Origin of the sequence: Rhizobium sp. P44RR-XXIV, assembly GCF_001999485.2 — a bacterium.
Taxonomy (GTDB): Bacteria; Pseudomonadota; Alphaproteobacteria; order Rhizobiales; family Rhizobiaceae; genus Rhizobium.
This window is the reverse complement of the sequence record NZ_MPVZ02000026.1, coordinates 627,501-737,970: the sequence shown is the minus strand read 5'-3', so window position 1 is coordinate 737,970 and position 110,470 is coordinate 627,501. Positions and strand designations below refer to the sequence as shown.

The following is a 110,470-nucleotide window of genomic DNA, read 5'->3' as shown; positions in this document are numbered from 1 at the left end:
TCCTGTCCCCAAACAATGCAACAGCTATGCTCATCGTCCCTCAGCACCATAACCTGAAGGCTGAGGCGCGTTCGAGCTCTGTTCGGGTATTGCCTCAAGCAGCATCAAACTTCCAATGCAAAACGGAAGCGGACGTGAGAATGGGGCACATCAACCCCAAAACAGCCAATGAGCATTTCTTCCGAAAACCGCAATGCTCACGCAATTCAGCCTGCGGAAATTGCCGCCGTCCTATCAATCGAAGGCGGATGTTATGCAATTACCGTTCCTGTTGGCCTGTGTAGTCCTGACCGGCGGACACTGCTTCTCGGGGCAGCAGCCGGGCACCGAATACAAGGAGCCACCTGTTCTCTCCATCCAGTACCGATATGACCCTTGCACCGATGGTCGCGTCAGCGATGGGCGGCCGCGAACCTGCGCGGAACTCAGGCGTGCATTGCGGCAGGATCGATGGCGCGAATGGCCGAATGACGATCGCCGGCCACGGCGTCCTCGTGTGAACCCATGCACCGATGGGCGCTTCAGCGATGGGCGCGCCCGGTCCTGCCCCGAGCTGTTGGACTGGCTGGATCGGCAATGAAGACGATCCTGTCCTTCTCATCCTGGCCGCTGGTGTTCTTTTCCGGCCTGCTGGGCGCCCATTTCGCTTTTTCGAGCGAGCGCCCCATGCTTGCCTTCGCTCTCGTCTATGCCGGCGAGGTGCTGCTGCTTTTCCTGCTTGAGCGCCATATCCCCTATGAGCGGCGCTGGCTGCTTGCGGACGGGGAAACGGCAAACGATATTGCCCATACGCTTTTGACCAAGGGGTTGGTGCAGATCATCGCGCTGCTGGCCGTTGTCTTTCCGATGCTCGCCGCGACCGTGCTGCAGCCTCTCGCCGGCGCGCGGTTTGACGTCTGGCCGGCTGCGATACCCATGCCTCTGCAGGTGGTTATGGCCGTCGTCATAGCTGAATTCGGGCTCTACTGGTCGCACCGGATTGCCCATGAGAGGCTTTTCTTCTGGCGATTCCATGCCCTGCACCATAGCGTGACGCGCCTCTGGGTCATCAATACCGGACGTTTTCATATTGCCGATTCGCTGTTCAAGGTCGCGCTCAGCCAGATCCCGCTTTATCTGATGGGCGCACCGCTCGAAGTGTTCTGGTGGCTCGGCGCCGTCACGGCCTTCATGGGCATTCTCACCCATTGCAATGTCGACATGAGGACCGGCTTCTTCGACTATATCTTCAGCACGCCGCGCCTGCATCGCTGGCATCATTCCAAGGATATCCGCGAGGGCAACACGAATTACGGCGAAAACGTCGTGTTCTTCGATCTGCTGTTCGGCACCTACTTCAATCCGGACCGGCCCTCTTCCACCGATATCGGCATTCGCGGCCAGATCGCCAGAGGCTTCCTGCGGCAATTGGCACAGCCTTTCCGAAAGGATGGGATTCGCCAGATTATTGGACGCGCGACAAAAGACGGCTGATGCGGTCTCACGCAATGCTGCCGTAATCCAGCCGACGTACCCCTGCCGCGGTCTCTCTTCAGTTGCAAAAGGACGTTCCTGATGTCTGCCATTCGCATCAAGCGGTTCCCGCTCGGCATTGCCGCCCTGATGATCCTACTGGTCCTCTCGGCCTGCGCCTCGCAAATCATGAAGAGCTATATCGCGCGCCGATCAGCAGCGTCATGCTCGACTATGGCCCACCGGACAATGTCTATGATCTGCGCCCCGGCGAGCGGGCCTATCAGTGGCGCAAGCAGAAGACGCAGGTGGTGCCGGGCCAATCCACCGGCGAAGTGAAGGAAACACGGCGCGGCAGCCGCTATGAGGTCATGGAGACTCCCGGCTATCTCGAGAGAACGGAATGTTTTTATACCTTCTACACCCGAGGCTCCGGCTCTGACTGGTACGTGACCAGCTTCAGGCAGCCTTCGCTCGAATGCGAATAGGCCCAGGCGTCAATACCTCCAGTCGCAGGATTATAGGACATGAAGCGTAGTTCCATGATCGCAGTTGCCATCGCCAGTCTTTCCATCGCCCTGGCCGCCTCCGCGCGGGCCGAGGAAACGATAGGCCAGGGCGCGGGCCTCATTCGTGTTGTCGGCGAGGGGCAGATCCTTCGCAGCCCGGATATCGCAGTCGTCCGCCTGACGGTTTTGCGCCAGGCCGGTGAGGCGAGCCAGGCGGTTTCGGCCTCCACGGAGGCGACCCGCAAGCTCATCGCCGCGCTCGTATCGCTGGGCATCGGGAGAGACGACATGCAGAGCGCGGATTTCCAGATCTCACCGCGTTTCGATTATACGGCGAAGCCCGATGGCACAGCGCCTTCCTCGACCATCTCGGGCTATGATGCCCGCAACACGCTGATGGTGCGTGTTCGCAAGGTTGCCGAGGTCGGAAATGTCCTTGATGTGGCCCTGAAGAACGGCGTCAACGAGGGCGGCTCGGTCGATTTCCTCGTGGAGGATGCTGCTGGTGCTGTCGATGAAGCGCGCAAGCACGCCGTGGCCGCCGCAGCGAAAAGCGCCAGTGCCGTGGCGCAGGCCTCGGGCCTCAGGCTCGGGCCGATTGTCGCCATCGAAGATCAGCCCGCGGCAACCATATTTCCCTATGCGTCGACGGAAGCAAGGCTGCGTGCCGCCAGTTCGGACGCCGGCGTGCCGATCGAAACCGGCAAGAATGTCATCACGGCGCGCGTCGCGGTGTCCTACCTGGTCGCACGGTAAGGGGGGAGAGCATCATGAGACATATTTGCATCGCCGCGGTGACCGTGGCCTTTGCTGCACTGCCTGCCATTTCGCAAGCCGAGACGATCTGCTCCGTCGTGGAGGACGTCGAAAGCGGCAAGGTCCTGTTGAAGCAGGGAGATTGCGACCGCCGGCTTTCACCGGCATCGACCTTCAAGCTGGCCCTGAGCCTCATGGGCTACGATGCCCATGTTCTGGCTGACGAGTCAAAGCCGGTCTGGCCCTTCGTGAAGGGCTATTCTGATTGGCCGACGACTTGGGAAGATAGCGCGACGCCGCGCCTTTGGATGGAAAAATCCATCGTCTGGTATTCGCAGCGCCTTACGGAGGCGCTCGGCCCCACCAAGTTTCAAGCCTATACAAGGCAGTTCAATTACGGCAATGCCGACGTGTCGGGCAATCCCGGCAAGCATGACGGCCTGACGCATGCCTGGCTCGGATCGTCGCTGAAAATCTCTCCCGTCGAGCAGCTCGCCTTTTTGCGAAAGCTGGTGCGGCGGGAACTGGGGGTGAGCGAGCTGGCCTATGACATGACGACAAGGATAGCCGACTATGGGGTGCAGCAATCCGGCTGGCATGCATATGGCAAGACCGGCGCCATGCCGTCGTCGCGGATCGGCATTCGTGGTGACCGCTTCAGGATGTATGGCTGGTTCGTCGGCTGGGCGGTCAGGGGAGATCGCAAGATCGTTTTTGCGCGTCTGATCGGCGAGGAACAGAAGATACCGGGCTCGGCCGGCAAACGGGCGCGCGATGCCATTCTTGCCGATCTCTTCACAAAACCTGATGCGATATGAGTGACGCCGGCATTTCCGGAGCATGGACGTTTAAACGGACTTGCTCCTGAAACGCCTGGACACCTATCGCATTCACATTCCATTGCCCTTGTCTCCGCCCCATCGCCAGCGCCATGGGGCGTCGCTTTTCCACCAGCTGACCAGGAACAGCAAGGCTGTCGGGATGCAGATCGCGAGCACGAAGCTCGCCGGATGGCCGTCCCGCCATGTTTCTCCCATGGCGATGATCACTCCGAGGACCTGGGCGTAGGCCGTCAGCGCCGCCCAGCCTTGCCAGCGGCAGGGCAAGCCTGCTCCCTAGCCATAGGCCTTGACGCGGAACCAGGCTCCATGTCTCCTCATGCGGCCACATCCTCCGCTCTATCCGTCTCCGGATTGGCTTTTCTCCTCATTAGTATTGTCCTGCAGCTTTCGATCAGGGACAGAACGACCGGCACGAACACAAGCGTCAGCGCAGTCGAAGACAGGAGGCCGCCGATGACGGCGTGGGCCATCGAGGCACGCTCCTGCCCGCCTTCGCCAAAGCCAAGCGCCAGCGGCATCATGCCGATGATCATGGCCGACGTGGTCATGACGATAGGGCGGAAACGGATCGTGCCGGCATCGATCAGGCTTTGTCGCATGCTGGCGCCTTCCTGACGGCGCTTGTTGGCGTGATCCACCAGCAGGATGGCATTTTTCGTCACCAGGCCCATCAGCATGATGAAGCCGATCACCGAGAAGATGTTGATGGTGGACCCGGTTAGCAGAAGGCCGCCCAGTACGCCGCTGATCGAAAGCGGCAGGCTGGTCATGATGGCGATCGGCTGCACGAAGGAGCCGAATTGCGAGGCAAGGATGAGGTAGATGAAGATGACTGCGAGCACCAGCGCCTGAGCCGCATAGCCGAAGCTTTCCATCATGTCGTCCGCCTCGCCGCCGATGGCGATGCGATAGCCTGCCGGCAGCTCCATCGAGCCGATGACGGTCTGGATGTCGCGGACAACCACACCGAGGGGTTGGCCGCTGAGATTGGCGGAGAGGCGAACCTCACGATCCCCGTCGCGCCTAACGATCGTCTGTGGCGCGAGGGTTTCCGAGACATCGGCGACCTGCGCCAGCGGCACGGTTGTCGCCGGGCCCGTTGCGCCGACCCTTGCGACGGGGATGGGAATTTGTCTGAGATCCTCGATCGTCCGGCGGCCAGCTTCCGGCAAACGAATGGCGACATAGCGGGATTCGTCGCCGCCATGAGCCCAGCTTGTCAGCTTTTCGCCAGCCACCAGCGGCCGAAGATTGCGCTCGATCGTCGCCGTGGAAATTCCGAGATCGGCCGCCTGCTCGGCACGAAGACGGATCATCAGCATCGGCCGTTTCTTGTCGGCGGAGGATTCGAGCGCGATGAGCCCTGCGACCTTTCCGAGCTTCGCCTTCATATCTAGCGAAAGGCGTTCCAGCACGTTCAGGTCGCCGCCCAGGATCGATATCTGGATCGTTTTTGCCTCGGCGCCGGAGATCTCTCCGGGCTGTCCCACCTCGACCGTGGCGCCGGCGAGCGGGCCTAGTGCGTTGCGCAGCTTCGGCGCGATCGCGACCGAAGTCATCGTTCTCTTGTCCGCCGACACCATGGAAGCGGCAATTCTTGCCTCGTTGGTGTTGGCGCCGTCGCCGCTGTTGACGGTCGAGTAGAGATCCAGAATATCCGGAAACTGCCGCAGGATCGTTTCGGCCTGCCTGATCTTGGCGGCGGTATATTCGACCGATGATCCCTCCGGCAAGGTGAGGCCGACCGCGACCATGCCCTGATCCGATTTCGGCACGAATTCCGTGCCGATGCGCGGGATGAGGCAAAGAGTTCCGGCAAAGAACCCGAGAACACAAAGGGAGGTCACGGCCCGGTGCGCAAGGCACCAGCCGACGATGCCGCCATAACGCTGTGCGATCCTTTCGAAGCCATGGTCGAAGCGATCGAGCATCACCTGAAGGCGACCTCTTTTCCCCGACGCGGGCCGATCCGCCCAGACGCTGGAAAGCATCGGGTCGAGCGTGAAAGATACGAAGAGCGATATCAGCACCGCGACGGAGACGGTGATGCCGAATTGCAGAAAGAACCGGCCGATCACCCCGCCCATGAAGGCGACAGGAAGGAAGACGGCGACGATCGACAGCGTGGTGGCAAGCACCGCAAGGCCGATTTCCGATGTGCCGTCCAGCGCCGCCCGCTTGCGATCCTTGCCCATGGCAGCGTGGCGAGTGATATTTTCTCTGACGACGATCGCGTCGTCTATCAGGATGCCGATACAGATCGACAGCGCCAGCATGGTCATGAGATTGAGGCTGAAGCCCAGAACGGCCATGGCCGCGAAGGTGCCGATGACGGAGACCGGCAATGTGAGGGCCGTGATGATGGTCGAGCGCCAGGAGTTCAGGAACAGGAGGACGATCGCGATGGTCAGTGCGCCACCCTCGATGATGGTCCTTTGTACGTCGCCGATCTGTCCGACAATCGTTCGCGAACTATCCTGCGATATGACGATGCCGATATCCTTGAGCGCATCGTCCTTCCTCAGTTGAGCCAGCTCTCGCTCGACGCCATTTGCAACGTCGACGGTGTTGGCGCCTTCGAGCTTGTTGATGTCGAGGCCGAGTGCAGGCTTGCCGTTGAACCAGGCCCGGCTCTTCGGGTCGGCCCCGGCCTCCATCACATCGGCGACTTCCGTGAGCCGGATCGGGCGACCGGCGCTGTCCTGGGTGATAACGATATCGGCGAAATCTCTGACGTTGCCCGGCTGCACGCTGACGGTCACGCTGCGCTCGCGCGTCGACGAGACGATGGATCCGATGGCGCTGTCACGCGTGGCCCGCTGTATGGCTTCGATGACCGTCGGCATCGGAATGCCGAAGGAAAGCAGCTTGGCCGGGTCTGGCTGGATTCGCACCTGGTCTTCACTGCCGCCGACAAGCGTCACCTGGCCCACTCCGGGCACCCGCCGCAGCCGGGGCACGATCGTCGTGTCGGCGATCTTCGTCATCCGGCTAAGGGAAAGATCCGAGGAGAAGGCCGCGAGCGACATGATCGGCGCGTCCTGCGGATTGAAGCGCGTGACGAGCGGCCGATCCGCACCCTCGGGAAGCACATCCTGCAGCCGCGATATGCGGTCGCGCACCTCATCCGCTGCTGCTCTCGATGGCGTTTCAAGCGTAAATTCCGCGATGACGAGGGAGTTGCCCGTCGATGATTTCGAGGTGATCTTCTTGATGCCGGCAATGGCGCCGATGCTTTCCTCGATGGGTCGGCTGACCTGTTGCTCGACGGCAAGCGTCGATGCGCCGTCATAATTGGTGGAGATGACGACGGCCGGCAAGTCGACGGAGGGCAGCAAGTCCACGGGCAGGCGCGACCAGGCGGTGATCCCCAGGACGACGATGGCGACCATCACCATGGTCGCAAAAACGGGCTGCTGAATGGAAATACGGGCAAGAAACATCGGTGATCCCTAGCGCTCTGCGATCTTCACGGAGGTGCCGTTGGCAGCGTCCCGGAGCGGAACGGTTATGACGGCATCGCCTTCGCTTAGTCCGGTTCGAACCTCGACGAGATCCTCGCCGACCTTCGCTGTGCCGAGGGTAACCGGCTGTCGATGCACGGCGCCGTCGATGATCGTCCGGACAAGGGTTTCGCCGCCTTCTGTAATGATTGCGGCGGCGGGCACGGCGAGAATGTTGTCATGGCTGTCGATCTGCAGCGAGCCATGGCCGAACATGCCGCCCCGAAGGCCGGGGACGACATGTTCGAGCCTGAGATAGACCTGTAGCGACCGCGAATTGTCGAGGGTTGCGGGACTGATCCTGTCGAGCCGCGCCAGGAGAGCCTCGTCCGGCATTCCCTCGATCTTGATGGATGCCGCCTGTCCGATCGAAAGCCCGGCGCTCTCCTGCGGAGGAATGAGGGCGACCAGGTCGAGCTGCGCGATATCGACGATCTCGAACAGCTCGGTATTGATCGATACGGCCTGTCCCGGATTGATCCTGCGGGAGTTGACGATGCCGTCGAAAGGTGCGGTGACGACCGCGTCGCTGAGTGCGCGCTGTGCTTCCGCCTGTTCGGCCTGCAGGGCACGCAGCTCCGCTTTCAACACCGCCACGTCGGTCTCGACCTCCGTCAGCTTGGCCTGTGCGACCCCTCCGGTGGCGACAAGGCTGCGCGTGCGCTCAAGATCCTTTTGCGCCCGCAGAAGCGTTGCCGCCTTGGCATCCGTCGTCGCGATCAACCTGTTCAAAGAAAGCGTCAAGGCTTCGGTATCGAAGCGCGCAATGACGTCGCCGGCGCGAACAGCTGTTCCCACATCGGCCTCGACCGACGCCAGCGTGCCGGATAATCTCGCCGTCAGCGTCACGCGCCGGGCCGGCTGAATGAAGCCGTTGATGCGAAGCTCCTGGCTGTAGGTCTGCCGACGGACCCGCATCACCTCCATGGAGGCGACCTCGATCGTCTTGGCCGCTGGCGCCTGCGTGATCTGGGCCGCGCCACTGATGTCACGGCTGGCCGGCACGATCACGGCGCTTACAACGCCCAGCGCAACCAGCGCCAGGATGATCGTTATTTTCGTGATGCGACTGGTCATGGCATCCAACTTGGACTGTCGTCTCAAAAGTGAGAGCGGCGAAAGCGGCTGGCTCGGGGTTTGATTAGCCGTCATTCGCCGCTCCCCGCCAGGCACGGCTTGCTTGAAAGCCGTGCCCACGTCTGCGGAACCTGCCGGGTCAGAAGCGATAGTTCAGACCGGCCTTGATGACGTGGTCGCGAACATCGGTCTTCGATCTGCCGCTGGAGCTCGTCGTCGACACGTCATTGGTCATGACGTAGTTGTATTCGACCTTGGCCGACAATCCGCCGCCGAAGCCCTGTTCGATGCCGCCACCGAAGAGGTAGCCCTGCTTCCAGCCGCTCGGGCCGGAGACGCCTCTTCCGCCGTCGAATTTCGTCATCGTCAGACCCGCCGTCCCATAGACCAGCGTGCGGTCGAAGGTCAGGCCGGCCTTTGCCTTGGCGGCACCGCGGAAGCGTTCTTCCAGTTTGCCGTTAGGCACGTTCACTTCGTTGTTTCCGAGGTAGGAGCCTTCCAGTTCCGCACCGAGGATGCCAGGCCCCACCTGGAAATTGTAGCCGGCTTGTACACCGGCGGTCAGACCCTTGCCGCTGGCGAAAGGGTTCAGCTTCGGTGAGGCAACGCCGCCATGCGCGCCGAAATAGGCGCCGCCCCAGCTGAAGGCCGGTGGCTGTTCGTAGCCGGCGTCCGGAGCCTGATAGGTCGTGAGGTCGGCCGCGGATGCGTTGGTTGCGGCCGCAATGGCCAGAGCCGCGAACAGGAAAGATTTTGCGCTGAGAGACATTGATAACTCCATACGAAACCCATGCGCCATCCCTAGGCGCTCGCAAGGTCTCTATTTGCGTTGGAGAACCGGAAACCGGTTCCTGCTGGTCTCCAGCGCCGCCCGTCTTGGGAACGGATCGGTCTCAGGAGATGCGGATCATTTTGCCTGCGAGAATTGCGGGCACATTGCAGGATTCAAAAATATTGAAAAATTATTCAGTGTTTTTATAGGGTTGAAGTGAAATATTTAACTATCTGTTAAGGAAGGTTGGGTGCGTCCAGCCGCTAACTCGGGAAAGACAGGCGAAAACAGGCGCCACCCTGTGGACCGTCCAAGACGGTGACGTTGCCGCCGTGCCGCTGCATGATTTCACTGACCAGATTGAGCCCGAGGCCGGCCCCATGCTCATGCGGATGAAGGCGATGGAAGGGCTCGAAGATTCTCTCGCGCTCTGCAGCGGGCACACCCGGACCTTCGTCCGTCACCTCGATGATTGCGCGCCTGTCGATCCTGATCGTGATATTCCCCTTGCCGCCACCATGCTCGATCGCATTCTGAACGATGTTGAAGACGACGCGGCGCAGCGCTCCGGCATCGCCCTGGACAATCAGGCGATCGAGCCTTGTCTCGAGCGAAAGGTCATATCCCTGCGCGATGGCCAAGGGCGCCATATCGGCGGCAACATCGCGGCATATGTCCAGCAGATCGACGGGCGAGAAGTTCGCACCGATGACATCCAGACGCTGCAGGTCGAGCAGCTGTTCGGCGAGCGCGGAGATGCGACCCGCATCGGACAGAAGCCGATTGCGGATCGGCCCCTCGACGATCGTCTCGATGCGGGTCTGCAGAATGGCGACAGGCGTGCGCAATTCATGCGCGGCATCGAGAATGAAGCGCTGATGGCGCTCATGCCCCTCATCGAGGCGTTGAAGCGCACCGTTGATCGCATTGACGAGCGGCATGACTTCGCGCGGGATCCCCGTTTCCGGCAGCCTGTAACCGCGCCGGTCGATATCGATGGATTCGGCTTCCTTGGCGACGGTGGACAGGCGGGAAAATGCCCTGCTCACGATCCATGGAATGATGACGATGGTCACAATGACCAGCAGCACAAGGATCGGCACCATCAGCAGGTTGGAGAGAAGCAGGATGGCATATGTCATGCTGAACACATCACCCTTGCCGATCACGGTAAAGTTTCCCGCGGGGCCGGATGTGTTGCGTATGACGGCCAGATAGGAGAAGGGTGGTTTGGTATCCCGGATATCGCCGAAGGTTATGCGATCCAGGTGTTCCGCCATCGCGGCGTAAACCGCAGGCACATTGCCGGTCTGAATGATTTCACCCTTTTCGCTGCGGGCGACGAACCAGAAGTCCGCCGAACTTTGCCGCAGCTTGGCAATTTCGTCCGTCTCGTTGAGAACGAGCTGGCCGTCGGCCTTGCGCTCGATTGCGCGTCCGGCAGCATCAGCAAACTCGGGATCGGAGAGAACGATGCCTTCGCCCGCCTGTATCAGGTAGGCGACGAACGCCACGCTGAACAAAAGGAGGATGCCGACCTGGAAGAGCAGAAGCTGCGCGATCAGCCGGCGCTTCAGCGATTTTGCCCGGGCACGCTTCATGCGATTGGCCTCAACAGATAGCCGACCCCGCGAATGCCATGGATCTCCACGCCTGCCTGCGCATCGGCGAGCTTCTTGCGAAGCCGCGATACATGCGAATCGAGCGCATTCGACTGGATTTCGTCGTCGAAGGCATAAACGGCTTCCTCCAGCGCCGCACGCAGGACCGTTCTGCCCTGCCGGCGGATCAGCGTCTCCAGAACGAGAAGCTCGCGCCTCGGCAAGTCCAGCAGTTTGCCTGATATCCGGGCCTCCCTGTTATCGAGGCTGAATTCAAGCTGGCCGAGCCGGGCGACCATCGGCGCCACATTGGCCGGCCGACGCATCAGGGCGCGGATGCGCGCCAGAAGTTCCTCGAGGGCGAAGGGCTTGGAAAGATAGTCGTCCGCACCGAGATCAAGACCGTTGACGCGATCGGCGAGGGAGCCGCGGGCCGTCAATACGATGACCGGTATCGTCGCGCCGATCGAACGCAGGTGCCGAATGAGTTCGAGCCCGTCCCCATCGGGCAATTGCCGGTCGAGCACGATCATGTCATGGACATGTTCCGAGACGGCGTTTCTCGCAAATTCCAGGGTCGGCGCGTTATCGACGATGATGTCGTATTGATGCAGCGCGGTCGCAAGCGCATCTGCCATCTGCGGCTCATCTTCCACGAGCAAGAGGCGCATTGTTTCCCTTTCTAAGGTGGTGCATTTCGTTCAAGACATAGCGATGAACATTGCGGCATCATTGCGCGCTATGGGGCGCTTCTCGCATTGTCGGCGTTTGCCCGGTCTATTTCCGGCTAATCATTCTCGATGCATTCCAGCCAGGCGGCGCTGACGGCCGCTGCCAGGGACAGGAGGAATATTGCGAGAATGCAGGTCGTCTTGAAGGATGTGAGGCCGATGGCCACGCCGGTCAGCATGTATTCGAGCGGCAGAAACAACAGAACGACGGAATAGGAAAGGCCCATCACATGGGGCCTGATATCGCGCGGCGCCTTCACCTGGAGGATCGCCACGAAAGCGGGCGAGAGCCAGCCGTTCGCCAATCCCGCGACAAGGCCGGCAAATATCATCGTTAGCGGCGAAATCTCGATCCACATCAGTCCCGTTGCGAGCGCCAGTCCCAGGAAGGCTCTGGAAACGGTGGAGGATGGCGTGGGCCTGTCCTGGCGGGATGCCAGGTGCAGGTTCATCATGATCGTGCCCGTGGCCGATGCCGCAATGAAAATGCCGAGCCAGGCTACGGACTCGCCCTGCAGCCGCAAGGCCGCCGGCACGAGGAAAATCTGCAGCGTCATGAAAAAGCCGAGTGCCGCACTCGCACAAAACGCCAGCGGCAGCGAAATGGGCGCGCCGCGAAACCGTCTTCCCGCAACGATGATGTCAAGCAAGTGCGGCGCTGCCCGCAGCCGAAATTTCGGCAGGCTGAACGACAGAAGCATCATGGCGGCAAAGTTGCAGATCGTGATCCACCACGCGGCATCTTTCGAACCTATGGCGGCGATGATGAAGGCGCTGGCTGCCGAGGCCGTGAGCAGCACGAGGCCGTCGATCATATCGTCGATGGAATTCGCATCGGTCTTCGACAGTCCCGAAAGCCGGGCAATTTCAGGAACCTTCACTTCGGTCGCCACCGTCGCCGGCCCATCGAGGATGGAGCTTAGAAGGCTGAGAAACAGGAGAGTGCCGGGGTTGAGAAAATCGGCGGTATAGAGCGCGGCAATCAGCAGCGACGTCAGCGCGCCGATTTTGGCGGAGATAAGGGCAGTATGACGGATGCCGAGCATCTCCGCCACATAGCCGCCGAAAGCCATGCCGATCAGAAGCACGCCGCCGTTGATGAACGCCATCAGCGCCATGCACACCACGCTGCCGGTGAGATCATACATGATCCAGGGATAGAGCACCGTCGCGAAGGCATGGCTGAAATTCAGGGCCACGTTGCTCAATTGAAGCCCGACAAAGGGCCATCGCGCGTTGCGTTGAAGTCGTTGAAGCACGGTTCTGTTCCGATGATCGTTAGGTCATCAGAGTCGGCCCATCGCCTTGCAGCAACATTACGGGAAGCGAAATTTATGCGGCAACCAACAATTGCTTCATCGAGGCTGAGGATAAGCGATGCCGGCCTGTTTCGCCGGCAATATCCGCCGGCGATTTGAGGTCAGATCGATGGTCAGTCGTGCGCCGCCCGTGGGGCTGGTATCGGCCGTGACATTGCCGCCGTGCAATTCCACGATCTGTCTCACCAGATGAAGGCCTAGGCCCGTCCCGCTGGAGCGGGGTTTCAGCCTGTAGAAAGGCTCGAAGATCCGATCGCGCTCGGCGGGCGGCACGCCTGGGCCGTCATCGCAGACGTCAATCAGTCCGGGCGCGATGCGAATGCTGATCGTTCCCCTGCCGCCGCCGTGATCGATGGCGTTCTGGATGAGGCTGGCGAGCGCACGCTCCAGCGCTGCCTCGTCACCATGAATGGGGTCGTCCGGCCCTTCATGGATGAGATCCAGTTGGTAACCGGCTGGAAAGGCAAGCGGCGCCATATCGCTCACCACCCGCTTGCCGAGGGCCAGCAGCGAAACGGGCTTGAACTCGGCCATATCACGCTGAAGGCGCTCGATATCGAGCAACTGCTCGGTCAGCGTCGTCAGCCGCGCCACGTCGGCGACCAGCTGTACGCGTTCCGGGGTCGGCGGCAGCGCTGCAATGCGGGTGCCGAGAATGGCGATCGGAGTCCTGAGCTCATGCGCGGCATCCGCCAGGAAGCGCTGATGCCGCTCATAGCCGTCATCCAGCCGGCGAAGGGCTTCATTGACGGCGCTGATCAGCGAGGCAATCTCGGGCGGCGTGCCCGAGGTTTCCAGCCGCACGCCGCGTTGGCCGATATCGATCAGTGCGGCCTGTTTTTCCGCCTTCGCGATGCCGGCCACTGCGCCGCGCACGACGAGAGGGGTGGCGACCAGGATGCCGAAGACGATGACAATCATGATCGGCAGGCCGACCTTGAGAAAGACAAGCAGAAGCCCGAGCGCGACGATGGCCGGCGGCGCCTTGCTTTCGGTTCCCGTTAGGATCTGCATCTCGCCTGCCGGGGTATAGACAGTCCGCATGCGCGCCTCGGGTCGATCCATGGCAGCAGCGTCGACCGTCGATCCGAATCGGGCCTGGCCGATGCCGGGCAGCGCTTCACTGATGCGGGTAAAGATCGCCGGGATCGGGCCTTCGGAGATGTGCATCCCGCGTGCATCGCGGATGATGAACCAGAGGCCGGGCTCGGCTCCCCTGAGCCCTGTCAGCTCCGCCGTATCACTCAGCTGCAACGCACCGGCAGCGTCGCGCTGAATGGCATGCTGAAGGGCTTCGATGGTTCGATCGGTCGAGCGGAAGGCGAAGAGATCGCCCTTCAGGAACAAGGCTCCGAGAACGAAGAAAAGGATCAGGCTCTGGAGGACTAGCAGTCGCCGGATCAATTGCCATGTCAGCGAGCGGCCAGTCGCCTCCTTCATGCCTGCTCCATCAGCATGTAGCCGACCCCGCGCACGCCGTTGATGGTGACGCCGGCATCCGCCTCGGCAAGCTTGCGGCGCAGCCTCGAAATATGGCTGTCGAGTGTGTTGGACTGGACCTCGTCGCTCATGCCGAAAACCGATTCCATCAGGATTTCGCGCGGCACCATCCGGCCGGCGCGCCGCATCAGCGCTTCCAGGACGAGGAGTTCGCGCCTTGGCAGCTCGAAGCGCATGCCCTCCACCCTGGCTTCGCGGTGATCAAGATCGAGGACGACGCGGCCGAGCCTGAAGGCCATCGGGCTGATATGGTCGGGCCGCCGCATCACGGCGCGCAGCCGCGCCAGAAGCTCCTCGAAGGCGAAAGGCTTCGCCAGATAGTCATCGGCACCACCATCGAGGCCGGCAACACGCTCGGCAAGCCGGCCGCGGGCAGTGAGCACGATCACCGGTATGTTCGACTTGTGCTGCCTGATCTTGGGAATAAGGGAAAGGCCGTCGCCGTCCGGAAGTCCGCGGTCGAGGATGATGGCATCGTAGGAGCCCGCCAGGATCATTTCCATGGCCATGCTCATGTCGTCGGCATGATCGGCAATCATATCGTAGCGCCGCAGCGCCGATTGCAAGGCCAGCGCCATTTCCGGCTCGTCCTCGACCACAAGGAGCCGCATCCTTCGTCCTTTCGCCATTCGTCTTGTAATTTTTGCCGAGGCGACATTGCGACAACATGACGTTTCGAAGCAATGCAGGCGTCAGACGAACCATCGAGATCCCTGGGGAAGGCAATCAACCAACAAGGGACGAACCGATATCATGAGAGACAGTTTCTTCTTCCTGCGCCATTGGGCGGCAGCTCCTCTTCGCACCGCAGCCGTCGCACCGTCGAGCCGGGCACTGGCCAAAATCATGACACGCGACATTTCGGTGGCGACTGGGCCGGTTATCGAGCTTGGACCGGGCACCGGAGTCTTCACCAAGGCCCTGCGCGACCGCGGCGTGGCGGAGCACAACCTGACACTGGTCGAGCTCAATCCGGATTTTGCAGTCCTGTTGAAACGCCGCTTTCCGGCCGCATGCGTGTTGCAGATGAGTGCCGCCGATATCGCGACATCAGCTGCATTGCGCGAGGGCAGTGCTGGAGCCGTGTTGAGCGGTCTCGGGCTGCTCTCGATGCCGACGCGCCAGGTGGTGAAGATCATGCAAGGCGCATTTCGCTGCCTCGGGCCGGCGGGTGCATTCTACCAGTTCACCTATGGCCCACGCTGCCCCGTGTCGGACGACGCTCTGAATTTCCTCGGGCTGCAGACGGAAAGGGTGGGAGGAACCCTCTTCAACCTGCCGCCGGCTTCGGTCTATCGGATCACGCGCTCGCCGATCTGGCCGAACGAGAGACTCGATCGTCGGATGGCAGGCGGCGCGCCCCGGTATCTCGACGCCTTTGGCGATTGACCGGGCGATCCGGAAGCCTGCGAAACCTATTCGCAGCGAAGGCCGGTGGCGCGGTCGAAGAGATGCAGCGCGTTTGCGTCGAAACCGAGTTTCAGCGTCTGTCCTTCGGCAATTGCGGTTCGCGGCGGCAGGCAGGCCATCAGCCGCTGCGAACCGGCTTGCGCCGTCACGATCAGCTCAGGTCCCGTCAATTCCGCCACTTCGCAAATGGCTTCGAGCTTGCCTTGTTCGTCAAGCCGCAACGTTTCCGGCCTGATGCCGACCACCAGCTCCTGCCCCTGTTTGATCTCCGCCTTCGTCGGCGGCATCGGCAGGGTAATCGAGGTTCCGTCGATGCGGAGCGAACCCTGATCGGCGGTGGCATTCAGAAGGTTCATCGGCGGTGCGCCGACGAAGGTCGCCACGTAGAGCGTTGCCGGATGATTGTAGATCTCGTCCGGCGTGCCAAGCTGTTCGATCCTGCCGTCTCGCATCACGGCGATGCGGGTCGCGAGCGTCATCGCCTCGATCTGGTCGTGTGTCACGTAGACGACCGTGGTCTTCAGCATCTGGTGCAGGCGCTTCAGTTCGGTGCGCATCTCCATGCGCAGCTTGGCGTCGAGGTTCGATAGCGGCTCGTCGAACAGGAAGACCTCCGGCTTGCGCACCAGCGCCCGGCCGATCGCAACGCGCTGGCGCTGCCGCCGGAAAGCTGGCGCGGCTTGCGCTCCAGCAGCGCCTCGATCTGCAGGAGCTTTGCCGCCTCGCGCACTGCCTTGTCGCGCTCGGCCGCAGGCACCTTGCGCATCTCCAGGCCGAAGCCGATGTTACGGTGGACCGAGAGGTTCGGATAGAGCGCGTAGGACTGGAACACCATGGCGATGTCGCGGTCTTTCGGATGGACGCCGAGCACGGAGCGATCGCCGATGCGGATATCCCCGCTGGTTGCCTCGGCAAGCCCGGCGATGATGTTCAGAAGCGTGGACTTGCCGCAGCCTGACGAGCCGAGCAGCACCAGGAACTCGCCGCTCTCAAGCGAAATGTCGATGCCTTTCAGCGTCTCCAGCTCGCCATAGCTTTTGCGGATATTCTGGATTTCGAGCGCGCTCATCGAACGGCCTCCTCGGATGCTTTGGCCGGGCCGTAGCTGCGCGGCAGAGTGGAAATGGCGCGGGAGGCAACTTCGGTTCCTGCCGAAAGGCAGGCCGCAAGCGGCTCGCCGCGGGCAAGGGCGGCGAGGAAGCCCGCATTGAAGACATCGCCGGCGCCGATCGTATCGACGACCGTGACGCGTGGCGCCGCGGCCGAAACCGACGTGCCGTCGGCGTCGATGGCAATCGCCCCGTCCGGGCCGCGCTTGACGACGAAGATGGCGCCCTCAGGCATGTGCGATCGAAGAGCGATCGCAGCCTCGACTGGATCGTCCATGCCGGCAAGCGTCGTTGTCTCGACTTCGTTCATCAGCGCGACGCCACAGCGGGAGAGCCAGTTGCGCGTTGCATCGCAGTTTTTCTCCGTCCAGCCGTCGAGCGGCCAGCCCGTGTCGAGCGCAACGGTGATCCGGTGCTTGTCTGCCCAGTCGAAAAGGGCGTCGTAATCCCGGGTGAGATCTTCGGTGAGGAAGGCGCCGCACAGCAGCATATAGCCGCCGCTGAGCCGTTGGCCGTCGAGCACCGCAAACACGTCATCGAGATTGAAGCGTGGCAGGTGGCCGCGCGTGGTGAAGAAGGTACGCTCGCCATCGGGATGGGTAATGCCGACCGAGAGCGTCGTGCCCTCCGGCCGAACGGGCCATTTGCTGCTGCGTGCGCCGAAGGCTTCGCTCAGCCAGCGGCCGAACTGGTCGTTGCCGACATTGGCGGAAATTTCGTAATCGACGCCGAGGCCTTCCCAGGCAAGGGCACTATTGCCCGCCTGGCCGCCGACGCGCAGCTCGTCATGATCGACGATGATCTCGGTGCCGGCCTTCGGCCAAGGTGCGGCCGGCCCGAGGATCAGGTCGATATTGACGTTGCCGATGACTGCAAGCGGCTTCATTCACTCGCTCCGGGTGATCTTGGTGGTGCGCACCGGCGTGCCGGCATCTTCCACCCGCTCGTCGGCAAAGGCGATCATCAGCAGCTGCGCCACAGGCAGCATCTGAAAGACGGCGGCAAGACCGGTTTCCGGCTTGAAGCGCAGCGTCACGCAGCCCGGTACTGCCTCTTCCTGGGAGCCATCGAAGATCACCACCGGCGCGCCTGTTTCGGCGGCGGAAACGGCCATGGCGGTCACCAGGCTGGCTGTCGCATCATTGCCGCGGAAAAGCACCACGCCGATCGACGGGCCGAGCATTTCCATCGGCCCATGCCGCAGCTGGCCGCCTTCGAGTGAGAAGCAGGGGCGGCGCGACAGTTCGGTGAGGCCAAGCGCCAGCGCTTCAGCCACGCCCTGCAGGCGGCGGCCCGAGGTGACAACCGTCGCGACATTGGCGAGGGCTGCAAGGGCCGGCTCGATGGCGGGCGTCTCAGGAGCCTGCAACACCGCCAAAGCGCGCGCCGGATCTTGCCCGAATGCGGCGAAGATCGCCAAGTGCAGCGCGAAGCTGACGGTGAGGCTGCGTGTTGCGGCAAAGGCAAGCTCGGTGCCGCCGGCGCCGACGAGAGAAGGCGCGGTTCTCGCAAGAAAAGAGCTGCCCTCGAGCGTCAGGCCGAAAGTCTCGGCCGTGCCGCCGGTCTCGTTGAACCAGCGCACGACCTCGGCGCTTTCGCCGGATTGCGACGTCACGAAGATCGTACGTCCCTCAAGCGGCAGCGGCTGGCCGAGCTGTTCGGAGAGCGGCAGCGCAACCGCATCGATACCGGCGGCGCGATAAAGCGGCTCGACGGCGCGGTTGACGGCGTGGGAGCCGCCCATGCCGAGCAATAAGAGTTTGCCGGTGCGCTTCAGCGAGGCGGCGGCCGTGGCGGCCATATCGGTCGCCGCTTCGAAGGAAGCGAGCGCGTCGGCATGTTGGCGGGCCATTTCGCGATCGATGGCGGCAAGGCCTTCGGGGCGGGTTTTCTCTTTGGTCATGTTCATCCCTTGACGCCGCCATTGGTCAGCCCTGAAATGAGGGCACGTTGCATGACAAGGCCGATCAGCACCGGGGGCAGGGCGGCCAGCACGCCGGCAGTCGCGATCAGTCCGTAATCCGAGACACGGCCGCCTGCGAGATCCGCAATGGCGACGGTGAGGGTCTTGGCGCGCTGGTCCGAGGTGAAGAGCAGCGCATAGAAGAATTCATCCCAGGCAAGCAGGAAGGCGAAGAGCGCCGAGGTCGCGACCACGGGCATGGCAAGCGGCAGCGTGATGATCCTCAGCGTCTGGAACAGCCCGGCGCCGTCGATCATCGCTGCAGCCTCGATCTCGTTCGGAATGGAATCGAAACCGGATTTCATCAGCCAGGTCGTGAACGGCGCGAGGATGGTCAGATAGACGAGCGCCAGGCCGAAGACGTTGTTGAGCAGGCCGAGATAGGCAAGGCCCATATAGAGCGGCACGGCCAGCGCCACCGGCGGCAGCATGTAGGTGGCGATCACCATGGAGAGCGACCAGCCGACAGACGGCGTGCGCGAGACGGCCCAGCCGGCTGGGATGGCGAGCGCGATCGCGGCGATGGTCGCCATGCCGGCAACCTCGATGCTGTTGCGCAGCGACGAGGTGAAGGCTGCACCCTCACTGTTTTCCAGCGTCGACAGCAGCAACTTGTAGCGCGAGAAATCCGCGGTCTGCGGCCACCAGCGCAAGGGCTTGGCGGCAAGATCGGCAGCCGGCGAAATGCTCATGATGAACAGCCAGGCAATCGGCGCCAGGATGACGACGGCGAGCAGGATGGCGCAGACATAGATGAAGCAGGTAAAGAGCGGGCTCTTGCGTTCCATCAGGTGGCACTCCCTGCGGTTTTGCGGACAAGGGCGGCATAGGCGGCGGCCAGCACCGTGACCAAAAGCGTGACGATGAGGGCAAGCGACGCGCCGGACCCCGCCCGCTGGAAGGAGAAGGCCTCCTGATAGACGAGGATCGATAGCGTGCGCGTGCTGTTTGCCGGGCCGCCGCGCGTCATCACCCAGATGATGTCGAAGACCTTGAAGGCCTCGATGGTGCGCAGCACCAGCGCCACCATCAGCGGTCCGACAAGATAGGGAAGGATGACGAAGCGGAAGCGCTTCAAGGGTCCGGCGCCATCGACCAGCGAGGCGGCAACGATATCGCGCGGCACGGCTTGCAGTGCGGCGAGCGCGATCAGCGCCACCAGCGGAAAATTCTTCCAGCAATCGGCAACGATGAGCGCCGTCAGCGCCGTGCCCGGTTCGCCGAGCCAGGAACGATAGGCGTCGAGCAGGCTGAGCTGGGTCAGCGCGGCATTGAGCGCGCCATATTCCGGATTGTAGATCAGCCGCCAGAGCGTGGCGTTGACGACTGTTGGCAGCGCCCAGGGCAGGATCATCAGCGCGCGCAGCACGCCGCGCCCCTTGAAGTCCTGGTTCAGCAGCAGCGCGGCGAGCACGCCGAGCACCATTTCGGCGGCGACGGAGATGATCGCGAACCAGGCCGTGGTGATGAGGGTGCGCTGGAAATTGGAGTTCGCCAGCATCTTCGCGTAATTGTCGATGCCGACGAAATTACCGCCGGTGCCGACGAGCTTTGCATCGGTGAAAGAAAGGCCGACGGTGTCGACGAGCGGCCAGCCGATGACGGCGACCATCACCACCAGCAGCGGCAACATCAAAAACCAGGCGCGAGTTGTCATGGAGGTGCCGGACATGACGGGCCCCTTCTTTCATTCTTCATGGAGGATGGAGAGGCGGGCGACGCAATGCGCCGCCCGGTAAGACTATCAGAGACCGCTGTTTTGGGCAGCAGACTTCAGCGCGTCTTCCGGAGAAGACTGGCCGAGCAGCGATTCCTGGATCGCCTGCTGAAGTGCCGTCGACAGTTCCTGATACTTGGGCGTGTTCGGACGCGGATACATGGCGGCAAGGCCGACCTTTGCGGCCGCGATCAGTTCTTCCTGGCCCTTGGTGACGGCCGGGTCGCTATAGGACGATGCCCAGATCGGCAGGCTGAGCTTGGCATACTGGTTCTGCGTCGCCTGCGAGGTCATGAAAGTGATGTACTTCCAGGCCTCATCCGGATGCTTGCTGGCCGTGGTGATGCCGAGGCCCATCGAGCCGTTGACGGCCGAAGCCTCGCTCTTGCCAGCAACGCCCGGTGCCGGCACGACGCCGACCTTGCCGGCAACCTTGCTGTCCTTCGGGTCGTTTGCCATGTTGTACATGTAGGTCCAGTTCAGCGCGAAGGCCGCATCGCCGTTTTCGAAGACCTTGCGGACGTCCTCTTCGAGGAATTCCTTGGAGTTCGGATTGGTGAGGCCGGACTTGTAGCTGGCGACCATGTACTTCAGGGCATCGAGGCCACCGCCGTTCTGGAAGTCCGGCTTGCCGTCCTTCAGGAAGTCGCCCTTATAGGCGCTGACGAGCGTGGTGTAGTCGCAGATTGCGGCTTCGGCCTGCGACCAGCTCCAGGCGATCGGGGTGGCCAGCAGGCCCTTGTCCTTGATGATCTTGGCCTGCTCGCTCAGCTCGTCCCAGGTCTTCGGCGGCGTCTTGATGCCGGCCTTTTCCAGGATTTCCTTGTTGTAGAACAGATACTTGGTATCGAGGATCCAGGCATGCCATAATATTTGCCGTCATACTGGACCGTCGTCCAGGCGCCCGGCAGGACGTTCTTCTTCGTGTCGTCGGAGATGCGCGAGGATACGTCGACCAGAACCTTGTTGGTCGCGTATTCGGCAGGCCAGATCACGTCGAAGAGCACGACGTCGTAGCCGCCGCCGGAGCCCTGCGCCAACACGGTCTTGTCGTGCAGGCCTTCGTAAGGCACGAATTCGAGGTTGACCTTGACGTCCGGATTGGCCTTGGAGAAGGCATCCGTCATGGCGCGCACGTCGGCTTCGCTATACGCGGCCTGCGCCATGAAGAGGGCATTGATCGTCGTTTCGGCAAAGGCATGCGAGGCGAAAGATACGCCGATCAGCGCTGCGCCGAGCAATGTCTTGTTCAATGATTTCAACATTCCATCCTCCAGTTTTTGACAGTCACGCGATGTTCCCGAGGGCGGCTGAAGCGTCGCCTTCGGTTGTCGGGCAGGCAATTGGCCGGGCATCTGCCGAACATGGATCGGCATGTCTTCGGAGCCCTGGAGCTCCCTGCGTTCCCTGATGAAACTCTGTGGTTTCTTTTAAGTCAATTGTCTTGACTAATTTGTTCTTCAATATTCTATTGGTGTCAAGAGGCAAAAACAGATGAACGATATTCGCCCGATCCGGGCTACGAGCGGAACGAACCACGAAGGCACCAGTGCCCATAACCGGCGGGTGATCATCGATGCCCTGCGATTGAACGGCGCGCTCTCCCGCGCCGATCTTGCGCGCGCAACCCGTCTGACGAAGCAGACGGTCTCCAACATCATGGAGGAGCTGGAAAACGACGGGCTGGTGACTTCGCGGGAAACCGTGCGGCGCGGCCGGGGCCAGCCCTCCACGCCCTATGGCTTGGTGCCGGAAGGCGCCTTCGCGATCGGCCTGCAGATCGACCGTCACATCACACGGGCCATCGCTGTCGATCTGGTCGGCAATGTGTTGATCCGCAAGGAGGCAAACCTGCCGGCCGGTGGACCGGTCACCGGCACGCCCGTGGTGTTGCAGCTCGTGCAGGAAATCCGCACCGAGCTCAAGCTGCTTGCGGCACAGGCGGAGAAGCGCCTTGTCGGGCTTGGGGTCGCCATGCCGGGGCCGTTCGGCACCGACCAGGATGAGGCCGAAAATCCCTGGATGATGGGTCCCTGGCAGCGTTTCCCGCTTCTCGAAACGCTGTCGGCCGGCACCGGCCTCAACGTCACCCTGCAAAACGACGCCGCTGCCTGCGCCACCGCCGAGCGCATGGTCGGCGCCGCGCACGGGGCTCGATCATGCCGTCTGCCTCTATGTCGGCTACGGTATCGGCGCGGGGCTGATCCTCGGCGGCGAACTCTACAGCGGCGCCCGCGGCAATGCCGGCGAAATCGGCATGGCGCTATTGTCGGTCAGTGGCCGGCGAACCGTGGAGCATAACGCCTCCCTCGCTTCGCTTTACGAGCATCTGGGCGTCGATCCGATGACGCCTGATATCCATTCGCTGATAGACAAGCGTGCCGCCGCGGCCGATCCGGAGATTCTGGCCTGGATCGAAAAGGCGGCCATCGACCTGCGCTGGAGCGTGCATCTCATAGAAACCGTCTTCGATCCGCAGACCGTGATCCTGTGTGGCGGCGCGCCGGCGGCGCTCGCGACGCGATTGATCGACGCCATGCAGCCGCTGCTTCCATCCAATGCCGATCATAGGGGGCGGCTTTTGCCGCGCCTGCAGCTGGGCATGACAGATCCCTGGGCCGTAGCGCGCGGCGCAGCGGTCGAGCCGATCGGCCATGCCTTCGATCCGCGTTTCTCGGCGATCCTGAAATCCTGACGCTTAGGGATGGCGCGGGCTTGCGCCGAGGCGAGCAAGCACCTTGTTCGGAATGCCGTAGCGCTGGATGATTTCGCGGCCATTGCGCAGGCCACAGATCTCGCGATGAATGAACATGGCCCAGACGGCTTGTGCTGCTGTATCGACCAGCCGTTCGTGCTCGACGCCGTGCTTGCCCTTGGCTTCGGCCTCTTGCAGGGCGGCAAGCGCCGCCTCAACCTTGAGGCCGTTTTGGCCGAGCGTGCTGGCGCGCTCCGACATCAGCTCATATTCGAGAATCCCGAGGCCGGTCGCCATCATATTGGCTGGATTCAAACTGCCGGGCAGGCGAACTGTCATCTCAAGCTCCGCATGCTGATGATCTGTCCTCAGCCGATTCTGCACAATTCCAGCGTCATTTCCAGATCGCGACCCCGGCATTTTAATCACCAAGACACGGAATACGGACCATTGAATATCCTGTCGCCAAGGCGCTTTTCGGGTGGCTCGCGCTCGGCATTTAAGATCCTATGCCAAGACCGCAAAGAGATAGCCGTGCCCTTGTGGTATGATTCGGTGAAAGGATATCTGCATGACCAAAGCTTCACGAAACGCCGGCAAGCAGTATGTCTGCCGGATCATCGCCTCGCCCGTCGGAGAGCTGAAGCTTGTCGGCAGCGATGACGGGCTTGCGGCAATCCTGTGGGACAATGATCGGCCCAACCGTGTGCCCCTGCTGATCGTTGCGGAGGATAAAAACCATCCCGTCCTGCTGGAGACCGAGCGGCAGCTCCGGGAATATTTCGCCGGCGAACGAACATCTTTCGATCTCCCGCTAGACTTCTCCGGAACGGAGTTTCAGCGGAAAGTCTGGCAGGCATTGCTGGCCATTCCCTTCGGCGAGACGCGTACCTACAGCCAGATCGCAGCGGAGATCGGGGCAGCCAAAGCGATCCGGGCGGTGGGCGCTGCCAATGGCCGCAACCCGATCTCGATCATCGCCCCTTGCCATCGGGTCATCGGCTCGGCGGGTGATCTCAGAGGATTTGCCGGCGGTCTCGAGCGCAAGGTCTACCTGCTGCAGCTCGAAGGGACCGAGACGAAAGCCTTCGACTTCGCTGCTTGAGCGAATGCCGCGGGATTGCCGGCAGTTCTAATGCAGACAGCCCATCCGGAAAGCCGGATGGGCTGTTTCGATTTTATCCATTTGGGCGCGGCTGGCGATGGCGCCGCCAGCCGCCGTATCGTCTTAGCCTTCGAGCCACTTCACCTGTTCGGGCGTCAGCTTGATATCGAGCGCCGACAGGCTGTCTTCCAGCTCGGCGATCGTGCGCGGTCCGATCAGCGGTATGACAGGGAACGGCTGGGCGATGACATAGGCAAGCGCGATGTGGATCGGGTTGCGGCCGAGCTTCTGTGCAAGCTCGATTGCCCTGTCGCGTCGGCCGAAATTGCGATCGGAATACCAGACGCGAACCAGTTCCTCGTCGTCTCGCTTGTCGCGGCCGGCGCGGTCGGTGAAGAAGCCGCGACCCTGGCTCGACCAGGCGAAGTTCGGGAGCTGCTTGGCATTCAGCCAGGCTTTCCACTCATCGTCGGAAGCCGCGATGCATCCCGCCCAGATCGGATCGAGCATTTCGGCGAGCGAGAAGTTGTTGGAAAGCGCCGCCGGAGCTGCCTTGCCGTTCTTCTCGGCATAGGCAATTGCCTCGTCGAAGCGGGCACGCGTCCAGTTCGAGCCGCCGAAGATACCGCGAATACGGCCAGCCTTGACCTCGGCATCCATGGCATCGACGAACTCGCCGACCGGAATGTCGGTATTGTCACGATGCATGAAGTAGATGTCGACATAGTCGGTCTTCAGCCGGTTGAGCGACTGGTCGAGCTGCTTTTTGATCATGTCCGGGTAGCAAAGCGGCGAATGTGCGCCCTTGCCGATCAGCACGATCTCCTCGCGCGGCACGTTGCGGCTGGTGTGCCAGTCGCCGAACATGCTTTCCGTCTTGCCGCCGCCATAGACGTAGGCCGTGTCGAAGGCATTGCCGCCGGCTTCATAGAAGGCGTCGAGCGTCAGCGACGCGGCTGCGAAATTCGGGAAGAATTCGAAGCCGAGCGTGACAAGCGATGCCGGCTTGGAGATGCCGGGAATGCTGCGCTTCGGAATGCCGTTGCCTTTGATGACGGTCGCGCCGGCAATATTCTTCGTCCGCTTTGCTGCTTTCTCGACGCTATATTCGAGGCCGATCGAGGCGCGCCACTGGTCGAGAACACGGAGGTTGCCGATCGAATCCGCCCAGCCGATGCCGGGATAGGCGAATTCCTTGTGCCCGGCACGGATGGCATCGCCGGCCGCATCGACTTCGAAGGAATAGAGCCAGCGCTCTTCCTTGACTTCGATGGTCTGGCTCTCGCCGCCCTTGATGAGCTCGATCTTGCCGACGCCGCCCTTGTGGCCGGAAGCGAACCAGAAGTCCGTGACCTCGAGGCGCCCTTCCGAGCCGATGATGCGCAGCGTGTTGTCCTGGTTCGCCATGATCGAGCAGGAGACTTCGGCAATGACATTATTCGGGAATTTCAGCACCGCCGAAGCCCATTCGTCGACGCCCGTCTGGCCGAGATGGCCGACGCCCGAGACCTTGTCGGGATCGAGGAACGGCTTGCCGTCGCGAGCGCCGGCGATGAGGCGGGCCATCGACACCGGATAGCCGCCGACATCGAGAATGCCACCGCCGGCCGTTTCGTTGGCAAACAGCCGGTGTTCCGGCTTGACGGTGCCCATGTTGAAGCCGAAGGACGAGCGGATGATGCGCAGTTCACCGATCGCTCCGCTCTTCACCAGTTCGATCAGCTTGGCGGTCTGCGGATGCACGCGGTACATGAAGGCCTCGCCGGCAAAGACGCCGGCCTTCCTGGCCTCATAGTAGATGGCTTCGGCGTCGAAAGCCGAAAGAGCGATCGGCTTTTCGACAAGCACATGCTTGCCGGCGCGGATTGCCTTGATCGCCCATTCGGCATGGCCGGTGTGCGGTGTGGCAATATAGACGGCGTCGATGTCCTTGTCGGCGAGCAGCGCCTCATAGCCATTGACGATGCGCGCGCCGGGGAAGCCGTCGCCGAGACCTGGCTTGTCAGGATTGCGGCTGGCGATGGCGACCAGCTTGCCGCTGCGGGAATGGGCGACGCCCTCGGCAAAAGTCTGGGCGATCCTGCCGGGGCCGATAATGCCCCAGCGGATGGGTGTATCTGTACTCATGGAACGATCCTTTCGTAAATCTGCATGCTGTCTTGGGAGGGGTCAGAGCGCGCCACGTCGATCGCTGAAGCGCTCTAAGCCTTTGTTTTGAGCAATTCCGGACGAAAACTGCGGCGCACTTTTCCTGGAATTGCTGTGAGGGCAGCGCCTACCGCAATCGGTTTCCAGCGCTGTCGAAGAGGAATGTCTTGGCCGCGGAAAGCGCGACGGTGAGCGTGTCCCGATTGCTGGTATTACGGGACTCTTCGCGTTCGATGACGATCTGCTCGCCGCCGGCGATATTGGCGTAGATGTAGCTGGTGTTGCCGAGATGCTCGGCGACATCGACATCGACGGTCAAATCGGCGTCGCCGCGCCCAGCGTCGAGAAAGTGTTCGGGGCGAACGCCGATCGTCACCTGTTGGCCGGCCTCCACTTTCGCGGAGGTGGTAGGCAACGTCAGGCGAACATTGCGCTGGTTTTTCAAAACGATAGCGACACGGCCGGACTGATTGTCGGTGACCTCGGCTTGGATGAAATTCATCTTCGGCGAGCCGACGAATCCGGCTACGAACTGATTGGCCGGATCGTCGTAGAGGTCGAGAGGCGCTCCCACCTGCTCGATATTGCCGCTGCGCAGCACGACGATCTTGTCGGCAAGTGTCATCGCCTCGGTCTGGTCGTGGGTGACGTAGATCATCGTCGTGCCGAGCTTCTTGTGAAGGCGTGAGATTTCGACGCGCATCTGTACGCGCAGCTCGGCATCGAGGTTGGACAGCGGCTCGTCGAACAGGAAGATCTGCGGCTCGCGCACGATGGCGCGGCCGATGGCGACGCGTTGGCGCTGGCCGCCGGAAAGCTGCTTTGGACGGCGCTGCATCAGCTCGGTGATCTGCAGGATCTCGGCCGCCTGCTTGACGCGGCGGTCTGTGTCGGCCTTCGGATTGCCGTTCATCCTCAGGCCGAAATTGAGGTTCTGCTCGACGGTCAGGTGCGGATAAAGTGCATAGGACTGGAAGACCATGGCGATGCCGCGATCGGCTGGCTCGACGTCATTGACAACGCGGCCGCCGATCTTCAGTTCGCCGCCGGAAATATCCTCCAGCCCGGCGATCATGCGCAGCAGCGTGGACTTGCCGCATCCCGAAGGGCCGACGAAGACGACGAACTCGCCATCCTTCACATCCAGATTGGCGCCATGGATGATTTCCAGTGAACCGTAGCGTTTGACGATATTGGTAAGGGACAGTTCAGCCATACGGGTCTCCCGGAATTATTTGATTGCGCCGGCGGCGATGCCGGCGATGAAGTGGCGCTGCAGGAGAACGAAGATGATGAGGATCGGCGCCGTCAACATCACCGCGCCGGCCATGATGCCGCCCCAGGATACTCTGGTGAGGCCGATAAGCGTTCCGAGCGCCACGGGCGCGGTCATCATCCCCGGCCGGGAATTGATGAGCAGCGGCCAGAGGTAGTTGTTCCAGGAGGCCAGGAACAGAATGATGGCGAGTGCCGCCATCGTCGGCCTTGCGAGTGGCAGGGCGATGCGCAGGAAGATCTGCCATTCCTTGACACCCTCGACGCGCGCCGCATCAAACAGCTCGCCCGGCATCATCGAGAAGGCTTGGCGCATGAACAGCACGCCGAGCGAATTGAAGAGCGGCGGCACGATCAGCGCCACCCATGTGTTCGCAAGCCCGAAATCGCGTGCCACCATGATGAATTGCGGGATGATGACGACGGAATAGGGGAGCGTGATCGTCCCGAGGATGATGCCCACAACAACGGATTGGCCGAGGAAACGATAGCGCGCGAGCGCCCATCCCGCCATCGAGGTCAGCATGACCGACAGGACCGTATAGACGATGGCAACGACGATGGAGATCGTCATGGCGCCGATGAAGTTGGTGTCGGCCTGCAGGTTGCGGAAGTTGTCCATGAACCCTGTCGACGGTGTTAGGATGATGCCGGGGCTGAAAATGCCGTAATCAGGCATGGTCGAGAAGACGAACATCATCCACAGCGGAAACAGCCAGATGATGGCGAGGGGCGCCAGCAGGCCGTGCAGGGCGAGCGAGCGGATCAGATTGGATTTGGACTTTGATTTCATTTCGCTTCGCGCCCCACCCAGAGATTGAGAAGAGAGATGACCACGGCGAGCGCCGCCATCGTGTAGGCAACCGCCGAGGCGTAGCCGAAGTTGGTCGACTGGAAGGCCTGGCGATAGAGCAACAGGCCGAGCGTTTCCGTCCCGCCGCCGGGACCACCCCTGTTGGTGATCAGATATGGTTCGGTGAAGAGCTGCATGGTGCCGATAACGGACAGGACGACGCAGAAGAGAATGATCGGCTTCAGGAGCGGCAGGGTGATGTGGATGAACTGCTGGAAGCGGCTGACACGGTCGAGCGTCGCGGCCTCATAGACATCCTCGGGGATCGATTGCAGCCCGGACAGGATGATAATGGCGTTGTATCCGGCCCAGCGCCAGGTGACGGCGATGATGATGAGGACCATGGCCGCATGGGAATCGGCAAACCACGATACCGGCGAAATCCCGACACCGCCGAGCAGCTTGTTGACGATACCGAAATCGACGTTGAACATCAGGCGGAAGACGGCTGCATAGGCAACTTCGCCGACCACGACGGGTGCGAAGAAAGCAAAGCGGAAAACGCCACGCGCCTTGAGCATTGGTGAATTCAGCAGCACCGCCATGACCGTGGCGAGCGTGATCATGACGGGGACCTGGACGATCAGGATGATCAGCGTGTTTTGAAGTGCGTTGTAGAAGGCCGGTCGCCGAACAGGCGCCCCCAATTGAGCGATAGATTGTAGACCCACGGATTAACCCGGGTGTTCTGGAACGAAATCAGGAACGAATCGATGATCGGCCAAACCCAGAAAGCGGCGAACACCAGAAGATAGGGTGCAAGGAACGCATAGGCGCTCCGGTTTCGCAACCGCATGAAAGCCTCCTCCTTTAAGCGCAATGAAATGACGCGTGACATCGCATCCGCGCCGCCCCAGAGCGTGACGCCGAAAAGTGTAGGCGGTTTTCGGACGACATCACGCTCTGTTTCTTTGATTCTAGGGCGGCGGGGATGCCGGGCGCGGCTTGGGATGCGCGCCCGGCAGTGTCACTCATTTCGCGAGCGGCAGGCCTGTCGCCGAGGCGATCTGCTGGGCCGCGTCGTCGAGCGCCGCCTTGCCGTCCGGATAGCCGCCGGCAAGATATTTCGTCTGGACGGCCTTTATGACTTCATCGGCGTCACTGAAATACTGGGTGCCGGGGCTCGGGTGGATTCTCGGCAGGGTGGCGAGAATATCGGCCCAGACCTTTTGGCCACCCCAGTAGGGCTGCGGTTCGTTGACGAAGGGATCCTTGACCGCCGACAGCAGCGACGGCACGAGGCCGAAGGATTTCAGCATGGTCACCTGGCCCTCATTCGTGCCAAGCGTGTATTCGAGGAATTTCCAGGCAGCTTCCTTGTGCTTCGAGCTGCTGGCGATTGCGAGCGACGAGCCACCGAGATTGGCTGCATGCGGGCCGTCGGCCGTCATGCTTGGCATCGGATAGACGCCCCATTTGCCGGCAAGATCCGGCGAGGTCGAGCGCACGGTGCCTTCATACCAGCCGCCATAGAGCTGTGACGCCACCTTGCTTGCAGTGTTCGCCTGAATTTTTTCATTCCAGTTCGCCGCGGTCATCAGGCCCGCATCCTTGATTTCCTTCACCTTATCCAGCGCCTTGACGCAGCCGGGCTGGTTGACGGTGATGCTCTGGCTGTCACTCGAAAAATAGCCGCAGCCCTGTTCGTTGGCGAGCATGCGGAACCATTCGCTATCGCCGTTGAGATCGGCCTGCGTCATGACGACACCGGGATTGGCGGCAGAGATCTTCTTGCCGGCGGCGATGAAATCGTCCCATGTCTTGATCGTTGCCGGATCGACGCCGGCCTTTTCATAGAGGTCACGGCGATAGAACATGGTGACCGGGCCGGAATCCCACGGCATTGCATAGGCGGCGTCGCCCACTTCGAGCTCGGCGCGCTTGAAATCCGGGAATTGCTTCTTGAGTTCGTCATTGTAGCCGAGCTTTGTCAGATCGGTCAGGCAGTCCGGAAAGCGGTTCCAGAAGATCGAAGCCTTGTGGTTTTCGATCGACATGACGTCGGGCAGGCCGTCGCCGCCGGCAGCGCAAGCGGCCAGCATCTTGTCGAAGACCTGCGGGTTGCCGATGTCCTGAACATCGACCTTGATATCGGGATATTTCTTATTGAACCCTTCGACCGTGGATTTCAGCGCCGACGCGGCGATGTTCCAGCTCCAGACTGTGATGGTGGTTTGCTCTGCAAAGGCAGAACCGGAAGCGAGCAAGGCGGCAAGCGCCGTCGCCCCAGCAAGTTTTAAACGCATTGAAAATCCTCCCTTTTCAATTGCTGTCCGCAAGCGAACGCGTTTAAACTATCTGTCGGCACGCTTCTGTCTCCTAAAAAGGGAACATCGACTTGGCGAAAAGTAAGGTGGGTCAACGGGCGGTTTATCAGCCGGGTGCAAGCAGCGTCGAAGGGCTGCCAAATGTCCTGCAGATGTTCCATAACCACCCGTTGCCGATGGCAAAACCGCATTGGCACGCGCAGGTGGAAGTGAATTACATCGTGCGCGGAACCGTGCACTACCGCATAGGCGATCACGAGCTTACTTTGAGAGCGGGCGAGATCTGTCTTTTCTGGGGCGGTCAGCCGCATCTGTTGGACGATCTGTCGGAGGATGCGATCTATGCGGGCGCGCATCTGCCGCTGGTGCATTTTTTCCGCTTGCGCCTGCCGCTCGACATCTCTGGCCGCCTCATTCGCGGGCAGACCCTGATCAGCTCGGCGACCGATGCCGCCGACGACGAGAATTTCGCACGCTGGCATCGTTACGTCATGTCCGAAGACGGCGCCAAGGCGGAACATGCGGTCGCCGAACTTCTCCTGCGTCTGGAGCGCATCGCCTTCGAACCCTACCGCATGGTGCCGGAGAAGCAGCAAAACCCGGCGAACGAGCAAGCCCATCCGCAATCTTCGCGTAGCCTGGCAAGAATGTGCGATTTCATCGCCGAGAATTTCCTGCATGACATCGACACGGTCGATATCGCCAAGGCGGCGCATCTCCATCCGAAATACGCAATGAATCTCTTCAAGAAATCGACCGGCATGACGCTGGCCAAATATGTGAACCTGCTGCGCCTTTCGCGCGCCCAGGCGATGCTGATGCGCGATGGCGCCAATGTGCTGCAGGTCGCCATGGATAGCGGCTTCGGCTCGATCAGCGCCTTCAACAAATCCTTCCGCCACATTGCCGGCATGACGCCTTCGGATTTCCGCCGCGACATGCGCGTTCTCTCCGCGATGAATGTCGAAGCCATCAAGCTTCCGATGCATCGGCCATCGCCGCAGTTCCATCGCTAGTCCCCCTTGCGGTCGCGGTCGATCTCGCGCATTGCTCTTGGCCGGTTGAGGAAGGGGAGAATCTCATGCGGCAGTTTTCGGCTTGTATCGAGTGGTTGTTTGCGCGCGACCGCGATGTCTTCGCCGACCGTATTCGTCTGGCACATCAGGCAGGGTTGGATGCGGTCGAATTCTGGCACTGGACGAACAAGGATCTCGATGCGATTGCCGCCGCGGTCGCCGAGACCGGCATCGCGGTCTCAGGCATGGTGGCCGAGCCGATGATCGCGCTAACGAATCCGGCAAACAAAGAGGCCTGGCTCAAGGGCCTGCGGGAGTCGATTGCTGTCGCGCAGCGCCTTGGCGCCAAGGTTCTCATTGCGCAGGCGGGTGACGATCTACCGGAGTTTTCACGCGCCGAGCAGCGCGCGGCTCTTGTGGCCGCCCTCAGCGCGGGTGCGGATATCCTCAAGGGTTCGGGTGTTCGGCTCGGACTGGAGCCTCTGAACACAAAGATCGACCATGTCGGCTATTATCTGTCCTCGACGGAGGAAGGCCTCGATATTGTCGACGCGGTCGGCCGTGCGGAAATCGGCATCGTCTATGACGTCTATCATTCGGTCGTCATGGGCGAGAAGACCGAAGATGTCATAGGCGGCCGTATCGACCGCGTCGTGCATGTCCATGTCGCCGATCACCCGGGCCGTGGCGATCCCGGCACCGGACACATCGATCTGGCCGACCGGCTGAACTGGCTATTTGCCCAAGGTTATGACGGCAGGGTCGGGCTGGAATACAGGCCGAAGACAAGCGACGCCGAAGCCGTTCGCGCGGTGATGAAGTCGTTGGACGGCTGAAGAAATTCCAGAGAGTGCGGAACGGTCTTGCCCCGGAATTGCTTGAAACAATGGCCTAGACCGGCTCCATCATGCCGAAGACAGCAACCAGCCCGATGACGACAAAGCCGATGACGATTTCGGCGATGCTTCCGATGCGAAGCGCCTGCAGGGCGCGGCTCGAGTTGCGGCTCATCCAGTGAACGAAGACATAACGATTGACGATCGCCAGCAACGACATGCCGGCGACCAGCGCGATCTTGATGGCAAGCAGCGTCTGGTAGGGCGAGGACCAGTCCGTCGGCAGGCGTTTGAGGATCAAAATGGTGTTGACGATGCCGGAGAGGATGACGAGCGCCACCGCCCAGTGCCCGGCAGTCGAGAAGCGGCGCAGCGCGAGTTGTGCCTCGGTCCGGCATTCCGGCCGGCTCAGTAGCCGGAGAATGGGGATCAGCGGCACGAGCGCCCCAAGCCAGCCGCCGCCAGTCAGCACATGGAGGACATCGTTGGCGCGGTGCGCCTGACGCAGCCAGCCATCCAGCATCGAGGCATGACGGTGAGCGAGAGCGCGGCGAGCCCGAGCCCGGAGGCCAAGGCCAACCCAAGGCGGCGCCAGCCTTCCGGCAGCGCAAAGGCGCAGATCATCAAGACGGCTGCGACCGCCTGTGCCTGCCAGGCCTGCCCGACTGTCGTATCGAACAGGACATCATGCAGAGTGCCGAGATCAGCCGCGTCGCTCCAGCCGTTGCCGATGATGGCCGTTGCCGCGGGCAGGGATATCAGCATCGTCAGGCCCGCGACCACCGCGATGAGGAAAAACGGAATTGCGGACATGCGCCAGACGGTGTTTGCGAGCTCCCTCGGCACCAGAAAGGAGAGATAGGCGCACGCACCCCAGAGAAGCATCAGCGATGCATCATGAAGAAAGCGGCAGAGTTCGAGCGCTGTCGTCGGATCCATCAGGGCTTCACGATAAAGTTACAAGCGCCATGGGAGTGACGTTCCGGGTTGATGCTGGGTCGGCTTTTGCTGGGCAATCGTAGGGGCACCGCGTCGAGGCGCTGGAAAGCCAGCCTGCCATAATCCGGATGATGGAAGATTCTTCCGTCAACTTGTCAAGCGCGATAGGATTGCGGATACGCCCTGTCAACTTTCTCCATGCATAAAGGCGCCGTTCGGGACGCTTTGCCGCAAGGCAATCCGATATCGCAGGCTTCATTCGGTCACGATATCGCTCAGCAGCGCCGATTCCTGCCTTTCGGCAAAGAATCGTCGCTTTTGAGTCCTTTTTGCAGAGTTTGTTAAGGCGTTCCGGGGTGTACGCTCGAAAGGGAGTTTCATGTCGGCAGCTAGGATCCGCGAAAAAATGGCTCATGGTTTCGGCCATCGCCGGCGTCGCGAGTGGCTCGATAATCTTGATATGCCCACCTATGTCATCGGCGATGTGCATGGCCGCTACGATCTTCTGAGTGCGCTCGAGCGCAAGATCGTTGCCGATGCCGCGGGCCTGCCCGGCCAAAAGCTCATCATCATGCTGGGGGATTACATCGATCGCGGCCCGGCCTCGGCACAGGTCATCGGCCGGCTGATGGCACCACCGCCGAAAGGCTTCGATCGCATCTGCCTGACCGGCAATCACGAAATGGAAATGCTCGCCTATATCGATGGCGAGATATCGCTGGATGATTGGGTAGGGCTCGGAGGCGATGCCACTCTTGCCTCCTATGGCGCGGATATCCTGGCACTGCGGGAGCAATATCCGAGCCAAAAGAAGCTCGATATCTTCCTGCGAACCTGGCTTCCCGACGATCACATCAATTTCCTGCGGCGCTTGCCGATCATGCTGGATACGCCGCAGGCCCTGTTCGTCCATGCCGGCATCGACCCCGACAGATCGATTGCGGATCAACAGGATCACGACCTCGTCTTCATCCGCTCGCATTTCTACGACAGCGCGCAGCCGCTGCCGAAGCTGATCGTGCATGGTCACACACCGATCAGTAAGGCCGAAGCCAGCGGGCTCCGGCTCAATCTCGACACCGGGGCCTACCGCACCGGACGGTTGACTGCGGCCCGGCTATGGCAGGGCCGCATCAGCATTACGTCGACTTGATTTGCCGGCTTAGAGCATTTCCAGGAAAACTGCGCAGCGGTTTTCCGTCCAGAATGCGTAAAAACAAAGTGCTCTAGAGATTGCCGATGCAGAGGTACTTCATTTCCAGATAGTCATCGGCGCCGTGTCGAGAACCTTCGCGGCCGAGGCCGGATTGCTTGATGCCGCCGAACGGCGCTGTCTCGGATGACATCAGGCCGGTGTTGATGCCGACCATGCCGTATTCCAGCGCTTCCGCCACGCGCCAGACCTTCTTCAGATCGCCGGCGAAGAAATAGGCGGCAAGACCGAATTCGGTGTCGTTCGCCTGCTGAACAACGTCTTCGACCGTCTCGAAACGGAAGAGCGGCGCCACCGGGCCGAAGGTCTCTTCGCGGGCCACCTTCATGGTCTTGTCGACACCGGTCAGAATGGTCGGCGCGAAGAAGGTGCCGGCGCCTTCGATGCGCTTGCCGCCCGCCACGATGCGGGCACCCTTCGAGACTGCGTCCCGAACGTGGTCTTCGGCTTTGGCAACGCCCTGTTCGTCGATCAGCGGCCCGACTGATACCCCCGGCTTGAAGCCGTCGCCGACAGAGAGTTCGGCAACCTTGGCAGCGAGCTTGGCGGCAAAGGCATCATAGACGTTGGACTGCACATAGATGCGGTTGGCGCAGACGCAGGTCTGGCCGGCATTGCGGTACTTCGAAGCCATCGCGCCTTCGACGGCGGCGTCGAGATCGGCATCGTCGAAGACGATGAAGGGTGCGTTGCCGCCGAGCTCGAGGCTGACCTTCTTGATCTGGTCCGAGCACTGGCGCATCAGGATGCGGCCGACTTCCGTCGAGCCGGTGAAGCTGATCTTGCGCACCTTCGGATTGCCGCAGAGCTCGCGGCCGATTGCTGGGCCATCGATGCCGACGATGATGTTGAGAACGCCGGCGGGAACGCCTGCCTCTTCGGCAAGAACCGCAAGTGCGATCGCCGTCAACGGCGTCTGCTCTGCGGGCTTGGAGACGACGGTGCAGCCGACGGCAAGGGCCGGCGCGATCTTGCGGGCGATCATGGCCGCCGGAAAATTCCACGGCGTGATCGTGCCGACGACGCCGACCGGCTGCTTGATGACGACCATGCGCTTGTCATTGGAGGGGGCCGGAATGGTCTCGCCATAGATGCGCTTGGCCTCTTCGGCATACCATTCGACATAGGAGGCGGCGTAGAGGATTTCGCCCTTGGCTTCCGGCAGCGGCTTGCCCATTTCGGCCGTCAGGATTGCTCCCAACTCATTGGCATTGGCGACCATGAGATCGAACCATTTGCGCAGGATAACGGCGCGTTCCTTGGCCGGGCGGGCGGCCCAGGCGACCTGGGCTATATAGGCAGCATCGATTGCCGCGGTCGTCTCGGCGGCACCCATGTCGGGGAGCGAGGCAAGTACTTCGCCGGTAGCGGGATTGATGACATCGAATGTCTTCGTTGCCCCACCCGCCGTCCAGACGCCGTTGATATAACCGGCGGCGCGCAGGAAGCGCGAGGAGAAGGGGACATGCTTGGTCATTGCTGTTGTAAAGGACATTATATGCACTCCGACAGGTTCTCGCCCGGCAGGCCGCACGGGCGATCGTAGAGGAAACGGGGAAGGACAGCCGTTAGTGTGAGGCACTCGCCTCGATCATCGAGGCTTCGAGAATGTCGAGCGCCTCGCTGAACACGCCATCCTGAATGGTGATCGGCGACAGGAAACGGATGACATTGCCGTGGACGCCGCAGGTCAGCAGGATCAGCCCCTTGTCGAGGGCGATCAGCCGCACCTTGTTGGCGAAATCGGCACTCGGCAGCTTCGTTGTCACATCGTTGAACTCCACGGCGTTCATGAAGCCGGGGCCGCGAATGTCGACGATCTCAGGCACCTTGTCGCGCAGCGATTCCAGCCGCTGCTTCAGGCGCGATCCGAGCTGATTGGCACGGTCGCACAGGCCCTCGTCGGCGATGACGTCGAGCACGGCATGTGCGGCTGCAATGCCAAGCGGATTACCGCCATAGGTGCCGCCCAGGCCGCCCGGTCCCGGCGCATCCATCACTTCGGCGCGGCCGGTGACGGCGGCCAGCGGGAAACCGCCGGCAAGGCTCTTTGCCATGGTGACGAGATCGGCCGCCACGTCATGATGATCCATCGCAAACATCTTGCCGGTGCGGGCAAAGCCGGTCTGCACCTCGTCGGCGATGAGGAGAATGCCGTGCTGGTCGCAGATCTCGCGCAGCGCCTTCATGAAGGTGGCGGGCGCCGGATAGAAACCGCCTTCGCCCTGCACCGGTTCGAGGATGATGGCGGCCACGCGCTGCGGATCGACATCGGCGGCGAACAGCTTCTTCAGCGTTGCCAGCGACTGTTCGACGGTGACGCCATGCAGCGGCACCGGGAAGGGCGCATGAAAGACATCGCCCGGCATCGGGCCGAAACCGATCTTGTAGGGCGCGACCTTGCCGGTTAGCGCCATGCCCATGAAGGTGCGACCATGGAAGCCGCCGCCAAAGGCGATGATGGCGGAGCGGCCGGTGGCGGCGCGGGCGATCTTGACGGCATTTTCGACTGCTTCGGCACCCGTCGTCACGAAGATCGTCTTCTTGGCGAAATCACCGGGAACGATGGCGTTCAGCCGTTCGGCCAGATGCACATAGCTCTCATAGGGCACGACCTGATGGCAGGTGTGGGTGAAGCGGTCGAGCTGCTCCTTGACGGCGGCGATGACGCGGGGATGGCGATGGCCCGTATTCACCACGGCGATGCCGGAGGCAAAATCGATGTAGCGGTGGCCTTCCTTGTCCCAGATCTCGGCGTTTTCGGCGCGGTCGGCGTAGATTTGCGTCGTCATGCCGACGCCGCGGGAAATGGCGGCGTTCTTCCGATCAGTCAGGGTCATCGCTATGGCTCCAGGGAGGGTGGTTTAAATTAGCTTGCAGAACTTCTGCAAGTTCTGTAGAAAATTCCTACATTTTTCCTGCAAGATTTCAAGTGGGATTTTGTGGCGGTGACAAGAATAGGCCGAGGGCTCAACTCCAGCGCAGCCGGTCTTTAAAGGTCTGCTAAGGATGCTGTAGCGGGCGCTTCATCCATGCTAAGCAGAGCAAAAGACTTGGTATCAGGGATTATTGGCAAATGAGCAGCATCGAGCCCGTGCGCTACAAAGTGGCGGAAGCGGCGCGTCTTGCCGGCGTGTCAGCCTCCACGCTGCGTCTATGGGAAAGCCAGGGTCTGGTCGTGCCCTTTCGCTCCGAAACCGGGCATCGCCAGTACAGCGCCGAGGATGTGGCGCGGCTGAAGCGCATTTCCTGGTTCCGTGCCGAGCGCGGCCTCAACCCGGCAGCTATCCGCGAGGCACTGGAAACCGAGGATGCTGCGGCACCCGGCGCCGACAATGGCGAGCAGGTGGCGCCCTCCGGCATAGGTCGCAAGCTGCGGGCGCTGCGCCATGCCGCCGGCCGGACGCTGGATCAGGTCGCCGCCGACATGGGCATGCCCCTCATCGACGCTATCGACGCTGGAGCGGACCTCGCAGGGCGTCAGCTTCAAGACACTTCATGATCTCGCGGATTACTACGGCACGACCGTCTCGCGTCTGTCGGGCGAGAGCGCGAGGATGTTCCGTCCCTGATCCGGTCGGGCGAATGGCGGGCCTGGCCGGCAACGACGCCGGGCGTCACCGTGCAGTTGCTCGCCGAGGGAAGGACGATGATGGACTGCCATCGCTTCGTGCTGGCGCCGGGTGCGACCAGCGAGGGCGCCTATCGCCATGACGGCGAGGAGTTCATTCACGTGCTCGCCGGCCGGTTGGAGCTGGTGCTCGACAGCGACCAGTTCTTCGATCTCCTGCCGGGCGATTCGCTTTACTTCGAAAGCCGCCGCTATCACTCCTGGCGCAATCATCATGACGGCGAAACCATATTGCTCTGGATCAATACGCCGCCGACATTTTGAACGGCGGCGGTATCGTCATCCCCCTGTCTTTTCTATAGAACTGACGAAAATCGAATTCAGACGACAGAGCCCGGAGAATCCCATGGCTGCCACCATCCGTTACCACGAAGGCGATATTTCCGTCGCCGATGCCGCCCGCTATACCGGCGCCATAGCCATCGATACGGAAACGCTTGGCCTCGTTCCGCGGCGTGACCGGCTTTGCCTCGTGCAGCTTTCGCCGGGCGATGGCACGGCCGACGTCATCCGCATTGCCGCCGGCCAGAAGCAGGCTCCCAATCTCGTCGCCATGCTTGCCGATCCGGCCCGCCAGAAGATCTTTCACTATGGCCGCTTCGACATCGCTGTCCTGTTTCACACCTTCGGCGTCACCACCACGCCGGTATTCTGCACCAAGATCGCCTCGCGCCTTTGCCGCACCTATACCGACCGCCACGGTCTGAAGGACAATCTCAAGGAAATGCTCGACGTCGATATTTCCAAGGCGCAGCAGTCGTCGGACTGGGCGGCGGAAAAGCTGTCGCCGGCGCAGCTCGAATATGCCGCCTCGGACGTGCTCTATCTCCATGCGTTGCGGGAGAAGCTGACGCAGCGCCTGCTGCGCGACGGCCGCATGGATTATGCGGATGATTGCTTCGCCTTCCTTCCGACCCGCGCCAAGCTCGACCTTCTCGGCTGGGAAGAGGCGGATATTTTCGCCCATAGCTGAGAGCTTCGCCCTGTGGGCGAAATTCATCGGGCCGGTGCCGCGAAAGTGGCATCGCCCTCCTTAATTTAGTGATCTTTTAAGGAATAGGCTGCTATTTTGTAGCTGATTTCCAGCCCGGCGCATCTGCGCTTGCCATCTCGGTCATCGGGCAATCGAAAATCCACCGGCCGCATGAGCGGACCCTGACTGAACCTGCCCCCGCTTCCATCGTCGTCTTGCCAGACAAAGGAGCATGTCATGTTGCTTCCCGTTGGTGCCGTGTCTGTTGTGGGTGTGCCCGTCGAAAAGCCCGTAGTCGCGACGGCGGAGACCGCCGGGCTGCAGACGGCAGCAACGCCGGTTGCCGTTCTGTCGAGTGCGGTCAATACCAGCGTCGAAGGCAAGTTGAACATGCTGCTGGCCGCAGCGCGTGAACGCATGTTCGATAGCCTGCTGTCCGCCATCGATGCCGCCAGCGCGGCGCTCAACGTTTCCCGTGAACCGGGTGAAAGCAACGCCGCCTTCGCCCAGCGCGTCGCTGTCGCAATTCGCAGCCTCTCGCCGCAACAGCTCGTCGTGGCGCAGCAAAAGCTGGATGCGCAGCTGAGCACGAGGGTGCCGCTGCCGCTGCTGGCCGAGGTGTTGCAGGAGCCCGAGAGCCCGCAGGCGGTGCAACTGGCTCTCAGTCTGGAGCAGTCAGCGGCCGCCGAGCCCGATGCCGTGCTGAAGGCGGTCGTCAATTCCTACGGTCAGAATGCCGGCGAGGCAAAGCCGGTGCCGGCCCAGACTCAGGCGCCCGCGGCCGCAGCATTGCAGAAGGCAGCTGCCTTGGCCGCCCAGGCGACAAGCCTGGCGCTCCCGTCTGAGGAGCCGTTGGCGACTGCGGCCACCCAACCCACGGCACTGCCGACGCCCCGCACCACAGGAAGCGTCTCAGCCGGGTACTGTGGCCCAATCAGCGCCCACAAACGCTCAGACGGTTCCCGTGCAAACATCTTCGCAAAATGGGGCCCTTCCGCCACAGCAAGCCGCGCCAGCAGGCGCAAACGCCGCTCCAGCCACGATTTCGCCCATGCAGCTCGCCTCCCTAGTCGAAGATCTGGCCGCGGGACCTTTGCTGGCAGCGATCGTCGCCGAGGCCAAGCTTCCGACCGAAGTCGAACTGATCAGATCGCCACAGGCGCCGCGCGACATCCAGCAGATCCAGGCCGATCTCAAGCAGGGACTGCAGGTCGTCATCAGCCCGTCAGTGATTGCCACCAATCCCGACCTCATGCAGATCATCAGCAATCCCGGAGCTTCGGTGGAAAAAACCATAGCGCAGGCGCTGACGGGCAACGGGGCAGGGCAAGCATCGCAGCCGCAACCTCCCGCCGATGACAACGGCAGGAGCCGGCTTGTTGCGGCGAGCGCGATACCGGTCTCGTTGGCCGAAGAGCCTGAATTGCCGGTTTCCGCTGCTGCACTTGCCGGCAAATCGCAGCCGCCGGCGCCTTCTTCGGCCGGCATGGCCATGTACGATACGGCGGAGCAGACGGGGATGCCGGCTCAGGTGCCGGTGGTTGGCGTTCCCTTCGTCGTCGCCAACTACCTGCCGGCAACGACTCCCGCCAAGACGAGTGAATCGAAACGGGTCGATCGGGTGGATCCCATTGTGGATGAGGAAGGGGACCGCCCCGACGACGGCGAAACGCCGCAGGATCAGGACGACACGGATTCAGAGCAGCAGGATACGCAACCTCAGACGGCTGCAGAGATCTCCGACGATGAGAGAGCAGAGCTTACCGCTGTCACACCGGAATTGCCTGCCTTGCCGCAACCTTCGCTCGCCGATCGCCAGCGCGACCACGCTTTCGATTTCTATCGGCGCATGGTGGCCTGGGAATAGCCGGGATCGTATCGCAGCCAAAGAAAAACCCGCCGGATCGCTCCGGCGGGTCTCTTGTTTCCAGGCTTCTACCGAGGATTACTCGGCGTTGCGGTTCTTCAGAGCCGCACCCAGGATGTCGCCGAGCGAAGCGCCAGAGTCGGACGAACCGAACTGAGCAACAGCTTCCTTCTCTTCTGCGATTTCCAGAGCCTTGATCGACAGCATGATCTTGCGGTCCTTCTTGGAGAAGTTGGTGACGCGAGCGTCGACAACCTGACCAACCGAGAAACGCTCCGGACGCTGTTCGTCACGGTCACGCGACAGATCGGCGCGGCGGATGAACGAGGTGATGTCTTCGTGGCTGACGAGCTTCACTTCGATGCCGCCTTCGTTGACTGCGATGATTTCGCAGGAAACGACTGCATTCTTGCGCAGGTCGCCGGAAGCTGCTGCTTCGCCGACTGCATCCTTGCCGAGCTGCTTGATGCCGAGCGAGATGCGTTCCTTGTCGACGTCGACGTCGAGAACGACAGCCTTGACGACATCACCCTTGTTGAACTCCTCGATGACCTGTTCGCCTGGACGGTTCCAGTCGAGGTCGGAGAGGTGCACCATGCCGTCCACATCGCCGTCGAGGCCGATGAACAGGCCGAATTCGGTCTTGTTCTTGACTTCGCCTTCGACTTCGGTGCCGGCCGGATGGTTGCGGGCGAACGCAGCCCACGGGTTTTCGAGCGTCTGCTTCAGGCCAAGCGAGATACGGCGCTTGGTCGGATCGACTTCGAGAACGACCACTTCGACTTCCTGGCTCGTGGACAGGATCTTGCCGGGGTGAACGTTCTTCTTGGTCCAGGACATTTCCGAGATGTGGATCAGGCCTTCGATGCCCGGCTCCAGCTCGACGAACGCACCGTAGTCGGTGATGTTCGTGACGGTACCGGAAATCTTCTTGCCTTCCGGATACTTGGCCTGGATGCCATCCCACGGATCGCTCTCGAGCTGCTTCATGCCGAGCGAGATACGGTGGGTTTCCTGGTTGATGCGGATGATCTGTACCTTGACCTGCTGGCCGATGGACAGGATTTCCGACGGATGGTTCACACGGCGCCAAGCCATGTCGGTGACGTGCAGCAGGCCGTCGATGCCGCCGAGGTCAACGAACGCACCGTAATCGGTGATGTTCTTGACGACGCCGTCAACAACCTGGCCTTCTTCGAGGTTCTGAACGATTTCAGAACGCTGCTCGGCACGGGACTCTTCGAGAACCGTACGACGCGATACGACGATGTTGCCGCGGCGCTTGTCCATCTTGAGGATTTCGAAGGGCTGCGGGTTGTGCATCAGCGGGGTCACGTCGCGGATCGGACGGATGTCGACCTGCGAACGCGGCAGGAAGGCAATAGCGCCGTCGAGATCGACGGTGAAGCCACCCTTGACCTGGTTGAAGATGACGCCTTCGACGCGTTCACCAGCTTCGAACTTGACTTCGAGCTTGATCCAGCTTTCTTCGCGGCGAGCCTTTTCGCGCGAGAGAACGGCTTCGCCAAGCGCGTTTTCGATACGCTCGACGTAGACTTCGACTTCATCGCCGACCTTGAGCGTGCCGTCCTTGGCGCGCGCACCGAATTCCTTCAGCGCGATGCGGCCTTCGACCTTGAGGCCGACGTCCACAACGGCGACATCCTTCTCGATGGCCGTGATGATACCCTTGGCGACATAGCCTTCAGCCAGGTCGTTCTTGGCAAAGGATTCTTCGAGAAGGGCCGCGAAATCTTCGCGAGAGGGGGTTGTTACAGACATAAAATCTCCTGGCGTGTCCCGATCATGCGATCTGGACACTGACGCGCCGGTGGTTCGCGTTAAACAGGCCTGACCCCAGTCCGCCTCCCCTTCGGGAAGCTATCCGGCGCATGGACGGAATGTCAGGCTATTGATTGGCGGTTTCGGGCGCTAGGAACGCGCGAAAGCCGCTCATATTGTCATGCATTTCGGCTCAGAGCGGCGTCGATGATCGACTTTGCCGTCTGAAACGCCGCTTCTATACTCATTTCTGAGGTATCAAGCAAGTACGCCTCTTGCGCAGGGCGAAGCGGACTGTCAGTGCGGCCCATGTCGCGCTCGTCGCGCCGCTGCACATCTTCGAAAATGGCTGCATAGTCGGCGCTGCCGCCGGCCTCCACGATCTCTTCGTAGCGCCGTCTCGCCCGCACCTCGGCCGAAGCCGTGACATAGAATTTCACCGGCGCATCCGGGCAGACGACGGTGCCGATATCGCGCCCATCGAGCACGGCGCCCGGTTCCTTCAGCGAAAAGCGGCGCTGCGCCTCGACGAGAGCCCGGCGCACCGCCGGCATGACGGCGATCTTCGATGCCGCCTCGCCGATCTCGTGTTTCGACAGTATAGCCCGGTCGAGCCCGGCGAGGTCGACCTTGCGCGCCATGGCCTCGGCGACGGCTTCGTCATCGAGCGGCAGGCCCGCATCCAGCAGGGTCTTTGCGGTTGCGCGGTAGGTGAGGCCGGTGTCGAGATGGTGAAAGCCATAGGTTTCCGCAATCCGGCGCGCCAAGGTTCCCTTGCCCGCCGCCGCAGGCCCATCGATGGCGATGATCATTCTTCTTCTGTCCCCAGCCTTAATCCAGATATTACTTGCTGTAGCGTCGCACCAGATCCGCCATTTCGGCGGCATCGGTGCGATCGATCGTGTCGAGGCCGCCGGCCACGCCCTGCCGGTCGGCAAGCGGCCGGTTCTGGCTGACTTTCCATTTGCCTTCAATCGTTTCTATGTCGATCTCGATGCCGATGATACCCTTCAGCTGGGCCGTAACGAATTCCGGCGGGGCATCGTCGACCGCCCAGGGCTGCGGGCGGCTGCTTTCGTTCTCGCCTGTCAATGCGCCGATCTGGGCGCGCAGCCAGGCGGGATCGTCGATCGTCCGTGCGCTGCCGCGAACCTGCACGATCGCATAGTTCCAGGTCGGCACGACCTTGCCGGTTTCCTGTTTCGTTGCATACCAGGACGGCGTGATATAGGTGTCGGCGCCCTGGAAGACGACGAGGACCGGTGCGCCGGCTGCGATTTCCTTCCACTGGCCGTTTGCCCGCGCGACATGCGCCTGCAGCGTGCCCTTCGGCGAAGAGCCGGTCTTGAGGTGAAACGGGATGGCATTGGCCATCAGGCCGCCATCACCCGCCGTAACGAGCAATCCGAGCGGGTGCGCGCGGATAAGGTCGTGCTGCGTATCGAGATCGTCTTCGCGATGTTGGGGCGGCTGATACATGGTTCCGGTCCGTTTGCTGTCGCCATCCTGGGGCACGTGATGAAGGTAGGCTGCCGTCTGGTTGCCTGATCGCGCTCTAGCAGTCCTCGACCTCGATCGTCGCGCCCAATCTTGTCATCATATCAAAAAAACAGGAAAAGCGGTGGCCTTGCGATAGATGTTTTGGAGGCGCAACTGCTCTTCAATAGACATCGGTTGACCCATTCTGCCGCAATGCGCGAAAACCGTGTGCAGAGCGGTATGAAGTTTAGCTTTGACAGAAACGACCGCAACGATTAAGGGGACCGGCTGATATTTCCCTTAAAACGCCGGCTTCCCCGGCATTGCCGAATTTCCATTCGGCCATTCATGAGGCTTTGACAGTGGCGAAAGCGGACCTTGGAACAAAACGTACCGATCCGGATAACGGCAAGAAGTTCTACGACTTGAACCGGGATCCGGTGATCTCGCCCTATACCGGCAAATCCTGGCCATTGTCCTTCTTCGAGGAAACCTCGGCTGCGAAGGAAGTTCCGGAAGAAGAAGAAGTGGCTGAAGTCGATACCGAGAACACCGAAGTCGAACTGGTGTCGCTCGAGGATGCCGATGAGGCAGCCGCCGGCGGCGACGATATTCCGGATATCGGTGACGACGAAGTCGAAATCGATGACGATGACGACGATACCTTCCTCGAAGCCGACGAAGATGAAGATGATGACGACATGAGCGACATCATCGGCGTCACCGGCGATGACGACGACGTCTGATCTCAAGGACAATCGGCCCGGGCAGCAAGAAAAGTGTTCCGGGCCGAATTTTTCGGCTTGCTATCTGTAAAAACCACAAGTAATAAGCCGCCACCCCGACGGGCAACGCGCTCGGAAGGGACCCAGGGCCGGTCAAACGGCACCACCTTGATGGGGCTATAGCTCAGCTGGGAGAGCGCTTGCATGGCATGCAAGAGGTCAGCGGTTCGATCCCGCTTAGCTCCACCACGCTTCGCCCTTACGGGCTTCGCGTGGCGCAGCCGCGGGAAACCGTTAGGCCGAAGCAGTGCCCGGCATAGCCCGTAGGGCGACGACGGGCTGAAATCTCAATCAAAAACTGCTCTACATATCAGTAAACGCTATTACCTCACCGATTTTGAGTTCAACTTCTGGGACTGCGATAGATCGGGATGCGAATGTGGTACGTGTACGTCCTTCAGAGCGTCGACTTCCCGAGCAGCAATATACCGGGTCAACCTCGGATCTGAAGCGGCGGCTTGCTGACCACAATGCGGGTAAATCGGCTCACACCGCAAAATTCGCGCCATGGACTCTGCTTTGGTACTCGGCATTTCCAGACAAATACCGGGCGTTGGAATTCGAGGCGTATCTGAAATCTCATTCCGGTAGAGCGTTTGCCAAGAAAAGACTGCTTTAATCGCTTCCGTACATATGTAGCTGATGGCATTTTAAATGCCTCGTCAGTCTCCTGGGTCTCCTGCAGACCATCCCACTTCTCGCCTGCATTCTTAATTGGTCCAGAACTCCCAGGATCGATACGGGAACTCTTAAAGCTGAGAAACGCCATCACTTCAACCGCAATTCTCGACCAGCATTTCCACCTGGTTTTGAGGAGAATCATAGCTCCTTGCGCCTATCTCAGCCCCAAGCCTTTACTTTAACCAGCCGTCCCATAGTTAAATCCCCATAGCCTACGGTGTTTTTAGTTTGCGAAGGGAAAGTCCATGCTTGGTGCTTCAGTTCTGGTCGGGATTTTGATTACCTTCCTCGTCATCGTCCTGGTTCTCTACTTGGTCCAGCGTTTGCCGCTCGATGGCCGCACGCGGCAAATCGTGCAGATCATCGTCATCATCATCGGCATCGTTTCCCTGCTGAGATATTTGAGCGTCTGGTAGACGATCGCCTTATTTGTAGGGGCGGTCCTTCCCATAATTCTCGGCATCTCACCCATGCCATGCTAGCCTCTGGCCTTCCGCAACTCATCCGATTCGGACATGACCAGACAGCGCCGCCGTCGTCTCATCAAGACCCGCCGCAGGGTGACGGGGTTGCTCCTCGTTGCCTCGATCGCTTTTCTCGCCGGCATGACCGATGCGGTCGGTCTGATGCTCACCGGCAACTTCGTGTCCTTCATGACCGGGAATACGACGCGGGCGGCGATTGCTTTCGGCACGGGTGATTTCGGCCATGCGCTGGTGCTGCTGGCCGCGATCGTCACCTTCATCGCCGGCAATGCGCTCGGGATCGTTGTTGCCCACCTTGCCGATCGGCGCGCCTTCGTCGTGCTTGTCTGCGTCAGTGTTCTTCTCGCTGCGGCTGCGAGCCTTGGTTTGCCCTCTCTGCTGCTGGTGCAGTTCTACCTGGTCGTGCTGGCCATGGGCATGGTCAACGCCACGGTCGAACATATCGAGGGTCTGCCGATCGGGCTCACCTACGTGACCGGGGCGCTGTCGCGGTTTGGCCGCGGCATTGGCCGTTTTCTGCTTGGCGACCGGGATTTTGCCTGGACGGTGCAGATCGTGCCCTGGAGCGGCATGATATCGGGTGCCGTCATCGGTGCGGTCCTGGCCCATTCACTTGGCGCAGGCGCGCTCTGGCTGGTTTCGATCGTCGCATTCTTGCTGGCCCTGGTGACGCTCCTGATTCCTCGGCCGCTGCAGCATCGCTTCAATCAGCGGCTGATGATTTCGTCGTCGATGGCGCGGCGAACGAAGTAGCCGTGTGTAACTTGCCCGGCAAATCTCGCTCTATGTGCAACTTCGGCAATTGTGGAATGAACAGATACCATTAAAAATCCTGTGGTTGATTTTTCGACTCCTTTCTCTCTCCTCAGCGTTGCTGTCTAGTAAGGCCGTAAACATGCTGGGGATCCTGAAATGAATCGTAAATTTATTGCGGCGCTTGCGCTGTTGCCACTGGCTGCATGCGCGAAGCGCCCTGATGCCATCGTACCTACGGATATTCCGATGGCTGCCTATTCAAACCTTGATTGTGCTGCGCTCTCACAAGAATTAAAAAAGGAGCAGGCCAATCTCGCGGCGCTGTCCAAGCAACAGAATAATGCCGCCAACGGAGATGCCTTTGGCGTTTTCCTGATTGGCGTTCCGATGTCCAGCGTTACCGGTGGCGATAAGGAAGGCACCATATCGGTTTCAAAAGGCAAGGTGTTATCGGTTCAAAACACAATGAAAGCCAAGGGCTGCAAATAGCCAATAAAAACTATTGGTCCATGCATCTCCACACCCTGCCAGAGCTCTTGCGCTCTGGCAGATTCGACAATTGCTTGCCGACACTTGTTCTCCGGCCACTATACAGCGAGAGCATGAAGGTTGCCGCCTCAATGGCGCGGCAATCGAAATAGCCACATTGCAGTGCACAAAATCTGCTAGGGAGAAAACGAATCGTTTTTGCCGACAAGCTTGAGGTGTGCCGTGTTTGTTTTTTCGAAACTTGTCTGGATTTTCGGTCAGCCGCTGTCGCTGGCATTTTTCCTCGGTCTGCTGGCGTTCATCGCCACGCTTCTGCGTTGGCGTGCCTCTGCGATCACTGCATCGTTGTTGTCCCTCCTGATCCTGTTCGTCGCGCTGTACACGACGGCGGGCGCCTATGTCGTGCAGGGGCTGGAAGAGCGCTTTCCGCGCGCCGCCGCCGACCCTGCGGATCTCAAATGCATGATCGTGCTCGGTGGCGCCACGCAGAACGAGGTGACGACGGCGCGGGGCGGCTATGAGCTCGATTCGGCTGGCGACCGGCTCGTCGAGGCCCTGCGGCTGGCGCAGAAATATCCGCAGGCCCGCATCGTCATCTCGGGCGGCGATGGTTCGATCGGCGGCAGCTATGAGGGCGATGCCGTCATCTCGGAGCGCTTCTTCACCGCGCTAGGCATCTCGACGAGCCGCATGGTCGAGGACAGGACCTCGCGCACCACCTTCGAAAATGCAGTCAACACCAAGGAGCTGCTGGCGCAGAACGGCCTTTCGGATTGCCTGCTCATCACGTCGGGTTTCCACATGCCACGCTCGATGGGCATTTTCCGCAAGCAGGGCATTCCCGTCGTGCCTTGGCCGGTTGATTATCGCAGCACCGGCAAGGAGACGCTGCGCTTCGATTTCACCCAGCCCTCGCTCAACGCGCAATTGCTGGCAACCGGCTTGCGCGAGTGGACCGGCCTCGTCGGCTATTATTTCGTCGGCCGCACATCGGCGCTTTATCCGGCGCCCTAATGATGTGCCCTGACCGTGACCACGGTCCGGCAATGGTCATATGTCCGCGGCTGAGATCTATTTCTTTGAGATGGTGACGAATTTGACGCCGCGCACCCTGACGGTGATCTCGCACGGAACGTTATCGGTGCGGTCGCAGAAGCGCGGATGCATCTTCATGACCAGCACCATGTTGCCGAAACGCTGGATGAAATCATAGCCGTAGGTCTGTGCTGTGGCGATGAGCAGGTAGCCGCCCTCGGCCACCTGGACATAGAAATTATAGGGGCAGCCTTCATCCGTGCAGTAGGGGCCCTTTTCGCCCTTGCAGGTGATCTCGCCCTCGTTGATGACGATATCCATCAGCTTGTCGTTGTTGATGTCCTGCTGGGTGGCGAAATGGTCGCCAAAGCTCACCTGGCCATCGCAAGCCTTGGTGAAATGTTCCTTCTCGAAAGCCACCGGGTCCTGCAGGAGCGATTGCTGCGCCAGCGCTGCAGCGGGAATGATCACGAATGTGATGAGATTGAGAATCACGATCAGCAGGGATTTCACCGGGGGAGGTCCTCTTCGAAGCGCCGTCGCGGCCTCTTTGGTCGCCGCGACCGCTGCGACATCTTTACATGCGCCTGCTTGCGCGACCCTTGCCGTCGTGATTCATTTCGTCAAAATTGCCGCCGGCGCCCTTTTGGAGTTCCCGATGTCGCTTCTCTCGCTTTTGGATTATGTCGGCGTCGCTCTCTTTGCCGCAACCGGCGCGCTCGCGGCGTCGCGCAAGCAGCTTGATCCGATCGGCTTTCTGTTCCTGGCCGCCGTCACCGGCATCGGCGGCGGCACGCTTCGGGATATCATCCTTGGCAGGGTGCCGGTCTTCTGGGTGCTGAACCCGACCTATATCATCATCTGTGCCATCGTCGGCGTCCTGGTGTTCTTCACCGCGCATCTGTTCGAATCGCGCTATCGGCTGCTTCTCTGGCTCGATGCGGTGGGGCTTTCGGCCTATTGCGTGATGGGGGCGGCCAAGGGCATGGCGGCCACAGGCTCGCCGACGGTTGCCATCATCACCGGCGCGCTGACGGCCACCTTTGGCGGCATCCTGCGCGATCTCCTGGCAAACGAGCCCTCGGTGCTGCTGCGGCCGGAGATCTACGTGACGGCGGCTCTTGTCGGCGCCGGCGTCTTCACGGCTGCCAATGCGACCATGCTGCCGCTCTATGCATCGGCGGGGCTCGGCGTTGCTGCGGCCTTTGCCGTGCGCGGCGGCGCGCTCTGGTTCGGCTGGACCTTCCCGACCTATCATCACAAGCCAGGGCGGCATCCGGATGATGTCATGTAAATGAAAGCTGTCCGCTGCCGGGCAATCCCGGTGCTGCGGAAGAGGTCAGCGCTGCTTGCGGCGCAGGCGGATCACGACGTCGACATGGGCGATTTCCATGCCCTTCGGCGGCTCCGGCAGGTTGCCGATCGTGAGATTGCTGATCGGAATATCGAGCACCTCGTTATGGCCTTCCACGAAAAAGTGATGGTGGTCGGAGACATTGGTGTCGAAATAGGTCTTTGTGCTCTCGACGGCGAGAACGCGGATCATGCCGGCTTCGGTGAATTGATGCAGCGTATTGTAGACGGTTGCGAGGGAAACAGGCACGCCCGCGGCGACCGCTTCCTCGTGAAGTTCCTCGACCGTCAGGTGTCGGTCGCCCTTGGCGAAGAGAAGATCACCCAGCGCGATCCGCTGCCTGGTGGGTCTCAGACCCACATTGCGCAGCCTGGTCTCGATCGCGATTTCGGCTTCTTCCGCCATTCAGGGACTCCGGATTCCTGATTTCCATAATTCTTCACTAAGCCATATAACTTTTGCCTTGATTGCTTTCAATAGTTTCAATGGGGTGGGAAGGTGCTCAAAAGCCGGAAAAATCGGGCTTTTGGCGCATTTGCCACTGGCAGCAGCTCTGGCGTTCCTGTATGCGACCACCACATAAGAGCTGGTACGTTCGATCGGACAGATAAATGAGAGTGTGATGGTTGCGCTTCATTTTCTGTCGATCTTGCACTAAAGCTTCACATCCATCGGCATTCATGCGGGGGAAACGGAATTTTTATGACGACGAGACAATCCAGCTTCAACTACGAGGAAATCCTGGCCTGCGGTCGCGGCGAACTGTTCGGCCCGGGCAACGCACAGCTTCCCCTGCCACCGATGCTGATGGTCCATCGCATTACAGATATTTCCGAAACCGGCGGGGCTTTCGACAAGGGCTACATTCGCGCCGCGTATGACGTGCGCCCCGACGACTGGTACTTCCCCTGCCATTTTGCCGGCAACCCGATCATGCCGGGCTGCCTCGGCCTCGACGGCATGTGGCAGCTGACCGGCTTCTTCCTCGGCTGGCTCGGCGAGCCCGGCCGCGGCATGGCGCTGTCCACGGGCGAAGTGAAGTTCAAGGGCATGGTTCGCCCGGATACGAAGCTCCTCGAATACGGCATCGACTTCAAGCGCGTCATGCGCGGCCGCCTGGTCCTCGGCACCGCCGACGGCTGGCTGAAGGCCGACGGCGAAACCATCTATCAGGCGACGGACCTGCGTGTAGGCCTGTCCAAGGACAAGGTTGCCTGAACTGCGGCGCTGCCGCCTCCACCAAGACAGACTGTTTAAGAAAAGGTCATCGACATGAGACGGGTAGTTGTTACGGGTCTGGGTATTGTCTCTTCGATTGGAAACGATGCTCAAGAAGTGACCGCCTCGCTGCGCGAAGCCAAGTCCGGCATTTCTTTCTCCCCCGATTTTGCCGAGCATGGCTTCAAGTGCCAGGTATGGGGCGCGCCGACCATCGATACTACCGATCTGGTCGATCGCCGCGCCATGCGCTTCCTGTCGCAGGGCGGTGCGTGGAACCATGTCGCCATGAAGCAGGCGATCGCCGATAGCGGCCTCGAGGAAGGTGACATCACCAACGAGCGCACCGGCATCATCATGGGCTCCGGCGGTCCGTCGACCCGCACGCTGATCGAAGCCGCCGATATCACCCGCAAGAACAACAGCCCGAAGCGCATCGGCCCCTTCGCCGTGCCGAAGTCGATGTCGTCGACCGCATCGGCAACGCTTGCGACCTGGTTCAAGATCCTCGGCGTCAACTATTCGATCTCGTCGGCATGCTCGACCTCGGCGCACTGCATCGGCAATGCAGCTGAGATGATCCAGTGGGGCAAGCAGGACGTGATGTTTGCCGGTGGACACGAAGATCTCGACTGGACCATGTCGAACCTCTTCGACGCCATGGGCGCCATGTCCTCGAAGTTCAACGAGGATCACCCCGAAACCGCATCGCGGGCCTATGATGCAAACCGCGACGGCTTCGTCATCGCTGGCGGCGCTGGCGTGCTGGTTCTCGAAGAGCTTGAGCATGCCAAGGCACGCGGCGCCAAGATCTATGCCGAGATCGTCGGCTATGGCGCTACCTCCGATGGCTACGACATGGTCGCACCGTCGGGCGAGGGTGCGGCACGCTGCATGCGCCAGGCACTGGCTACCGTGAAGGGCGACATTGACTACATCAACACCCACGGCACCTCGACGCCGGTGGGTGACAGCAAGGAAATCGGCGCTATCCGCGAAGTGTTCGGCGACAAGATCCCGCCGATCCAGTCGACCAAGTCGCTGACGGGCCATTCGCTCGGTGCTGCTGGCGTGCAGGAATCGATCTATTCGATCCTGATGATGCAGCAGCGCTTCATCGGCGAAAGCGCCCATATCACCGAACTCGATCCGGAATTTGCCGGCGTGCCGATCGTTCGCAAGCGCATCGATGACGCCAAGATCGACATCGCTCTTTCGAATTCCTTCGGCTTCGGCGGCACTAACGCTACGCTCGTATTCCAGCGCTACAACGGATAAGGCAATGACCGGAATCATGCAGGGTAAGCGCGGCCTCATCATGGGCGTCGCAAACAATCATTCCATTGCCTGGGGCATTTCGAAGGCGCTCGCAGCCCAAGGCGCGGAACTGGCATTCACCTTTCAGGGCGAAGCGCTCGGCAAGCGCGTCAAGCCGCTCGCAGCCGAAGTCGGCTCCGATTTTCTTCTGCCTTGCGATGTCGAGGATCTCGCTTCTGTCGATAGCGTCTTCGACGCAATTAGAGAACGCTGGGGCAAGCTCGATTTCGTCGTCCACGCAATCGGCTTCTCGGACAAGAACGAGCTGAAGGGCCTCTACGCCAACACCACGCGCGACAATTTCACCCGCACCATGGTGATTTCCTGCTTCTCCTTCACCGAGATCGCCAAGCGCGCCGCCGAACTGATGACGGAAGGCGGCAGCATGCTGACGCTGACCTATAACGGCTCGACGCGTGTGATCCCGAACTACAACGTCATGGGCGTCGCCAAGGCGGCGCTCGAGGCGTCCGTTCGCTATCTCGCCGCTGATTACGGCCCGCGCGGCATCCGCGTCAACGCCGTTTCCGCCGGCCCGATCCGCACGCTCGCTGGTGCCGGCATTTCCGACGCCCGCGCCATTCTCTCGTGGAACCAGCGCAACGCACCGCTGCGCAAGTCGGTCACCATCGATCAGGTCGGCTCGTCCTCGCTCTATCTCCTGTCGGATCTGTCGGCAGGCGTTACCGGCGAAATCCACTTTGTCGACGCCGGCTACAACATCACCTCGATGCCGACGCTGGAAGCATTGTCGAGCGCCGACGCCGAGTAACTCATTCGAGCGCTATAGGCTCGATTGCGAATTCTGTAGCATCCTGGGGCCGCGATAAGCGGCCCTAAACGTCTTTGGAGGTTCGAGTGGCGCATGAAAACTGCATCTTTTGCCGGATCTCGGAACTGACCATCGTCGCTGAAAACGCTGCTGCCTTTGCGATCAGGGATAAATTTCCCGTTCGGCCGCTGCACACACTTATTATTCCACGGCGCCATGTGACCGATATTTTCGCAACCGATGCCGAAGAACGCGAAGCCATTCACGAGCTCGCCATGCGGTGCCGGGAAGCGATCGGCCGCGAGGATACATCCGTCAGCGGCTTCAATTTCGGGTCGAACATCGGCCATGCCGCCGGCCAGAAAATCTTTCACGCTCATGTTCATTTGATCCCGCGCCGTTTGAGTGAGGGAGAATTGCTCGGTGCGCGACCGGACTGAGCGGCCCTGTCGCCGCAAACATCGAGGATGATCCAGATGCACGAGGGCATTGATTGCTTTTGCACGACCGAGCGGCTCATTCTCCGCCGCTTTGTGCCTGAGGATTTCGAGGCGTATCGCGCTTATCGTTCGCTGCCCGAGATCTATCGCTATCTCTATAGCGCCCCTCCATCGCCGGAGGAAATGCGGGAGCGTTTCGATGCCGGTTTGAACCCGCGCCTGAGCGAAAACGGCGATTTTCTTCGCTGCGCGGTTGTTCGACACGAGGATAGCGTCCTGGTGGGGCAGGTCAGCCTGCAGCTTGCCAACAAGGCAGCCCTCCAGGCCGAGGTTGGCTATACCTTCAATCCGGCCTATGCCGGGAAGGGGTATGCGACCGAAGCCACCGGAGCCATCATCACCCTCGGCTTTGAAAAATTCGGCTTTCACCGGATCTTCGCGCGGCTGGATGCGAAGAATGCCGGCTCAGTCGGCGTCGTCGAGCGGCTCGGCCTGCGTCGCGAGGCGCACCTCATCCAAAACGATCGTTTCAACGGCATTTGGGGCGACGAGTATGTCTACGCTGTTCTGCGCCAAGAGTGGTCCGAGAGAAATCTGGCCAGATAACGGTAACCTGTTCGCCACCGCTTGCGCTGATATTGAGAGGTGACGCTTGGCGTGTCCGGATCAGACGGGCGCGAACCGATAGTGTCCTGTCCGCTGATAGGCAAACAGGGTGTCGTCCTCACTTGCCCCAGCACCGATGTTCTGGATGACCAGCGGACGTCCCGGCGCCTCTGTCGATGTTTTCGATGAGACGATGACGATATGGGTGAGATTGCCCGGAAGCATCTGCGTGACGAGGTCACCGGGGCGATAGGCCGCAAAATCCTCGCTGAGTGGCAAGGCCGCCTTTCGCCGCGTAAAATAGACGGCGAGATTCGGGACGCGACGGTGGTCGATATTGGGGTCGGTCGCCTTCATGCCCCATGCTTTGGGGTAGACGGCAAAATTGGCCTTCATATCTTCGTGCAGCAACGCTTGCAGATCGAGCCCGAAGGCACGGCGATAGGCACGGATGACGACGTCGGTGCAAACGCCGCGATCTGGGGGCACATCTCCGCCCGGATAGGCTATTCTGACATAGGTGGGGTCATAGCGCGTGGTAACGCCAATCTGCGCTCTTGCTGCCTCTACAAGCGATGACGGCCAGGCTGGGGTGGCCGCGTTGGCTCGGCTCATGGTCGGCAAGGTCGAGGCGAAGGCCAGAAGGCCGCTTTGCAGCACCGTGCGGCGCGTGACACCCATCATTGGTTTCCCCTTCTCACGATATCAGCAGCATGAGGCTTCTCTTCGAGAGACGAAGCTCCCTTCGAATAGAGGCGAATCTATGGGTGATTCACGCATGGGTGGAGCACGGGCGCGGCTCCTCTGTCATAACACGCTGAAGGACGGATGGACTGCGAGAGCGCCGAATCGGCCGCGTTAACCCGCATTGGCTAAAATTTTACGAAAACTTTAGGTTAATTCTATGTTGCCGGGGATGGCTCGTTACGATCGGCCGGAATTGCGATACATCAGGCGCATTCAACAGTATCTCGTGCATGTCCATCGGCGGTCATAGACCATTTACGGGAACCCCAGCCGTGAACACCATAACTGTTGCCAATTCCAAGCCGCTTGCTCCACCGAGCGAGACGACATCGCTCTCCGCCATTGCCCGCTCAAGAGCGCTGGGGCCGGATATACTGCGCGCGATCGCTATCCTGCTGGTCATGCTGCTGCATCTGCCGGCCGAGGCGACGCCGCTGCCGCTTGTGGGTCTCAGGCCCTATGGATGGCTCGGCGTCGACATATTCTTCGTGCTCAGCGGCTTCCTCATTGGCACCCAGTTGATGGCGGAGGCGGCGCGCCGGGGCAGCATCGATCTCAAGAGCTTCTATCTGCGTCGGGCGCTGCGCATCTTGCCGGCATTTCTCGTCGTCCTTGGCCTCTACGCACTCATCCCACCCCTGCGCGATGCGCCGGCCATGCAGCCGGCCTGGCGGTTCCTGACCGCCACGCTCAATTTCGGTCTCGATCCCCGCTCCGGTACTGCGTTCACCGAGGCGTGGTCGCTGAGCGTCGAGGCGCATTTCTATCTGGTCCTGCCGGTGCTGGTTCTTTTGCTGAGACGCCATGCAACGATCGTCTCCGTCACGCTGCTCGCAGCAACGATTGTGATTGTCGGCATGGGCTTGCGGCTTGCCATATGGCAAGGCGAGGTTGGTTTGCCGGCAGCGGCATACGAATATAACGAAGCCTTTGCCGCCTATCTCAGGGATATCTATTACCCGACTTACAATCGGCTCGACGGCCTGGCCTTCGGCGTCGTTCTGGCCGCGGTCCGGCTGTTCAGGCCGTTGTTGTGGGAGCGGTACATGCCACCCTATATCGCCCTTGTCATCGGCAGCATTCTTGCCACCTCAGCCATCATGATCTTTTCCGAACGAGGGCCTTTTGCAGAAACCAATCTGCCGTTCCTGCTGCAGCCGCTTCCCGGCGCAGTCGCAGGCTTCCCGCTATTCTCGGTGGGGGTGGCATTGATCCTCGGCGCCCTGCTGGATTTGCAGCCGAAGATCGGACGCTGGCACCTTCCGGCGCTTACAGGCATCGCGACGCTGTCCTACAGCCTGTATCTGACCCACAAGGCCGTCTACCAGCTCGACAGGATGGTCTTTGGCCGGGAGAATCTTCAGGGCCTGTCCGGCTTCGTGATCTATGTCGCCACCTGCTTCATCGTGGCAGCGACGCTCTGGTTTGTCGTCGAAAGAAGCTTCCTGCATCTGCGGGATCATCTCGTGTCCCGCATGCGCTGAGCCGACTGGCCCGTGCACGCAAAAAAGGCGGCCACTGGCCGCCTTTGCTTTGCTTATTTCTTTGCCCAGAGCACCTTGTAGCGGGCATTGCGGCAAGCCTCGCCATGCTCCTTGAAGTTCTCCGCCAGCACCGGCTCATAAGGCAGGCCGCGATTGGCGACTAGCATCAGGCGGCCGCCGCCGCGCAGCGCCGAGGCGGCCATCTTGATCATCGCCTGGCCGAGCGAAGGTTCGGCGGCGTGGCCTTCATGGAAGGGCGGGTTCATGATGATCAGGTCATACTTGTCCTTGACCGGCTCGCTCGCCAGATCATGCCAGAAGAAGCGCTGGGCGACCTTCGGGCAATTATCAAGCAGATTGGCGCGGGCAGCCTCCAGCGCGTCGTAATGGGCCTCATAGAGGTCGATACGGGCGATTCTTGGCGACTTCGTTGCCAGTTCCACGGAGAGATAGCCCCAGCCGGCGCCGAAATCGGCGGCATCGCCGGTAAAGTCTGTCGGCAGGCGCGAGGCGAGCAGCTCCGAGCCGGCATCGATCCGGTCGTGCGAGAACATGCCGGCCGTGGTGGTGAAGCGGTCGTCGACGCGCGTTGCCGGCTTCACGAGCTGCGCTGTTATCGGCTTGATGTCGGCGGGGCGCGTGAACCAGAAGGCAACGCCATGATATTTCGGCATGTGCTCGACCGTGAGGCCGAAGCCCTCGATGCGCTTGCGCAGTGGCTGGATGCCGTCTTCCTTGCCGCCGGCAACGACGATGAGACCACCTTCCTTCACCCGCGAAAGCGCTTCAGCGATATGGCCTTCGTTCTCGCCCTTGTGCTTGCCACAAAGTACCAGCGCGCCGTCATAGTCACCGCCCTCGATCTCAGGCGTCACGTTGATGCGCTGCGCCTGCAGCTGGCGATAGAAGGGCCGGAAGCCCTGGACGGCGGAAAGCTCGGCGGCAAAACCATCAGGCAGCGCACAGCCGGCCTCGGCGCCGAGAAACAGGATCCGTTCGCCCTCGCCGGGCGCGCCTACGGTGCCGGAGGCAAAGGGGTGGAACAGGGTCTTCAGGGCGTCGCGGCTCATGGGGTGTGATCTCGTGGCAAACTAACGGGCTTCGGTCGTCGGGTGACGCCGACAGCGATAATATAAAAGGGGCGCGGAAACGAATCCCGCGCCCCGGAACCTGAATGAAGGCGCAGCTTATTCGGCTGCGTCATCCTTCTTCTTGTCGGCAGCGAGTTCCTGGCCGGTGGCCTGGTCGACAACCTTCATGGACAGGCGAACCTTGCCGCGCTCGTCGAAGCCGAGCAGCTTGACCCAGACCTTGTCGCCTTCCTTGACGACGTCCTGCGTCTTCGCCACGCGCTCGGAAGCAAGCTGCGAGATGTGGACGAGGCCGTCACGGGCGCCGAAGAAGTTGACGAAGGCGCCGAAGTCGGCGGTCTTGACAACAGTACCTTCGTAGATCTGGCCGACTTCCGGCTCAGCAACGATCGAGTGGATCCACTTGCGGGCCGCTTCGATTTCCTTGCCGGAGGACGAGGCGATCTTGACGGTGCCGTCGTCTTCGATGTTGATCTTGGCGCCGGTCTTTTCGACGATTTCGCGAATGACCTTGCCGCCCGAGCCGATGACTTCACGGATCTTGTCGACCGGGATGTTCATGACTTCGATGCGCGGTGCGAATTCGCCGAGCTGGCCACGGCTTTCGGTGATTGCCTTGGACATTTCGCCGAGGATGTGCGTGCGACCGCCCTGTGCCTGGCCGAGAGCGACCTTCATGATCTCTTCGGTGATGCCGGCGATCTTGATGTCCATCTGCAGCGAGGTGATGCCGTCGGCAGTGCCGGCGACCTTGAAGTCCATGTCGCCGAGGTGGTCTTCGTCACCGAGAATGTCGGAGAGAACGGCGAAGCGTTCGCCTTCCAGGATCAGACCCATGGCAATGCCGGCGACCGGCTTGGCCAGCGGAACGCCGGCGTCCATCAGCGCGAGCGAGGTGCCGCAAACCGTTGCCATCGAGGACGAGCCGTTGGACTCGGTGATCTCGGAGACGACGCGCAGCGTGTAGGGGAACTGTTCAGCCGTCGGCAGCATCGGGCGGATAGCGCGCCATGCGAGCTTGCCGTGACCGATTTCGCGACGACCCGGGGAACCCATGCGGCCGGTTTCGCCAACCGAGTAGGGAGGGAAGTTGTAATGGAGCAGGAAGCGCTCCTTGTACATGCCGGTCAGGCTGTCGACATACTGTTCGTCTTCGCCGGTGCCGAGCGTGGCGACGACGATTGCCTGCGTTTCACCGCGGGTAAACAGCGCCGAACCGTGCGTGCGCGGCAGAAGGCCGACTTCCGAAACGATCGGGCGAACGGTCGACAGGTCGCGGCCGTCGATACGGCTCGAGGTGTCGAGGATGTTCCAGCGAACGATCTTGGCCTGCAGGTGCTTGAAGACGGCGCCGATGACTTCGGCGGAATACTTCGGCTCTACGCCTTCCGGGAAGAAGTGTGCCTTGACCTTGGCCTTGACGGCGTCGACGGCAGCGTAGCGCTCAGCCTTCTGCGTGTTCTTGTAGGCGGTGCGCAGTTCGGCTTCGGCAATGCCGAGCATTTCGGCTTCGAGCTCGGAATGATCTTCCGGCGTGAAATCGCGCGGTTCCTTGGCAGCGACTTCGGCGAGCTTGATGATCGCGTCGATAACGGGCTGGAAGCCGCGATGACCGAACATGACGGCGCCGAGCATGACGTCTTCAGGCAGTTCCTTGGCTTCCGACTCAACCATCAGAACGGCGTCCTGCGTGCCGGCGACGACGAGATCGAGGCTCGATTCGTCCATCTCGTCGAGATGCGGGTTGAGGACGTATTCGCCGTTGATGTAGCCGACGCGAGCGCCGCCGACCGGGCCCATGAAGGGAACGCCGGAAAGCGTGAGCGCTGCGGACGTGGCAACCATCGAAAGGATGTCGGGATTGTTTTCGAGGTCATGCTGGATGACCGTGACGACGACCTGCGTGTCGTTCTTGTAGCCTTCCGGGAAAAGCGGGCGGATCGGGCGGTCGATCAAGCGGGAAACGAGGGTTTCGTTTTCGCTCGGACGTCCTTCGCGCTTGAAGTAGCCGCCGGGGATCTTGCCGGCTGCGTAGGTCTTTTCCTGGTAGTTGACGGTGAGCGGGAAGAAATCCTGGCCCGGCTTCGGCGACTTGGCCGAAACAACGGTGGCAAGAACCACGGTCTCGCCGTAGGTGGCAACGACGGCGCCGTCAGCCTGACGAGCGATCTTGCCGGTTTCGAGCTTCAGCGGGCGGCCTGCCCACTCGATTTCGACAGTATGGATATCGAACATATCTTGTCCTTACATTGTGCGGGAAAAGGCGCCGTCGCCGACACGTTCGGCAAGGCACATCTTCAACCGCACGAAATGTGACGTATCACGGGCAAGACAACGAGAGGCTTTCGAAATCAGGCCGAAGCACGAGGCTTCGGCTGAAAGCATCCGGCAATCCTGCCCCATGACAGGTCAACGGTTGTTGTTGGCAGCGCCGGCCCATCCGGGCTGCCGGCAGTCTCGCATCGCGCAAACAGGAAGCGCGAGGGAAGCTGGTCTCAAGGGTTCATACCCTTCATAAGCATCCGGCGGACGTTCAGGTGAACGCCCGCCGGAAATTCGATTAGCGACGGATACCGAGGCTGGCGATCAGCTTGGTATAACGGCTTTCGTCCTTCTTCTTGAGATAATCAAGAAGCGAGCGCCGGCTGGAAACCATCGTCAGGAGGCCACGACGGGAGTGGTTGTCCTTCTTGTGGTCCTTGAAGTGGTCCGTGAGGTTGTTGATGCGCTCGGTCAGGATTGCTACCTGGACTTCCGGAGAACCGGTGTCGCCTTCAACGGTGGCATATTCCTTGATCAGCGCAGCCTTGCGCTCAGCAGTGATCGACATCGGATAGTCCTTTCTATGAGAGGAAATTAAAGTCGCCAAACGCCGGGATGTCGTCCAGCATTGGCCGCGAATGCAATCGGGCAGGCCCGATGCTGGCGCTGCCTATAGACCATTTGGGGTATAAAGGGAAGAGGCGTTCGGGAACGCCACTTCCGCAGCCTTTTAAGGGCGTTTCAGGCGAAAACGCGTTTCGGGCGGAATTCGCCTTCGCCAATCTCGCCGATGGCGATCAGTTTGCCGCGTGCCGTGGCATAGGCTTCGGTTTCGGCAACCGGCGCATCGCGGCCGCGCACGAGAATGGGATTGCCCATCTTCAGACGGTGGGCCTGATCGTCGTTGATGATGAGATGCGGCAGGGATGACAGTGCTTCGGCCGTATCGATCAGCAATGCATCGAGAGCGGCGAGCCGCTCGTCGGCATCTTCGATTGCCTCAAGCGCCACGAGATCCGCCAGCGGCACCATCGCCTCTTCGGCAAAGGGGGCGACGAAGCTGCGACGCAGCTCGGAGATGTGGCCGAAACAGCCGAGATTGCGGCCGAAATCGCGGGCAAGCGCTCGGACATAGGTGCCCTTGCCGCATTCCACTTCAAAATGCGCAGTGTTGGCATCCGGGCAGGCCAGCAGCGTCAGGCGGAACACTTCCACCTCGCGTGAGGGGATCTCGACGGTTTCGCCCTCGCGGGCCAGGTCATAGGCGCGCTCGCCGGCGATCTTGATCGCCGAGAACTGCGGCGGGATCTGGCTGATGACGCCGGTATATTGCGGTAGCAAGGCCCGAATGTCTTCTTCGCTCGGACGTTTGTCAGAGCTCTCCGTCACTTCGCCTTCGAGGTCGTCGGTGGCGCGTTCTTCGCCCCAGGTGACGGTAAATTCATAGATCTTGCGGCCGTCCATGACATAAGGAACCGTCTTGGTGGCATCGCCAAGCGCGATCGGCAGCATGCCGGAGGCAAGCGGATCGAGCGTACCGGCATGGCCGGCCTTTTGGGCCTTAAACAGCCACTTGATCTTGGAAACGGCCTCGGTCGAGCCGAAATCCACCGGCTTGTCGAGAATGAGCCAGCCCGAAATCGGGCGGCCCTTGGGCTTGCGTGGCTTGGACATTGTCTGTCTCTGTTATCGGTTTTCGTCGGTGTCGGTATCGTCGTCCTTGAGGTCGCGCTGGACCTCAGGCGACCGCAGCAGCGCATCGATCTTCTTGTAATTGTCGAAGCTGGTATCGTCGCGGAAGCGGACTTCCGGCATGTACTTCATCTGCCGAAGCAACGGGCCGAGACGGCCGCGGATGTATTTCGAATGACGATTGAGGGTGTCGATGACGACATCATGGTCGGCGACGCCGAGCGGCGTCACATAGGCGGTGGCGATCTTCAGATCCGGCGACATGCGCACTTCGGAAATGGAAATCACGGTGCGCTCGATCAGGTCGTCGCGCACTTCGCCGCGCTGCAGGACCTGCGTGATCGCGGCGCGCACTTGTTCGCCGACGCGAAGCATACGCTGCGAAGGCGCGGAAGAGGTTGGTCTGGTCATGGTTTTTCCGTTAGCAGCGTCCCCTGGACGCTATAAAGCGGGTCACATGACTCGATCCGGCGCAAAGGTCAAGGCTGGATGGCCCGATCTGCCCTCCAGAGGCCCAGAATCCGGCTGAATATGGCGTCCTGTTCCTCCCGATTGGAGAAAGCGGAGAGAGGGATATAGGTGACGAAGGTTTCGAGATCGAACTCGATCCGGCCGTTTTGGCTGGTGATATCGGTGATCTCGCTCCAGGCGAGCCACATCGATGAATGGGCGGTATCCCAGGATGCGCCCCGCGAGGTCATCGTCACCGTAATGGTGATATCAGGGCGGATGCGCGACTGCATTGTCGCCAGTCGCCGCCGTGTTAACCAGCGAAAATAAAACCCGACGAGCACATAGAGGATCGCAGTCGGAATAATCCAGATGACCATCAGGTCATTCTTGTCGAGCGATGGCGGTATTCCGAAAACCGGAATGAAGACGTGGGCGCGCAGAAAATGGAAAAGGGCGGCCAGGCCGGCGCCGACCCCGATCACCCACAATAGGAGCAAGCCCCATCTTTGGTAGGCATTCCCAGGGCGGCGAATGGCGAAACGGCGTCCCGCTTGCCGCATGACGGCAATATGCTCGTTCGGCTGACGAACATAGGAAACGACGATCTGGTCACTGTTCTCCGATGATGCCGTCACGAGCCGAGCGCCTTTCTGCAGTTCCTTCGGACCCAATAAAAAACCGCCGGCGATGACCGGCGGTTTTGATATCTAGCCAAGAGGAAGGCCGCTTACAACGTGCGGGTGATGTGCTCCACACGGAAGCATTCGATCGTATCGCCGGCGCGGATGTCTTCGTAGTTCTCGAAGGCCATACCGCATTCCTGGCCGACGTTGACTTCCGAGACTTCGTCCTTGAAGCGCTTGAGCGTCTTGAGCTTGCCTTCGTGGATGACGACGTTGTCGCGCACCAGGCGGACGCCGACGCCACGTTCGACCTTGCCTTCGGTAACGCGGCAACCTGCGACCTTGCCGACCTTCGTGATGTTGAACACCTCGAGGATTTCGGCATTGCCGAGGAAGGTTTCGCGACGCTCCGGAGAGAGCAGGCCCGACATTGCCGCCTTCACGTCATCCACCAGGTCGTAGATGATGTTGTAGTAGCGGATTTCGATGCCTTCACGCTCGGCCATCGTGCGGGCCTGGGCATTGGCACGGACGTTGAAGCCGATGATCGCCGCGTCGGAAGCTCCGGCCAGCGAAATATCGGATTCGGTCACGCCACCGACGCCCGAATGGACGATGCGGGCGCGAACCTCGTCGGTGCCGAGCTTGTCCAGTGCGCCGGCAATGGCTTCGATCGAGCCTTGTACGTCGCCCTTGATAACCAGCGGGAACTCCTTGGTGCCAGTGGCCTGCAGCGTCATCATCATCTGTTCGAGCGAACCGCGCTGAACGGACTGACGGGCTGCTGCCTTGTCGCGGGTGAGGCGCTGGCGGTATTCGGAGATTTCGCGGGCACGGCTTTCGTTCTCAACGACGGCGAACTTGTCGCCAGCCTGCGGTGCGCCGGAAAGACCGAGGACCTCGACCGGCATGGCCGGACCGGCTTCCTTCACATGCTCGCCCTTGTCGTTGACCAGTGCGCGCACGCGGCCCCACTGATCGCCTGCAACGACGATCTGGCCGGGACGCAGCGTGCCCTTCTGGATGAGGACGGTAGCGACCGAGCCGCGGCCACGATCAAGCTGGGCTTCGATGACGGTGCCTTCCGCGGTGCGGTTCGGATTTGCCTTGAGGTCAAGGATTTCCGCCTGCAGCAGGATGGCTTCGAGCAGCTTGTCGAGGTTGACGCGGTTCTTGGCCGAAACTTCGACGTCGAGCACTTCGCCACCCAGGGATTCGACGAAGACCTCATGCTGCAGCAGTTCCATGCGGACCTTCTGCGGATTGGCTTCATGCTTGTCGATCTTGTTGATCGCCACGATGATCGGAACACCGGCAGCCTTGGCGTGATTGATCGATTCGATCGTCTGCGGCATCACGCTATCGTCGGCAGCAACGACCAGGATGGCGATGTCGGTCGCCTGGGCGCCGCGAGCACGCATTGCCGTAAAGGCGGCGTGGCCGGGAGTGTCGATGAAGGTGATCTTCTGGCCGTTATGTTCGACCTGATAGGCGCCGATATGCTGAGTGATGCCACCGGCTTCACCGGACACCACATTGGCGTGGCGGATGGCGTCGAGCAGCGATGTCTTGCCGTGGTCGACGTGACCCATGATGGTGACGACGGGCGGACGGGACACCAGTTCGCCGTCTTCGTCGGCAACGTTGAAGATGCCGTGTTCGACGTCGGATTCGGAAACGCGCTTGACGGTGTGGCCGAATTCGTTGGCGATCAGCTCGGCCAGATCGGCGTCGATGACGTCGCCCGGCTTCAGCATCTGGCCTTCCTTCATGAGGAACTTGATGACGTCGACGGCGCGTTCAGACATGCGCTGCGACAGTTCCTGGATGGTGATGGTTTCCGGCAGCACGACTTCGCGCGAGATCTTTTCGCGCGTTTCCTGCATCTGGCTGCGGCGGAACTTTTCCTGGCGGCGACGCATGGCCGAAAGCGAACGGCCGCGAGCGCTGCCGTCTTCGTCGACATTGGCCGTCGTCACCGTCAGCTTGCCGCGGCGACGCTCGTCATCCGTCTTCGGGCGGGTGGTAACCGGCTTTGCCGGCTCAGGACGCGTGACCTTGCCACGTACCGGAGCGCCGCGCGGAGGACCGCGATCGGTTTCTTCTTCGTTGACCCGGCGGCGATTGGCCGGAGCCTCTGCCGCAGGAGCACCAGGGCGTGCCGGAGCCGCCATCGGGACGACGGCACGACAGGAGCCGGAGCAGCCTGAGTTGCCGGCTTCGGTGCTTCGACCGGTGCAGGTGTCTCTGTCTTGGCTTCGAGGGCGCGAGCCGCTTCTTCTTCGGCGCGGCGTGCGGCTTCAGCCTGCTCTTCGATGCGGCGGGCTGCCTCTTCCTCGGCGCGGCGTGCGTCCTCCTCGGCGCGACGAACCGCATCGGCGGCGTCACGGACCTGGGCTTCGGCAAGCGCGCGGCGGCGAGCATCCATTTCGCCGGCTGACAGATGGTTCAGAACCACCGGGCGCGACGAACGTTCCTGCTGCGGGCGCTGCTGGTTGTTCTGGTTGGATTGCTGCGGACTCTGCTGCTGGCCACCCGGCTGATGAATGCGCGGAGCCGGCTGCGGCGGGCGCGGCGGCTGCGGCGTCGGTTCCGCAACGCGCGTCACGGATGGTGCCGCGGCAGCAGTCGTCGAAGCAACGATCGGCTTTTCGTCTTCGGGGCGTAGCGGACGGCGCTTGCGGGTTTCAACCACGACCGCCTTGGTGCGACCGCGGCCCATGTCCTGGCGCACGGTGCCCTGGTTCACGCCTGAAGGCTTCAGGGTGAGAGTCTTCTTACCTGAAACATTCAGCGTCTTGTCGTCTTGATTGTCGGTCATTCCGTTCCCGTTCCTTCGGACAGGGCTCGGAAACGTCCGTCAGACCCTGTCGTTCAATGCATGTACCTTAATGAGGCGTCCGGTATCCACCGGTGACCGCGTCATTGTTTTCGCCGGCCAGCGCCGCCCGTTGCCCGGGACTGACCGCCGTTGCGGTACCGTTCGAGCAGGTTTGCGCGCTTCACTACACCTTCACCCGCCCGCCCTGCAAGCGCTGCGGCATGGATAAAAGCGTTCTGGCCCATCAGTTCTTCCATTTCCGCCTCCGTAAAGACACGGAAAGACGGTATTTCCTCTTCGGTTTCCATACCGAGATGCCAGGCCTTTCGTGCCTGGTCGATCTTGCGAACGCCGTCGGCTGCGGCATCGATCGCATGGAACACGGCGAGTGCCGAACCATTGCGAACCGCGCCGTCGACCTTCGACGAGCCATTGACGAACTGGCCCGCCTTGCGCGCCATGTGCATCATCCCGGCAAGCTGTGCCACAAGAAGGCGGTCGACGGTGGCGCCGAGATCGCCCGGTGCCGTCACCTCCGCCTTCAAGGCGCGTGAAAACAATTTCTTTGCCACTGCCTTGTCCACGAGTGCCCGGTCGAACTTGACCCAGCAGCCGCGTCCCGGCAGCTGCCGCTTCAGATCGGGAACAACGGTCCCGTCCGGAGCGGCGACGAAGCGGATCAACTCGTCGGCTGATCCGCTTTCGCGTGTTACGATGCACATGCGGCCGTTTGCGCCGTCACCCCCGAGATTGTCGTCTTCGGGCGGTGCGCTCGGCCCCTCGGTGATCGTCATGCCTGTTGCTCGGCTTCATCCTCCGCGGCGACCTCTTCGGTCTCGGTGGCGAGATCGGCTTCGGTGATCCAGCCGGCCAGCAGGCGAGCCTGTACGACCATCTGTTCGGCTTCGACGCGCGAGACCTCGAGCTTGGAGAACAGGCCCTCGAACTTCTTCGTCTCGCCGTTCTTGCGTTCGGACCAGCCGACGAGGTCGTCTGCGGCGCAGCCGGCAAAGTCTTCGATCGTCTTGATGCCGTCCTCACCGAGGGCAACCATCATCTGTGCGGTCATGCCGTTGATCTCACGCAGCTCATCGGAAACACCGAGCGCCTTGCGCTTCTCGTCCATTTCGGCTTCGAGCTTCTCCAGATATTCGCGGGCGCGGGTCTGGATTTCCTGGGCAGTGTCTTCGTCGAAGCCGTCGATGGAGGAGATTTCCTCGAGATCGACGTAAGCCAGTTCCTCGACGGCGGCAAAGCCTTCCGAAGCCAGAACCTGGCCGACCATTTCGTCGACGTCGAGCGCGTCCATGAACAGGTTGGTGCGCTCGTTGAATTCCTTCTGGCGGCGCTCCGATTCCTCGGCTTCCGTCATGATGTCGATATCCCAGCCGGTCAGCTGCGAGGCGAGGCGGACGTTCTGACCGCGGCGGCCGATGGCCAGCGACAGCTGCTCGTCCGGAACCACGACTTCGATACGCTCGGCATCCTCGTCGAGAACGACCTTAGCGACTTCGGCCGGCTGCAGCGCGTTGACGACGAAGTTCGCCGGCTCGCTGGACCAGGGAATGATGTCGATCTTTTCGCCCTGAAGCTCGCCAACGACGGCCTGAACGCGCGAACCGCGCATACCGACGCAGGCGCCGACCGGATCGATCGACGAGTCGTTCGAAATGACGGCGATCTTGGCGCGCGAGCCCGGGTCGCGGGCAACCGACTTCACCTGGATGATACCGTCGTAGATTTCAGGCACTTCCATGGTGAAGAGCTTGACCATGAACTGCGGATGCGTGCGCGACAGGAAGATCTGCGGACCGCGCTGTTCGCGGCGCACGTCGTAGACATAGGCGCGGACGCGGTCGCCATAGCGGAAGTTCTCGCGCGGGATCATCTCGTCGCGGCGGATGATGCCTTCGCCACGACCGAGGTCGACGATGACGTTGCCGTATTCGACGCGCTTGACCGTACCGTTGACGATTTCGCCGACGCGATCCTTGAATTCGTCGAACTGGCGGTCACGCTCGGCTTCGCGCACCTTCTGCACGATGACCTGCTTGGCCGACTGGGCAGCAATACGGCCGAAATCCATCGGCGGCAGCGGATCGGCGATGAAGTCGCCAAGGGCTGCATCCGGATTGCGGTCGCGGGCCAGTTCCAGCGGGATCTGCGTGGAATAGTCTTCGGCTTTCTCGACGACTTCGAGCAGGCGCTGCAGACGGATTTCGCCGGTCTTCGGGTTGATGTCGGCGCGGATGTTCGATTCCGTGCCGTAACGCGAGCGCGCGGCCTTCTGGATCGCGTCCGCCATCGCGGCAAGCACGATCTCGCGGTCGATGACCTTTTCGCGCGCCACTGCATCTGCGATCTGCAGAAGTTCTAGCCGGTTCGCACTGACTGCCATTTTTAGTCTCCGTCTTCCTGCCCTGGGGTTCCCGTCCCGTTAGGCGGTTCGTTGATCGGTTATTCTTCTTCGTCCGCTTCGTTCTGGTTCGCTGCCTCGGCTTTCGCCAGCTTGTCGGCGCGCAACGCATCGCGGATGAGATCGTCCGTCAGGATCAGCTTGGCGTCGGCCAGCGTGCTGAACGGAATGATTACTTTCGGCTCTTCGCCATAAGCGACCTGGTCGCGTTCGATCGTAAAGCCTTCGTCGGTAACGTCGGCGATCTTGCCGCGGAACCGCTTGCGGTTGTCAACCAGGATCGATGTCTCGCACTTGACGATATGGCCGATCCAGCGGACGAAATCCGACTTGCGCACCATCGGGCGGTCGATGCCCGGCGAAGATACTTCGAGATGATACGCCTTATCGATCGGATCTTCCACATCCAGGACCGGAGAAATGGCCGTCGAGACCTCTTCGCAATCCTGGACGGTCATGGTGCCGTCGTTGCGCTCGGCCATAATCTGCAAGGTCAAGCCGTTCTGGTTGAGAAGGCGCGCTCGCACAAGGCGAAAGCCCAAGCCGACGATTACGGGCTCGATGATGGCGGCGACGCGCTGGTCAAGGCCGGTTTCGACGATCAGGCGCGGTTCATTGGTATTGTCTGCGTTTGTCACTTCCGACAAGCGTTCACTCCTGCAGGGTGCTGCATTTGGGAGATCGAGCTAATAAAAAAGAGCGGGTCCTTGCGGCCCACTCTTCATCACACGATCAAGAATTTGAAAGCGGATATAAGCCCGTTTCCGGCAAATTGCAAGGCTTTTGCCGGACGCTTTAGCCATGCGCGAATGGCACTGGGATATCGATAGTCGCAAAGAACTCTGTTTGACAGAGTGCTGGTCGTTATATACTCTGTACTACAGAGGACGATGTCACGCAGAGTGTGATCCCCGATCGCCTTGAAACATTGGAGGAGCAGCGCCTATGGAGATCTCTGCCGCGGAAGCCCGGCATGCCCTGCATGAAGTCGAGCAGGCAACCCTGCGCAGCAACCGCTCGAAACGGTATCGCGGCTCGGCCCCCTATCTCATTCTTTGGGGCGCCATCTGGTTTGTCGGTTATTCGAGCATGTTCTTTTGGCCGGCATTATCGGCAAATTTGATCTGGCTGGTCCTGGATGGATTGGGTCTGGCAGGCAGCGTGCTGATTGGCGTGAAGACATTTCGCACCCGCGACGACGTGAAGAAGGTCAACGGGCGCGTATTGGCCGTCTTTGCGATTATCACGCTGTTCATGCTTGTCACGATCAAGGTCATGCAGCCGATGGATGCCGCTCAATACGCCATATTTCCGGCGCTGGTTCTCAGCCTCGCCTATGGATTGATCGGGGTATTTTTCCTCCGCGGCTTCGTGTGGCTTGCCGTGGCCGTATCGCTTGGCAGCCTCGTGCCATACGTCTTTCTGCAGCCGTGGTTGTCGCTCTGCATCGCCGTGTTCGGCGGCGGCAGCCTGCTGATCGGCGGTGTGTGGATGAGGAAGCTGTAATGGCTGTTCTCAACGAGGTAATCCACCAGTCCCTGCGCCTGAAGATCATGGCCGCTCTTTACGCTCAGACTGCGAGTGAGGCGCTGGAATTCACGACCCTCAAGAAGATTACCGGCGCGACGGATGGCAATCTGGGCAGCCATCTGTCGACGCTTGAGCAAGCGGGATACATCGCCACAACCAAGGCTTTCGTCGATAGGAAGCCGCAGACCCGCATATCCCTGACGCGGGAGGGGCGCCGCGCCTTCCGGGAACACGTTGCCTATCTCAGGGAAATCGTCGAACTGGCTGAGGGCAAATAGGCCAATTTTCCCGACATCATCCGATGGAGGAAGGCCGGATAAACTTCCTGCGTCTGAAAGGCAGTTACTTCAAGACGCCAAGCATGGAGCTGTCGGGATAGCAGGTTGGCTTCATGCCGCTCTTTTCCTGCCATTGGCCGATCGAGCGTCTGGTTTTGTAGCCCGGCAGGCCATCCGTGCCGCCGACGTCGTAGCCCTTGCGTTCCAGAGTCTTCTGCATGCCGGCGACATCGGAGCGCAGCATCTTGCCGACATCGCCCCATTTTTCCTCGAACGCGCCGCTGCCATAAGCGATGCGGTCGGCGAGATTGCCAATATAGAGGCCGTAGAGGTCGGAGTTGTTGTATTCCTTGATGGTGTAGAAATTCGGTGTGACGATGAATTCCGGTCCGTCGCGGCCGGCCGGCACCAGCATCATGCCGCTTGCCTTCAATTCGTCCGCTGGAAATGCCCTGCCTGACACCCTCGATATGCCGAGCGACGCCCATTGCGAGATCGGCTTGGCAAGGTCCGGCCCTTCCTGCGCGCAGGACACATTCTGCGGAATGGTGACCTCGTATCCCCAGCCGCGGCCGCGTTGCCAGCCCTTCTGAACCATATAGTTGGCTATGGATGCCAACGTGTCCGGCACCGAAGTCCAGATGTTGCGGTGGCCGTCGCCATCGAAATCGACGGCGTATTTCAGGTAGTTGGTCGGCATGAATTGCGGCTGGCCAAGCGCGCCGGCCCAGGATCCCTTGAACTGATCCGGCGTGACGTCACCGTGATCGAGGATGCGAAGCGCGGCGATGAGCTCGGTGCGGAACATGTCCTTGCGGGTCGACATGAAGGCCTTGGTCGCCAATACCTGGATCGCCGAATTCGGCAGTTTGGCGGCGCCGAAGCCGGTCTCGCGGCCCCAGATGGCGAGCAGGATCGGCCCCGGCACGCCATAGGTCTTCTCGATCTGCCGGAGCACCGGCCCATATTGCGAGGCGAGGCTCCGTCCGGTCGCGGCCAGCTTCTGCAGCCGCGCCTCGTTGAAATAGGGTGCGGGGGAGGAAAATTCGGCCTGCGTCTGTTTCTGTTCCTTGGGCTTCGGAAAGCCCGGCGGCACCAGATCCGGCAGATCCCAGTTCAGCGTCACGCCGGCGAAAGCGGCCTGGAATATCCTGTCGGAAATGCCGTCCTTCCGCGCTTCCGGCCGCAGGTCCTTCTGAATCCAGGCCTGAAACTGCGCTTCGACATCGGCCTTCGAGGCGGCGAGTACGGGCAGGGGGAGGAGGGTGAGGAGGAGGATGCAGAGGAACGAAAACAGCCTTTGCGTATACCGAGCGGCCGATACCCCCCTCTGTCCCTTTCGGGACATCTCCCCCACACGGGGGGAGATTGTTGGGAGTACGCCGCGTAGTCCTTGGGGCTGATTTCCCTTGGTTTCCGCAGATTCTATGCCTGTTTGAGCGGAGAAGGCGCCACAAGCGACCGATCTCCCCCCTTGTGGGGGAGATGTCACGGAGTGACAGAGGGGGGGGAACACTCTCCTCATACGCAGTCCTTTATTGCAGAGGTCAAATCGCCGTCCGCGCCCTGAGCGCCGCTGTCAGCGTACCTTCGTCGAGATAATCGAGTTCACCGCCAACGGGCACGCCATGGGCAAGACGGGTGATCTTGACCTCGAGGCCGGCAAGCCTGTCGGTTATATAGTGTGCTGTGGTTTGCCCTTCTACCGTGGCGTTAACAGCGATGATGATCTCGCGGATGCCGCCTTCGCTGACGCGCTCGATCAGGCCGCGAATGTTGAGATCGTCGGGTCCGACGCCGTCGAGCGGCGACAGCACGCCGCCGAGCACGTGATAGGCGGCGTTCATCGCGCCGGCCCGCTCCAATGCCCAGAGATCGGAAACGTCTTCCACCACGATGATGATGGACTGGTCGCGGCGATCGTCGGTGCAGACGGTGCAGGGATCGACGGTATCGACGTTGCCGCAGCGCGAGCAGATCTTCACCTTGTCATAGGCATCGCCCATGGCGTGAGAAAGTGGCCCAAGCAGCTGGTCCTTCTTCTTGATCAGGTGCAGCGCCGCGCGCCGCGCCGAGCGGGGCCCAAGCCCCGGCACCTTCGCCAGAAGCTGGATGAGTTTTTCGATTTCGGGGCCGGTGACTCGCTTTGCCATGGGAGGCTTTTAGCCCATATGCTGCGGAAACGGAATCACGGAAGGAATGATTGGCCGATGAAAATTCTGGCTGTTTGTGCCGGCGCCGCCGAAACGCTGCCCGGCAGGAAAAGTCGGACCGGCATCAACAAGCATGCCGTGAGCGGCGCCGTCATGATCGATGGGGAAGGGGTGATCGGCGATGCGATCTGCGATCGCCGGCATCATGGCGGCCGCGATCAGGCCGTCTATGTCGAGGGATCATTGACTTTGGACTGGTGGGCGAAGGAACTCGGTCGACCTCTGGAATACGGTTCGTTCGGCGAAAATCTCGTCATCGACGGGCTGGATAATTGCGCGGTGGCAGTCGGTGACAGATTCATAGCTGACGATCTAGTTCTGGAGGTCACCTCGGCCCGCATCCCCTGTGCCACCTTCGCCGCGAAGATGGGCGATCCGAAATTCGTGAAGCGCTACATGCAGGCAGGGCGGCCCGGCATCTACTGCCGTGTCCTTCAGAGCAGCACGGTGAGTGCCGGTGCGGAGGTGACATATCTTCCCTATGAGGGCAGCCGTGTTACCATGCCGGATTTGATGGCAATGCTCGGCGGGCGGCTGTCACCGGAAGATCGGGCGCGTTATCTCACGACGCCCATTCACGATAGGCTGCGGGCTTTTCTCGAGACTGATCCTGGCGGTTAGCGCATGGCAATCGCCACGGCAGCGCCTGCCATGGTGGCGGCGCTGGTGCGGTTGGCGATGCGCACGGCGCGGCGGCTTTTGAGGAATGTTCTGGCCTTCGCCGCAAGCATTGCCCAGGAAAGGTCGATGACGACAAGCACCACGAACATCGTCGCCACCAGCTCGGCCCAGCCGGAAAGCGTGACGGCGTGAAGATCGATGATCGAGGGCAGCAGCGCCACATAGAACACCATGATTTTCGGATTGCCCATGGTCACGGTGAAGCCGGCGAGGAAAAGCCGCGCGGCTGACTGTTCGTCCGGCAGCTGTTCTTCCGTCGTATCCGAAACAGCAAACCACATCTTCCAGGCGAGGTAGAGCAGATAGGCGACGCCGAGCCATTTGATGATCACGAAAGCCCAGTGGAAGGTCTCGGCGACGGTCGCAAGGCCGGCAACGGCGCAAGTCAGCCAGATCGCCTCGCCGAGCCACATGCCGGAGAGAAAGGGCAGTACGTTACGCGCACCCTTGGTGAGGACGCGTGCCACAAGCGCTGCGATGTTCGGACCCGGCGATCCCGCCGCGATGAACAATGCACCGGCAAAAATAAGCAGCATCGACAGGCTCATCGCATTCTCTCCGATCCGGGCAAGCCATGAAACATCTGGAAGATGCCAGAAATAGCACTCCGGCCGCCGTTTTCCAAATTGCCGATTTCGCACTCAGCCGAGTTGCGCGCGAAATCGCTCGAAGAGTGCCTTGCCATCAGGCCAGTCGCCCAGCCCCGAGGCCGAATTGATGTGGCCGAGCGGTCCGGCATCGACAAACGCACTGCCCCAGATTTCGGCGCTATCGCGGGCATAATCGTAAGGGCCGTAGGGATCGTCGGTGCTGGCGACGAGCATGGAGGAAAAAGGCAGTCGTTGCCGTGGCGGATTGGCGAAACTGCCGGCCTCGGCCAGATAGACCTCACCTGTCGGTTCCGGTGGGGCGACAAGAAAGACACCAAGGATTGGTCTCTTTTGCAGAGGCGCCCAATGGGAGATCAACTGGCAGGCAAGACTGTGGGCGATCAGGATCGGCGGCGTTTGCGAGCCGGCGATTTCGCGGTCCAGCGCCTCGATCCAGTCGGTAAGGATCGGCTTGTCCCAGCTCGATGGCTGGAATCGACGCATGCGCGGATCCTGCCGCTCCCATAAGGTCTGCCAATGATCTCCGTCGGAGCCGCCAAGCCCCGGCAGCATGATGATGTCGCTCATCTCTGTCCTCTATCGCTATCTGAGGGAAAGAAACTGACACCTTGCTCAGGCAATTGACATTGCAATCCATCGGATAAAATCTTCACCGGCCGATGAATTGAATGTGAAATATGGAAAGCATCGAAAAGGGACTGGATCCGACTGACATGTCGATCATCGAGATCCTGCAGCAGGACGGAAGAATTTCCGTATCGGAACTCGGTCGCCGCGTCGGGCTTTCACAGCCGGCGGCATCGGAGCGGCTAAAGCGGCTGGAGGAACGAGGCGTGATTGCGGGTTATCGTGCCGTCATCGATCCCGCCGCCGTCGGCCTCGGCATGATGGCGGTCATCCGGCTGCGTACCTCGCATGAGCATATTCGCCCCTGTCTGAAGCAGTTCTCGGAAATGCCAGAGATAATCGAAGTTCTCAGATTGACGGGGGAGGATTGTTTTCTGCTCAAGGTCCTCGTGCCGACTGCGGAGAACCTTGAAACCATCGTCGATTCCATCGCCCGCCATGGTGCGGTAACGACGTCGCTGGTGCTGCGAAACGAGCCGGCAAAGGCGATCGGCCGCGAATTGATCCGCAAGGCGACCGCCCGGTAGCTAAAGTCTTTGGGCTTCGATCTCAGAACGGCAGCTTGAAACCGGGCGGGATCGGCAGGCCGGCGGTGAGTTCGCGGGTCTTTTCGGCGGTGATCGCCTCGGCCTTGTCCTGGGCATCCTTGTTGGCGGCGACGATCAGGTCTTCGAGGATCTCGACATCCTCTTCCTTGAAGAGCGACGGATCGATTTTGATGCCGAGCATCACGCCTTTGCCGTTGACGGTGGCGGTGACGAGGCCGCCGCCGGCCTTGCCTTCGACGCGAATGTCGGCGATCTCCGACTGCATCTTCTCCATCTTGGCCTGCATTTCCTTAACTTTGCCCATCATGCCCATGATGTCGCGCATCGTCATTTGTCCTTCTTCTGCATGTTGCTATTCCCGACGGCTACAATCTGCCGCCAGCCGCTGCGGTTGTCGAGCCGAGCGGTCCTGCTGTTGTCTATTTTAACCTTAAAATTCTATGTCGTCGCCTGGCAGGATGTCGCCATCGACGGATTCGGCGATGGCCGGAGCAGCGGTCTGCTCTTCTTCCTCGACTTCCGGAGCCCGCACGCGCACGTCAATGATTTTGGCGCCGGGAAATTGCGACAGGATCGCCGCGACATCGGGGTCCTGGCGTGCATCGGCGACCCGTTGCTTCTGCGCATTCGCTTCGGCTTCCACCAGCGTCGGCTCGCCCTCGTCGCGGCTGAGGCTGACGATCCAGTGTATACCGGTCCATTCCTTCAGCTTGACGGCGAGCTCGTTCAGCAAAGTGCCCGGCGCGCGGGCGCAAGGCTGACATCGAGCCGGCCCGGCTCAAGCCTGACAGGGCGCACGAAGCTGCGCACCAGCGCCTTGACCTTCGGATCACGCTTCTGGCCGGCAAGCTCGGCGATCTCGGTCATGGAATTGATCGGCACCAGCGGCTTCGGCGCTTCGGCAGGCTTCGGCTCGATGCGGCCCACAGGTTGCGAATCCGGCTGCGTATTCGGCACAGAGCGTAACATCGCGACCGGCGCCGAAGGCGTGGGTCGCGGTGCCGGTGTTTCGATGGCTCGCGCAACGGCGCTGCCTTGATAGGAAACGGCGGAGCCGCCGCCATTGCCCGCAGGCGCTCCGGAGGGCGGACGTGCGCCGCCATTGCCATCGGAAAATTCCGCAAGCCTGCGCGCGGCATCTTCCGGTGCAGGCAGATGGGCTGCATGTGCCAGCCGGATCAGCACCATCTCAGCAGCGCCAGCGGTTCTCGAGGCGTTTTCGGTCTCGGCGATGCCCTTCAGAAGCATCTGCCAGATACGCGACAGCGCCGTCACCGCCACACCCTGCGCAAACTCGGAGGCCTTTATGCGCTCGACTTCGCTCAGCGACGGATCGTCGGCGGCATCGGGCACATATTTCAGGCGAGTGACGAGATGGGTGAAATCGGCAAGGTCGGTCAGCACGACGACGGGGCTGGCGCCGGCTTCGTACTGGCTGTTGAATTCCGCAAGTGCAGCCGAAACATCGCCTTTGACGACATGGCCGAAGAGATCGACGATACGGGCGCGGTCTGCAAGGCCCAGCATCGCGCGCACGGCATCGGCGGCAACGAAACCGCTGCCATGGGCGATCGCCTGGTCGAGCAGCGACAGGCCGTCGCGCGCCGAGCCTTCGGCGGCGCGGGCGATCATGGCGAGCGCTTCCGGCTCGGCCTCGATGCCTTCCTTGCCGGCAATGGTGGTGAATAGCCCGACCAGATCCGAAGCGCTGATGCGGCGCAGGTCGAAGCGCTGGCAGCGCGACAGCACCGTGATCGGAACTTTACGGATTTCGGTCGTGGCGAAGATGAACTTCACATGCTCGGGCGGCTCTTCGAGCGTCTTCAGCAACCCGTTGAAGGCCGCCGTCGACAGCATGTGCACTTCGTCGATGATGTAGACTTTATATCGCGCCGAGACCGGCCGGTAACGCACCTGCTCGATGATCTCTCTGATATCGTCGATACCGGTATGGGAGGCGGCGTCCATCTCGATGACGTCGACATGCCGGCCTTCCATGATCGCCTGGCAATGCTCACCGGGTTCGCGCAGGTCGATTGTCGGACGATCGATGTCGGATGTCTTGTAGTTGAGGGCGCGGGCAAGGATACGGGCTGTCGTCGTCTTGCCGACACCGCGGACGCCGGTCAGCATATAGGCTTGGGCAATACGGCCCGTCTCGAACGCATTCGTCAGCGTTCGAACCATCGGCTCCTGGCCGACCATGAGGTCCGTGAAATCCTTGGGCCTGTACTTGCGAGCCAGCACCCGGTAACCGGTGCCGGTCGAGGCGGCATCTTTTGCTTGTCGCTCGCTGTCGCTCATCGCCCTGCTTATTTTGCCCGCAGAAAGCCGGGTCTTGCTTTCAGAAAGGGTGGGAGGCTGGCACGATGACCCGTGCCGGGCTCGTTGGGGCTGCTTCCTTCCGGACCTGACCCGGTTGGCGAGTGGCTCGTCCACCACCAACCTCCCGGATGCACATATCGGCAATATCGTCATCAAAAGCAAGCCAAGGTCAAAAAAAAACTGCTAAACATTTGATAAAACAATGGAGGATGCCCCCTTGAAGGAGTTTACGCTCGACGACCGTCTGGCGAATGACAGCGTTTCCGTGGTGATAACAGGCCTTTGCGACGTGCGGCTGATGAAGGATAGCCGCTGGCCTTGGCTTTTGCTGGTTCCCCGCCGGCCCGACAAATCGGAAATTTTCGAGCTGACGCCGCTCGACCGCATCCTGTTGACCTTCGAGAGCGACAAGGTCGCAAGTGCCCTGAAGACGGTGACGGGGGCGACAAAAATCAACGTCGGGGCTCTTGGAAATATCGTCCGTCAGCTTCATGTTCATGTCATTGCGCGGTTCGAAGGGGATGCGAACTGGCCCGGCCCGATCTGGGGCTACGGCAAGGCGGAGCCCTATTCGGACGAAGACATGAACAGCCTCATAGCCAAGTTGCGGGAAACGCTTTCACAATGAGCCCTTCCATCTTTTCCTCGGATGTGCCGCATCCGGAACCCAGCAGTCTCACCGCCTTTGCGGAAAACCAGCTTAACCGGGATGCCGAGCATCGCGACGAGGAAACGATCAAAGAGGCGCTTGCCAGGGAAGGCACGCATATCCTGGCTTTCGCCAAGGAACAGCTGGTCCTGAAGCATGACGGACAGGTGCTCGATCCATTGTTTGCCCGCTACGAGCTGAAGGACCTCGATCCGGATTGGGAGGCGGCCGTGTTGCTCGGCTACCGCAACACCGGCGAGCCCCGGCTTGCCGTGCCGGTGCGCATCAATGCCGATGAGCTTGCCAGCCAATACAAGCCGGCCGACATGCGCTCGCTCTGGCGCGACCTCTTGCTGGAGGGCGAGATCCTCGGCGAGGCGGCGCAGGGCATGAGCCTGCTGCGCTGGAACAGCGACAACCGCTTCTGCGGGCGTTGCGGCTCGGTCATGGAAAGCCGCATCGGCGGCTACAAGCGCGTCTGCACCGCCTGCGAACATATGATCTTCCCGCGCACCGACCCGGTCGTCATCATGCTGGCGGTTGATGAGGAGAGAAACCGCTGCCTTCTCGGCCGCAGCCATCATTTCGCACCCGGCATGTATTCCTGTCTCGCAGGTTTCGTCGAGCCGGGCGAAACCATCGAGAATGCCGTGCGCCGGGAGACGCTTGAGGAATCGGCCATTCACATCGGCCGGGTGCGCTATCACGCTTCGCAACCCTGGCCGATGCCGCATTCGCTGATGATCGGCTGCTATGCCGAGGCGAAATCGACCGAGATTCGCATCGACGATGCCGAACTCGAGGATTGCCGCTGGTTCACGCCGGAAGAAACGCTCGCCATGCTCGATCGCGTTTCCGCCTCCGGCAACACTTCCCCGCCCAAGGGGGCCATTGCCCATCGCCTGATGCGCGACTGGGTCGAATGGAAGCGATAGGTTTCCCCCTGCCATGGCGCGCTCGGAACGTTTGCTGACACTGTTGCAGACGCTGCGCCGCTACCGCCGTCCGGTCAGCGGCGCTGTGCTGGCCGAGGAAACCGGCGTCAGCCTGCGCACGCTTTATCGTGATATTGCCAGCCTACAGTCACAGGGCGCCATGATCGAGGGCGAGCCCGGCATCGGCTATGTCCTGAAGCCCGGCTTCATGCTGCCGCCGATGATGTTTTCGCAGGACGAGATCGAGGCGCTGGTGCTGGGGTCGCGATGGGTGGCGCGCGCAACCGATGAGCGTCTGGCCGCCGCCGGCGCCGATGCGCTTGCCAAGATCGCCGCGGTGCTGCCGGCCGAAATGCGCGAGGCGATCGACCAGGCAACGTTGCTCGTCGCGATAAAGCGCGTGATCGTGGACAAGGCCGATCTTTCTCTCATGCGCAAGGCGATCCGTTCCGAGCGCGTGGTGCAGCTGACCTATGGCGATGTGAACGGTTCCGTTTCGACCCGGCGCATCTGGCCCTTCGCACTCGGCTATTTCGACGACGTGCGCATGATCGTCGCCTGGTGCGAATTGCGCGAGGGCTACCGTCATTTCCGCGCCGACCGCATTGTCGACTTCGCGGTGCTGGATGCCCGCTATCCCCGCCGCCGCGTCGCTTTGGCAAAGGAATGGCACACGCTGCATGGCAGAGCGAATGATTGATCCAGGAGCCTAAGACTACTGCCAGAAACTGTCAGTAGGCGCGCCTATTATCGATCCCATCCAAGCAGGACGGAGGATCGATCATGGCAAGCAACATTTTCGTCACGACGAAACAGGCACAGCGCGATCACGCCGGGGCCGGCAGGGGCGCTTCCATAGCCGCGCCACTGGCTCGCCTCTCGCAGATTGCGCTTGGCTATTTCACCCACCGTTGGAATCGCCTCGATATCGAGGAAACGCCGAATTCCGTAAAGCGCGACCTGGGCTTCCTGGACGGACGCGCCCCTTACCGTGAGGAAGAGCGGATGCACTAACTGCACCGCCAACGCTTCACCCAACGTTCGACACACGCAACCAGCCTTCCACCGGCAAGCTCCGCTGAGCCTGCCGGACCGGGCACTTCTGCCTTCATATCCATCCAAAACCAGAGGAATATCCCATGACCAACCCGAATCTCATTATCTTCTATGTCAAGGACCCGGCGGAAAGCACGCCGTTCTATCGCGACTTGCTCGGCCGCGAGCCGAGCTTTGCTGCGCCGACTTTCGTGGCCTTCGAGCTCGGCAATGGTTTCAACCTCGGTCTCTGGCGCCGCAGCAGTGTCGAGCCGCAACCCTCCGCCATCGGCAATCGCGGCGAGTTGGGCTTCATGGTCGAAGGCCCCGGTGCCGTCGAGCGGCACTACAAGGATTGGAAAGCGCGTGGCTTGCCGATCGCTCAGGAATTGACGACCATGGATTTCGGCCCGACCTTCGTCGTGCTCGATCCCGACGGCCATCGCCTTCGCGTTTGTGAGCCGGATAAGTAAATACCACTCGAGTGCCTCCCACGGCAGCCTCTCTCCGCCCTGAGCTTGTCAAAAGGTGGGGAGAGGTGGTTGGCAGGCCGGATGAGGTGCAGATCGTCCATCATTCGAGTTGACTTGCAGCATTCACGGACGAGACTGAGCGATAACCCAGAGAGCCACGGGAGGCGCAGTTGCTGCATCATATTTCATTCGGTGTCGCAGATATCGGGAAAGCCGCTGCATTCTACGACGCAGCATTTGCGCCGCTTGGCTACGTGCGGGTTTGGGAAGACCTGAACCCGGGCGACCCCGACCAGGCGATTGGATATGGCCCGGCGGGCGGTGGCGACAAATTCGCCATCAAATTGCGCGGCGGGGATGCCCGAGCTCCGGGCTCGGGCTTTCATCTCGCCTTTGCGGCTCCAAGTCGCGCAGCCGTTTTCTCGTTCCATGAGGCGGCGCTGGCTCATGGCGGCGCGGACAATGGACCGCCGGGTCTTCGACCCCATTACGGGCCGAACTATTTCGCTGCCTTTGTGATCGACCCGGATGGTTACCACGTCGAGGTCGTCACCAAAGCGGCTGAATAGCGATTGGATAGGCCTACGATGATCTCGCCACGCGTCCTCCTGTCCGAGGCTCCAGCCCCTTCGACAAGCTTAGGGTTTCCGCACCTCACCATGAGGGCTGATCTACTCCGTCTGCCGCGGTATGCACTCCACCTCATGGTGAGGTGCACTGCCGTCAGAGCGCAGCGAAAACGGGAGTGCCTCGAACCACGAGGTGGCCCCGAGGCTCGCATCAACGCTTAAAGCTGCCCCCGCGTCGGATGCCCCTTGTAGACACCCAGAATCCGGACCTTCTCCGAAAAGAAACGCAGTTCTTCCAGGGCGCGGCGCACATGCGGATCGGAGGGGTGGCCCTCGATATCGGCATAGAATTGCGTTGCTACAAAACGGCCGCCGAGCTGGTAGCTTTCAAGCTTGGTCATGTTGATGCCGTTGGTCGCAAAGCCGCCGAGTGCCTTGTAGAGCGCTGCCGGAATGTTGCGGACGTTGAAGACGAAGGTCGTGACGATCTTTTCGTCCGGCGAGCTGCGCTCCGCCCAATGCTCGTCGCGCGACAGGACAACGAAGCGTGTCATGTTGTTTTCGGTGTCTTCGACGTTCTCGGCGATGATTTCGAGGCCGTAGAGATCGGCGGCCAATCGTGGCGCCAGCGCCGCCATGCTGCGGTCACCGGTTTCCTGCACCAGCTTGGCGGCACCAGCCGTATCACCGGCGATAACGGGCTTCCAGCCGTTGGCGCGCACGATGTTGCGGCATTGGCCAAGCGCATGGATGTGGCTGTGCACGGTGCGGATCTCTTCCTTCTTGACGCCCGGAAGGACCATCAGCTGGAAGCGGATCGGCATGAAATATTCGCCAACGATATGTAGCCGCGATTCCGGCAGCAGGTGGTGGATATCGGCGACGCGACCGGCAATCGTGTTCTCGATCGGAATCATGCCGAGATCGGCCTCGCCATTGTCGATGGCGGTAAGGGCGTCCTCGAAGGTCTGACAGGGCAGGGGCTCCATGGTCGGGAACATGTCACGGCTCGCCATGTCGGAATTGGCGCCGTAGTCGCCCTGGAAGGAGATCTTGTTGGTCTTGGTAATCATGGGACTGCCCTTGGGGGAATGCCGTCAATTAAGAAGCGGCGGAGAGGATACGTATGGCCTTGTCGAGGTCGGCGGGAGTATCGACACCGAGCGGGATCGTGTCAACGATCTCGACATCGATGCGCATGCCGGCTTCCAGTGCTCTCAGCTGCTCCAGCGATTCGCGCCGTTCGAGCGGCGATGGCCCGAGGCTGACGAATTTTTCGAGCGCTGCGCGACGATAGGCGTAAAGACCGATATGGTGGTAGAGCGGACCATTGCCGTAAGGCGCGGTTGTCCGGGTGAAATAGAGTGCGCGCAGACGATTGTCGGAAATCGCTGACCCCACGACCTTGACGACGCTCGGCGCCGTCTTTTCTTCCTCGTCCTTGATCTCGACGGTCAGCGTGGCAATGTCGACGGTCGGGTCTTCCAGCGGGCGCAGCGAGGCGCGGATGGTCTCGGGGTCGATGGTGGGAAGGTCGCCCTGGACATTGACGACGATTTCGGCGCGGCCTTCGGGGTCGACAGCCTGCAAGGCCTCATAGATGCGGTCCGAGCCGGACTGATGATCCTGGCGCGTCATGACGACTTCGAAGCCTGCATTGGCGACGGCGGCATAGGTATCGTCATGGTCGACCGCAACGATGATGCGACCGATCGCCGCCTCGCGCGCCCGCTTGGCAACCTGTACGATCATGGGCAGGCCGCAAATATCGGCGAGCGGCTTGCCTGGCAGGCGAGTGGAAGCCATGCGGGCGGGAATGAGGACCAGTGTCTTGTCTAAATTTGAATCTGTCATTCTTGGGCCTTCTATTCCTGCGGGAAAAGTGTCAAAACGTCTCACGGTGGAGACCGTTTACAGCGTTGCAAGAAACAGCCAAAAGACATAGGTTTCGCGCGAATTCAAGATGGGCCGGCGGAGGATGCCGGCGGCGAGGGGAGCATAGCAGATGAATTCATCCTACGTGAACATGGGAGTCGGGGCACTTTTGGCCACGCTGTTCGTGTTGAAGTCCGTGTCGCTCGCGTCAGGATTTATTTTCCATTCGGAGGCACCGGAAAAGCCCGGTTTCACCATCGTTGCCGAAGAACCGGCCGCGGGTGGAGACAAGGCTGCTGCCGCCAAGCCGGAAACGCCGATCGCTCAGCTGTTGCAGAAGGCTGATGCCAAGGTCGGCGAAACGATCTTCAAGAAGTGTCAGGCCTGTCATTCCGGAGAGAAGGGAGGGCCAAACAAGGTTGGCCCTGATCTCTGGGGTATTGTCGATCGCCCGGTTGGCGAGCATGAGGGCTTTGCCTATTCGTCCGGCATGAAGGATTTCTCCAAGGGCGGTTCGGAGAAGTGGACGTATGACCACCTCTATCACTTCCTCGCCGCTCCGAAGAAGTTCGTTGCCGGAACGGCCATGGGCTTTGCCGGCCTGCCGAAGGAAGAGGATCGTGCCAACGTGATCGCCTATCTGCGCACGCTCGCCGATACGCCGGAGCCGCTGCCGGATCCGAACGCCGCCCCGGCTGCTGCGACCAACTGATCGTTTGAGAGGCACGCACAATCACAAAGCCCGGTCACAACGACCGGGCTTATTCGTGATGTGTTCTAGAGAGCATGTTTGCGCGAACGCGATCTCTGATCGAGATCGTAGACCTTGAGGCCTTCTTCGGCCTTGGGCGGCACGCGCCATTCTTCCGGCGCCAGTGCCTTGCGGCCGTCGCGCAAGCCCGCCTGCCAATGCTCATGCATGGAAAGCGCCGAAAATTCATAATCCTTCGAATGGGAGCGGAACTGCTTGTTGCGATAGATCAGGTGGATGATCGTGACGCTGTAATCGCTGGAATGCTCCTGCAGCTTCTGGATCTCCGGGTCGGCCTTGGCCTCGTCGGGAAGGCGGGCATACAGTTCTGCTATGGCGCGCCGCAGACGATGCCGTTCCAGAAAGAGGTCGGTATTGAGGCGGGTACGGCTGGAATAGGTAATGTCCTTGCGCCGCTCCTCGACCTCTTCGAGGTCTTGCGGCAATGGGCCGACGGCGCTGAAGAGGTCGACTTGAAACACCACGGTGTCGACGCCGGCGCCGTTGCGCAGCACATAGCCGAGCGGCGTATTTGAAACGAGGCCGCCGTCCCAATAGTGCTCGCCGCCGATCTTGATTGAGGGAAAGCCCGGTGGCAGGGCGCCGCTCGCCATCACATGCTCCGGTGTGATCTTGGTGTCCTTGTTGTCGAAAAAGGCGAAGTTGCCGGTGCGCACATTGACCGCACCGAGGCTCAGCCGCACCGGGCCGTGGTTGATTCGGTCGAAATCGACATGGTCGAGCAGCGTCTGGCGTAATTGCCCGGTATCGTAGATGCTGGTCGCGCCGGCCGAGCCGCGTGACTGGAACCAGGCCGGGATCTGCCAGGGCGAAAAGAATCCGGGCACGCCGAAGGTTGAGACCCACCAGCTGCTGACGGTACGGTAGAAGGGGCTGGTCTCGCGTTGATGTTCCATCAGCACGTCGACGGGGAGCTGGATGCCCACCTTGTTCCAGAAGGAGCGCAGCTTCTCGAGCCGCTCGCCCGGTACGTTGCCGGCCATGATCGCCGCGTTGATGGCGCCGATCGAGATGCCGGCGATCCAGTCCGGTTCGATATTCTGTTCTCTCAGCGCTTCGAAGGCGCCCGCCTGATAGGAGCCGAGCGCACCGCCGCCCTGCAGGACGAAGACCTTGTGTGCATAGGCCGAAGCGGGGTTGCTGAGTGGAGTTGCAATATTCATGTGCCATCCTTTGCTGCGCTCCGGACTTAAAAGCCGCGATGCGCAAATATATGACCATTTTCCTGCCTGCTTCTCCGACTGCGGAGATATATTGTCTTCGCCCGGTGCCAAGCGAGGGTCAGGCTAGCCGAGCATATAGGCCCAAAGTGACACCGAGAATGCGCCGAGCGCGGTCGTCAGCGTAATCGTCGAGGCTGCAAGACTGTGACCGACCCCGAAGCGGTTGGCAATCAGCCAGGCGTTCACACCTGTAGGAACGGCTGCAGTAAGTACGAGTGCCGCCCGCCATTCGGGGCTGAGACCCAGGACGTATGCGGCGACAAACACGCAGGCCGGAAGCAGCAGGAGCTTGAAGGCCGATATGACGCTGGTGATGCCGATATTGCCCGAGAGACCATATTGGCGCAGCGCCATGCCGAGCGAGATCAGCGCGGCCGGACCGGCGATATTGGCGATGTTGTCGACCACGGTGCCGAGCGTCGCCGGGATGGGAATGCCGATCATATGCACGACGAGGCCGCAGAAGAGGCCGATGACCAGCGGATTGCGAACGAGGTTTTTGCCGACCTGCAGCAGAAGCTCGCCGGTGCTGCGGCCGGCCCCGGCATTTTCCTTGCGCTCGGCCTGTTCCATCAGCAGCGTGCCGGCAATCATCATGGTCGGGAGATGCACGGCGATCAGGATCGACATCGCCATGATGCCCTCCGGCCCGACCGTGCGGCCCACCAGCGGCAGGCCGATGAAGATCGTGTTGGCGAAGGCCGACGAAACCCCGGCCAGAACGCCGATGCGCGCATCCCGGCCGAACAGCCGTGTCGTCACCAGATGGCCAGCGGTCCAGGTGACCGCAACACCGGAGAAATAGGCGATCCACAATCGAAACGGCGACTCGCCCTGAAAATTCGCCTCGGCAATGGTCTGAAACAGCAGCAGCGGTACGGCGATCTTGAAGACGAATTCGCTCATGGCCTCGCCGACTTCGGCCTTCAGCAGGCCAGTGCGCACGATCACCCAGCCGACGAGAATCATCAGGAAAACGGGAAGGACGTCGGTCAGGATTTCGGACATGCCGGGCGAGGCCGTTGAAATGATGGCTCGAGGGATTTGATCCGGAAGTTGTAGCAGCTTGCTTCATCGTGAGAAGCCGCAAAACAAAAAAAGCGGGATCAAACCCGCTTTTGCCTGTCCGGCTTCGCCGAAGAGTCCCCCCGGTGCACATGCCGCCAGTTCATCCGTGGTCGGCCCGCGTACCGGTGAGGCGGAAGGTATCATACCTTCCCAGACTGGCTTGGAGGCCTTGTGAGCTTCCGATCCCAGCCGCTTGATAAGCATTTAAAGATAGAAAGTGACAGCCAAATGACTGATCGGAATTAAGTTGGTCGCCAATATACCGATTTTTCTTCCAAACTTCGGAAAAACCGATAATACCGATTACCGGCTATCACCTATACCGGGACCTTCCTATTGATGACTCGTTTCGATGTACTGACCGTTGGCAATGCCATCGTCGACATTATCGCCCGCTGCAACGATCAGTTTCTGATCGACAACGAAATCACCAAGGCCGCGATGAATCTCATCGATGCCGACCGCGCAGAGCTCCTCTATTCGCGCATGGGCCCGGCGCTCGAGGCTTCCGGCGGCAGTGCCGGTAACACGGCTGCCGGCGTTGCCAATTTCGGCGGCAGGGCCGCCTATTTCGGCAAGGTCGCCGAGGATCAGCTCGGAGAGATCTTCGCCCACGATATTCGCGCCCAGGGCGTGCACTATGAGACCAGGGCGAAGGGCACTTTCCCGCCCACCGCCCGCTCGATGATCTTCGTTACCGAGGACGGCGAGCGCTCGATGAACACCTATCTCGGCGCCTGTGTCGAGCTTGGCCCGGAAGACGTCGAGGAAGATGTCGTCGCCGCCGCCAAGGTCACCTATTTCGAAGGCTATCTCTGGGATCCGCCGCGCGCCAAGGAAGCGATCCGCGAATGCGCTCGCATCGCCCATGCCCATGGCCGGGAAGTGTCGATGACCTTGTCCGACAGCTTCTGTGTCGGTCGCTATCGTGGCGAATTCCTCGATCTGATGCGCTCCGGCACGGTCGATATCGTTTTCGCCAATCGTGACGAGGCTCTGTCGCTCTACGAGACCGACGATTTCGACAAGGCGCTGACGTCGATTGCTGCCGATTGCAAGATCGCTGCCGTCACGACAGGCAAGGACGGCGCTGTCATCGTGCGTGGAAACGAGCGTTATGTCGTCGATGCGCATCCGATCGATGAACGTGTCGATACGACCGGCGCCGGCGATCTTTTCGCCGCCGGCTTCCTGTTCGGCTATACGCAGGGACGCACGCTGGAAGATTGCGCCAAGCTCGGCAACCTCGCCGCGGCTATCGTCATCGAACAGATCGGCCCTCGGCCGATGCGGTCGCTGTCGGAAGCGGGCAAGCAATTCGGGCTTCTCTGATCGAACTAGATCGCCAAGTCGTTTGACATGCTGAGAATAAGGGCCGCCTTCGATAAATCGTCGGGGCGGCTTTTTTTATGAATCGGATCAAGCAGCCGCCTAGCTCCAGAAGAGCGTCGCAGTCCTGGCTTCATAGAGAATAAGGATCCCGAGGCAGATCAGAATGAACGGAACGACCCTGTGCCCATGTTTCCTGATCGGTGCGCCAAGCTTCGGATGGTTGACAAGGGAATGGGCTGCCGCGAGCCAGATCGCCGTCATAACAGCGAAGATGCAGCCGATCGCCAGGATTTCATAGGCGGAGCGGGTGGCAAACAGCGGCGTGTAGACGCTGATATTGTCGCCGCCATTGGCGATCGTCACGAGGGTCACTGCAGCGATGTTGCCATGCCCCGCCGAAGCCTTCTCATGGTCTTCCGGATCGCCGTCTGTTTCGATGCCGTTCCAGAGCTCCCACAGCCTCCTCAGCCCGAAATAGATCGGGGCGAAACCAAGCAGGCCGATATAGGCGGCTGGAATGACGAGCACGAGAAATGAGGCGACGACGCTGACGCCGTAAAGAGTGGCAATACCGAGATATTGGCCGATGATGATCTGTTTCGCGCGGAATTTAGGATCGGCAAAAAAGCCGAGCAGAACAAAGATGTCGTCGACATTCGTCGATGTGAACACAACGATCGCAACGCCCAAAACGCCGAGTAGATAGCCCAAGATCGTCCGTCTCCATTTCCGCTGCCAGATATATCATGGCGCAGGAAAAGTCTCGGGGGTGCCGATTTGATGAGGTGTTTCGTTACTTGAAGGCTTCGCCGGGGTAAGCGCCCCAGATCTCGGATTGAGCCACCCAGCCTTCGGTGCCATCAGCCGTGACCATGCACCAGTCGCCCGTGCATTCGCGAACGCTCATCATCACGCCGGGCTGAAGCTTGGCGATGATGGTGGCGGATGGCTGGGCTTCGCGACGCATATTGACGAACACGGCCTTGCCCTTGCCCTTCATCCATGGAGCTGCAAGCGCAGAACGCTGGCCTGACAGCAGCGACTGGTTGACCCAGCCTTCGGTGCCGTCGGCATCGCGCACGCGCCGCCAATTATCATATTCCTGGATGATCTCGACCGGCAGTCCCTGCTTGAGGTAGAGCCATGACACGGCATAGTCGGCGCTCGGGCCGATGCGCAGATTGACTCGCTTCGATTTCAGCGTGACGAAGCGCGGCAGCGGCAATCCGCTTGGCCCCTTGGCCGCCTGAGCAGCGGCAAGATCGGCCGTTGCGGCAGCCATCATCAGGCCAATCGCGAAAATAGCGCAGGACTTCAATACTTTGCCACGCATGGAGTTTCCGTTCGTTCGTCATGACAAAGGCGCCGTTTCGATCGCCTTTGCGCTCCGGCTATCGGCAAATCCTCGGTTCGCGCCAGCGAGTTTTGTTTGTCTTCGCCTGCGGGTCTGGTAGAAATGCCCGGAACGGGGAAATTATCCCGCTTCTTGGTTAAGAACATCTGAACAAGGCATCGCCGCTCTCCATGACGCCGAAGAAAAAACCGAAGGTCTATGTGACGCGTAAACTGCCTGACGCGGTAGAAACGCGGATGCGCGAACTCTTCGATGCCGAGCTCAACATTGATGATCGGCCGCGTACCAAGGCCGAATTGATCGAGGCCGTCCGCTCGGTCGATGTGCTGGTACCGACGGTGACCGACCGCATCGACGCCGAGGTGATCGAGGAAGCCGGCCCGCAGATGAAGTTGATCGCCAGCTTTTCCAACGGCACCGACCATATCGATGTCGAGGCCGCCGCCCGTCGCGGCATCACGGTCACCAACACGCCGAATGTGCTGACCGAAGATACCGCCGACATGACCATGGCGCTCATCCTCGCCGTACCGCGGCGTCTTGCCGAAGGTGCGCGTGTGCTGACGGACAATCCTGGCGAATGGGCGGGATGGTCGCCGACCTGGATGCTTGGCCGCCGCATTCACGGCAAGCGCATCGGCATCGTCGGCATGGGCCGCATCGGCACGGCGGTCGCCCGCCGCGCCAAGGCATTCGGCCTTTCGATCCACTATCACAATCGCAAACGGGTCAATCCGGCGACGGAAGACGAGCTGGAGGCGACCTATTGGGACAGCCTCGACCAGATGCTGGCCCGCGTCGATATCGTCTCGGTCAATTGCCCGTCGACGCCTGCGACCTATCATCTGGTCTCGGCTCGCCGCTTGGCGCTGCTGCAGCCGACGAGCTACATCGTCAACACCGCGCGCGGCGACGTCATCGACGAGACGGCGCTGATCAAGATCCTGCGCGAGGGAAAGATCGCCGGTGCCGGCCTTGACGTGTTCGAGAACGAGCCGGCGGTCAATTCGAAGCTGGTGAAGCTCGCCAACGAAGGCAAGGTGGTCATCCTGCCGCATATGAGCTCGGCCACGCTCGAGGGCCGCATCGACATGGGCGACAAGGTCATCATCAACATCCGCACCTTCATTGACGGCCATCGCCCGCCCAATCGCGTGCTGCCGTTCAGGTGACAGGTTTACGCTTGCGGGCAGGGCGGCTTGGTGCCGGCTCCACCCGCACCGAGGTGCAACCTGCCACCCACATCCAAAAACGATCCACATCCCCTCCACCGGTCACGCCCATGTCATAAAGGCGGCTCAGAGGTGGCCGGAAATACGAAGCAGGAAGGGCGAAGACAATGGCGCAGTCGCTGCCGCATGAGCGGATTCAATATGTCGTAGAAGGTGGTTTCAAGCTGTCCGGCGAGATCGAGCCGAGTGGCAACAAGAACGCGGCGCTGCCGATCATTGCCGCCTCGCTTTTGACCGATCAGCGTGTCGTGCTCAGCAATGTGCCGCGTATTCGCGATGTCGAGGCGCTGGTGGAGCTGATCCAGTCCGTGGGCGCCAAGGTGCGTTGGCTTGGTCGCAACGAACTGGAAATCGAGGCCCGCGAACTCAGGCCGGCCAATCTCGATCCCGATCTCTGCGCCCGCATCCGCGCCTCCATTTTGCTCGCCGGCCCGATGCTGGCGCGCTGCGGCGAAATCACTTTGCCGCCGCCGGGCGGCGACGTCATCGGCCGCCGGCGTGTCGATACGCATTTCCTGGCGCTCGAACAGCTCGGCACCAAGATCACTGTCAACGGCGCCTATAATTTTCGTGCCGAGCGCTTGCGCGGCGCCGACGTATTCCTCGACGAGCCCTCGGTGACGGCAACTGAAAATGCGCTCTGCGCGGCCGTTCTCGCCGAGGGCACGACGATCCTGCGAAACTGCGCCTCCGAGCCGCATGTGCAGGATCTGGCGCGCTTCCTGATCGCCATGGGTGCCCGCATTGAAGGCATCGGCACCAACATGATGACGATCCATGGCGGCCAACCGCTCGGCGGCGCCACCCACCGCATCGGCCCTGACCACAACGAAGTGGGATCGCTGATCGGCCTTGCCGCCGTCACCGGCTCCGAGATCACCATTCGCGGCGCAGGTGTGGAGCATCTGCGCTCGACCTTGATGACCTTCGAACGGCTTGGCATTCGCTGCCGCATCGAAGGCGACGATCTGGTGATCCCGGCCGGGCAGGAAATGAAGGTCCAGCCCGATTTCGGTGGTCATATTCCGAAGATCGAGGACCAGCCCTGGCCGGCTTTCCCGGCCGACACCATGTCGATCGCCATCGTCACCGCAACGCAATGCGACGGTGTCGTGCTGATGTTTGAGAAGATGTTCGAAAGCCGGATGTTCTTCGTCGACAAGCTGATCGCCATGGGTGCGCGCATCGTGCTCTGCGATCCGCACCGCGCCATCGTCGCCGGCCCATCGAAGTTGCGCGCCGCCCAGCTCGAAAGCCCCGATATCCGCGCCGGCATGGCCATGCTGATCGCCGCCATGTGCGCCGAAGGCACGAGCGTCATCAACAATGCCCAGCAGATCGAGCGCGGTTATGAGCGCATCGAGGAGCGGCTGAATGCGCTCGGCGCCCGAATCAAGCGTATTCCGCCGCGGGAGGTGTGAGGGCGTAGGAGCTATTCACTAGGTTAGGAATTTGCGCATCTCGATCGACGTCGTGCGATCGAAACCCGGATGGGAGTTTTCGGCGGTCTTGCTGAAGCCCCAGGCGGCGAAGGTGGTGTGATTGTCGACAAGTTCGATCCGCGTCTCCAGCCGCAGGATGGCGAGACCTCGCTTGCGCGCCGCGGCTTCCGCAAATGTCAGCAGCCGTTTGCCGATGCCCTTGCCTTGTGCTTGCAGCAGCACGGCCAGTTTGCCGATATAGAGGCTCTCCGGCTCGGCGCGGCAAAATACACAGCCGACTATCTGATCACCATCGAGCGCGACATAACCGATTTCGTTCCGGGCTTTTTCCCTGAGAGACTGCACCGTGAGCGCATGTGCCGAAGAGGGCGGATCGATTCGTCCATCCATATAGGCGAACGATGAGAGGATCAGATCGAGCAACTCGTCCCACCGGTCGAAGCTGCCATTAAGCCGTTGAATCGTAATATCGCTCACTCGGCCGCCACCTTGGCACGCTTGCGACGATAGCGAATGGTCTCGAATTTCGCCGAGAGCGCATCATAAAGCAGCAGGCGGCCGATTAGCGGCTCGCCGATGCCGGTGACAAGCTTGATGGCCTCCATCGCCATCAGCGTGCCGATGACGCCGGTCAATGCGCCGATGATGCCGGTCTCGGCGCAGCTCGGGATAAGGCCTTGCGGTGGGGGCGCCGGAAAGAGATCACGATAACGCGGATTGGGTGCGCCGTCGGCGCCACTCTCATAAGGCTTCAGCGTCGTCACGGATCCATCGAATCGCCCGACTGCGCCCGTTACGAGCGGCAGATGTGCGGCCTCTGTCGCATCGGCAGCGGCATAGCGCGTATCGAAATTGTCGGAGCCGTCGATGACGAGATCGAAGCCGGCGAGCTGCCTGGCCGCTGTATCAAGGGCAAAACGCTCCTCGAAACGGATGGTCCGCACATGCGGATTGAGACGCGCAATGGCGTCGGCGGCACTTTGCGTCTTCAATTCGCCGATGGTGCCGCTGTCGTGGATCACCTGCCGCTGCAGGTTGGAGAGCGAAACGTGGTCGTCATCGGCAATGCCGATCGTGCCGACGCCAGCGGCCGCAAGATATTGCAGCACAGGCGCACCGAGCCCGCCCGCGCCGATCACCAATACGCGCGCTGCTTTCAATTTCTGCTGGCCGGCGCCGCCGACTTCAGGCAGCAGGATATGGCGCTGGTAGCGGGCGATTTCGTCTGAAGTCAAAGGATCCATAGCGGCCACTCTATCACGATCGGCGGTTTTGAGATGCTAGGATTTCGTAATGCCGCCATGCGCAACGGTAAAGAACTGCGCGCGCTCGCCAAGTGCGGAAAACATCGCCTTGTCCGTCCCAGTCATGAAGGCCTGCCCGCCGAGCCCATCGATGAGATCGAAAAGTGCGGCGCGCCGGCCTTCGTCGAGATGCGCGGCGATCTCGTCGAGCAATAGGATCGGCGCATGGCCCGTGAGATTGCCGACCAGGCGCGCATGGGCGAGAATCAGCCCGACAAGCAGTGCCTTCTGCTCGCCGGTCGAGCAGCGCTCGGCTTCCATATCCTTTTCGCGGTGGCGAACCAGGAGATCTACCCGGTGCGGTCCGTCCAGCGTCCGTCCGGCTGCGGCATCGCGGTAGCGCCCCTCGCGGAGCAGGGCGGCATAATTGTCCTCGAGATCGACGGCCGGCCGGTCGAACTGACCGTCGAAAAAGCCGGAAAGCTCCAATGTTGCCGAAGGAAACGGTGTCGTCTCGCGCGTTTCGGCGATGAGGCGCGAAAGCAGGCCAAGCATTTCCTGCCGCGCGATCGCCATGGCGATGCCGAGACTTGCCATCTGCTCCTCGATACCGGCAAGCCAGGAGGGATCGAACCGGCCTTCGGACAAAAGCTTGTTGCGGCTGCGCATGGCGCGTTCGAAATCGCTGGCGCGGCGACCGTGGGCCGGGTCGAGCGACAGCACCAGCCGGTCGAGGAAGCGGCGGCGTTCCGAAGAGCCGCCGGTAAATAGCCCATCCATGGCCGGCGTCAGCCAGAGAAGCCGCAGATGATCGGTGAGCTCGTCGACAGTCTTGGCCGGCGTGCCGTTGATTCGCAGTCGGCGGGCAGCCGATTCGTCCGTTGCATCGATGCCGGTGCCGATCTCGACCGTACCGTCCATGCCGTCGAGTTCGGCAAAGATCGAAAATCCGCCTGGCGCGTTGACGCGGGTGACATCGGCATAGGCGGCGCGGCGCAGGCCACGGCCCGGCGACAGCAGCGAGACCGCTTCCATCAGATTGGTCTTGCCGGCTCCGTTGTCGCCGGTCAGCACCACATGCCGTTCATCAAGCGTCAGCGCGGCCGCCGCATAGTTGCGGAAGTCGGTGAGCTTCAGGCGCGAGATGAAAACCTTGTTCGGCATCGGTCTTTCGGATTCTTGGTCGGTGGCCGAGGGGTATGCCGAACATTGGCCAAGTGCAAGGTTTTTGCCGATGGGCCGCCGTGTAAGCGCCGTCATGGGCCACCCGCGTCTTTCGACGGGCTCAGGATGGGGGTGGAGTGAGATCTTACACCCGGCCCCAAAGAGGTCGATTCGGCGAGGACTAGTCCTCATGGTGAGGAGGCCCAAAGGGCCGTCTCGAATCACGAGGGCGAGTGATTCGCCGCCAAACAAAAAATCCGGCCGAATCATCGGCCGGATTCATGTGAAACAATGTGATTCGCCACTCAGTCGCTGAAGGTGTCGAAGAAATCCTTCATCCGGGCGAAGAAGCCCGTCGATTCGGGGTTGTTGTCCTTCGACGATATCTGTTCGAATTCCTGCAGCAACTCGCGCTGGCGCTTGGTCAGCTTCTGCGGCGTTTCGATCTGGATCTGTATATAGAGGTCGCCGACCTGGCTGGAGCGCAGCACCGGCATGCCCTTCGCCTTCAGGCGGAATTGCTTGCCGACCTGCGTGCCCTCGGGAACGGTGACCCGCGACTTGGTGCCATCGAGCGTCGCCACATCGAAGGTGCCGCCGAGCGCTGCCGTCGTCATCGAAATCGGCACTGCGCAATAGAGATCGGCGCCGTCTCGCTGGAAGAACTCATGCGGTTTGACGGAGAGGAAGATGTAGAGGTCGCCCGCAGGCCCGCCACGCAGACCGGCTTCGCCTTCGCCCTGCAGGCGAATGCGTGTGCCGTCTTCGATGCCGGCCGGGATGTTGACGGAGAGCGAACGCTCTTCGGTCACACGGCCTTGGCCATGACACTTGGTGCAAGGGTCGGGAATGATCTGGCCGCGGCCGTGGCAGGTCGGGCAGGTGCGCTCGACAGAGAAGAAGCCCTGTGCGGCGCGTACCCGGCCGGAGCCCTGGCAGGTGCCGCAGGTCTTCGGCTGTGTGCCGGGCTTGGCGCCCGAGCCGGAACAGACGTCGCAGGTGAGCGAGGTCGGTACGCGGATTTGCGCCGTCTTGCCGACAAAGGCTTCCTCAAGGGAAATTTCCATGTTGTAGCGAAGATCAGCGCCGCGCTCGCGACCGCCGGAGGAGCGTCCGCGTGCGCGGCCGCCACCCATCATCTCGCCGAAAATATCCTCGAAAATATCGGAGAAACCGCCGCCGCCACCGAAGCCGGCACCAAAACCGCCGCCACCGCCCATGCCACCATGCTCGAAAGCAGCATGGCCATAGCGGTCATAGGCTGCGCGCTTCTGCGGATCCTTGAGCGTTTCGTAGGCTTCGTTGATTTCCTTGAACTTCCGCTCGGCGCTGCTGTCGTCCGGATTCTTGTCCGGATGAAATTGCATTGCCAGCTTGCGAAAGGCGCTCTTCAGCTCTTTCTCGTCCGCCGTCTTTGAGACGCCCAATGTCTCGTAGTAGTCCGCTTTTGCCATTAAGGATAAGACCCCGGAAATGGATTTCCGGCTGCCCGAAGGCAGCCGGATCTAAGTCTCCTAGAGAACCTTTCGGTTCGTACTTATGCAGACCGCTTGCGGTCGTCTTCGTCCTTGATTTCCTCGTAGTCGGCATCGACGACGTCGTCCTTGCCGGCTGCCGAGGCATCGGCCGAAGGGCCTTCCGCCTGCTGTGCTTCATAGATTGCCTGGCCGAGCTTCATGGAAACTTCCATGAGCGTCTGGGTCTTGGCCTTGATGTCTTCGGCGTCCGGCTCGGAGGCTTCCGTCGCGGTCTTCAGCGCTGCAATCGCGTCGGAGATGGCGTTGCGATCGGCTTCGCTAACCTTGTCGCCGTAATCCTTCAGCGACTTCTCGCTGGAATGGATCAGGCTTTCGGCCTGGTTCTTGGCTTCGACGCCTTCGCGACGCTTCTTGTCGTCGGCAGCATGGGCTTCTGCATCCTTGACCATCTTTTCGATGTCGGCGTCGGAAAGACCGCCGGAAGCCTGGATGCGGATCTGCTGTTCCTTGCCGGTGCCCTTGTCCTTGGCCGAAACCTGGACGATGCCGTTGGCGTCGATGTCGAAGGTGACTTCGATCTGCGGTACGCCACGCGGTGCCGGCGGCAGGCCGACGAGGTCGAACTGGCCGAGCAGCTTGTTGTCGGCAGCCATTTCACGCTCGCCCTGCGAGACGCGGATGGTCACGGCCGACTGGTTGTCATCGGCGGTCGAGAAGGTCTGCGACTTTTTCGTCGGGATCGTCGTGTTGCGTTCGATCAGACGGGTGAAGACGCCACCGAGCGTTTCAATGCCGAGCGACAGCGGGGTCACGTCGAGCAGCAGAACGTCCTTGACGTCGCCCTGCAGAACGCCGGCCTGGATGGCGGCGCCGAGTGCGACGACTTCATCCGGGTTGACGCCCTTGTGCGGCTCCTTGCCGAACAGCTGCTTGACGACTTCCTGTACCTTCGGCATGCGGCTCATACCGCCGACGAGAACGACTTCGTCGATCTCGGCAGCCGTAACGCCGGCATCCTTGAGGGCAGCCTTGCACGGAGCGATCGTACGCTGGACGAGATCGTCGACCAGGCTTTCCAGCTTGGCGCGGGTCAGCTTCAGCGTCAGGTGCTTCGGGCCGGTCGCGTCTGCCGTGATGAAGGGCAGGTTGATTTCGGTCTGCTGAGCGGAAGACAGTTCGATCTTGGCCTTTTCGGCAGCTTCCTTCAGGCGCTGCAGGGCAAGCTTGTCGCCCTTGAGGTCGATGCCATTGTCCTTCTTAAACTCGGCAACGAGATATTCGACGAGACGCATGTCGAAGTCTTCACCGCCGAGGAAGGTGTCGCCGTTGGTCGACTTCACTTCGAAGACGCCGTCGCCGATTTCCAGGATCGAGATATCGAACGTGCCGCCACCAAGGTCGTAAACGGCGATGGTCTTGCCGTCCTTCTTGTCGAGACCGTAGGCAAGTGCAGCAGCGGTTGGCTCGTTGATGATGCGCAGGACTTCAAGACCAGCGATGCGGCCGGCATCCTTGGTTGCCTGGCGCTGGGCGTCGTTGAAGTATGCGGGAACGGTGATGACGGCCTTCTCGACCTTTTCGCCGAGGTAGGATTCGGCGGTTTCCTTCATCTTCTGAAGGATCATTGCGGAAATCTGTGCGGGCGAATAGCCCTTGCCCTGAGCTTCGACCCAGGCGTCGCCATTGTCACCCTTGACGATCGTGAAGGGAACAAGGTGCTTGTCCTTCTCGACAGTCGGATCTTCGTAGCGGCGGCCGATGAGGCGCTTGACAGCGAAGAGGGTATTCGTGGGGTTTGTAACAGCCTGGCGCTTGGCCGGCTGGCCGACGAGACGTTCGCCGTCGTCGGAGAAGGCGACCATTGAGGGGGTCGTGCGGGCGCCTTCGGCATTCTCGATCACCTTGGCGTCTTTACCGTCCATGACGGCGACGCAGGAATTTGTGGTTCCAAGGTCGATACCAATTACTTTTGCCATATCATTCTCTCCTTGAAGCAAGCTGTCGGAACCCCTGTCAGGCATTCCATTGACAGCCCCTTACGGGATGGTCTTGAGGATTGCGCAGCCATGACTGCGGTGATGCCGCGTATATAAGTAGCGGTTTTACTGACTGCAAGGCAGGAAATCACCCGGAATCCAGCAAAACGAATGGTTTGTCGCCCAAATTCCACATGGCCGTGAGTGCGCCGAGACCCTGCGGATTTGAAGCAATCTTATATCAGAGCAGCCTTGCGGCGGCCATGCAAGCGGCAAGGCGCAAAATTGCGATTTTATATAGGTCCGGGCAGATTGGTTCGCAGCGGAAAGTTTGGAAACGATGGCGTTTTGACGAGCGCCGTCGCGCGATTGATATCTCGTCCTTTAGCGATGCATTGAATCGGTGCCGCTTCGATCGAAGGCGTCGCAACGGGTGCCTGCGCCGACAATTCGATTTCCGTCGGCGGGGATGAGGTTTCTAAGGCCTATCGGCTTCGTCATCCCGTCTTAAATTTGACGCCTTGCTGCCTCCTGTTTTCACCGTCGCTATATCCGACAATCAAAACAGGAAATTGCAATTATATGTCCGTTACAATCACGCGTCGCGTTGCGTTAATGACGCCATTCCTTGCCATGACGGGGCTACTGGGATCGCATGCTCTCGCCAAGGATAGCGATAAAGGCATCGCGGCAAGATTTAAAAAGCTGGAGAAGCGCAGCGGTGGGCGTCTGGGTGTCGCCGTGCTGAACACCGCCACGGGGCAGCTTGCCGGCAACCGTCTGGACGAACGCTTTGCGATGTGCAGCACGTTTAAGGCATTGGCCGTCGCGTTTACGCTTTCCCGGGTCGATCGCGGGCAAGAGCAGCTCGACCGCCGCATCTTTTTCAAGGAGGGCGATCTAGTGACGCCCTTCAAGGCAACGAAACCGCATCTGGCGGATGGGATGACGATCGAGCAGCTATGCGAGGCGGCGCTGATCGTAAGCGATAGCACCGCCGCCAATTTGCTCCTGGCGAGCTTCGGCGGCCCTGCTGCCTTGACCGGCTATCTTCGATCCCTCGGCGATCCGGTGACGCGGCTTGATAGGATCGAGCTGGATCTGAATATCGTCAAGCCCGGCGAAACACATGACACGACCTCTCCCCGTGCCATGGTGGCCACGCTGCAGAAGATCATCCTTGGCGACGCGCTGTCAGCCGCGTCCCGCGCGAAGCTGACAAATTGGATGATCGCGTCCAAGGATGCGGCCGCGCAGCGCCTTCGCGTCGGCCTGCCGAACGGCTGGCGAATTGCGAACAAGCCCGGGACATGGAACGGAATTTCCACCAATGATATCGGGGTGATCTTTCCACCCGGCCGCGATCCGATCGTGGTTGCGGCCTATCTCGGCGAAGCACCGGGATCGATAAAGGACCACGAGGCCATCCTGGCCGAAGTTGCCCGCATCGTGGCTGAAGAAATCTGACGTCAAACGAAAGCTGCCGGTCGCGGCGCGCAGATGATCATCTCTTGATGCTGATCGTTCAGCCGCCGCGGCCATTCCGTCGACGCGCCAATGTCAGATGACGTGGCGCCGTTCGGCAATCTTCGGAGAATTCGCTCCCTCTACCGCGTCACCGCCCGAGAATGACGTCGAGCAGCGAGGAACGGTGTGGCCGTGCTGCTGCGGTCGGAGGAGCGGTCTCGCCGACATCGGCAGGCGGGATATCGCCGGTGTCGTAAGAGTTGGAGCTGTAGGGATTGGTATCGTCGGCAATGTTGGCCGGCGGCAGATCCTGAGGGTCGTCATTGGCTGAGGCCTGATTGACGATCTGCGGCTGGATCGGCTGCTGCGACGGCCGTTGCTGCAATGTCGGCTGCTGGATCGGCTGCCCGCCATCGAGCGAGCCGGAGATGATATTGCCGATCGTCGTCGGCTGACCCGCATTCGGCTCGGTCTGCGCCACCGGCAGGCCGTTATCGATGATCTGGCCGCCACCGAAGATCGGCGTCGGCGTGATGCCCTTATGGGCGGCGATCATGAATTCCTTCCACGCCCTGGCCGGCAGCCCGCCGCCGGTCACCTTGCGCATCGACTTGCCATCGTCATTGCCGAACCAGACGCCGGTGGTCAGATGGCTGGTGAAGCCGACGAACAGCGCGTCGCGGAAGGACTGCGTCGTGCCCGATTTGCCTGCCGCCTGCCAGCCTGGAATACGCGCCGACTTGCCCGTGCCCGAGGCGATGACGCCGGCCATCATGGCGTTCATGTTGGTAACGATATCCGGGTTCAGCACCCGCTGCGGATTGTCGGTATTGGCCTGGTAGAGCACCTTGCCCGAGGCTGTGGTTACCTTGGTGATGACGTGCGGCGCCACCTTGAAGCCACCGTTCATGAAGGTGGCATAGGCGGAAGTAAGCTCCAGCAGCGACACTTCGGAGGTTCCAAGCGCGATCGAGGCATTGGATTGCAGGTCGGATTCGATGCCGAGCCTGTGCGCCACCTTGATCACCTGATCGGGGCCGACTTCCGCAACGAGCTGTGCGGCAACCGTGTTCAGCGATTTCGCCACTGCTGTTGCAAGAGTCACGGGCCCGCTATAGCGCTGCTCGTAGTTTTCCGGCGCCCAATTGCCGATCTTGACCGGCATGTCTTGGCGGATCGAGTTGGGCGTCAGGCCCGCTTCCAGCGCCGCGGTATAGACGAAAGGCTTGAAGGCGGAGCCGGGCTGGCGTTTGGCTGTCACGGCGCGGTTGAACTGGCTCTGCGCATAATCGCGGCCGCCGACCAGCGCGCGGATGGCACCGGTCGCATCGACGGATACGAGCGAGGCCTGCGACGCGTTCAGCTTCTTGCCGTCTTTCGAAAGCACGTCTTCCAGTGCCTTTTCGGCTTGTTCCTCGAGCGACATGTCGAGCGTGGTGTCGACGATCAGGTCTTCCTTGACGTTGCCGCCGATCAGCTTTGGAAGCTGATCCATGACCATGTCGGCGACGTAATTCTCAGCCCCGGTCCAGTAGCTTTTCGATCGTGTCGGCGGCTGAGACATCGCCGTCTTGGTATCGGCCTCGGTGATGAAGCCTTGATCCTGCATGGCCTGCAGCACCAGCTGGGCACGCGCCTCTGCGGCAGCGGGATCGCGGGCGGGAGAGAGCCTTGATGGCGCCTTGACGAGGCCGGCAAGCATGGCCGCTTCACCGAGATTGACGTCCTTGGCCGATTTGTTGAAGTAGCGCCGTGACGCCGCCTCGACGCCATAGGCATTCGAACCGAAATAGACGCGGTTCAGGTACATCGTCAGGATCTGGTCCTTGGTGTACTTGTGCTCCAGCCACAGCGCCAGCAGCACTTCCTGCACCTTGCGTTCCAGCGTGCGGTCCGGCGAGAGGAACAGGTTCTTGGCGAGCTGCTGCGTCAGCGTCGAGCCGCCTTGGACGGCGTGGCCCGTCACCACATTGGTCACGACGGCGCGGGCAAGGCCGATCGGATCGAAACCGAAATGCGAATAGAAGCGCCGATCCTCGATGGCGATGATGGCTTCCGGAATGTAGGGCGACATGTCGCTGAGCGCCACGGCCTCGCCGCCGGTCGTGCCGCGATTGGCAATCAGGCTGCCGTCGAGGTCGGTGATCTTGACGTTCGGCGGCCGCTCGGGAATGACCCAGGTACTGGCGCTCGGCATGCGCGAGCCGTAATAGGCGACAAGGCCGGCAAGGCCGATACCGCCCCAGAGGCAGAGCACAAGACCCCAGTAGATTGTCGAACGGATGAAGCCGAAAAAGCCGCGCCGCGGCTGCGCCCGGCGCGCAGGTTTGCGGCGGCTGCGGGCGCGGGTGCGGCGAGGCTTTTCGACCACGGGCTCATCCTCGTCATCTTCATCCTCGTCTTCGTCGGGCTCAGGTTCTTCGTAGTATGTCTTGGAAGGAGACGGATATTTCTTGGCCGAGCGCCTGTTGCCGATGATGCGTTCGCCGGCATTGAATCCGTCTTCGTTGCGTTCCCGACCGCTGGAAAAGGATGGTTCTATCCTCTGGCGTGATTTCTTCTTATCTGCCATTGCGGGCCGGTCGTACCTCGATGCCTAGTGTTCCATGTCTTCTGTCAGGCTGATCGCTGCGGCAGCACATGGCTTTCAGCGTGAGAAGCCGCCCTTGCTGGCACGTCGTTCCGAAAAATGGATACCGATTCCCGGAGCGGGACGCCACCCGCCTTTGCTCACGAACCCCTCGTGAAGACATCAAATCCCGCCTGAACTGTAAATGCGGCGATTTAAGGAGGGATTAAGAACATTCCCGACGCTTGTGTGACAGCGGTTTCGCCTGTGCTGGCAGGCCTTTCAGGGAACTTTCCGCCGCTTCGGGCATTATCCGATCATAAAAACGAAGGGGACGAGCATATGAGTTCGTTGACGAAGATAGAGGAAGGCAGCGGGAGCAAGCTGCGGGAAGTCTGGAGCGTCGAGGATTTTGCCCGGCGTCACCGGATCTGCAAGGAGGAGGAAGCCCGGCTGAAAAAGCTGTTCGGCGACTTCGCGACAAAGCAGGAATTGCTCTCGAACGCGCAAAGGCCGCCGCTGTTTCGCTGAGCGAGATTGGCAGGCCCGGCGCGATGTCGATCGTGGGCCGTTGCGGCTGAGAGGCTGGCGGCGGAGGAGGCTATGCCGATGTGGAAGCGTTTTGAACTATGGCTGGTCGATCGGATCGACCGGATTTTCGGGCTTGAACGGCTCGCGCGCCGCGCCGGGTTTTCGCCTGACGAAGCCAAGCGGATCGCGCGGGATAAATAGACCAGCACCAGCGGGATCGGTGGGGGCTGCTCATCTTGGTCGAATGCGTCGAAACTTCGCGGCGCGCCCTCAATCTTCCGTATTTTCGAAAGCTCTGATCGAGGTTATAGTATTGTCATGTGGCCGTCTTGGAGGGTGGTTCCAAACAAGCGGCAGCGCGTGAGGAGGAGTATTCATGCGACACATCAAATGGAGCAATCCAATCGAGATCGGTTTTGCTCAAGGTACGTTTCAGCTCGTGACAGGTCCGTCCGAGGCATTGAATTGCATGGCCAATCTTTGGCCTGACCGGCGCGGTCCGCTCTATGTCGCGGCGAGAAGCATTTGCCGCGCGGCAATCGACGGCCGCAAGTCAGCTGAAGAAGCGCGGGAAATGTTCATTTCGGCGACGCGGGAAGCGCATCTCAAGATGCACTGACGCCGGTCGAAACTATCGGCCCGTTTAATGACCCGATCCTGTGAGCCGGCGGGAGCGCGCAAGGGGCAGCGGCCTTTGAACGCCTACTTTCTCGCAAGGCATAATATTTCTAACGCCCCGCCTCTCTGCGCAGACGGCCTGCATTCTTCAAATCACCCGTCTCTCATCAAAAAAAGCCAGCAACCTCAGAGGTCGCTGGCTTTGTGTTGTCTAGCGGGACGCAGTGTTGTTACCGGTTTGAGCCTCTGACGGACATGCGGCAATTCGGTTCCGATGCCGGGCAATCCTTTTGATCGGGGCTATAAGGTCCCGGCGTGCCCGCATTCGGACGCGGATTGTTTTGCGGCTGCGGCTGCGGCTGTGGCTGCGGTTGAGCCTGCGGCTGGCGCTGCGGTTCCGGGCGGGGCTGGTTGTCCGGGCGATTGTTGTCGCGGTGACGATCCGGGCGGTTGCCCCAGCCCTGATTGTTGTCAGGCTGCTGGCGGCCCCAATCGCGATTGCCGTCAGGCTGCCTGTCCCAATCGCGATTGCGATCAGGGCGGCGATCCCAATTGCGATCCGACCCGTTGTTCCAGTCAGATCCGCGATCCCAGTCGCGATTGCGGTCAGGACGGCGATCCCAATTGCGATCCTGCCCGTCATTCCAGTTCGATCCGCGATCCCATCCCGGAGGATTGCGATCCCAGTTGTTATCCGGACGACGGTCGACCCAGCCAGGGCCGCGACGCCAGCGATCACGATCGCGATAGAAGTCGCGGCCACGATAGTAGCGACCCCAATAGTCATCGAAGTTGAAGACCACCGTCGGGATGCCGAGCGGGCGGTAGTATTGCCGGTCGACATAGATGCGGCGCGACTGATAGGTCGCCTGAATATAGCGGCCGGCGACCCAGCCGCGGCCGCCGTAGAACGAGACGTCGCACCAGGGCGTGTCGTTGAGGCAGCCATTGATCTGCAGCGGTACGCCGACGGGTATCATGGTGACGGCGGGATAGGCGGTGCTCGGGCCGGACCGCATGTTGACGTTTGCGGTGGCAAAACCCTCCGCTGCCTCCGCGATGGCCGGCAACGCAATGAATGCGGCCAGTATGCTCGCGGCAAAAACCTTGAATCTCATGAAAACTCTCCCCCTTGCACACCGGCGCTCGAAATCATCAACCGGTGCCTGTTCCATCTGTCGTGCGTCTACCCCGACGCCATTCGCAGTGACGTTCCAAATTCGGCAAGATAAAGGCCTGTGCATGCACGGAATCTGATAGGATTCCATGGCGCGCCTTCAATCTTTACATGTGTTTTAGAAGTCTTTGCATGAATACAGCTTGAACGACTAATCATCATGCATTGGGGTACCGGGAGATTTCATGGCAAGCCTCGCCTGCCGTTGGTGGGTTGTCATCGGTTGAGTTTCTTATGCTCGCTCGCAATCATGAGAGAATAATGGTGGTGGCCTTGAAATCGCCATCCTGCCGTCCGATATACAGTCCAGTCATGCAGCCGATGGATGGCTGGAGCGCTTGAGAGCGATCCGTGTTCGTACGTCGGGCTTGTCGAAGCAAGTTGACCTTTCGTTAACTTTTGACGAGCAATCTGACTGCAGTTCCGCTTTCCCTTTGACCACGGATGTACTGGCACTGTTGCGAGGGCGGATGACGAAAGGCCGGATTGTTCCGGCCTTTTTGTTTTCATGGTGGTGGCGTGTTTCCTGCAAAAACGGGGACGCGCCATTTTCATTTTCGGCACCCTTCTCCCGGAAAACAAAAACCGCCGCAGTTGCCTGCGGCGGTTTAAAATTCGAGGGATGAGCCCGGCCTGGCCGGGCGCTGTCCTTAGTTTGCCTTCTTGGCCGAGACCTTGACGATCTTGGCCGGAGCTTCGGCGACGTTGGCCTTGCCGGCCGGCACATAACCAGCACCGATGTTGATGTTCAACCCGATGTAGTCGAGGGCGCTCTGCTGAACGGCCTGTGCCAGGCTCTGCTGGGCGGCTGTCACGTTACGCTGTGCATCGAGAACGTCGAGCAGCGAAGACGCACCGTCCTTGTAGCTCGCGGTCGAGAGCTGCAGGGCTTCCTGATAGGACTTGACCTGAGCATGCTGCGCAGCAACCGTCTGTGCATCGCGGGAGACGGCTGAGAGGTAGTTTTCGACATCTTCGATAGCCGACCGTACCGTCTGCTGCCATGCGATATAGTTTTCGCGGCTTGACGACTGCGCGCTCTTGACGCCAGCGCGCAGGGCGCCGCCGTCGAAGATCGGCAGGTTCAGCGACGGGCCGAACGACCAGGTGGTGAAGCCGCCGCTTGCTGCCGAGGTATGGGTATAGGTCGGCGAAATCGAACCGCTGAGCGTAATCGACGGGAAGAGCTTGGCTTCCGCCACGCCGATCTGAGCCGTCGAGGCTGCAAGGGTCCGCTCTGCAACGCGAATATCAGGACGGTTGCGGATGAGGTCGGCCGGGAGGCCCGTACGGACGCTGCCGCGGAACACCGGCTGTTTGCCGCCGCCCTGCATCTGGGCGATGATCGTTGACGAGGAAACGTTGAGCAGCGTCGCGATGTGATGCACCTGCTGGCGATAGCTGATTTCATAACCAGGTACCAATGCAAGCGTCTGGTTGACGAGGCCTTCCGCCTGAACCACGTCGAGGCGGGATGCTGCACCGGCTTCCAGCTGGAACTTGGTCAGCGAAAGCGTATCGCGCCGGGACTTCAGGTTTTCCTGAGCGATCGAAATGAGCGCCTGGTAGTAGCGGGCATTGACGTAGCTGTTGGCGAGATCCTGCAGATAGGTCAGGCGTGCAACATCAACGTTGGAATAGGCGGCGTCGAGCGAAGCGTTGGCGCTTTCCGTCGCGCGGCGATACTGACCCCAGAGGTCGAGCAGCCAGGAAGCCGAAGCGGTGCCCGTCGTGACATTGCGTCGTCCAGCCGAAGAGGAAACCGACGAGCCACCCTTCTGGCCGCTTGTCGTGTTGTCGCCGCTGACGGTCAGGCTCGGAAGCCCGCCGGCGCCTGCGGTAACGACTGCGGCTTCAGCCTGGTTGATGCGCTCCAGCGTCTGCTGGATGTTTAGGTTCTGGGCAAGTCCCTGCGCGGCGAAGGCATTCAGCTTGGCGTCGCCGAAAGCAGTCCACCATTGCGAACCGGCGACATCGCCGTTCATCTTCGTACCGCCCTCCGAGAATTTGGCCGGCAGAGGCATTTCCGGTGGTTTATGGTCTGGGCCGCTAACGCAACCTGCCAGAATAAGCAGCAGGGCGGGGGCGGCAGTACGAATGGAAACCATCACATTGTCCCACAATTCAATTTACTGATCAGTGTTTTAAGGGTCGACGTGACCCATGTGTGTCGGCGCTCCAGCCCTACTCAAAACAAACAAATGACCCGAAGCGGTCGTCGTCAATCTAGCAATGAGTTTTGCAATAGCACAGTGGCTTTTACGAATTCTCGTTCGCGAACATATGTGGGATCGAGCAAAATATCAGGGTGTCGTTAAAAAAAATATAAAGTGTTGCAAAAAACATACCCTTTCACGCACCACCCATGGGTGCGGGAAAGGAATGATTTGGCCGAAAATGCAACCATGGGAAGGTTTTTCGGTGCGCGGAGCCCATCAAAGGGCCATCTCACTTATCTTTATTTAAAAATATCGAGCCAGACTTGCGCGAACCCTATCGCGCGGTGTTGCACCGCGGTCGTCAGCCATGAAAGGCGTACCTGTAATCGCCTCATAGGCGCGGATATAGACCTTCGAGGTCTCCTCGACGAGCTGCAGCGGGATCTCGGGAATCTCGTCCTTGTAGGGATCGCAGCGTTCCGTCACCCAGGCGCGCACGAAATCCTTGTCGAAGCTTTCCGGGCGTGCGCCTTTTTCGAATCGGTCCTGGTAGCTGTCATCAAGCCAATAACGGCTGCTGTCCGGCGTGTGGATCTCGTCGGCGAGGATGATTGTTCCATTTTCGTCGGTGCCGAATTCATACTTCGTATCGACGAGGATCAGCCCCCGCTTGCGGGCGATCTCCTGCCCCCGCGCGAAAAGCGCCAGGGCATAGCTCGACAATGTCTCCCATTGTGCTTTGCTCAAGAGCCCCTGGCCGATAATCTGGGCCGGTGTCAGCGGCTCGTCGTGGCCGCCATCGAATTCCTTGCTGGTCGGCGTGATGATCGGCTCCGGCAGGATCTGGTTGTCGCGCATGCCATCCGGCAGCGTGATGCCGTACATGTCGCGCTGACCCTTCTTATAGAGCGTCAGGATCGAGGTGCCGGTGGTGCCGGCGAGGTAGCCGCGCACGACGACCTCGACCGGGAGAATGGAGAGCCGCTTGCCGACGACGACATTCGGGTCCGGATAGTCGATGACATGGTTCGGGCAGATATCGCGCGTCTGCTCGAACCAGTAGCGCGCCGTCTGCGTCAGCACCTGTCCCTTATAGGGAATGCAGGTGAGAATGCGGTCGAAGGCGCTCAGTCGATCGGTGCTGATGATGATGCGGCTGCCGTCAGGCAGGTCGTAATTCTCGCGCACCTTGCCGCGATAGTAATTGGGCAGTTCCGGAAAATGGGCTTCGGAGAGAATTCGCAACGCGTCCACCAGCAGGCTCATGCGTCCGCCCGACGGACGCTTCTTGAGCGGACCCTTAGCGCATTGTGACGGAAATCGGAACGATTTTCACATATAAGAGTGCATTCTCATGGCCGCATGTTCGCCTGTCCACCGGAGTGGTCAATCCGGCACGCACCAGCCGCCGTTTGCGGTCTTCCCCAGAATGGGCGTGGAAAAGACCCCGACGATCCGCTCGCTCCACGACTTGCCGTCAGCATCGACCCGCTCCCGCCAGCGCTCCGACTGCAGCATGGCCGCGCCGATCACCACCGGCTCGATACCGCAAGCCGTCACAAGCTGCAGGCCGGAGACGATCGAGGCGCCGCTGGAGATGACGTCGTCGATCAGCGCTACCCGCTTTCCTTCGAGCAGCGGCAGCATGCGCGGATCGATATAAAGGCGCTTCTCCTGGTTCGGCGTGGTGATCGAGGAGAGCGAGACGGATAATTCCTCGCGATACCAGAATTTGCGCGAAGTCCCGAGCGGCACGTAGCGCGCATGGCCAAGGGCACGCGCAACCGCGCTTGCCAATGTCAGGCCAAGCGTCGGTAATCCGGCGACGACCTCGACATCATAGGCGGCAATCCGCGCTGCAAGCGCCTCGGCCAGGGCTTCCTGCACGGAAAAGCTGGCCTGGTTGACGATCAGCGATGCGAGCGCATGTTCGCCATCGGCAAGGACGCGGATCGGCAGCCGCAGCTGGCGACCATCCGGCAGCTCGGCCACATAGAAGTCGCGGCATTCTTGGCCTGTTGAAAAGCTTTGCGGTGGATGGAGTTCCTGCCAGAAGTCATGAGGCTGCATTGCGTCTCGCCTTGGTTCCATCCTGTCCCTTGGTTTTCAAGTCGGCCCGCCGGCGAAGACGAAGGATTTCCGCTTCCGTCAGCGCCCGGACCGCACCTTTCGGCAGATCGCCGAGCGCGATATCGCCGAAGGTGACGCGCACCAGTCGCAGGCATTCGATACCGAGCGATTCCAGCATCCGCCGGATCTGCCGGTTGCGGCCTTCCTTCAGCTCCACTTCGATCCAGCTGTTTCGATCGCCGTTGCGCAGCAGGCGCGCCGAGCTGGCGGTCAGCAGCTCGCCGTCGTCGATGATTCCGCGCTCCATGCGCGCAAGCTCTTCCACATCCATGATGCGGTCGACCTGAACGTGATAGGACTTGCCGACATGGCTGATCGGGTCGAGCAGTGCCTGGGCCAGTATCGTATCATTGGTAAAGAGCAACAGCCCTTCGCTTGCCTTGTCCAGACGACCGACAGGGGCCAGATGTCGCGCATCGATGTCTTTCAGGCAATCATAGACCGTCGGTCGGCCCTCGGGGTCGTCCCGGGTGGTCACCAGCCCGCGCGGCTTGTTCAGCATGAAATAGAGTTTTTCCTCGGCGGATATCGCGACATCATCCACGGCAAATCGTGCGTGCTCCAGATCGACCCAGGTCGAGGGATCCGTGACCTTGCGGCCATCCACCGTCACGCGGCCGGCCAGGATCAAGGCTTCCGCCTGGGTGCGGGAACAGTAGCCGAGCTTGGAAAGCGCCCGCGGCAAGGTCACGCGCTTGCCGTCGGGCTCCTGCCTGCCCTTCGCCGTCTTGCCGGACCGCTGCGCTGAATGCCGTTGGCTCAACCGTGTTGCCTCGTGCTCGTTTCTGGAATGATCGGGCATGGCGCCCTTCAGGAACAATCCTTTCGCACGAGGATGGTCACGAGGCAATTCGGTTTGTCGCAACAGCGCGGAGGCGGCAGGGCTCGCATGTCATGGATGCGAGCCCTGCCTTGGACCGGAGCGGGCGATGGGGTCGGGTAGGCGGCATCGAGGCTGCCGCCATTCGCTCCGGAGGGATTGTCGCTGCCTGGAAACTGCATTGCTTCTATTGCTGGGATTTTTCAAAACGGCCGAGATTTGTTACAGTTTGTAACGTCGGCGGTTTCCCTGTTGCCAAAACCACCTTCCGCCCCGCATGGAGGGTCATGGTTTCCGCATCGCTTCTTCTGGTCGAGGACGACCGCGAGATTAGGGCGCTCCTCGAGGAGTTCCTGAGTCGCGAGGGCTTCAGTGTGCAGGCTGCCGATAGCGCTGCCGCCATGGACCGCATTCTCTCGAGGGGGTTTCCCGATCTCATCATTCTCGATCTGATGCTGCCGGGCGAAGACGGCCTGTCGGCATGCCGCCGTATCCGCGCCCGCAGCCAGGTGCCGATCCTCATGCTGACGGCGAAGACGGAAGACATCGATCGCATTCTCGGCCTCGAAATGGGCGCTGACGATTATCTCGGCAAACCCTTCAACCCGCGAGAGCTTCTGGCGCGCATCCGTGCCATCCTGCGCCGCTCGGGCCCCGAGCGGACGGAGGAGGGCGCGGTGCCCGCACGGCGCAAGAGCTTCGCCGGCATGATCGTTGATCTCGATGGCCGGGTGATCGAGATGGAGGGCGAGCGTCTCGTGCATCTGACTACGGCGGAGTTCGATCTGCTGGTCTGCTTTCTCGAAAGGCCGCGCCGCGTCTTGTCGCGCGATCAGTTGCTCGACTGGACGCGCGGCCGTGGTGCCGATCCTTTCGACCGAACCATCGACGTGACGGTCTCGCGTCTTCGCACCAAGCTTGGGCATTGCCTGCCCGATGGCGCCCATATCATCACCACCGTGCGTAACGCCGGCTATCTCCTCACCACCGATGTGAAGGATGTCTGAGCCATGTTGAAACTCGGCCTCGTCGCCCGCATCATCATGATTGTTGCCGTGGCATTGTTCGTCATCCAGCTTGCGGCTTTCGCTGCGGCGCAGTTGAAGCCGGACACTTCATTCAATCCCGAGATCTCGCCGGCAATGCAGGTGAAGTCGGCGATCCGCCTTCTCGACGCCATTCCGCCGGAGACCCAGCCGCTCGCCGTTCGCGCCCTGAATGCCAATGGCTTGGCCCTGAGGCTCATCGACACCCCGCAGTCGGAACAGACCGACAGCGCGTCCAATCTCACCCTGACCGACAAGCTGGCCCGCGAGTTCGCAACGATCGCGCTCGGCAATCGCTACTTCAACATGCGATCGCTGTCCGAAAAGCCACAGGGCTGGTTCTCCGTCGGTGCGTCGGACCGGATCATGGAAGTGTCGATCGGCGTCGCCGGGGGCAAGGTTGCCGTCTTCAATCTTCCTGATACGCCGACGGTCCGATTGCACGGCGTTCCGGTCGGCCTTATCGCCGGCGTGCTTGGCATGCTGGTCGCCGTCATCGCCATTGCTGCTGTGGCACGGGAAACCAGGCCCCTGACGCGGCTATCGCGTACCGTTAACTCCATCGGCAATGACCTGCAGCCCGTCCGCATTCCGGAGAGGGGCGCCTGCGAACTGCGCATGCTGATCAAGGCCATCAATGCGATGCAGCTGCGCATAGCCGCGCTTGTCAACAACCGGACCCTCATTCTCGGCGCGATTTCGCACGATCTCAGGACCTATTTGACGCGCTTCCGCCTGCGCGTGGAGATGATGCCGGATACGCCGCATCGCGATCGGGCGATCGCCGATGTCGAGGCCATGCAGCGTCTTGTCGAGGATGCGCTTGGCTTTGCGCGCAGCACGGTCGTTCTGGACGGCAAGAATATTGCCGACCTCGACGCTGCCATCTGCTCCCATATTGCCGAACGCCAGGACGGGTCGGACCTCGTTGCCTTCTCTCCGCTCGGACAGTCTCTGCCCGTGAGCGTGCCGCAGACGGCATTGGTGCGGGTGCTGGATAATTTGATTGACAACGCCCTGCGTTATGGCGGCTGTGCGGAGATCGAGGCGGGGCTGCGCGACGGTCAGGCGGCCATCATCGTCGGCGATCGCGGGCCGGGAATTCCGACGGAGCGGCGCAAGGAAGTGCTCGAACCGTTCGTGAGATTGGAAGAGTCCCGTAACCGTGATCTTGGGGGCAGCGGTCTGGGTCTGGCGATCGTTCGGCAAATTCTCGATGCCCATGGCGGCGCGCTTTGCCTGGAGGACCGGGAGGGCGGCGGGCTCAATGCCGTTGTGCTGTTGCCGCTTGCCGTGAGCCAGAGAAAGGCTGCCTGAGGCAGCATGGATCAGCAGCGACTGCACCGGGCGGTCGATGTCATATCACCTGTCTTCTTCTGTTCAGTGGCAGGTCAGAAACGTCCGCAGTTCTTCCCGGCTGAGGACAATCCCCTCTGCAGCCTTTAGCGGGTC

103 protein-coding genes, 1 tRNA gene, 1 other RNA gene and 9 pseudogenes (1 of these 114 running past the window's edge) are annotated in these 110,470 nt (G+C 61.0%); 47 read left to right on the top strand and 67 right to left on the bottom strand.

The window, feature by feature from the left end:
* The first annotated feature begins 576 nt into the window (after positions 1–576).
* The 4 genes and pseudogenes from BSK43_RS12440 (at position 577) to blaOXA (ending at position 3,535) form a co-directional block, all read left to right on the top strand.
* Entirely contained in the window at positions 577–1,473 is an 897-nt protein-coding gene (locus BSK43_RS12440; RefSeq protein WP_077472165.1) for a sterol desaturase family protein, read from the top strand.
* 81 nt (positions 1,474–1,554) lie between these two features.
* A pseudogene (locus BSK43_RS12435) lies at positions 1,555–1,940 on the top strand (hypothetical protein).
* Between the two features lie 39 nt (positions 1,941–1,979).
* Complete coding sequence (locus BSK43_RS12430) at positions 1,980–2,717, top strand: SIMPL domain-containing protein (RefSeq protein WP_077472166.1); 738 nt, start codon at positions 1,980–1,982, stop codon at positions 2,715–2,717.
* Between the two features lie 14 nt (positions 2,718–2,731).
* Positions 2,732–3,535 carry a class D beta-lactamase gene (blaOXA, locus tag BSK43_RS12425; RefSeq protein ID WP_077472167.1) on the top strand — a complete coding sequence of 268 codons (804 nt, stop codon included), beginning with the start codon at positions 2,732–2,734 and terminating at the stop codon, positions 3,533–3,535.
* Between the two features lie 72 nt (positions 3,536–3,607).
* On the opposite strand, the gene BSK43_RS12420 is transcribed toward blaOXA, so the two are convergent.
* The 9 genes from BSK43_RS12420 to BSK43_RS12380 all read right to left on the bottom strand — a co-directional run bounded on the left by BSK43_RS12420 (position 3,608) and on the right by BSK43_RS12380 (position 14,673).
* On the bottom strand, positions 3,608–3,823 hold the full coding sequence (locus tag BSK43_RS12420) for a hypothetical protein (RefSeq protein WP_205910608.1): 216 nt from the start codon (positions 3,821–3,823) through the stop codon (positions 3,608–3,610).
* Positions 3,824–3,873: 50 nt separating this feature from the next.
* Positions 3,874–7,002: an efflux RND transporter permease subunit gene (locus BSK43_RS12415; protein ID WP_077472168.1), complete on the bottom strand. Its 3,129-nt coding sequence runs from the start codon at positions 7,000–7,002 to the stop codon at positions 3,874–3,876.
* A 9-nt stretch (positions 7,003–7,011) separates the two neighbouring features.
* Positions 7,012–8,214, bottom strand: coding sequence for an efflux RND transporter periplasmic adaptor subunit (locus BSK43_RS12410; RefSeq protein WP_077472169.1), 1,203 nt, complete (start codon positions 8,212–8,214; stop codon positions 7,012–7,014).
* Positions 8,215–8,278: 64 nt separating this feature from the next.
* Entirely contained in the window at positions 8,279–8,908 is a 630-nt protein-coding gene (locus tag BSK43_RS12405) for an outer membrane beta-barrel protein (protein WP_077472170.1), read from the bottom strand.
* Positions 8,909–9,174: 266 nt separating this feature from the next.
* Positions 9,175–10,512, bottom strand: coding sequence for a HAMP domain-containing sensor histidine kinase (locus BSK43_RS12400; RefSeq protein WP_077472171.1), 1,338 nt, complete (start codon positions 10,510–10,512; stop codon positions 9,175–9,177).
* Positions 10,509–11,183, bottom strand: coding sequence for a response regulator transcription factor (locus BSK43_RS12395; RefSeq protein WP_077472172.1), 675 nt, complete (start codon positions 11,181–11,183; stop codon positions 10,509–10,511). Before BSK43_RS12395 ends, BSK43_RS12400 begins: the two co-directional genes overlap by 4 nt.
* A gap of 116 nt (positions 11,184–11,299) precedes the next feature.
* The gene (locus tag BSK43_RS12390) at positions 11,300–12,442 is read right to left on the bottom strand and encodes a hypothetical protein (RefSeq protein WP_348641750.1); all 1,143 of its coding nucleotides are present in this window, start codon (positions 12,440–12,442) and stop codon (positions 11,300–11,302) included.
* A 156-nt stretch (positions 12,443–12,598) separates the two neighbouring features.
* Entirely contained in the window at positions 12,599–14,002 is a 1,404-nt protein-coding gene (locus BSK43_RS12385; RefSeq protein WP_077472174.1) for a HAMP domain-containing sensor histidine kinase, read from the bottom strand.
* The gene (locus BSK43_RS12380) at positions 13,999–14,673 is read right to left on the bottom strand and encodes a response regulator transcription factor (protein ID WP_077472175.1); all 675 of its coding nucleotides are present in this window, start codon (positions 14,671–14,673) and stop codon (positions 13,999–14,001) included. Before BSK43_RS12380 ends, BSK43_RS12385 begins: the two co-directional genes overlap by 4 nt.
* Before the next feature lie 142 nt (positions 14,674–14,815).
* Between BSK43_RS12380 and BSK43_RS12375 the strand changes: the two genes are divergently transcribed.
* Entirely contained in the window at positions 14,816–15,451 is a 636-nt protein-coding gene (locus BSK43_RS12375; protein WP_077472176.1) for a methyltransferase domain-containing protein, read from the top strand.
* 26 nt (positions 15,452–15,477) lie between these two features.
* On the opposite strand, the pseudogene BSK43_RS12370 reads toward BSK43_RS12375, so the two are convergent.
* The 6 genes and pseudogenes from BSK43_RS12370 to BSK43_RS12345 form a co-directional block, all read right to left on the bottom strand.
* Positions 15,478–16,541, bottom strand: a pseudogene (locus BSK43_RS12370) (ABC transporter ATP-binding protein).
* On the bottom strand, positions 16,538–17,467 hold the full coding sequence (locus BSK43_RS12365) for a PfkB family carbohydrate kinase (protein WP_077472178.1): 930 nt from the start codon (positions 17,465–17,467) through the stop codon (positions 16,538–16,540). Before BSK43_RS12365 ends, BSK43_RS12370 begins: the two are co-directional and overlap by 4 nt.
* Positions 17,468–18,490, bottom strand: a complete 1,023-nt coding sequence (locus BSK43_RS12360; protein WP_077472179.1) for an SIS domain-containing protein — start codon at positions 18,488–18,490, stop codon at positions 17,468–17,470.
* Positions 18,487–19,332 (bottom strand): carbohydrate ABC transporter permease, encoded by an 846-nt coding sequence (locus tag BSK43_RS12355; protein ID WP_077472180.1) that lies wholly within the window; start codon positions 19,330–19,332, stop codon positions 18,487–18,489. The genes BSK43_RS12360 and BSK43_RS12355 overlap by 4 nt, the downstream gene beginning before the upstream one ends.
* Complete coding sequence (locus BSK43_RS12350; protein WP_077472181.1) at positions 19,332–20,216, bottom strand: sugar ABC transporter permease; 885 nt, start codon at positions 20,214–20,216, stop codon at positions 19,332–19,334. The genes BSK43_RS12355 and BSK43_RS12350 overlap by 1 nt, the downstream gene beginning before the upstream one ends.
* 72 nt (positions 20,217–20,288) lie before the next feature.
* A pseudogene (locus tag BSK43_RS12345) lies at positions 20,289–21,526 on the bottom strand (extracellular solute-binding protein).
* A gap of 229 nt (positions 21,527–21,755) precedes the next feature.
* Here BSK43_RS12345 and BSK43_RS12340 point away from each other — a divergent pair.
* A pseudogene (locus BSK43_RS12340) lies at positions 21,756–22,956 on the top strand (ROK family protein).
* A 3-nt stretch (positions 22,957–22,959) separates the two neighbouring features.
* On the opposite strand, the gene BSK43_RS12335 reads toward BSK43_RS12340, so the two are convergent.
* Positions 22,960–23,295, bottom strand: coding sequence for a DUF6665 family protein (locus BSK43_RS12335; RefSeq protein WP_077472241.1), 336 nt, complete (start codon positions 23,293–23,295; stop codon positions 22,960–22,962).
* Between the two features lie 232 nt (positions 23,296–23,527).
* Between BSK43_RS12335 and BSK43_RS12330 the strand changes: the two genes are divergently transcribed.
* Positions 23,528–24,061 carry a methylated-DNA--[protein]-cysteine S-methyltransferase gene (locus BSK43_RS12330; protein WP_077472183.1) on the top strand — a complete coding sequence of 178 codons (534 nt, stop codon included), beginning with the start codon at positions 23,528–23,530 and terminating at the stop codon, positions 24,059–24,061.
* 123 nt (positions 24,062–24,184) lie between these two features.
* Here BSK43_RS12330 and BSK43_RS12325 read toward each other — a convergent pair whose 3' ends face one another.
* From BSK43_RS12325 to BSK43_RS12305, 5 genes and pseudogenes are all read right to left on the bottom strand, one after another.
* Positions 24,185–26,188: an aldo/keto reductase gene (locus BSK43_RS12325; protein ID WP_077472184.1), complete on the bottom strand. Its 2,004-nt coding sequence runs from the start codon at positions 26,186–26,188 to the stop codon at positions 24,185–24,187.
* Positions 26,189–26,336: 148 nt separating this feature from the next.
* On the bottom strand, positions 26,337–27,425 hold the full coding sequence (gene ugpC, locus BSK43_RS12320; RefSeq protein ID WP_077472185.1) for a sn-glycerol-3-phosphate ABC transporter ATP-binding protein UgpC: 1,089 nt from the start codon (positions 27,423–27,425) through the stop codon (positions 26,337–26,339).
* A 15-nt stretch (positions 27,426–27,440) separates the two neighbouring features.
* On the bottom strand, positions 27,441–28,277 hold the full coding sequence (locus BSK43_RS12315; RefSeq protein WP_068394983.1) for a carbohydrate ABC transporter permease: 837 nt from the start codon (positions 28,275–28,277) through the stop codon (positions 27,441–27,443).
* A pseudogene (locus BSK43_RS12310) lies at positions 28,274–29,133 on the bottom strand (sugar ABC transporter permease). Before BSK43_RS12310 ends, BSK43_RS12315 begins: the two are co-directional and overlap by 4 nt.
* Before the next feature lie 175 nt (positions 29,134–29,308).
* Positions 29,309–30,583 carry a sugar ABC transporter substrate-binding protein gene (locus BSK43_RS12305; protein ID WP_077472186.1) on the bottom strand — a complete coding sequence of 425 codons (1,275 nt, stop codon included), beginning with the start codon at positions 30,581–30,583 and terminating at the stop codon, positions 29,309–29,311.
* A gap of 86 nt (positions 30,584–30,669) precedes the next feature.
* Between BSK43_RS12305 and BSK43_RS12300 the strand changes: the two genes are divergently transcribed.
* Together BSK43_RS12300 and BSK43_RS12295 are read left to right on the top strand one after the other, a co-directional pair.
* Positions 30,670–31,620, top strand: a complete 951-nt coding sequence (locus BSK43_RS12300; RefSeq protein ID WP_077472187.1) for a helix-turn-helix domain-containing protein — start codon at positions 30,670–30,672, stop codon at positions 31,618–31,620.
* A 65-nt stretch (positions 31,621–31,685) separates the two neighbouring features.
* Positions 31,686–32,456, top strand: a complete 771-nt coding sequence (locus BSK43_RS12295) for a TIM barrel protein (protein ID WP_077472188.1) — start codon at positions 31,686–31,688, stop codon at positions 32,454–32,456.
* Positions 32,457–32,511: 55 nt separating this feature from the next.
* On the opposite strand, the gene BSK43_RS35640 is transcribed toward BSK43_RS12295, so the two are convergent.
* Both BSK43_RS35640 and BSK43_RS35635 read right to left on the bottom strand, forming a co-directional pair.
* The gene (locus tag BSK43_RS35640) at positions 32,512–32,928 is read right to left on the bottom strand and encodes a CopD family protein (RefSeq protein WP_246662542.1); all 417 of its coding nucleotides are present in this window, start codon (positions 32,926–32,928) and stop codon (positions 32,512–32,514) included.
* Positions 32,922–33,395: a hypothetical protein gene (locus BSK43_RS35635; protein ID WP_246662541.1), complete on the bottom strand. Its 474-nt coding sequence runs from the start codon at positions 33,393–33,395 to the stop codon at positions 32,922–32,924. Before BSK43_RS35635 ends, BSK43_RS35640 begins: the two co-directional genes overlap by 7 nt.
* A gap of 406 nt (positions 33,396–33,801) precedes the next feature.
* On the opposite strand from BSK43_RS35635, the gene BSK43_RS12285 reads away from it, so the two are divergent.
* On the top strand, positions 33,802–34,548 hold the full coding sequence (locus BSK43_RS12285) for a metallophosphoesterase (RefSeq protein ID WP_246662548.1): 747 nt from the start codon (positions 33,802–33,804) through the stop codon (positions 34,546–34,548).
* A 73-nt stretch (positions 34,549–34,621) separates the two neighbouring features.
* On the opposite strand, the gene BSK43_RS12280 is transcribed toward BSK43_RS12285, so the two are convergent.
* Both BSK43_RS12280 and BSK43_RS12275 read right to left on the bottom strand, forming a co-directional pair.
* On the bottom strand, positions 34,622–36,103 hold the full coding sequence (locus BSK43_RS12280) for an NAD-dependent succinate-semialdehyde dehydrogenase (RefSeq protein WP_077472191.1): 1,482 nt from the start codon (positions 36,101–36,103) through the stop codon (positions 34,622–34,624).
* Positions 36,104–36,176: 73 nt separating this feature from the next.
* Positions 36,177–37,448, bottom strand: a complete 1,272-nt coding sequence (locus BSK43_RS12275) for a 4-aminobutyrate--2-oxoglutarate transaminase (protein ID WP_077472192.1) — start codon at positions 37,446–37,448, stop codon at positions 36,177–36,179.
* 236 nt (positions 37,449–37,684) lie between these two features.
* Between BSK43_RS12275 and BSK43_RS12270 the strand changes: the two are divergent.
* Together BSK43_RS12270 and BSK43_RS12265 are read left to right on the top strand one after the other, a co-directional pair.
* Positions 37,685–38,503 (top strand): annotated as a pseudogene (locus BSK43_RS12270) (MerR family transcriptional regulator).
* Positions 38,504–38,585: 82 nt separating this feature from the next.
* On the top strand, positions 38,586–39,212 hold the full coding sequence (locus BSK43_RS12265; protein WP_077472194.1) for a ribonuclease D: 627 nt from the start codon (positions 38,586–38,588) through the stop codon (positions 39,210–39,212).
* Between the two features lie 141 nt (positions 39,213–39,353).
* On the opposite strand, the gene BSK43_RS35630 is transcribed toward BSK43_RS12265, so the two are convergent.
* Complete coding sequence (locus BSK43_RS35630) at positions 39,354–39,866, bottom strand: hypothetical protein (protein ID WP_246662540.1); 513 nt, start codon at positions 39,864–39,866, stop codon at positions 39,354–39,356.
* A gap of 397 nt (positions 39,867–40,263) precedes the next feature.
* Between BSK43_RS35630 and BSK43_RS35625 the strand changes: the two genes are divergently transcribed.
* On the top strand, positions 40,264–41,079 hold the full coding sequence (locus tag BSK43_RS35625) for a hypothetical protein (protein WP_246662539.1): 816 nt from the start codon (positions 40,264–40,266) through the stop codon (positions 41,077–41,079).
* 78 nt (positions 41,080–41,157) lie between these two features.
* Here BSK43_RS35625 and rpsA read toward each other — a convergent pair whose 3' ends face one another.
* From rpsA to BSK43_RS12245, 3 genes are all read right to left on the bottom strand, one after another.
* Positions 41,158–42,861: a 30S ribosomal protein S1 gene (gene rpsA / locus BSK43_RS12255; protein WP_068395003.1), complete on the bottom strand. Its 1,704-nt coding sequence runs from the start codon at positions 42,859–42,861 to the stop codon at positions 41,158–41,160.
* A 179-nt stretch (positions 42,862–43,040) separates the two neighbouring features.
* Positions 43,041–43,673 (bottom strand): (d)CMP kinase, encoded by a 633-nt coding sequence (cmk, locus tag BSK43_RS12250; protein ID WP_077472196.1) that lies wholly within the window; start codon positions 43,671–43,673, stop codon positions 43,041–43,043.
* Positions 43,674–43,704: 31 nt separating this feature from the next.
* Entirely contained in the window at positions 43,705–44,340 is a 636-nt protein-coding gene (locus BSK43_RS12245; RefSeq protein WP_077472197.1) for an FMN-binding negative transcriptional regulator, read from the bottom strand.
* Between the two features lie 362 nt (positions 44,341–44,702).
* On the opposite strand from BSK43_RS12245, the gene BSK43_RS12240 reads away from it, so the two are divergent.
* The 7 genes and pseudogenes from BSK43_RS12240 (at position 44,703) to BSK43_RS12210 (ending at position 48,550) form a co-directional block, all read left to right on the top strand.
* Entirely contained in the window at positions 44,703–45,086 is a 384-nt protein-coding gene (locus BSK43_RS12240) for a TIGR02300 family protein (RefSeq protein WP_068395033.1), read from the top strand.
* A 152-nt stretch (positions 45,087–45,238) separates the two neighbouring features.
* A tRNA-Ala gene (locus BSK43_RS12235) sits at positions 45,239–45,314 on the top strand.
* 188 nt (positions 45,315–45,502) lie between these two features.
* Positions 45,503–45,744 (top strand): annotated as a pseudogene (locus tag BSK43_RS12230) (GIY-YIG nuclease family protein).
* 307 nt (positions 45,745–46,051) lie between these two features.
* A complete protein-coding gene (locus tag BSK43_RS12225) occupies positions 46,052–46,222 on the top strand; it encodes a Thivi_2564 family membrane protein (protein ID WP_136686861.1) in 171 nt (56 codons plus the stop codon).
* 99 nt (positions 46,223–46,321) lie between these two features.
* Entirely contained in the window at positions 46,322–47,044 is a 723-nt protein-coding gene (locus BSK43_RS12220) for a YoaK family protein (RefSeq protein WP_077472198.1), read from the top strand.
* A gap of 159 nt (positions 47,045–47,203) precedes the next feature.
* Positions 47,204–47,536 (top strand): hypothetical protein, encoded by a 333-nt coding sequence (locus tag BSK43_RS12215; protein ID WP_068394785.1) that lies wholly within the window; start codon positions 47,204–47,206, stop codon positions 47,534–47,536.
* A gap of 222 nt (positions 47,537–47,758) precedes the next feature.
* On the top strand, positions 47,759–48,550 hold the full coding sequence (locus BSK43_RS12210; RefSeq protein ID WP_077472199.1) for a YdcF family protein: 792 nt from the start codon (positions 47,759–47,761) through the stop codon (positions 48,548–48,550).
* Positions 48,551–48,607: 57 nt separating this feature from the next.
* On the opposite strand, the gene BSK43_RS12205 is transcribed toward BSK43_RS12210, so the two are convergent.
* A complete protein-coding gene (locus BSK43_RS12205) occupies positions 48,608–49,084 on the bottom strand; it encodes a hypothetical protein (RefSeq protein ID WP_077472200.1) in 477 nt (158 codons plus the stop codon).
* Between the two features lie 145 nt (positions 49,085–49,229).
* Here BSK43_RS12205 and BSK43_RS12200 point away from each other — a divergent pair, with 145 nt between their 5' ends.
* The gene (locus tag BSK43_RS12200; protein ID WP_077472242.1) at positions 49,230–49,865 is read left to right on the top strand and encodes a trimeric intracellular cation channel family protein; all 636 of its coding nucleotides are present in this window, start codon (positions 49,230–49,232) and stop codon (positions 49,863–49,865) included.
* Between the two features lie 45 nt (positions 49,866–49,910).
* Here the strand turns inward: BSK43_RS12200 and irrA are convergent, their stop codons facing one another.
* Positions 49,911–50,330, bottom strand: a complete 420-nt coding sequence (gene irrA / locus BSK43_RS12195; RefSeq protein ID WP_034485455.1) for an iron response transcriptional regulator IrrA — start codon at positions 50,328–50,330, stop codon at positions 49,911–49,913.
* Between the two features lie 297 nt (positions 50,331–50,627).
* Here irrA and fabA point away from each other — a divergent pair, with 297 nt between their 5' ends.
* From fabA to BSK43_RS12170, 5 genes are all read left to right on the top strand, one after another.
* Complete coding sequence (fabA, locus tag BSK43_RS12190; RefSeq protein ID WP_068394789.1) at positions 50,628–51,143, top strand: 3-hydroxyacyl-[acyl-carrier-protein] dehydratase FabA; 516 nt, start codon at positions 50,628–50,630, stop codon at positions 51,141–51,143.
* A 54-nt stretch (positions 51,144–51,197) separates the two neighbouring features.
* Positions 51,198–52,421, top strand: a complete 1,224-nt coding sequence (fabB, locus tag BSK43_RS12185; protein WP_077472201.1) for a beta-ketoacyl-ACP synthase I — start codon at positions 51,198–51,200, stop codon at positions 52,419–52,421.
* Between the two features lie 4 nt (positions 52,422–52,425).
* Positions 52,426–53,232, top strand: coding sequence for an enoyl-ACP reductase FabI (gene fabI / locus BSK43_RS12180; protein ID WP_077472202.1), 807 nt, complete (start codon positions 52,426–52,428; stop codon positions 53,230–53,232).
* A gap of 86 nt (positions 53,233–53,318) precedes the next feature.
* Positions 53,319–53,672 (top strand): HIT family protein, encoded by a 354-nt coding sequence (locus tag BSK43_RS12175; protein WP_077472203.1) that lies wholly within the window; start codon positions 53,319–53,321, stop codon positions 53,670–53,672.
* A 36-nt stretch (positions 53,673–53,708) separates the two neighbouring features.
* Positions 53,709–54,278, top strand: a complete 570-nt coding sequence (locus tag BSK43_RS12170) for a GNAT family N-acetyltransferase (protein ID WP_136686859.1) — start codon at positions 53,709–53,711, stop codon at positions 54,276–54,278.
* Positions 54,279–54,338: 60 nt separating this feature from the next.
* On the opposite strand, the gene BSK43_RS12165 is transcribed toward BSK43_RS12170, so the two are convergent.
* Positions 54,339–54,962, bottom strand: a complete 624-nt coding sequence (locus BSK43_RS12165; RefSeq protein WP_246662538.1) for a DUF1287 domain-containing protein — start codon at positions 54,960–54,962, stop codon at positions 54,339–54,341.
* A 335-nt stretch (positions 54,963–55,297) separates the two neighbouring features.
* Here BSK43_RS12165 and BSK43_RS12160 point away from each other — a divergent pair, with 335 nt between their 5' ends.
* Positions 55,298–56,509 (top strand): acyltransferase, encoded by a 1,212-nt coding sequence (locus BSK43_RS12160; RefSeq protein ID WP_077472206.1) that lies wholly within the window; start codon positions 55,298–55,300, stop codon positions 56,507–56,509.
* Between the two features lie 53 nt (positions 56,510–56,562).
* Here BSK43_RS12160 and BSK43_RS12155 read toward each other — a convergent pair whose 3' ends face one another.
* From BSK43_RS12155 to rimP, 10 genes and pseudogenes are all read right to left on the bottom strand, one after another.
* Entirely contained in the window at positions 56,563–57,579 is a 1,017-nt protein-coding gene (locus BSK43_RS12155; RefSeq protein WP_077472207.1) for a class I SAM-dependent methyltransferase, read from the bottom strand.
* A gap of 117 nt (positions 57,580–57,696) precedes the next feature.
* Positions 57,697–59,835: a polyribonucleotide nucleotidyltransferase gene (gene pnp, locus BSK43_RS12150; protein WP_077472208.1), complete on the bottom strand. Its 2,139-nt coding sequence runs from the start codon at positions 59,833–59,835 to the stop codon at positions 57,697–57,699.
* Positions 59,836–60,160: 325 nt separating this feature from the next.
* A complete protein-coding gene (gene rpsO, locus BSK43_RS12145) occupies positions 60,161–60,430 on the bottom strand; it encodes a 30S ribosomal protein S15 (protein WP_077472209.1) in 270 nt (89 codons plus the stop codon).
* Between the two features lie 173 nt (positions 60,431–60,603).
* Positions 60,604–61,536 carry a tRNA pseudouridine(55) synthase TruB gene (gene truB, locus BSK43_RS12140; protein ID WP_077472210.1) on the bottom strand — a complete coding sequence of 311 codons (933 nt, stop codon included), beginning with the start codon at positions 61,534–61,536 and terminating at the stop codon, positions 60,604–60,606.
* Positions 61,537–61,548: 12 nt separating this feature from the next.
* Positions 61,549–61,965, bottom strand: coding sequence for a 30S ribosome-binding factor RbfA (gene rbfA, locus BSK43_RS12135; protein ID WP_068394797.1), 417 nt, complete (start codon positions 61,963–61,965; stop codon positions 61,549–61,551).
* 68 nt (positions 61,966–62,033) lie between these two features.
* Positions 62,034–62,642: a hypothetical protein gene (locus BSK43_RS12130; protein ID WP_077472243.1), complete on the bottom strand. Its 609-nt coding sequence runs from the start codon at positions 62,640–62,642 to the stop codon at positions 62,034–62,036.
* Positions 62,643–62,734: 92 nt separating this feature from the next.
* A pseudogene (gene infB, locus BSK43_RS12125) lies at positions 62,735–65,451 on the bottom strand (translation initiation factor IF-2).
* 101 nt (positions 65,452–65,552) lie between these two features.
* Positions 65,553–66,245 carry an RNA-binding protein gene (locus BSK43_RS12120; RefSeq protein ID WP_068394799.1) on the bottom strand — a complete coding sequence of 231 codons (693 nt, stop codon included), beginning with the start codon at positions 66,243–66,245 and terminating at the stop codon, positions 65,553–65,555.
* Complete coding sequence (nusA, locus tag BSK43_RS12115; protein ID WP_068394800.1) at positions 66,242–67,849, bottom strand: transcription termination factor NusA; 1,608 nt, start codon at positions 67,847–67,849, stop codon at positions 66,242–66,244. The genes BSK43_RS12120 and nusA overlap by 4 nt, the downstream gene beginning before the upstream one ends.
* A gap of 59 nt (positions 67,850–67,908) precedes the next feature.
* Positions 67,909–68,514, bottom strand: coding sequence for a ribosome maturation factor RimP (gene rimP / locus BSK43_RS12110; RefSeq protein ID WP_068394801.1), 606 nt, complete (start codon positions 68,512–68,514; stop codon positions 67,909–67,911).
* Between the two features lie 298 nt (positions 68,515–68,812).
* Between rimP and BSK43_RS12105 the strand changes: the two genes are divergently transcribed.
* Positions 68,813–69,373 (top strand): hypothetical protein, encoded by a 561-nt coding sequence (locus tag BSK43_RS12105; protein WP_077472212.1) that lies wholly within the window; start codon positions 68,813–68,815, stop codon positions 69,371–69,373.
* A complete protein-coding gene (locus tag BSK43_RS12100; protein WP_077472213.1) occupies positions 69,373–69,675 on the top strand; it encodes a transcriptional regulator in 303 nt (100 codons plus the stop codon). Before BSK43_RS12105 ends, BSK43_RS12100 begins: the two co-directional genes overlap by 1 nt.
* A gap of 64 nt (positions 69,676–69,739) precedes the next feature.
* Here the strand turns inward: BSK43_RS12100 and BSK43_RS12095 are convergent, their stop codons facing one another.
* Both BSK43_RS12095 and recR read right to left on the bottom strand, forming a co-directional pair.
* Positions 69,740–71,200 (bottom strand): lytic murein transglycosylase, encoded by a 1,461-nt coding sequence (locus tag BSK43_RS12095; RefSeq protein ID WP_246662537.1) that lies wholly within the window; start codon positions 71,198–71,200, stop codon positions 69,740–69,742.
* A 22-nt stretch (positions 71,201–71,222) separates the two neighbouring features.
* Positions 71,223–71,828, bottom strand: a complete 606-nt coding sequence (gene recR, locus BSK43_RS12090) for a recombination mediator RecR (protein WP_068394804.1) — start codon at positions 71,826–71,828, stop codon at positions 71,223–71,225.
* 57 nt (positions 71,829–71,885) lie between these two features.
* Here recR and BSK43_RS12085 point away from each other — a divergent pair, with 57 nt between their 5' ends.
* A complete protein-coding gene (locus tag BSK43_RS12085; RefSeq protein ID WP_205910607.1) occupies positions 71,886–72,509 on the top strand; it encodes an MOSC domain-containing protein in 624 nt (207 codons plus the stop codon).
* Here BSK43_RS12085 and BSK43_RS12080 read toward each other — a convergent pair.
* Positions 72,506–73,117 (bottom strand): LysE family translocator, encoded by a 612-nt coding sequence (locus tag BSK43_RS12080; protein ID WP_077472216.1) that lies wholly within the window; start codon positions 73,115–73,117, stop codon positions 72,506–72,508. The genes BSK43_RS12085 and BSK43_RS12080 overlap by 4 nt on opposite strands.
* 93 nt (positions 73,118–73,210) lie before the next feature.
* Positions 73,211–73,747: an alpha/beta fold hydrolase gene (locus tag BSK43_RS12075; RefSeq protein WP_077472217.1), complete on the bottom strand. Its 537-nt coding sequence runs from the start codon at positions 73,745–73,747 to the stop codon at positions 73,211–73,213.
* Positions 73,748–73,857: 110 nt separating this feature from the next.
* Here BSK43_RS12075 and BSK43_RS12070 point away from each other — a divergent pair, with 110 nt between their 5' ends.
* Positions 73,858–74,334: an Lrp/AsnC family transcriptional regulator gene (locus BSK43_RS12070; protein ID WP_077472218.1), complete on the top strand. Its 477-nt coding sequence runs from the start codon at positions 73,858–73,860 to the stop codon at positions 74,332–74,334.
* A gap of 22 nt (positions 74,335–74,356) precedes the next feature.
* On the opposite strand, the gene BSK43_RS12065 is transcribed toward BSK43_RS12070, so the two are convergent.
* The 3 genes and pseudogenes from BSK43_RS12065 to ffs form a co-directional block, all read right to left on the bottom strand.
* Entirely contained in the window at positions 74,357–74,680 is a 324-nt protein-coding gene (locus BSK43_RS12065; RefSeq protein ID WP_068394845.1) for a YbaB/EbfC family nucleoid-associated protein, read from the bottom strand.
* A 105-nt stretch (positions 74,681–74,785) separates the two neighbouring features.
* Positions 74,786–76,659, bottom strand: a pseudogene (locus tag BSK43_RS12060) (DNA polymerase III subunit gamma/tau).
* A gap of 49 nt (positions 76,660–76,708) precedes the next feature.
* An RNA gene (ffs, locus tag BSK43_RS12055) (signal recognition particle sRNA small type) lies at positions 76,709–76,805 on the bottom strand.
* A gap of 92 nt (positions 76,806–76,897) precedes the next feature.
* On the opposite strand from ffs, the gene BSK43_RS12050 reads away from it, so the two are divergent.
* From BSK43_RS12050 to BSK43_RS12025, 6 genes are all read left to right on the top strand, one after another.
* Positions 76,898–77,308, top strand: coding sequence for an HIT family protein (locus tag BSK43_RS12050; protein ID WP_077472244.1), 411 nt, complete (start codon positions 76,898–76,900; stop codon positions 77,306–77,308).
* Positions 77,305–78,264: an NAD(+) diphosphatase gene (gene nudC / locus BSK43_RS12045; RefSeq protein WP_077472219.1), complete on the top strand. Its 960-nt coding sequence runs from the start codon at positions 77,305–77,307 to the stop codon at positions 78,262–78,264. Before BSK43_RS12050 ends, nudC begins: the two co-directional genes overlap by 4 nt.
* Positions 78,265–78,277: 13 nt before the next feature.
* Positions 78,278–78,964, top strand: a complete 687-nt coding sequence (locus BSK43_RS12040) for a YafY family protein (RefSeq protein WP_077472220.1) — start codon at positions 78,278–78,280, stop codon at positions 78,962–78,964.
* An 83-nt stretch (positions 78,965–79,047) separates the two neighbouring features.
* Positions 79,048–79,278 (top strand): hypothetical protein, encoded by a 231-nt coding sequence (locus tag BSK43_RS12035; protein ID WP_068394813.1) that lies wholly within the window; start codon positions 79,048–79,050, stop codon positions 79,276–79,278.
* A gap of 125 nt (positions 79,279–79,403) precedes the next feature.
* Positions 79,404–79,772 carry a VOC family protein gene (locus BSK43_RS12030; RefSeq protein ID WP_077472221.1) on the top strand — a complete coding sequence of 123 codons (369 nt, stop codon included), beginning with the start codon at positions 79,404–79,406 and terminating at the stop codon, positions 79,770–79,772.
* A 170-nt stretch (positions 79,773–79,942) separates the two neighbouring features.
* On the top strand, positions 79,943–80,341 hold the full coding sequence (locus BSK43_RS12025; RefSeq protein ID WP_077472222.1) for a VOC family protein: 399 nt from the start codon (positions 79,943–79,945) through the stop codon (positions 80,339–80,341).
* A gap of 218 nt (positions 80,342–80,559) precedes the next feature.
* On the opposite strand, the gene BSK43_RS12020 is transcribed toward BSK43_RS12025, so the two are convergent.
* A complete protein-coding gene (locus tag BSK43_RS12020; protein ID WP_068394816.1) occupies positions 80,560–81,414 on the bottom strand; it encodes a prephenate dehydratase in 855 nt (284 codons plus the stop codon).
* 28 nt (positions 81,415–81,442) lie between these two features.
* A complete protein-coding gene (locus BSK43_RS12015) occupies positions 81,443–82,195 on the bottom strand; it encodes a 3-deoxy-manno-octulosonate cytidylyltransferase (RefSeq protein WP_077472223.1) in 753 nt (250 codons plus the stop codon).
* 151 nt (positions 82,196–82,346) lie between these two features.
* Here BSK43_RS12015 and BSK43_RS12010 point away from each other — a divergent pair, with 151 nt between their 5' ends.
* Positions 82,347–82,928, top strand: a complete 582-nt coding sequence (locus BSK43_RS12010; protein ID WP_068394818.1) for a cytochrome c family protein — start codon at positions 82,347–82,349, stop codon at positions 82,926–82,928.
* A gap of 65 nt (positions 82,929–82,993) precedes the next feature.
* Here BSK43_RS12010 and BSK43_RS12005 read toward each other — a convergent pair whose 3' ends face one another.
* Together BSK43_RS12005 and BSK43_RS12000 are read right to left on the bottom strand one after the other, a co-directional pair.
* Complete coding sequence (locus BSK43_RS12005) at positions 82,994–84,151, bottom strand: patatin-like phospholipase family protein (RefSeq protein WP_077472224.1); 1,158 nt, start codon at positions 84,149–84,151, stop codon at positions 82,994–82,996.
* A gap of 123 nt (positions 84,152–84,274) precedes the next feature.
* A complete protein-coding gene (locus BSK43_RS12000) occupies positions 84,275–85,219 on the bottom strand; it encodes an AEC family transporter (RefSeq protein WP_077472225.1) in 945 nt (314 codons plus the stop codon).
* Between the two features lie 399 nt (positions 85,220–85,618).
* Here BSK43_RS12000 and BSK43_RS11995 point away from each other — a divergent pair, with 399 nt between their 5' ends.
* Positions 85,619–86,611 (top strand): adenosine kinase, encoded by a 993-nt coding sequence (locus BSK43_RS11995; RefSeq protein WP_077472226.1) that lies wholly within the window; start codon positions 85,619–85,621, stop codon positions 86,609–86,611.
* A gap of 99 nt (positions 86,612–86,710) precedes the next feature.
* Here BSK43_RS11995 and BSK43_RS11990 read toward each other — a convergent pair whose 3' ends face one another.
* Together BSK43_RS11990 and BSK43_RS11985 are read right to left on the bottom strand one after the other, a co-directional pair.
* A complete protein-coding gene (locus BSK43_RS11990; protein WP_077472227.1) occupies positions 86,711–87,322 on the bottom strand; it encodes a cadmium resistance transporter in 612 nt (203 codons plus the stop codon).
* An 82-nt stretch (positions 87,323–87,404) separates the two neighbouring features.
* Entirely contained in the window at positions 87,405–87,944 is a 540-nt protein-coding gene (locus tag BSK43_RS11985; RefSeq protein WP_077472228.1) for an SH3 domain-containing protein, read from the bottom strand.
* Between the two features lie 191 nt (positions 87,945–88,135).
* Here BSK43_RS11985 and BSK43_RS11980 point away from each other — a divergent pair, with 191 nt between their 5' ends.
* Both BSK43_RS11980 and murA read left to right on the top strand, forming a co-directional pair.
* Complete coding sequence (locus BSK43_RS11980) at positions 88,136–89,137, top strand: D-glycerate dehydrogenase (protein WP_077472229.1); 1,002 nt, start codon at positions 88,136–88,138, stop codon at positions 89,135–89,137.
* Positions 89,138–89,304: 167 nt separating this feature from the next.
* Positions 89,305–90,618, top strand: coding sequence for a UDP-N-acetylglucosamine 1-carboxyvinyltransferase (murA, locus tag BSK43_RS11975; RefSeq protein ID WP_077472230.1), 1,314 nt, complete (start codon positions 89,305–89,307; stop codon positions 90,616–90,618).
* Positions 90,619–90,636: 18 nt separating this feature from the next.
* Here murA and BSK43_RS11970 read toward each other — a convergent pair whose 3' ends face one another.
* From BSK43_RS11970 to dnaK, 5 genes are all read right to left on the bottom strand, one after another.
* Positions 90,637–91,107, bottom strand: a complete 471-nt coding sequence (locus BSK43_RS11970) for a GNAT family N-acetyltransferase (RefSeq protein WP_246662547.1) — start codon at positions 91,105–91,107, stop codon at positions 90,637–90,639.
* Positions 91,108–91,112: 5 nt separating this feature from the next.
* Positions 91,113–91,883, bottom strand: a complete 771-nt coding sequence (locus BSK43_RS11965; protein ID WP_077472232.1) for a molybdopterin-synthase adenylyltransferase MoeB — start codon at positions 91,881–91,883, stop codon at positions 91,113–91,115.
* 36 nt (positions 91,884–91,919) lie between these two features.
* A complete protein-coding gene (recF, locus tag BSK43_RS11960) occupies positions 91,920–93,047 on the bottom strand; it encodes a DNA replication/repair protein RecF (RefSeq protein ID WP_077472245.1) in 1,128 nt (375 codons plus the stop codon).
* Positions 93,048–93,352: 305 nt separating this feature from the next.
* A complete protein-coding gene (gene dnaJ / locus BSK43_RS11955) occupies positions 93,353–94,501 on the bottom strand; it encodes a molecular chaperone DnaJ (RefSeq protein ID WP_068394829.1) in 1,149 nt (382 codons plus the stop codon).
* A gap of 83 nt (positions 94,502–94,584) precedes the next feature.
* Complete coding sequence (dnaK, locus tag BSK43_RS11950) at positions 94,585–96,501, bottom strand: molecular chaperone DnaK (RefSeq protein WP_068394846.1); 1,917 nt, start codon at positions 96,499–96,501, stop codon at positions 94,585–94,587.
* Positions 96,502–97,083: 582 nt separating this feature from the next.
* On the opposite strand from dnaK, the gene bla reads away from it, so the two are divergent.
* Entirely contained in the window at positions 97,084–97,968 is an 885-nt protein-coding gene (bla, locus tag BSK43_RS11945; protein ID WP_077472233.1) for a class A beta-lactamase, read from the top strand.
* 148 nt (positions 97,969–98,116) lie between these two features.
* Here bla and BSK43_RS11940 read toward each other — a convergent pair whose 3' ends face one another.
* A complete protein-coding gene (locus BSK43_RS11940) occupies positions 98,117–100,540 on the bottom strand; it encodes a transglycosylase domain-containing protein (protein ID WP_077472234.1) in 2,424 nt (807 codons plus the stop codon).
* A 339-nt stretch (positions 100,541–100,879) separates the two neighbouring features.
* Here BSK43_RS11940 and BSK43_RS11935 point away from each other — a divergent pair, with 339 nt between their 5' ends.
* The 3 genes from BSK43_RS11935 (at position 100,880) to BSK43_RS11930 (ending at position 101,687) form a co-directional block, all read left to right on the top strand.
* Positions 100,880–101,068, top strand: a complete 189-nt coding sequence (locus BSK43_RS11935; RefSeq protein ID WP_077472235.1) for a hypothetical protein — start codon at positions 100,880–100,882, stop codon at positions 101,066–101,068.
* A gap of 78 nt (positions 101,069–101,146) precedes the next feature.
* A complete protein-coding gene (locus tag BSK43_RS35965; RefSeq protein WP_267554490.1) occupies positions 101,147–101,269 on the top strand; it encodes a hypothetical protein in 123 nt (40 codons plus the stop codon).
* Between the two features lie 175 nt (positions 101,270–101,444).
* Positions 101,445–101,687 carry a DUF982 domain-containing protein gene (locus BSK43_RS11930; protein WP_068394833.1) on the top strand — a complete coding sequence of 81 codons (243 nt, stop codon included), beginning with the start codon at positions 101,445–101,447 and terminating at the stop codon, positions 101,685–101,687.
* A 229-nt stretch (positions 101,688–101,916) separates the two neighbouring features.
* Here the strand turns inward: BSK43_RS11930 and BSK43_RS11925 are convergent, their stop codons facing one another.
* The 5 genes from BSK43_RS11925 to BSK43_RS11905 form a co-directional block, all read right to left on the bottom strand.
* Positions 101,917–102,804 (bottom strand): SH3 domain-containing protein, encoded by an 888-nt coding sequence (locus BSK43_RS11925; protein WP_077472236.1) that lies wholly within the window; start codon positions 102,802–102,804, stop codon positions 101,917–101,919.
* A 709-nt stretch (positions 102,805–103,513) separates the two neighbouring features.
* The gene (locus BSK43_RS11920; RefSeq protein ID WP_077472237.1) at positions 103,514–104,971 is read right to left on the bottom strand and encodes an efflux transporter outer membrane subunit; all 1,458 of its coding nucleotides are present in this window, start codon (positions 104,969–104,971) and stop codon (positions 103,514–103,516) included.
* Between the two features lie 354 nt (positions 104,972–105,325).
* Positions 105,326–106,267: a phosphoribosylaminoimidazolesuccinocarboxamide synthase gene (locus BSK43_RS11915; RefSeq protein ID WP_077472246.1), complete on the bottom strand. Its 942-nt coding sequence runs from the start codon at positions 106,265–106,267 to the stop codon at positions 105,326–105,328.
* Positions 106,268–106,408: 141 nt separating this feature from the next.
* Entirely contained in the window at positions 106,409–107,092 is a 684-nt protein-coding gene (locus BSK43_RS11910; protein ID WP_077472238.1) for a phosphoribosyltransferase, read from the bottom strand.
* On the bottom strand, positions 107,079–107,915 hold the full coding sequence (locus BSK43_RS11905) for a pseudouridine synthase (RefSeq protein ID WP_077472247.1): 837 nt from the start codon (positions 107,913–107,915) through the stop codon (positions 107,079–107,081). Before BSK43_RS11905 ends, BSK43_RS11910 begins: the two co-directional genes overlap by 14 nt.
* 344 nt (positions 107,916–108,259) lie before the next feature.
* Between BSK43_RS11905 and BSK43_RS11900 the strand changes: the two genes are divergently transcribed.
* Complete coding sequence (locus tag BSK43_RS11900) at positions 108,260–108,979, top strand: response regulator (protein ID WP_068394838.1); 720 nt, start codon at positions 108,260–108,262, stop codon at positions 108,977–108,979.
* 3 nt (positions 108,980–108,982) lie between these two features.
* Positions 108,983–110,335, top strand: coding sequence for an ATP-binding protein (locus BSK43_RS11895; RefSeq protein WP_077472239.1), 1,353 nt, complete (start codon positions 108,983–108,985; stop codon positions 110,333–110,335).
* A gap of 63 nt (positions 110,336–110,398) precedes the next feature.
* Here the strand turns inward: BSK43_RS11895 and BSK43_RS11890 are convergent, their stop codons facing one another.
* Positions 110,399–110,470: the 3' portion of a hypothetical protein gene (locus tag BSK43_RS11890; RefSeq protein ID WP_077472240.1), read on the bottom strand. It continues 135 nt past the right edge of the window; 72 of the gene's 207 nt are visible here — the last part of the coding sequence; its start codon lies off the right edge, out of view — the gene reads right to left on this strand; it ends in the stop codon at positions 110,399–110,401.

Excerpts from the sequence above, each read along its gene's own strand:
- BSK43_RS12315 (WP_068394983.1), bottom strand. The coding sequence starts at position 28,277 with ATGAAATCAAAGTCCAAATCCAATCTGATCCGCTCGCTCGCCCTGCAC.
- BSK43_RS11895 (WP_077472239.1), top strand. The coding sequence starts at position 108,983 with ATGTTGAAACTCGGCCTCGTCGCCCGCATCATCATGATTGTTGCCGTG.
- BSK43_RS12385 (WP_077472174.1), bottom strand. The coding sequence starts at position 14,002 with ATGAAGGAGGCGACTGGCCGCTCGCTGACATGGCAATTGATCCGGCGA.
- BSK43_RS35965 (WP_267554490.1), top strand. The coding sequence starts at position 101,147 with ATGTGGAAGCGTTTTGAACTATGGCTGGTCGATCGGATCGACCGGATT.
- BSK43_RS35635 (WP_246662541.1), bottom strand. The coding sequence starts at position 33,395 with ATGGATCCGACGACAGCGCTCGAACTCTGCCGCTTTCTTCATGATGCA.
- BSK43_RS11965 (WP_077472232.1), bottom strand. The coding sequence starts at position 91,883 with ATGGATCCTTTGACTTCAGACGAAATCGCCCGCTACCAGCGCCATATC.
- BSK43_RS12350 (WP_077472181.1), bottom strand. The coding sequence starts at position 20,216 with ATGTCCGGCACCTCCATGACAACTCGCGCCTGGTTTTTGATGTTGCCG.
- BSK43_RS12330 (WP_077472183.1), top strand. The coding sequence starts at position 23,528 with ATGACCAAAGCTTCACGAAACGCCGGCAAGCAGTATGTCTGCCGGATC.
- BSK43_RS12295 (WP_077472188.1), top strand. The coding sequence starts at position 31,686 with ATGCGGCAGTTTTCGGCTTGTATCGAGTGGTTGTTTGCGCGCGACCGC.
- irrA (WP_034485455.1), bottom strand. The coding sequence starts at position 50,330 with ATGGCGGAAGAAGCCGAAATCGCGATCGAGACCAGGCTGCGCAATGTG.
- BSK43_RS12220 (WP_077472198.1), top strand. The coding sequence starts at position 46,322 with ATGACCAGACAGCGCCGCCGTCGTCTCATCAAGACCCGCCGCAGGGTG.
- BSK43_RS12200 (WP_077472242.1), top strand. The coding sequence starts at position 49,230 with ATGTCGCTTCTCTCGCTTTTGGATTATGTCGGCGTCGCTCTCTTTGCC.
- BSK43_RS12360 (WP_077472179.1), bottom strand. The coding sequence starts at position 18,490 with ATGAACATGACCAAAGAGAAAACCCGCCCCGAAGGCCTTGCCGCCATC.
- BSK43_RS12075 (WP_077472217.1), bottom strand. The coding sequence starts at position 73,747 with ATGAGCGACATCATCATGCTGCCGGGGCTTGGCGGCTCCGACGGAGAT.
- nusA (WP_068394800.1), bottom strand. The coding sequence starts at position 67,849 with ATGGCAGTCAGTGCGAACCGGCTAGAACTTCTGCAGATCGCAGATGCA.
- BSK43_RS11910 (WP_077472238.1), bottom strand. The coding sequence starts at position 107,092 with ATGCAGCCTCATGACTTCTGGCAGGAACTCCATCCACCGCAAAGCTTT.
- BSK43_RS11995 (WP_077472226.1), top strand. The coding sequence starts at position 85,619 with ATGACTCGTTTCGATGTACTGACCGTTGGCAATGCCATCGTCGACATT.
- rpsA (WP_068395003.1), bottom strand. The coding sequence starts at position 42,861 with ATGTCTGTAACAACCCCCTCTCGCGAAGATTTCGCGGCCCTTCTCGAA.
- BSK43_RS12080 (WP_077472216.1), bottom strand. The coding sequence starts at position 73,117 with ATGAGCCTGTCGATGCTGCTTATTTTTGCCGGTGCATTGTTCATCGCG.
- murA (WP_077472230.1), top strand. The coding sequence starts at position 89,305 with ATGGCGCAGTCGCTGCCGCATGAGCGGATTCAATATGTCGTAGAAGGT.
- fabA (WP_068394789.1), top strand. The coding sequence starts at position 50,628 with ATGACGACGAGACAATCCAGCTTCAACTACGAGGAAATCCTGGCCTGC.
- BSK43_RS11920 (WP_077472237.1), bottom strand. The coding sequence starts at position 104,971 with ATGGTTTCCATTCGTACTGCCGCCCCCGCCCTGCTGCTTATTCTGGCA.
- dnaJ (WP_068394829.1), bottom strand. The coding sequence starts at position 94,501 with ATGGCAAAAGCGGACTACTACGAGACATTGGGCGTCTCAAAGACGGCG.
- truB (WP_077472210.1), bottom strand. The coding sequence starts at position 61,536 with ATGTCCAAGCCACGCAAGCCCAAGGGCCGCCCGATTTCGGGCTGGCTC.
- nudC (WP_077472219.1), top strand. The coding sequence starts at position 77,305 with ATGAGCCCTTCCATCTTTTCCTCGGATGTGCCGCATCCGGAACCCAGC.
- BSK43_RS12405 (WP_077472170.1), bottom strand. The coding sequence starts at position 8,908 with ATGTCTCTCAGCGCAAAATCTTTCCTGTTCGCGGCTCTGGCCATTGCG.
- BSK43_RS12000 (WP_077472225.1), bottom strand. The coding sequence starts at position 85,219 with ATGTCCGAAATCCTGACCGACGTCCTTCCCGTTTTCCTGATGATTCTC.
- cmk (WP_077472196.1), bottom strand. The coding sequence starts at position 43,673 with ATGATCATCGCCATCGATGGGCCTGCGGCGGCGGGCAAGGGAACCTTG.
- BSK43_RS12225 (WP_136686861.1), top strand. The coding sequence starts at position 46,052 with ATGCTTGGTGCTTCAGTTCTGGTCGGGATTTTGATTACCTTCCTCGTC.
- recF (WP_077472245.1), bottom strand. The coding sequence starts at position 93,047 with ATGCCGAACAAGGTTTTCATCTCGCGCCTGAAGCTCACCGACTTCCGC.
- pnp (WP_077472208.1), bottom strand. The coding sequence starts at position 59,835 with ATGTTCGATATCCATACTGTCGAAATCGAGTGGGCAGGCCGCCCGCTG.
- BSK43_RS11900 (WP_068394838.1), top strand. The coding sequence starts at position 108,260 with ATGGTTTCCGCATCGCTTCTTCTGGTCGAGGACGACCGCGAGATTAGG.
- bla (WP_077472233.1), top strand. The coding sequence starts at position 97,084 with ATGTCCGTTACAATCACGCGTCGCGTTGCGTTAATGACGCCATTCCTT.
- BSK43_RS12030 (WP_077472221.1), top strand. The coding sequence starts at position 79,404 with ATGACCAACCCGAATCTCATTATCTTCTATGTCAAGGACCCGGCGGAA.
- BSK43_RS12430 (WP_077472166.1), top strand. The coding sequence starts at position 1,980 with ATGAAGCGTAGTTCCATGATCGCAGTTGCCATCGCCAGTCTTTCCATC.
- ugpC (WP_077472185.1), bottom strand. The coding sequence starts at position 27,425 with ATGGCTGAACTGTCCCTTACCAATATCGTCAAACGCTACGGTTCACTG.
- BSK43_RS12400 (WP_077472171.1), bottom strand. The coding sequence starts at position 10,512 with ATGAAGCGTGCCCGGGCAAAATCGCTGAAGCGCCGGCTGATCGCGCAG.
- recR (WP_068394804.1), bottom strand. The coding sequence starts at position 71,828 with ATGGCAAAGCGAGTCACCGGCCCCGAAATCGAAAAACTCATCCAGCTT.
- BSK43_RS11980 (WP_077472229.1), top strand. The coding sequence starts at position 88,136 with ATGACGCCGAAGAAAAAACCGAAGGTCTATGTGACGCGTAAACTGCCT.
- fabB (WP_077472201.1), top strand. The coding sequence starts at position 51,198 with ATGAGACGGGTAGTTGTTACGGGTCTGGGTATTGTCTCTTCGATTGGA.
- BSK43_RS12035 (WP_068394813.1), top strand. The coding sequence starts at position 79,048 with ATGGCAAGCAACATTTTCGTCACGACGAAACAGGCACAGCGCGATCAC.
- BSK43_RS12335 (WP_077472241.1), bottom strand. The coding sequence starts at position 23,295 with ATGACAGTTCGCCTGCCCGGCAGTTTGAATCCAGCCAATATGATGGCG.
- BSK43_RS12100 (WP_077472213.1), top strand. The coding sequence starts at position 69,373 with ATGGCTGTTCTCAACGAGGTAATCCACCAGTCCCTGCGCCTGAAGATC.
- BSK43_RS12155 (WP_077472207.1), bottom strand. The coding sequence starts at position 57,579 with ATGAGCCGCGACGCCCTGAAGACCCTGTTCCACCCCTTTGCCTCCGGC.
- BSK43_RS12410 (WP_077472169.1), bottom strand. The coding sequence starts at position 8,214 with ATGACGGCTAATCAAACCCCGAGCCAGCCGCTTTCGCCGCTCTCACTT.
- BSK43_RS12355 (WP_077472180.1), bottom strand. The coding sequence starts at position 19,332 with ATGGAACGCAAGAGCCCGCTCTTTACCTGCTTCATCTATGTCTGCGCC.
- BSK43_RS12120 (WP_068394799.1), bottom strand. The coding sequence starts at position 66,245 with ATGACGATCACCGAGGGGCCGAGCGCACCGCCCGAAGACGACAATCTC.
- BSK43_RS12105 (WP_077472212.1), top strand. The coding sequence starts at position 68,813 with ATGGAGATCTCTGCCGCGGAAGCCCGGCATGCCCTGCATGAAGTCGAG.
- BSK43_RS12375 (WP_077472176.1), top strand. The coding sequence starts at position 14,816 with ATGAGAGACAGTTTCTTCTTCCTGCGCCATTGGGCGGCAGCTCCTCTT.
- BSK43_RS11985 (WP_077472228.1), bottom strand. The coding sequence starts at position 87,944 with ATGCGTGGCAAAGTATTGAAGTCCTGCGCTATTTTCGCGATTGGCCTG.
- BSK43_RS12085 (WP_205910607.1), top strand. The coding sequence starts at position 71,886 with ATGAAAATTCTGGCTGTTTGTGCCGGCGCCGCCGAAACGCTGCCCGGC.
- BSK43_RS12040 (WP_077472220.1), top strand. The coding sequence starts at position 78,278 with ATGGCGCGCTCGGAACGTTTGCTGACACTGTTGCAGACGCTGCGCCGC.
- BSK43_RS11925 (WP_077472236.1), bottom strand. The coding sequence starts at position 102,804 with ATGAGATTCAAGGTTTTTGCCGCGAGCATACTGGCCGCATTCATTGCG.
- BSK43_RS12095 (WP_246662537.1), bottom strand. The coding sequence starts at position 71,200 with ATGAGGAGAGTGTTCCCCCCCCTCTGTCACTCCGTGACATCTCCCCCA.
- BSK43_RS12325 (WP_077472184.1), bottom strand. The coding sequence starts at position 26,188 with ATGAGTACAGATACACCCATCCGCTGGGGCATTATCGGCCCCGGCAGG.
- BSK43_RS12015 (WP_077472223.1), bottom strand. The coding sequence starts at position 82,195 with ATGACAGATTCAAATTTAGACAAGACACTGGTCCTCATTCCCGCCCGC.
- BSK43_RS12170 (WP_136686859.1), top strand. The coding sequence starts at position 53,709 with ATGCACGAGGGCATTGATTGCTTTTGCACGACCGAGCGGCTCATTCTC.
- BSK43_RS11940 (WP_077472234.1), bottom strand. The coding sequence starts at position 100,540 with ATGGCAGATAAGAAGAAATCACGCCAGAGGATAGAACCATCCTTTTCC.
- blaOXA (WP_077472167.1), top strand. The coding sequence starts at position 2,732 with ATGAGACATATTTGCATCGCCGCGGTGACCGTGGCCTTTGCTGCACTG.
- rbfA (WP_068394797.1), bottom strand. The coding sequence starts at position 61,965 with ATGACCAGACCAACCTCTTCCGCGCCTTCGCAGCGTATGCTTCGCGTC.
- BSK43_RS12275 (WP_077472192.1), bottom strand. The coding sequence starts at position 37,448 with ATGACCCTGACTGATCGGAAGAACGCCGCCATTTCCCGCGGCGTCGGC.
- BSK43_RS12415 (WP_077472168.1), bottom strand. The coding sequence starts at position 7,002 with ATGTTTCTTGCCCGTATTTCCATTCAGCAGCCCGTTTTTGCGACCATG.
- BSK43_RS12005 (WP_077472224.1), bottom strand. The coding sequence starts at position 84,151 with ATGAATATTGCAACTCCACTCAGCAACCCCGCTTCGGCCTATGCACAC.
- BSK43_RS12070 (WP_077472218.1), top strand. The coding sequence starts at position 73,858 with ATGGAAAGCATCGAAAAGGGACTGGATCCGACTGACATGTCGATCATC.
- BSK43_RS12215 (WP_068394785.1), top strand. The coding sequence starts at position 47,204 with ATGAATCGTAAATTTATTGCGGCGCTTGCGCTGTTGCCACTGGCTGCA.
- dnaK (WP_068394846.1), bottom strand. The coding sequence starts at position 96,501 with ATGGCAAAAGTAATTGGTATCGACCTTGGAACCACAAATTCCTGCGTC.
- BSK43_RS12440 (WP_077472165.1), top strand. The coding sequence starts at position 577 with ATGAAGACGATCCTGTCCTTCTCATCCTGGCCGCTGGTGTTCTTTTCC.
- BSK43_RS12305 (WP_077472186.1), bottom strand. The coding sequence starts at position 30,583 with ATGCGTTTAAAACTTGCTGGGGCGACGGCGCTTGCCGCCTTGCTCGCT.
- BSK43_RS12280 (WP_077472191.1), bottom strand. The coding sequence starts at position 36,103 with ATGTCCTTTACAACAGCAATGACCAAGCATGTCCCCTTCTCCTCGCGC.
- BSK43_RS11935 (WP_077472235.1), top strand. The coding sequence starts at position 100,880 with ATGAGTTCGTTGACGAAGATAGAGGAAGGCAGCGGGAGCAAGCTGCGG.
- BSK43_RS12380 (WP_077472175.1), bottom strand. The coding sequence starts at position 14,673 with ATGCGGCTCCTTGTGGTCGAGGACGAGCCGGAAATGGCGCTGGCCTTG.
- BSK43_RS12165 (WP_246662538.1), bottom strand. The coding sequence starts at position 54,962 with ATGATGGGTGTCACGCGCCGCACGGTGCTGCAAAGCGGCCTTCTGGCC.
- fabI (WP_077472202.1), top strand. The coding sequence starts at position 52,426 with ATGACCGGAATCATGCAGGGTAAGCGCGGCCTCATCATGGGCGTCGCA.
- BSK43_RS35625 (WP_246662539.1), top strand. The coding sequence starts at position 40,264 with ATGCAGCTCGCCTCCCTAGTCGAAGATCTGGCCGCGGGACCTTTGCTG.
- BSK43_RS11930 (WP_068394833.1), top strand. The coding sequence starts at position 101,445 with ATGCGACACATCAAATGGAGCAATCCAATCGAGATCGGTTTTGCTCAA.
- BSK43_RS12365 (WP_077472178.1), bottom strand. The coding sequence starts at position 17,467 with ATGAAGCCGCTTGCAGTCATCGGCAACGTCAATATCGACCTGATCCTC.
- BSK43_RS12010 (WP_068394818.1), top strand. The coding sequence starts at position 82,347 with ATGAATTCATCCTACGTGAACATGGGAGTCGGGGCACTTTTGGCCACG.
- BSK43_RS12245 (WP_077472197.1), bottom strand. The coding sequence starts at position 44,340 with ATGTATCAGCCGCCCCAACATCGCGAAGACGATCTCGATACGCAGCAC.
- BSK43_RS12065 (WP_068394845.1), bottom strand. The coding sequence starts at position 74,680 with ATGCGCGACATCATGGGCATGATGGGCAAAGTTAAGGAAATGCAGGCC.
- BSK43_RS12265 (WP_077472194.1), top strand. The coding sequence starts at position 38,586 with ATGGCTGCCACCATCCGTTACCACGAAGGCGATATTTCCGTCGCCGAT.
- BSK43_RS12020 (WP_068394816.1), bottom strand. The coding sequence starts at position 81,414 with ATGATTACCAAGACCAACAAGATCTCCTTCCAGGGCGACTACGGCGCC.
- BSK43_RS12285 (WP_246662548.1), top strand. The coding sequence starts at position 33,802 with ATGGCTCATGGTTTCGGCCATCGCCGGCGTCGCGAGTGGCTCGATAAT.
- BSK43_RS12395 (WP_077472172.1), bottom strand. The coding sequence starts at position 11,183 with ATGCGCCTCTTGCTCGTGGAAGATGAGCCGCAGATGGCAGATGCGCTT.
- rpsO (WP_077472209.1), bottom strand. The coding sequence starts at position 60,430 with ATGTCGATCACTGCTGAGCGCAAGGCTGCGCTGATCAAGGAATATGCC.